Consider the following 112470-nt stretch of genomic DNA (forward strand, 5'->3'; position numbering starts at 1 on the left):
TAGCGCTCGCTGCCGACGCGCAGCGACCCGGTGTCCAGCATCCGGAACGCCGTCGCGAGGGCGCGCTCGCGGGTCGGGCCCTCGCCGCGCAGATCGATCGTGACGCCGCGGCGGGCGCCGGGGAGCGACTCCGCGAGACGCAGTGCCCGGTCGAACTTGATCCGGTCCTTCTGCTCACGCCAGGTCGGGTGGTAGATGTACTGCCGCCGCCCCGCCGCGTCGACTCCCATCGCCTGGATGTGGCCGTTGGGGTAGGGCGCGATCCAGACGTCCTTCCACGCGGGCGGGATCCCGAGTGCGTCGAACCGGGCGCGCAGCTCCTGGTCGGCGACGGTGGCGCCGCGCGGGTCGCGGTAGCTGAATCCGGAGCCCGCGCGGACCCGGGTGTACCCGCGGCCGCTCGAGTCGGTCCTGCGGAGTCGTCGTTCGCGCGCGTCAGCCATCGTTCCGACGCTAGAGCGGGGTCGTCGCGCCCGGCACGGGCTTGACGAACGACCCCGCGCAGGTCGCTACTGGTTGCCGAGGCGCTTGTCGGCCTGGCGCTTGAGGTCCTCGATGCGGTCGTCGTACTTGCCGCCGGTCAGCCGGCTCGCGATCTCGCCCGACTTCTCGAGCACCTGGTCCGAGATGCCCTCGGCCTTCTCGCTCCGGAGCACCTCCTGCGCCTTCCGGCTGTTGAGCAGCTCACCGGCCTGACGTCCGAGCTTCCCGAGATCCACCATGACTCCTCCTTCGTCGACGCGCTCGCCTCGAGCGCGCCCCAGTGTCGCGGCTCCGGCTGGGCGAACGATGCGCGGCGATCCTCAGCCGACGAGGTCGAGGACCCGCTGCGCCGCCTGCGTCAGCGCGCGTCCGTAGGACGGACCGTGTCCGGCCGCGTGCACGGCGAGCGGGTGCAGCTGGTGCAGCGCCACCCGCTCCCCCGCCCCGTCGCGGAGCGGATGCACCTCGCCGTAGCCGCGGAGGATCTCGTCGAGGTGCGGCGCACCGAACAGCGCGAGCATCGCCAGGTCGGTCTCGCGGTGACCTCCGTGCGCGGCAGGGTCGATGAGCACCGCCCCCTCCGGCGACCAGAGCACGTTCCCCGTCCAGAGGTCGCCGTGGAGGCGCGCCGGCGGCTCGCCGTCGTCGAGCGCTCCGGACGCGATCGGCTCCAGAGCCCGCTCGACCACTCGCGCGTCCGCGGGACGGAGGTTCCCCGCGGTCACCGCCGCCTCGAGGAACGGCCGCACCCGCTGCTCCGCGTAGAAGCGCCCCCAGGAGGCGTCGGGGCGGCACGGCATCGAGCGGCGTCCGATGTAGGCGGGCCCGTCCCAGCCATCGGGTGGCGAGCCGAAGGCGGGTGCGCCCGCCGCGTGGGTGCGCGCGAGTGCACGCCCGAAGTCCCGAGCCGCCTCCGCGGAGGGGCGGACCTGGGGCACCTCCTCGAGCACGATCCGGCCGGCACCCGCCTCGAGGACCTCGACGCACCGTGCTCCGCCCGACGGCCGGGCGGCGCGCAGCCAGTCGAGCCCGGCCGCCTCCCACTCGAAGAAGCGGGGCTGCGGGAAGGGATCGGTCTTCGTGAAGGTCATACCGACGACGGTACGGCCGGGAACGACGAGAGGGGCCGTCCGCACGAAGCGGACGACCCCTCTCGAGAGATCGGTAGGAGACCCTACTTGACGATCTTGGTGACCGTTCCGGCGCCCACGGTGCGTCCACCCTCACGGATGGCGAAGCCGAGGCCCTCCTCCATGGCGATCGGCTGGATCAGCGCGACCGTCATGTCGGTGGTGTCGCCGGGCATGACCATCTCGGTGCCCTCGGGCAGCGTGATGACGCCGGTGACGTCGGTGGTGCGGAAGTAGAACTGCGGGCGGTAGTTCGCGTAGAACGGGTTGTGACGCCCGCCCTCGTCCTTGGACAGGATGTACGCGGTGCCCTCGAAGTCGGTGTGCGGCGTGACCGAACCCGGCTTGACGACGACCTGGCCGCGCTCGACGTCCTCGCGCTTGGTGCCGCGGAGGAGCAGACCGCAGTTCTCGCCGGCCCAGGCCTCGTCGAGCTGCTTGTGGAACATCTCGATTCCGGTGACCGTGGTCTTCTGCGTCGGGCGGATACCGACGATCTCGACCTCGGAGTTCAGAGCGAGGGTTCCGCGCTCCGCACGGCCGGTGACGACGGTTCCACGACCGGTGATCGTGAAGACGTCCTCGATCGGCATGAGGAACGGCTTGTCCTTGTCGCGGATCGGGTCCGGGATGGACTCGTCGACGGCGTCCATGAGGTCGAGGATGGACTGGGTCCACGCCTCGTCGCCCTCGAGGGCCTTGAGGCCCGAGACGCGGACGACGGGAGCGTTGTCGCCGTCGAAGCCCTGCGAAGCGAGCAGCTCGCGGACCTCGAGCTCGACGAGCTCCAGGATCTCCTCGTCGTCCACCATGTCGGCCTTGTTCAGGGCGACGAGCAGGTAGGGGACGCCGACCTGCTTGGCGAGGAGGACGTGCTCACGGGTCTGAGCCATCGGGCCGTCGGTGGCGGCGACCACGAGGATCGCGCCGTCCATCTGAGCCGCGCCGGTGATCATGTTCTTGATGTAGTCGGCGTGACCCGGGGCGTCGACGTGCGCGTAGTGGCGCTTCGGCGTCTCGTACTCGACGTGCGAGATGTTGATCGTGATGCCGCGCTGGCGCTCCTCGGGAGCGGAGTCGATCGACGCGAAGTCGCGCTGAACGTTGGTCGCGGAAGGGAACTTGTCTGCGAGAACCTTGGAGATCGCCGCGGTCAGCGTCGTCTTTCCGTGGTCGACGTGACCGATGGTTCCGATGTTGACGTGCGGCTTGGTCCGCTCGAACTTGGCCTTAGCCACTGTGGGTCCTCCTCAGGACTTAGGTGCAAGCATCCGCATCCGACGCCGCACGGGGCGGCACGAGGACAGAGGGCTTGCGGGGGTTTTGTGTACTTATGTTACCGGCAGTGGTCGTACGGGTTTCGACTCGAGTACGGCAGCAAACCCGCACGACACTACCAGGCCCCCGCCGTCCGCGAGGACGGCGGGGGTGAGAGCGGAGTTACTCGCCCTTGTTCTTCTGGACGATCTCCTCGGCGACGGCCTTGGGGACCTCGGAGTAGGTCTCGAACGTCATCGAGTACACCGCGCGGCCCGAGGTCTTCGAGCGCAGGTCGCCGATGTAGCCGAACATCTCGGACAGCGGCACGTTGGCGCGGATGACCTTGATGCCGGTCGCGTCCTCCATTGACTGGATCATCCCGCGACGCGAGTTGAGGTCGCCGATGACGTCGCCCATGTACTCCTCGGGAGTGCGGACCTCGACGGCCATGAGCGGCTCGAGGAGGACGGGCTGCGCCTTGCGCGACGCCTCCTTGAACGCGATCGAGCCGGCGATCTTGAACGCCATCTCGGAGGAGTCGACGTCGTGCGCGGCACCGTCGACCAGGGTCGCCTTGACGCCCACCATCGGGTAGCCCGCGAGGACGCCGACCTGCATGGCGTCGCGGATGCCCGCGTCCACGGACGGGATGTACTCGCGGGGAACGCGTCCACCCGAGACGCCGTTGACGAACTCGTAGGTCTTGTCGGCCTCGACCTCCATCGGCTCGATGGTGATCTGGACCTTCGCGAACTGGCCGGAGCCACCCGTCTGCTTCTTGTGGGTGTAGTCGTACTTCTCGACCGTGCGACGGATCGTCTCGCGGTACGCGACCTGCGGCTTGCCGACGTTGGCCTCGACGTTGAACTCGCGCTTCATGCGGTCCACCAGGATGTCGAGGTGCAGCTCGCCCATTCCCTTGATGACCGTCTGACCGGTCTCCTGGTTCTGCTCGGTGCGGAAGGTGGGGTCCTCCTCCGCGAGCTTCTGGATCGCGGTGCCGAGCTTCTCCTGGTCGGCCTTGGTCTTCGGCTCGATGGCGACCTCGATGACGGGCTCGGGGAACGTCATGGACTCCAGCACCACCTGCGCGTTGGGGTCGCTCAGGGTGTCACCGGTGGTGGTGTCCTTGAGGCCGATGACCGCGTAGATGTGACCGGCGGTGACCGAGTCGACCGGGTTCTCCTTGTTGGAGTGCATCTGGAAGATCTTGCCGATGCGCTCCTTCTTGCCCTTGGTCGAGTTGATGACCTGGGCGCCGGAGTCGAGCTTGCCCGAGTAGACGCGGACGTAGGTCAGGCGACCGAAGAACGGGTGCACCGCGACCTTGAACGCGAGCGCCGAGAAGGGCTCGGTCGAGTCGGCGTGGCGCATGATGACCTTCTCCTCGTCGCGGACGTCGTGGGCCTCGATGGCCGGGACGTCGAGCGGGGAGGGGAGGTAGTCGACGACCGCGTCGAGCATCGGCTGGACACCGCGGTTCTTGAACGCGGAACCGCAGAGCACGGGGTAGATCTCCGAGTTGACGGTCAGCTTGCGGATCGCGGCCTTGATCTCGGCCACGGTCAGCTCCTCGCCGCCGAAGTACTTCTCGAGCAGCTCGTCCGAGGTCTCGGCGACGGTCTCGAGCAGCTTCTGGCGGTACTCGGCGGCCTTGTCGGCGAGATCCGCGGGGATCTCCTCGATCTCGTACTTGGCGCCCAGCTGGACGTCACCCTTCGAGTCGCCGCGCCACGTGAGCGCGCGCATCTCGACCAGGTCGATGACCCCCTCGAACGACGACTCGGCGCCGATCGGGAGCTGGATGACCAGCGGCTTCGCGCCGAGGCGGTTGATGATCGTGTCGACCGTGTAGTAGAAGTCGGCGCCGAGCTTGTCCATCTTGTTGACGAAGCAGATGCGCGGGACGTCGTACTTGTCGGCCTGGCGCCAGACGGTCTCGGACTGGGGCTCCACGCCCTCCTTGCCGTCGAAGACCGCGACCGCGCCGTCGAGGACGCGCAGCGAGCGCTCGACCTCGACCGTGAAGTCGACGTGACCCGGGGTGTCGATGATGTTGATCTGGTTCTTGTTCCAGAAGCAGGTCGTCGCGGCCGACGTGATCGTGATGCCGCGCTCCTGCTCCTGCGCCATCCAGTCCATCGTGGCAGCGCCGTCGTGGACCTCACCGATCTTGTGCGTGATACCCGTGTAGAACAGGATGCGCTCGGTGGTGGTGGTCTTGCCGGCATCGATGTGGGCCATGATGCCGATGTTGCGGACCTTGTTCAGGTCGGTGAGCACATCTTGTGCCACGGAGTTCCTCCGATAGGTGATGGAGCCAGCGCAACGGGTTCATGGCCGATCGGCTGGGTCTGGTGGTGGCGGTCGCCCGACCGCAGGGATCGGGCGATCCGCCGCCGGGCCCCGGCCGGTGGCGACGAGGCCGCCGGCCGGGGGTTCGCGGTCGCTCGGGAGCGGCCGCGGGGTGCGCTACCAGCGGTAGTGCGCGAAGGCCTTGTTCGACTCGGCCATCTTGTGGGTGTCCTCGCGACGCTTCACAGCGGCGCCGAGTCCGTTCGACGCGTCGAGGATCTCGTTCATGAGACGCTCGGTCATCGTCTTCTCGCGACGGGCCTTCGCGTAGCTGGTGAGCCAGCGGAGCGCGAGGGTGTTGGCGCGGTGGGGCTTGACCTCGACCGGGACCTGGTAGGTCGAGCCGCCGACGCGGCGGCTGCGGACCTCGAGGGTCGGGCGGACGTTGTCGAGCGCCTTCTTGAGGGTGACGACCGCATCCTGGCCGTTCTTGGCGGACACGCCTTCGAGGGCACCGTAGACGATGCGCTCGGCGAGGCCCTTCTTGCCGTCCAGGAGGATCTTGTTGACGAGCTGGCTGACGACCGGGGCGCCGTAGACGGGGTCTGCGACGACGGGGCGCTTGGGAGCGGGGCCCTTACGAGGCATTACTTCTTCTCCATCTTCGCGCCGTAACGGCTGCGAGCCTGCTTGCGGTTCTTGACGGCCTGGGTGTCCAGGGCGCCGCGAACGATCTTGTAGCGGACACCGGGGAGGTCCTTCACGCGACCGCCGCGCACGAGCACCATCGAGTGCTCCTGCAGGTTGTGGCCCTCGCCGGGGATGTAGGCGGTGACCTCGGTGCCGTTGGAGAGCTTCACGCGGGCCACTTTGCGGAGGGCCGAGTTCGGCTTCTTGGGCGTGGTCGTGTAGACGCGCGTGCAGACGCCGCGCTGCTGGGGGTTGGCCTTCAGGGCGGGCGCCTTGGTCTTGGTGACCTTGGGCGAGCGTCCCTTGCGGACCAACTGCTGAATCGTTGGCACTGATTTGCTCCTTGAATGCTGCACGGTGACAGCGGATCGATGGTCGACATTCGGCCTGTCCGTCGCCGGACGCGGCCGAGTTCATCTGGACCCGACGCACCCCGCACGCCGGCGAGCGACGCGATGGGGAGGAGGACGGGTATGCCGTGGGGGCCGCCCGATCGGACGAACCCGCGGATCCTCTCGGACCCGGTAGAGCACAGTGCGGCGTTCGCATCCACCCGGAGGCACGACACAAGCGCACGGCAAAGCGCACACCCGAAGAATATTACGGGGAGTGACGGGGCCGGTCAACCGAGCCGGGTCCGCTCACAGCGAGCACCCCCTGCGGAGGCCGGTCACTCGCGCTCGTCGCCCTCCCAGCCCCAGTGCGGCTGGGTCCCTCCGGCATCGCGCCGCGCGAGCAGGAGGAGGAACAGCGCCACGACCGCGGCGGCCAGCACGCCGGCCGCCAGCGCGAACACGGTCGCCGCGTGATCGAGGACGTAGCCGAGGATCGCTGCGGGGTCGCCGGTCCCGAGCCCGTAGAGCGCGCCTCCGGTGAGCAGGAACAGGGCGTAGGCGACGACCCCCGTGAGCAGCGACGGCCCGAGGACACGGGTCACCCGCGGGCGGGCGGCGAGCGTGATCATCGCGAGGAGGACGGCCAGCACGCAGACGGCCACCGAGACGGGGCCCAGCAGCGGTCCGGCGTCGCGCTCCGGCACCACGTCCGCGTCCAGCAGCAGGCTGGAGACCCCGAAGGCGCACACCACGAGCGCCAGGTAGAGGAACGCCGCGAACGCGGCCAGGGCGATCCCGTAGCCGAGCCCGGAGGAGCGCCCCTGCTCGCCGCCCGCAGCGGTCACGACTGCGCGGCCGCCTCGCGCTCGGCGTTGCGGCGCTTGACGCCGCGGGCCCGGCCCGCGATGAGAGCGCCTCCCCAGACGCTCACCTCGCGGGCGAGCACGGCGGCGGAGAGGACGGAGGCGAGCACGGCCGGGTCCCGGAGGAACTCGACGAGCAGCGTGCGGTCGGACGGCACGGCGGCGCCGCCGACGGGGAGCCATGCGCCCACCAGCGCGGCCGCGCCGGCGAGGACGGCGACGAAGAAGCCGCCGAGGACGTAGGCCCACCAGCCCGCACGGTTGACGGCCAGGACGATCAGGGCGAGCCCGAGGAAGAACGCGGCGACCGGGGCGAGGAAGACCGCCGTCGGGCCCTGGTCGAGAGCGATCGTGAGCGGATCGCCCGCGACCTGGTCGAGGAGGATCCGGATCGCGGTCAGCGCGACCAGCAGCAGGGCGGCGAAGACCGCGGTCGCCAGGAGGGCGATCGCGAGGCCGGCGAGGCGGTTGCCCTTCCGGCGGACGGGTGCGGGGTCCGGCTCGACGGAGCCGAGCGGGGCGGGCGACGCATTCGGAGCCACCGGGGTCTCGGCGGTGGGCGGGGTGCCTCCGGGCTGCGGCTCGGGCCACACGTACTCGCGGGTCGGCTGCGGTCCGGTCGCGCCCGTCGTCTCGGAGGCGGGCATCCGCGCGGTCTCGGCTTCGCTGTTCCAGGTCACGCGGTCAGCATAAGCACGCCTCGGCGGCAGTCGGGGTGCGCCGCGCGGCTCCCGCAGAAGGGGGCCACCGAGACGGGGGTCGTGGAGGCCGGACCCGCCGCATCGGAGCTCACTCGAGCGGGTGCAGGAGCCGCCGCAGGAACTGCTGCGTGCGCGCCTCGCGCGGCTCACGGAGGATCTGCGCCGGCGCACCGCGCTCGACGACCACTCCGTCGGCCATGAAGACGACCTCGGAGGCGACCTGCCGCGCGAACTCGAGCTCGTGGGTGACGACGAGCATCGTCCACCCCTCCCCCGCGAGCTCGCGCATCAGCGACAGCACATCGCCGACGAGCTCTGGATCCAGCGCCGAGGTGGGCTCGTCGAAGAGCAGCAGATCGGGTCGGAGGGCGAGAGCGCGGACGATGCCCACGCGCTGCTGCTGCCCGCCGGACAGCTCGAACGGGTACGCCGACCCGCGACCGCCCAGGCCCACGCGCTCGAGCAGCGCCTCCGCCTCCGGGACCACCTCCGACGCCCGGCGGCGCTGCACGCGCAGCGGGCCCTCGGTCACGTTCTCGAGCACGGTCAGATGCGGGAAGAGGTTGAAGTGCTGGAACACCATCGCGGAGCGGTCGCGCAGCGCCGTCAGGGCGCGCTTGCCGACGCCCGCCGAGAAGTCGAGCGTCGTCCCGTCGGCCAGTGACACGACTCCGGCGTCGGGGATCTCGAGGCTGTTGAGCGAGCGCAGGACGGTCGTCTTCCCGGAGCCGGACGGGCCGATCAGCGCGATGACCTCGCCTCGGGCGATCTCGAGGTCGATGCCGCGCAGCACCTCGACCCCCGCGAAGGACTTGCGCAGGCCTCGCGCCGAGAGGACGGGGTGCGCGGGAGCGGCGTCAGTGGGCGACATAGCGGTCCAATCGCTTCTCGAGGAGGCTCTGCCCGCTGGAGAGGACGAGGCAGATCAGCCAGTAGATCAGGGCTGCCTCGAGGTAGAGCAGCATGAACTCGCTCGAGGCGGTGGCGATCTTCTGCGCCTGGCGGAACAGCTCGGTGACGAGGATCAGCGAGGCGAGCGAGGTGTCCTTGACCAGCGAGATGAAGGTGTTCGACAGCGGCGGCACCGAGACGCGGGCGGCCTGGGGCAGGATGATGCGCCGCAGCGCGAGCGAGCGGCCCATGCCGATGGTGTGCGCGGCCTCCCACTGGCCCTTCGGGACGCTCAGGATCGCGGCGCGGATGACCTCTGCCGCGTAGCCGCCGACATTGAGGGCGAACGCGATGATCGCGCTCGGCCACGGATCGATCTTGATCCCGAGGCTCGGCAGGCCGTAGAAGATCACGAAGAGCTGCACCAGGAGCGGGGTGCCGCGGATGACCGAGATGTACGCCCGCGCGATCCACGCCAGCACCCGCACCCGCGACAGCCGCATCAACGCGACGGCGAGGGCCAGGGCCAGACCCAGGACGAAGCTCGAGAGGGCGAGCGGGATCGTGCCGACGATGCCTCCGGAGAGGATCGGCCAGAACGACCGGAGTAGCAGGTCCATGTCTTCTCCTGCCGGTGGCGGGAGGAGACCGCGGTCGGCTTGTCGAGGTGGTGACGTCGAGCAGAGCGTGCTGCGTCCGCTTCTCCCGACATGCTGACACGCGTGTCGAGGGATCGCTCAGGACTTGCGCGACGGTGTCACGGCGGTCGCAGGTCATCGCGCGCGAATGAGGGGAACCGGATCTCGGCGAGGTGCCGCGCAGGGCGGTGTCTCGGCGAGGGCCGGTTCCCCCGGTGGGGCTACTGGGAGACGTCGGCGCCGAAGTAGCGCTCGGAGATCGAGGCGAGGGTGCCGTCGGCGCGCAGCTCGTCGAGGGCGTCGTCGACCGCCGCGACGAGGTCGTCGGAGCCCTTCGGGAAGGTGAAGGCGCTCTCCGAGCTGTCGTCGGTGGTCACCGCGACCTTGAGACCGGCGGCCTGGTCGGGGTAGTTGGTCGACCAGTCGAGCCAGGTGAGGCGGTCGTTGATGGTCGCGTCGACCCGGCCCTGCTCGACGAGCGCGACGGCCTGGGCCCAGCCCTCGACGCCCTCGACCTGCGCTCCGCTGTCCTGCGCGAGGGTGTACCAGTTGCTCGAGAGCGACTGCGCGGTCGTCTTGCCCGAGAGGGAGTCGAGCGAGGTGATCGAGGTGTCGGCGGCGGGGACGACCACGACACCGGGGCTCACCGAGTACGGCTCGGAGAAGTCGTACTTGGCGCTGCGCTCGTCGTTGATCGAGACCTGGTTGGCGATCACGTCGAAGCGGCCCCCGTCGAGGCCCGCGAACATCGCGTCCCACTGGGTCTCCTCGAACTCGGGCTCGACGCCGAGCTTGTCGGCGACCGCGGTGATCACGTCGACGTCGTACCCGGTCAGCTCGCCGGTCCCGCCGTCGGCGTGGTACGAGAAGGGCTGGTAGGTGCCCTCCGTGCCGATCGTCAGCTTCCCCGCGTCCTGCACCTCGGCCAGGGTCAGCCCCGAGTCCGCCGAGGTCGTCGAGGAGTCGTTCGAACCCGACACGACGTCGTCGGTGGAGGCGGGGGCGCAACCGGCCAGCACGAGCGCGGCGGCGGCCGCCGTCGTGCCCATCAGCAGGCGCAGGGAGGTGCGGGCGGGGAGGAGCGTCACGGTGTCTGTCCTTCGGTGCATCACGGAGTCGGGGCGCCGGGAGCCGGCGCCGCAGGTCGTCCGGGCGCGATCGCGGCAGTGCCGCGGGATTCGGCCCGGAGTGACCATAACCAGAACGGGGGTGGCCGCTATTCCCGGATGTCACCGCGTGACGACCGGACCGCGGCGAGGAACTCCTCCGCGCCACCGACCTCGTCGGAGGTGAGCCCCGTCGCCGCATCGGGACGGATGAGGTGGAAGGGGGTGTCCTGCTCACGCGCCCACGCGTACGCGTCCTCGCGGAGGTTGTCGTCGATCCAGACGACCGCGTCGACCGCCATCCGCTCGCGCGCCGACTCCAGCCACGCCGCGACCGGCTGCAGCTTGCCCGTCTGGCCGGGGAACCGCGGGTCGCGCGGCAGCCCGCCGCCGAAGACGATCGCCTCCGTCCCCTCCGGCAGACCGAGATCGCGCGCGAGGACGGAGGTGAGCTTGGGCGGCCACGTCGTCGCCCAGACGATGGTGGCGACGGCGGCGAGCCGTAGCACGAGGGCCTCGCGCTCGGGCTCGAGCCCGAGCCGATGGCCGCCGGCCGCGCGATCGCTCGTGACGGTCGGATTCAGGACGCCGTCGACGTCGAGCAGGATGAGCGCGGCCATGCCTGCCACCGTAGCGGCGGGCCGGGGGCCGTGCGAGGCGCGCCAGGCCCTGTCGGACGCGTGATCGTCGTCGCGAGCTCGGAAGGGGACCGGAGGTGCGTGCGGGCACGCCCGGGGCCCCGGCGCCGCGAACGGTCGGGACGGATCCTGCTCACAGGCCCTAGCGTGGCGGGATGCCCCCCTCCGCCCGCCTGCCCGACGGGCGGGTCGTCTCCCTCGAGCCCGACCCGCTCCGGCCGGGGTCGCTCGTGCTCGAGATCGACGGTGCCGAGCAGTCGCTGATCGACCCGCGGTCTCCCGGCTCGCTCGACCTCGAGTACATGGCGAGGCTCGGCGCGGTCGTCGACGCGATCGCACCGCCGCGCGACGCCGTGCGGGTCCTGCACCTGGGTGCGGGGGCGCTCTCGCTCGCGCGGTACACGGAGTGGTCCAGGCCCGGCTCCGAGCAGACCGTCGTGGAGAACGCTCCCGGCCTCGTGGACTTCGTCCTGGAGCACGCTCCCCTGCCGGTCGCAGCACGACCGACGGTGGTCACCGCCGACGCCGCGGAGGCGATCCCGGGCCTCCTCGTCGACCTCGTCGTCCTCGACGTGTACGACGGCGACGAGATCCCGGAGGCGTTCTACCGGCCGGAGGTCCTCGGACGCATCGTCCGCCACCTCGACGACAGCGGGCTCCTCGCCGTCAACGTCGCCGACGACGCCGATCACCGGCGCCTCGACCTGCTCCGCACCGCGCTGGAGCAGGTGCTGCCGGGCACCGCGGCGGTCGGCCCGTTGTCGTTCGTCGAGCGCAGGAGCGCGGGGAACGCGATCCTCCTCGCGTCACGCGGCGGTGTCGCCGCCCTGGTGGCCGACCGGCTCCTTCAGCGCGGACCGCATCCGGTCGCCGCCGTTCCGGCGGGCGACGTCGTGACCGTCGAGGTGGCGGTAGAAGTCGACCCGTGACTCGAGGGTCACGCCGGCCTCGAGGTACTTCGTCTTGATCCGCTTGATGTAGGTGCGGACCGTGTGCTCGGCGATCCGCATCTCGAGCGCGACGGTCTTCACTGCCGCGCCGGCACCGTACGAGCGCATCACGCGGCTCTCCTGCGGGCTGAGGACCGGCCTGCGGTCCGCACCCGCCGACAGGAAGCGGCGGCGCGCCGTCTCCGAGATCCACGGCCGCCCGGAGCCGACGGAGACGATCGCCGCGACGAGCTCGCCCGGGTCGTCCCCCTTCCAGACGAAGGCCGCGCAGTCGGAGCGGAGGACCGCTCTGATCGACTCGAGCGCGTTCGAGGCCGAGAGCGCGACGACCCCGCGGTAGCGGCTCGTCAGCTCGGCGAGGGTCGCCGTCACCTCGTCGGGCGCCACGCGATCGAGATCGACGAGCGCGACGGTGTCCGCGTCGGAGGACGCCTCGTCGGCCGCAGGGAACTGCGGGAGCGCGGCGGAGAGCAGCGCGAGAAGCGCTGCGCGCTCGATGGAGAGACCGTCGACGACGGTCAGAGCGAACCGCTCGTTGTCCGGCACGGTGACCCCTCGTGGGCGCGGTTCGGGTCCGCCCCCGGTGGGACCGTACCGAAGCATCACCCGTCGTGGGGAGATTCTGGACATTAAGTCCCGAAGTGACGGGTGTCCCGGGAGCGCGATCGCCGCCGGTCACCGGTGCGCCGCCGTGCACGGAGGATTAGTCTCCTTCTCACCATGGACGAAGACGAGGCCCGACTCCCGCGCGCCAAGCGGATCCCCGCCGACCAGGTGCGCACCCGCATGATCGCCGCCGCGCGCGAGGTGATCGCCGTCAACGGCCTCACCGTCGGGTTCGCGCACCTCCCGATGGAGGAGTACATCCGCCTCGCGGGAGTGCCGCGCAGCTCCGTCTACCGGATCTGGAGCACGCGCGAGGAGTTCGTCGCCGACCTCATCGGCGAGGTGTTCGTGCGGGACCGCTTCGCGGACGGCGCGGACCCGGACGCCGTGGACGTGATGCGTGAGGTCTACCAGCGCCACGCCGACCGCATGGCGACGGCGACGGGACGCCGCGCGGTCGCGAGGGAGATGATCCGGATCGGTGCGAACTCGAACGTCGAGACGCTGCGCCGCTCCGTCGACTGGTCGTCGTACAACGCGCTGCTGGCCTGCACGTTCTCGATGGAGGAGGGGCCGGCCCGCGAGGCCGTGCAGGCGACCGCGCGACGGATCGAGTCGATGCTGACGCACCGCATGCAGGGCTTCTACGAGGAGACGCTCGAGACCTTCAGCGGCACCCTCAGACCCGGCTTCTCGACCCTCCAGCTCGCCCACCTGACCTCGATCGTCATCGACGGGCTCGCGCACCGCGGCCGGCTGATCGGCGACGAGCTGGACTCGGTCGTGCTCGCGCCCGGACTCGACGGGGAGCCGGTGCCGTGGCACCTCGCCGCCTACACGATCCGATCGATCGTCGAGGGGATGCTCGAGCCGGTCGCCGACTAGTCGGCGGGGACCTGCTCGGTGAAGCCGTCGATCAGCATCATGACGCCGGCGACGACCAGTGAGGGCGAACCCTCGCCGCTCAGGGGGCCGGTGACCAGCTCGGGCGCCGCGATCCGGGCGACGCACAGCCCCTCGATGTACGACGAGATCGCCGAGGCGAGCACGGCGTAGCCGCCCAGCCCCGGCCGGACCCGCAGTCCCAGCTCCGAGAAGGTGTGCTCGTAGTACTTCGCCATGTTGTCGATGAAGTGGACCTGGCGCTTGCGCAGCGCCTCCGATATCGCGGTGCGGGCCGGTTCGTCGTAGGACTCCACCGAACCGGCGAGGGCGACGAAATTGCGCCAGTGCTGCGACGCGAAGGTGTTCTCGTAGTTCACGCTGATCGCCACCCCGACCGACTCGACGAGGACCTCGCGCTGCCGCTCCGGCGACACGGACTCGCCGACGTGACGGTGGAGGTAGGAGTCGCCGACCGTGAGCGCGGGCTGGTCGAGCCGGGTCGAGAGGATCTTCTCGGGGATCACGGCGACGAGCTCGTCGTAGAACGCCTGACGCGTCGGCCAGATCCGGTAGACCGTGCTCCGCGGGACGTCGGCTGCGCGGATGACGTCCTCGAGCGCGAGGTGCGAGACCCCCACGCGGAGTCCCTCGGTGCGGACCACTCTCAGCGCCGCATCGAGGAGCCGGGCTCTGACCTGCTCCCGGCTCAGGCGCGACGGGCGTCGCGGGGGATCGGTCGGGGCGGTGCTCTGGCTCATGCGGTCTCCGGCAGGCGGTGCACGGAGGCCGGTTCGGCACGGCCTCGCTCCTGGGAGCGTAGCGCGAGCGGAGGCTCGCGCAGGACGCAGGGATGACGGGCGCGGCCCGCGGTCGGCTCGAGAGCCGCGCGGGCCGCGCTGCCTGTCCCCCAGGCGGCCGCCCCATCGGCCTCTTCGACCGTAGGACGGATCACCCGCGAGGTCAAAGCTGGAGACACTGTGTCTCGTAGTCGGGCGAGGGCGGATCAGCGCAGCGGCCGCCGGCGCACGTCGTCCGAGAGCGGCAGGTGCCGCAGCGCCGGGGCCTCGACCGCGCCGGGCCTCGGGAGCGCGAGCGTGGCCGCGACGGCGGACGCCGCCTCGGCACCGGCGTGTCCGGCGAGCTCGACGTTGCGCATGAGCTTCGCGTGGTGGCACGGGCTCGCGTCGATCGCGACGACCATCGCCGAGAAGCGCAGCGCGTCTCCGAGCCGGGCCAGCGGGTTCAGCTCGGCGACGAGCGAGGGCACGTCGGGCATCGACAGCAGCGTGTAGCGGCAGGTCGAGACGTAGTACTCGTCGACGCCCGCCTCGGCCGACTGGTTCGCGACGATGATGTCGCCCAGGTCGACCACGCCGACGCGCGTGCCCAGGACGGCGGCGACCGAGACCTTGATGTCGCCCGCGAGGGCGACGACGTGGATGCTCGCGGGCCACGGCGGGAGGTCGCCGAGCTCGATCGATCCCGTGCGCATCGCGACGCCCGCCTGCGAGGAGAGCGCGTCGATCATGGGCATCCCGGTGCACTCCCCCGCCTTCGAGGCGTCCTCGGAGGCGGCCTCGCCGCACGAGGCGAGCAGCGCCGAGAGGCCGAGGCGGCTCTGCGGCTCGAGGCCCGCGACGACGGCGGGGCTGACGGCCCCGGAGGAGTCGATGATCTCGCCGAGCCGCGCGGCGAGGTCGGATCCGGTGTTGGGCGTGCCGAAGGTGATGACGTCCGACACCATCGACTCCACGGGAACACCGTCGACGCTCTGACTGAGCGCCTGACGAGCCGCGAGACCGCCCATCGAGTGCGCGACGATGATCGCGCGGTTCCCGGTCGCCCTCGTCAGGCAGTCGAGCGAGGAGGCGAGCGCGTCGGCGATCCCCGGGTCGGTGACCCAGCGGGCGGCCAGGTCGCGGTAGTCGAAGGTGTAGACGGCGCTGCCCGGGATCTCCTGCAGCGTCCCGATCATCGAGCGCTGCGACGTCGTGACCGGCTCGTCCACGCCGTTCGGGGCGATCAGGTCGACCAGGTGCGAGAAGGCGCCCGTGCGCCCCTCGTCGTGAGTGGCGGTGCCCAGCCAGCCGTGCAGGACGATGATCGGCACGACCGAGGCCGTCGCGACGGAGTCGACGTCGTCGTCGGCGAGCACCGGAGCCAGCTCCGCCACCCCGCAGGAGGCGGGCGGGGTCGCGGTCACGGCCGCCGCGGGGCTCGCGGGCACGACGACGGCACCGGCCACCGCGAGAAGTGCGGCCAGCACGACGACCACGAATCTCATCCGCGCGTTTCCTCACCGCTGCGATTCCGGCGGGACGGACGGGGTACCGGCCCGGCGAGCGCCTGTCGAGTCAAGCACCCCCGAGACTGCGCTCGGAGCATACACGACGAATGGATCACCCCCAGTAAGGGCGTCCTCAGCAGGGGAGCGGACCCGCTCGCGCGAACGACGAAGGCCCCGCCGGTGTCCCGGCGGGGCCTTCGTGTCAGGTCAGCGAGCTCAGCTGTAGTTGCCGGGCTCGTAACCGTCGCTCGAGAACGAGTCGAAGTCGACGAACGACAGGTCGGCGTCGCTGAACGCGGCGTCGTCGGCGAAGATGCGGTTGGGGTACCGCTCGGCCTTCGCCTCCTCCGTCGCCTCGACCGACACGTTGCGGTACTTCGGGAGACCGGTACCGGCCGGGATCAGCTTTCCGATGATCACGTTCTCCTTCAGGCCCACCAGCGGGTCGCGCTTGCCCTCCATGGCCGCCTGCGTCAGGACGCGGGTGGTCTCCTGGAAGGACGCGGCCGACAGCCACGACTCGGTCGCCAGCGACGCCTTGGTGATTCCCATGACCTCCTGACGGGCCGAGGCGGTGCGCTTGCCCTCGGTCAGAGCGGCGCGGTTGACGTCGCTGTAGCGCGAGCGGTCGACGAGCTCACCGGGGAGCAGGTCGGTGTCCCCGTGGTCGACGACGGTGACCTTGCGGAGCATCTGACGGACGATGACCTCGATGTGCTTGTCGTGGATCGGCACACCCTGCGAGCGGTAGACGCCCTGGACGCCGCCGACCAGGTGCTTCTGGACCTCGCGGACGCCCAGCACGCGCAGGACCTCCTTGGGGTCGACCGTTCCGACGTGCAGCTGCTGCCCGAGCACGACGCTCTGGCCGTCCTCGACGAGGAGCTGCGAGCGCTTGAGCACCGGGTAGATGACCGCCTCGTCGCCGTTGTCCGGCTGGAGGATGACGCGGCGGGCACGGTCGGTGTCCTCGATCGTGATGCGACCGGCGGCCTCCGCGATCGGCGACGCACCCTTGGGGGTGCGGGCCTCGAAGAGCTCCTGCACGCGGGGCAGACCCTGCGTGATGTCGTCGGCCGAGGCCGATCCACCGGTGTGGAAGGTGCGCATCGTGAGCTGCGTGCCGGGCTCGCCGATCGACTGGGCCGCGATGATGCCGACGGCCTCTCCGATGTCGACGAGCTTGCCGGTGGCGAGCGAGCGGCCGTAGCAGGCCGCGCAGACGCCGACGGCGGACTCGCAGGTGAGGACCGAGCGCACCTTGATGTGGCGCACCTCGGCTCCGACCAGCTTCTCGATGAGCACGTCGCCCACGTCCTCGCCGGCCTCGGCGATGACCTCGCCGGCCTCGTTCGTCGCCGGGGTGGCGAGCGAGCGGGCGTAGACGGAGTTCTCGACGTTCGAGTCCTGCGACCAGGCGCCGGTGGCGTCCTGGAGCATGATCGGCAGATCGAGGCCCTTCGAGGTGCCGCAGTCGTCCTCGCGGATGATGACGTCCTGCGAGACGTCGACGAGTCGACGCGTCAGGTAGCCCGAGTCCGCGGTGCGGAGCGCGGTGTCGGCCAGACCCTTGCGGGCACCGTGCGTGGCGATGAAGTACTCGGCGACCGACAGGCCCTCGCGGTACGAGGAGATGATCGGTCGGGCGATGATCTCGCCCTTCGGGTTGTTCACCAGACCGCGCATACCGGCGATGTTGCGCACCTGCAGCCAGTTACCGCGGGCACCGGAGGTGACCATGCGGTTGATGGTGTTGTCGGTCGGGAAGTTCGCGCGCATGGCCTTGGCGACCTCGTCGGTCGCCTCGGTCCAGACCTTCACGAGCTCCTGGCGACGCTCGGGCTGGGTGATCAGACCCTTCTCGAACTCCGACTCGACCTTCGCCGCGCGCTTCTCGTAGCCCGCGATGATCTGCGGCTTCGACGGCGGCGTGAGGATGTCCGACAGGGCGACGGTGACTCCGGAGCGCGTGGCCCAGTAGAAGCCGGCGTCCTTGATGCGGTCGAGCGAGGCCGCGACCTCCACCTTCGGGTAGCGCTCCGCGAGGTCGTTGACGATCCCGGAGATGGTCGTCTTGTCGGCGACCTGCTCGAAGTAGGGGTAGTCGACCGGCAGCGCCTCGTTGAAGAGCGCGCGGCCGAGCGTCGTGTCGAGCAGGATCGGCGCGGTGACCTTGCCGTTCTCGTCGATCTCGACGCCCTCGGGAGCCTGACCCTGGGCGAAGAAGACCTCCGACATGCGGATCTTCACCTTCGAGTTCAGGTGCAGCGAGCCCTGGTCCTTCGCGAGGATCGCCTCGGAGACTGAGGAGAACGCGCGTCCCTCACCGGCGGCACCCTCGCGGATGGTCGTCAGGTGGTGGAGGCCGATGATCATGTCCTGCGTGGGCAGGGTGACCGGACGGCCGTCGGAGGGCTTCAGGATGTTGTTCGACGCGAGCATCAGGATGCGCGCCTCGGCCTGGGCCTCGACGGACAGCGGCAGGTGGACGGCCATCTGGTCGCCGTCGAAGTCCGCGTTGAACGCGGCGCAGACGAGCGGGTGCAGCTGGATCGCCTTGCCCTCGACCAGCTGGGGCTCGAAGGCCTGGATGCCGAGTCGGTGCAGCGTCGGCGCGCGGTTCAGCAGCACGGGGCGCTCGCGGATGATCTCCTCGAGCACGTCCCACACCTGCGGGCGCGAACGCTCGACCATGCGCTTGGCGGCCTTGATGTTCTGCGCGTGCGACAGATCGATCAGGCGCTTGATGACGAACGGCTTGAACAGCTCCAGCGCCATCTGCTTGGGCAGACCGCACTGGTGCAGCTTGAGCTGCGGGCCGACGATGATGACCGAGCGGCCCGAGTAGTCGACGCGCTTGCCCAGCAGGTTCTGGCGGAAGCGACCCTGCTTTCCCTTGAGCATGTCACTCAGGGACTTGAGGGCGCGGTTGCCGGTACCGGTGACGGGACGGCCGCGGCGGCCGTTGTCGAAGAGGGCGTCGACCGCCTCCTGGAGCATGCGCTTCTCGTTGTTCACGATGATCTCGGGGGCACCGAGGTCGAGCAGGCGGCGGAGACGGTTGTTGCGGTTGATGACGCGGCGGTAGAGGTCGTTCAGGTCGGAGGTGGCGAAGCGGCCACCGTCGAGCTGGACCATCGGGCGCAGCTCCGGCGGGATGACCGGGACCACGTCGAGGACCATCGCGGCCGGCGAGTTGCCGGTCGCCAGGAACGAGTTGACGACGCGCAGGCGCTTGATGGCGCGGATCTTCTTCTGACCCTTGCCCTCGGCGATCTGCAGGTGCAGCGTCTCGGCCTCGGCCTGGAGGTCGAACTGCTCGAGGCGCTTCTTGATCGCCTCGGCACCCATGTAGGCCTCGAAGTAGACGCCGTACCGGTCGACGAGCTCGTTGAAGACCGCGTCCTCGGGCTTGAGGTCGCCGACCTTCAGGGTGCGGAACTGCTCCCACACGCTCTCGAGCCGCGCGATGTCCTCGTCGAAGGACTTGCGGATCTGGCCCATCTCCTTCTCGGCGCCGTCCTTGGTGCGGCGCTTCTGGTCGCTCTTCGCGCCTTCCGCCTCGAGGGCGGCGAGGTCGGTCTCGAGGCGCGCCAGGCGGTCCGCGATGCGGGAGTCGCGCTGGTCCGAGAGGGTCTTGATCTCGAGCCGGAGCTCGTTCTCGAGGCCGGGCATGTCGGCGTGACGGCCGTCGTCGTCGACATCGATGATCATGTACGCCGCGAAGTAGATGACCTTCTCGAGGTCCTTCGGCGCCATGTCGAGCAGGTATCCGAGGCGCGAGGGGACGCCCTTGAAATACCAGATGTGGGTGACGGGCGCGGCGAGCTCGATGTGGCCCATCCGCTCGCGGCGGACCGAGGACTTGGTGACCTCGACGCCGCAGCGCTCGCAGACGATGCCCTTGAAGCGGACACGCTTGTACTTGCCGCAGGAGCACTCCCAGTCGCGCGAGGGTCCGAAGATCTGCTCGCCGAACAGACCGTCCTTCTCGGGCTTGAGGGTGCGGTAGTTGATGGTCTCGGGCTTCTTGACTTCACCGTGCGACCAGCGACGGATGTCATCGGCCGTCGCGAGGCCGATGCGCAGCTCGTCAAAAGTTGTTACGTCGAGCAATGTTTTCTCCTTGTCGGAAAACAGGGTGTCTCGTCAGAGACGGGAGATCGTCGGAGGCTGGCGCGGATCAGATGTCGTCGACGGAGGACGACTCGAACCGGGAGGAGATGTTGATGCCGAGCTCTTCCGCGGCGCGGTAGACCTCGTCATCGGTGTCGCGCAGGCTGACCGCGGTGCCGTCGGCCGAGAGGACCTCGACGTTCAGGCACAGCGACTGCATCTCCTTGATGAGCACCTTGAAGGACTCCGGGATGCCCGGCTCCTGGATGTTCTCACCCTTGACGATGGCCTCGTACACCTTCACGCGGCCGAGGATGTCGTCCGACTTGATGGTGAGGAGCTCCTGCAGCGCGTAGGCGGCACCGTAGGCCTCGAGGGCCCACACCTCCATCTCGCCGAAGCGCTGTCCACCGAACTGCGCCTTACCACCGAGCGGCTGCTGGGTGATCATCGAGTACGGGCCCGTCGAGCGCGCGTGGATCTTGTCGTCGACGAGGTGGTGCAGCTTCAGGATGTACATGTAGCCGACCGAGACCGGGTCCGGGAAGGGCTCTCCCGAGCGGCCGTCGAACAGCTGCGTCTTGCCGGAGGAGCCGATGAGGCGCTCTCCGTCGCGGGTCGGGGTGGTGGAGTCGAGGAGCCCTGCGAGCTCCTCCTCCGCCGCGCCGTCGAAGACGGGGGTCGCGACCTTGGTGCCGGGCGCCGCCTCGCGGGCGTGCTCGGGCAGGCGCGCGGCCCACTCGGGCGATCCGTCGACCTTCCAGCCCTGCTTCGCGATCCACCCGAGGTGGATCTCGAGGACCTGGCCGAAGTTCATGCGGCCGGGGACGCCGAGCGGGTTGAGGACGATGTCGACCGGGGTGCCGTCGGCGAGGAACGGCATGTCCTCGACCGGCAGGATCTTCGAGATGACGCCCTTGTTGCCGTGGCGGCCGGCGAGCTTGTCACCCTCGGTGATCTTGCGCTTCTGGGCGATGTAGACGACCACGCGCTGGTTGACGCCCGAGCCGAGCTCGTCGTCGCCGTCCTGCGCGTCGAACACCTTGACGCCGATGATCGTGCCCTGCTCGCCGTGGGGCACCTTCAGCGACGTGTCGCGGACCTCGCGGCTCTTCTCGTTGAAGATCGCGCGGAGCAGGCGCTCCTCGGCCGAGAGCTCGGTCTCGCCCTTGGGCGTGACCTTGCCGACGAGGATGTCGCCGGGGCGGACCTCGGCGCCGATGCGGATGATGCCGCGCTCGTCCAGGTCGGCCAGGAGCTCCGGGCTGACGTTGGGGAGGTCGCGGGTGATCTCCTCCTTGCCGAGCTTGGTGTCGCGGGCGTCGACCTCGTACTCCTCGATGTGGATCGAGGAGAGGACGTCGTCCTTCACCAGGTTCTGGCTGAGGATGATCGCGTCCTCGAAGTTGTGACCCTCCCACGGCATGAACGCGACGAGCAGGTTCTTGCCGAGCGCGAGCTCGCCGTTCTCGGTGGCGGGGCCGTCGGCGACGATCTCGCCGACCTCGAGGCGCTCGCCGGCCGAGACGACCACGCGGTTGTTGTACGAGGTGCCCTGGTTGGAGCGGTCGAACTTGCGCAGGAAGTAGGTCTGCGTGCCGCCCTCGTCCAGCTGGACGGTGACGGAGTCGGCGGAGACCTCCTGGACCACGCCGGCCTTGTCGGCCGTGATGACGTCGCCGGCGTCGATGGCCGCGAAGCCCTCCATGCCGGTTCCGACGACGGGCGACTCGCTGCGCAGCAGCGGGACGGCCTGACGCTGCATGTTCGCACCCATGAGCGCGCGGTTCGCGTCGTCGTGCTCGAGGAACGGGATCAGCGAGGTCGCGACCGACACCATCTGGCGCGGGGAGACGTCCATGTAGTCGACGCGGTCGGCGTCGACGAGCTCGACCTCTCCGCCCTTGGGGCGGACCAGCACCTTGCCCTCGGCGAAGTGGAAGTCGGGGGTGAGGGGAGCGTTCGCCTGGGCGACCAGGTACTCGTCCTCCTCGGAGGCGGTGAGGTAGTCGATCTGCGTCGTGACGCGACCCGCGACGACCTTGCGGTACGGGGTCTCGATGAAGCCGAACGAGTTGATGCGCGCGAAGGACGCGAGCGAGCCGATCAGACCGATGTTCGGGCCTTCAGGGGTCTCGATCGGGCACATGCGGCCGTAGTGCGACGGGTGGACGTCGCGGACCTCGACGCCGGCGCGCTCGCGCGACAGACCGCCGGGGCCGAGCGCCGAGAGGCGGCGCTTGTGGGTCAGACCCGCGAGCGGGTTGTTCTGGTCCATGAACTGCGACAGCTGCGACGTTCCGAAGAACTCCTTGATCGCGGCCACGACGGGGCGGACGTTGATCAGGGTCTGCGGCGTGATCGCCTCGATGTCCTGCGTGGTCATGCGCTCGCGGACGACGCGCTCCATGCGGGACAGACCGGTGCGGACCTGGTTCTGGATCAGCTCGCCGACCGCGCGGATGCGGCGGTTGCCGAAGTGGTCGATGTCGTCCACGTCGAGGCGGAGCTCGACCGGCGCGGCGTCGCGGACACCCGGGAGGGTGGTGCGGCCGTCGTGCAGCGCGACCAGGTACTTGATGGTCGCGATGATGTCCTCGACCGTCAGCACGGAGTCGGACAGCGCCTTGTCGATGCCGAGCTTGCGGTTGATCTTGTAGCGGCCGACCTTCGCGAGGTCGTAGCGCTTGGAGTTGAAGTAGAAGTTGTCCAGCAGCGCGCGGGCGGCCTCGGCGGCGACCTGCTCGCCCGGACGGAGCTTGCGGTAGATGTCGCGGAGAGCGTCCTCCTTGGTGAGGATGTTGTCCTTCTCGAGCGTCAGCTCGATCGACTCGTAGCCGGCGAACTGCTCGAGGATCTCCTCGCTCGTCAGGCCGAGGGCCTTGAGGAAGACGGTGACCGACTGCTTGCGCTTGCGGTCGATGCGGACGCCGACCTGGTCGCGCTTGTCGATCTCGAACTCGAGCCACGCACCGCGGCTCGGGATGACGCGCGCCGAGTAGATGTCCTTGTCGGACGTCTTCTCCTGCTGGCGCTCGAAGTAGACGCCGGGGCTGCGGACGAGCTGGGACACGACGACACGCTCGGTGCCGTTGATGATGAACGTGCCCTTCTCGGTCATGAGAGGGAAGTCGCCCATGAAGACCGTCTGGGTCTTGATCTCACCCGTGAGGTGGTTCATGAACTCGGCCTCGACGTAGAGGGGAGCCGCGTAGGTCTTGCCGCGCTCCTTGCACTCCTCGATCGTGTACTTCTCGGGCTCGAGGTACGGGTTCGTGAAGCTCAGCTGCATCGTCTCGCTGAGGTCCTCGATCGGGGAGATCTCCTCGAAGATCTCGTCCAGACCGGAGTTGGCGGGGAGGTCCTCCCGGCCGGCGGCCTTCGCCTCGGCGACGCGGGTCTTCCACGCCTCCGAGCCGACGAGCCAGTCGAAGCTCTCGGTCTGCAGAGCGAGCAGATCCGGAACCGTCAGGGTGTCGCTGATCTTGGCGAACGAGAGACGCGAGGCTCCGCGTCCGTTCTTGGGTGAGGTGGTGGTTGCGTTGGGCGCAGCAGCCAAGGAAGGAACCTCCGTAGACCCTCGCGGGTCTCAATCTGTGGGATGTGTGGAGTGGGCTCCCGCCGGGCGGGCCGACACCGCCGGGAACGCCGTGGGGACCGGTTCGACGCGGTCTTCGGGGCGGGGGCTAGAGTGTGGCAACGGCATCCACCATCTGATGCCGGGTTCCGGTGACCTGCCGACCGCAATATGACGGCATGGGTACTCGGGAGCGCAAAGTACAAATATAGGCGCATCGGGTGGCGACGCGCAAGTGCTGATCCTTGCGCGCGGTGCGATGGTCCGGTATACGGCCCACGGCCGACGAGCACCGCTCCCCCGGGCACCGGGCAGACTGGTGCGATGCAGGAACGCACCGGACGCCGACGCGGAGACGACTCCGCGCATCCCCGCGCCGTCCTCGACAGCGGGTTCCTCGCGCAGGTCGAGCCCGACCGGCACTCGACCGACGCGGTGACGCTCGTCGTCGACGGCACTCCGCAGTCGCACGTGGACCTCGCCGATCCGACGCACCTCTCGTTCGAGTACGTGCGCCGCATCGGCCACGCGATCGACCTGCTCGCCGACGAGGGCGCGCCCCTCACCGCGCTGCACCTCGGGGCCGGCGCCCTCACCCTCCCCCGCTACGTCGCGGCGACCCGGCCGGGCTCACGGCAGCAGGTCGTCGAGATCGAGACCGCGCTCGTCGATCTCGTCCGCGAGGCGGTGCCGCTGCCCCGCGGGGCGCAGATCCGCATCCGCCAGGGCGACGCCCGCGAGGTGCTCGGCAAGCTGCCGCCGGGTCTGCGCGGCACCGTCGACGTGGTGGTGGTCGACATCTTCTCGGGCGCGCGCACGCCCGCGCACGTGACGAGCGCCGAGTTCTACCGCGAGATCGCTCCGCTGCTCGCACCGGACGGCGTGGTCGCGGTGAACGTGGCCGACGGTGGCGCGCTCGCCTTCGCCCGCGCGCAGGCGGCGACCCTCTCGTCGGTCTTCGCGCACGTCGCGATCATGACGGACACGCAGATGCTGAAGGCCAAGCGCTTCGGCAACGTCGTGATGCTGGCCTCGCCCTCGGCGCTGCCGGTGGACGGCCTGCCGCGGCGGCTCGCCTCCGACCCCGCGCCCTCGAAGCTGGTGCAGGGGCGCGAGCTCGAGAACTTCGTGGCCGGCGCCTCCGTCGTCACCGACGACACCGCCACCGCGTCGCCGCTGCCGGCGCGCAGCGTGTTCCAGGTGCGCCGGGGCTGAGCGCAGCCGCGTCAGGCGCCGAGCGTGCCCGTAAACTGGACCGGGGGTCAGCGCCCCTCCTGTCCCCGTCGTCCGCGACGATCAGGATCCGCCCTCCTCGAGGAAGCATCGCCCTGAGCATCATCATCCGCCATGACCCCGCGACCCTCCGCGAGGAGATCGACGTCGACGCCGCCCAGCAGCGCCTCGAGGAGATCGGCGCGCTGCGAAGCCTCGCGGCCCTCACCGAGAAGGCCGAGCTGCTGCGCCTCCTCGACCGCGTGGACGAGGCCTGGGAGGTCGCCACCGAGGCCGTCCGCCGGACCCGCTTCTCGGGCGACCGCGCGGAGCTGCTCTCGGCACGGGTGCGGCGCGCCCGGCTCATGCAGCTGCGCGGACGCACCGACGAGGCCCTCTCGGAGCTCGCGCTCTGCGTCGAGGAGGCGCGGACCCACGAGTGGCACCTCGAGCACTCCCTCGCGCTGAAGCACCGCGGGCTCACCCTCTTCGAGCTCGGCGAGTACGCCCGCGCGGCCCGCGACTTCGACGCGGCCACCGCCCTGGGCGAGCGGGTCGGCGTCCCGGAGGAGGAGCTCGAGGTCGCGCGCCTCGGCTTCGCCGCCGCGACCGAGTTCCAGGACGAGTCGACCCGCGGCCCCCGCGCCGACGGCGTCCTGCGCGGACGTCGGCGCGCCGACGGCGACGAGTCCTGAGACCGGACGAGTCGCGTGGCTGAGCTCCAGCAGGTCGCCGCGTGGGCCGACGAGCTGCTCGCCGCCCACCTGGACTCCTCTTGGAGCTTCGCCTTCGACCACGCGCGCACCCGCGCCGGCGCCTGCCACTGGAGCGACCGCCGGATCACGGTGTCACGCCACCTCGCCGCGCGCTGGAGCGACGAGGAGGTGCGGCAGACCCTCCTCCACGAGATCGCGCACGCGCTGGCCGGGCCGAAGGCCGGGCACGGCGCCGAGTGGCGGCGGACCGCCTCCCGCCTCGGCTACACGGGGACGCGCACGCACAGCAACCGGACCGCCGACGAGCTGGCGCCGTGGGTCGGCAGCTGCCCGAGCGGGCACCTCTTCTACCGGCACCGCCGCCCGAGCCGTCCGCTCGCCTGCGGGCGGTGCGCCCGGCGCTTCGACACGGCGAACGAGATCCAGTGGCGGCGACGGGTCGTCCCCGCGCCGGACCTCGGGTGACGCCGCCGACCGGGCAGTGGCTCGAGGAGGCCGACGGACGCCGCTGGTGGTTCGACTCCGGGAGCCCGGCGCTCGACTTCGCGTACACCGGGCCGATGCGCGGCGCGCCCGGGGAGCGGCTGGGGTCGGACGATGCGCTGGCCGCCTGGCTCCGGGAGCGCTTCGAGGGCGTCGGCGAGGGCGGCCGGCTCGCGGATGCGCTGATGCTGCGCGAGGCGGTGGCGCGGCTCGCGATCGCCGCGGAGGCGTCGGAGCCGGCCCAGCCCTCGGACGTCGACGTCGTGAACCTCTTCGCGGCGATGCCCGACATCCCGCCGTCGCTGCCCGGCGGGTCGCGCCAGGCCGGCCGCTCGAGCGCGAACGGCCGCCAGGCGCTCTCGAGCATCGCCCGCGAGGCGGTCGCGCTGCTGGGCGGCGCGGGCGCGGGGCGGCTGCGCCGCTGCGACGCCGAGGACTGCCGGATGCTCTACCTCGACACCTCGCGCGCCGGTTCCCGCCGCTGGTGCTCGATGCAGCGCTGCGGGAACCGGGCGAAGGTGCGGGCGCACCGCAGGCGCGCCGCGGGGGTGTAGGTCGTCAGCCGACGACCTCCACCTCCTTCCAGAAGGCGACGTAGCCCGAGAAGTCCTTGCCGACGCGGTCGAACGCGGTCGGGTAGGGGTGCGGGTACGACCAGGCGCGGTCCTTGAGCAGGCCGTCGCCGGACTTCACGGAGAAGTACTGGCACTCGCCCTTCCACGGGCAGGTGTACGGGGTGTCGCTCGGCTCGAGCAGATCGCTCGTGACGCTCGAGGGCGGGAAGTACCAGTTGCCCTCGATCGAGATCAGGTCGGAGTCGGGCGCGTCGGCGAGGACGACGTCGTTGAGGACGGCTTTCATGCGGATCTGCTTTCGGTCGCGTGCTCGGATCGGGCGGGGCTCCGCCCTCGGGAGACGCTACGCCGCCCGAGAGCTCGTGCGCGGGGCTTGTGCGATCGGCGAATGCCGGTGCGATCCGGGGGAGGCCTCCCCGCGTCAGCGCAGCACGGTGACGCGGTCGACCGAGTCGACGCGCGCCGCCTCCCGCACGGCGTCGCCGCGACCCGCGGCCGTCAGCAGGCGACCGGAGGCGGACGCCGACAGCAGGTGCCCGCACGCACGGCGCAGGCCCTCGTAGGACGCGGAGGCGACGGCCGCGTCGGGCGAGACGTGATCGATCCCGAGACCGATGAGCGCGTCGATCAGCGCCCCGGCCGCGAGCTGGTCCTCCATCGCGAACCGCGGCTCCCCCGCGGCGTCGACGTCGCCGACGGCGATCACGTTCACGCTGGTGCGGCCGCCGTTCTCGTGCTGGCGCTCGAGCACCCAGCGGGCGACGGCGGTGCGATCGACGAGGCCGGCGCGCACCAGGTGCCCCTCGACGCCCGAGACGTCGAGCTCGACTCCTCCGGGGAGGGCGTCGACCACCACCGTGATGTGCGAGGGGGCGAGCGTGCGCACGGCGCGCGCTCCCCAGTCGAAGCGGATCTGATAGCTCGCCTGGTCGAAGGCGGAGGGCGCGTCGGTCACCCCGCCACGCTACCGACCGGCCGGGCTCCTACACGTCCCCGCCGTCCGGCGCACCCGGTTCCCGCCCGGCGTCCGGCGGAGGAGGATGGCTCCCGTGAAGGTGATGCTGAAGCACGTGCTCGACACCGATCCCGACTCCGCGTGGCGCGCGCTGCAGAGTCCCGCCGTGTTCCGCGAGGTGATGTCCCCCCTGCTGACCGCGGCCTCGCTCGACGAGGGCGGCTTCCGTCCGACCTGGGGCCTCGGCCCGCACGACGTCGCGATGGACGCCCTCGGGATCGTGCCGATGGGCGCGCAGGAGATCGACCTCTCCTACCGCAGGGTGCCGTCGATGCCGGACGTGCGGATCCTCCGCGACAACGGAGCGCCGCTCTCGGGTGCGCTCCGGCTGATCACGGCGTGGGACCACCGGATGGCGGTCGCGCCGCTGCCCGACGGGCGCACGCTGTTCCGCGACCGGCTCGAGTTCGACGCGGGAATCGCCTCCCTCGCGGTGTGGCCCTCGATGTGGGCCTTCTGGCAGTGGCGGGGCATCCGCATCCGGGCGCTGGCGCCCAGCTGGCGGCTCGATCTCGGAGCCGATGCACGCCCCCGAGGGGAGGCGGCGGAATGAGCGGCACCGAGGAGGACGCGATCGAGCTGTCGCGGAGCGAGCTCCTGCGCTTCCGCTGGCCCTCGGGCGAGGAGGAGACGGAGGACGACGACGTCTCGCCGCGCCGGCGCCTCGCCTCCGCCGTCGAGGTCGCCGACTGGCGCCGCCACGTGCAGGCGCTCTACGCGGAGGTGCGCAGGCTCTCGAACATCGACCTGCTCGCCGCGCACTCCTCGTGGATCCGCGGCCGCAACGCCCTGTTCGCCCGCCACCCCTCGACTCCGCTGCTCCCGGCCGACCGGGCGAACTTCCGCTCGCTGCCGGTCGCCCCGTACGACGCGGCGTGGCGGTTCGAGCTCGAGGTCGAGCCCGCCGAGGAGGCGCAGCGGATGGACGTGGACACCGGGACCGACGGCACGGTGCCGTTCGAGCTCGTCGGCACCGTCGCCGTGCCCGACGCCGGGACGCTGGACGTCTGGCGGCTCGCCTCCTACGGCGGCGGCCTCTTCCTGCCGGTGAAGGACGCTCTGGCGGGTCGGCCCGGCGGGACCTACGGCGGCGGTCGCTACCTCCTGGACACGGTCAAGGGCGCCGACCTCGGGCCGGGAGCCACGCCCTCGACCCTCGTGCTCGACTTCAACTTCGCCTACAACCCGTCGTGCGCCTACGACCCCGCGTGGGCGTGCCCGCTCGCGCAGCCGGGGAACACGCTCGCGGTCGAGGTGCCGGTCGGGGAGCGCTACAAGGGCTGACACCGGCTCCTGAGCGGGCTCGGAGGCGCGGCCGATAGCCTCCGGGCGGCGCGCCGTCCGCGCCGGAAAGCAGGAACCAGCATGCCCCGACCCGTCCTCCTCCTCACCGGCACCTCGACCGGGATCGGACGCGCGACGGCGATCGAGGCCGCCCGCTCGGGCTGGAGCGTGGTCGCCACGGTCCGCGACACCTCGCGCGCCGACGGCCTCCGGGCCGCCGCCGAGGAGGCGCGGGTCGAGCTCGACGTGGTGGCGCTCGACGTGACCGACACCGACTCCGTCGCCGCGTGCCTCGCCCACGTCGAGAGCGCGCACGGCGGGCTCGACGCGCTCGTGAACAACGCCGGAGCCGGGCACATCGGCACGGTCGAGCTCGAGGACCCGGAGGAGCTGCGCCGGGTCATGGAGGTCAACTTCTTCGGGACCGTCGCCGTGACGCGGGCGGCGATGCCGATGCTGCGCTCCTCGCGCGGGCGCATCGTCACGGTCTCGAGCGTCGGAGGCGTCATCGGCCAGCCGTTCAACGAGGACTACTGCGCGGCGAAGTTCGCGATCGAGGGCTTCTTCGAGGCCCTCGCGCCGGTCGCCCGCGCCGTCGGCGTGCAGGTCTCGCTGATCGAGCCGGGAGCCGTGCGCAGCAGCTTCGTCGAGAACGTCGGGATCGACGTCCACGCGATGGTCGCCCAGGCGGGCCCCTACGCCTCCGCGCTGGGCTCGTACCTCGACCGCACCGCCTCCGCCTTCTCCTCCAGCAGCGCGCAGGATCCCGGCGACGTCGCCGCGGTGGTGCTGCAGGTGCTGCGGGCCGCCGAGGCGCCGTTCCGCGTGCAGACCTCGGACTGGGCGAGGGAGTTCGCCGGGCTGAAGCTGGCCGACGTCGACGGGTCGCGCGTGCAGTCCGCCATGCGGGGATGGATCGGGACCCACTAGGGTGGGAGGGTGCGAGCGCGAAGACTGCGCTCCCCCGCGTCGTAGAACGCCCCTTGTCCGCTGAGGATTCTCCCGAATCCGAGGACTCTGAGAAGTCGAGGACTCACCCTCCCGATCATCTGGCGCACGTGCATGAGGCCCCCGGCCGCGCGCACCGCTTCGTACGGCGAACGGATGTGACCACCGTCACCTTCGCCCGAACGTCGATCATCCGCGCCCCCGGCCACCGCCGCCGCGGACCTCGATCGACATTGATGCCCGAAAGGCACCACCGCATGTCGACCATCCCCTCCTTCAGTGCCCTCGGCACTCCCGCCCCTCTCGTCGCCGCGCTCACCGCGAGCGGCATCACGGAGCCGTTCCCCATCCAGGTGGACACCCTCCCCGACACCCTCAACGGCCGCGACGTCCTCGGCCGCGGCAAGACCGGCTCGGGCAAGACCCTCGCCTTCTCGATCCCGATGATCGCCCGCCTCGGCGGATCGCTCGCCGGCGGCCGCCGCCGCCCGGGCCGCCCGCTCGGACTCGTCCTCGCGCCGACCCGTGAGCTCGCCACGCAGATCACCGCCGCGATGCAGCCCCTCGCCGACGCGTACGGCATCGTCACCACCACGATCTTCGGCGGCGTCTCGCAGCAGCGCCAGGTCGCGGCCCTCAAGCAGGGCGTCGACATCGTCGTGGCCTGCCCCGGCCGCCTCGAGGACCTCATGAAGCAGGGCTTCGTGAACCTCGACGCCGTCGAGATCACCGTCCTCGACGAGGCCGACCACATGGCCGACCTGGGCTTCCTCCCCGTCGTCACGCGCATCCTCGACAAGACCCCCCGCGGCGGCCAGCGCCTCCTGTTCTCGGCCACGCTCGACAACGGCGTGGACAAGCTCGTCAAGAAGTACCTGCAGAACGAGGTGCTCCACTCGGTCGACGAGGCCAACTCGCCCGTCGCTCTGATGACCCACCACGTCTTCGAGGTCGACGGTCTCGACTCCAAGAACGCCCTCGTGAAGACCCTCGCGTCGGGCACCGGTCGCCGCATCCTCTTCATGCGCACCAAGCACCACGCGAAGAAGCTCGCCAAGCAGCTGACCGGCCAGGGCATCCCGGCGGTCGACCTGCACGGCAACCTCTCGCAGGTCGCCCGCGACCGCAACCTCGCCGCATTCGGCGCCGGCACCGTCAAGGTGCTCGTCGCGACCGACGTCGCCGCCCGCGGAGTGCACGTCGACGACGTCGAGCTCGTGATCCACGTCGACCCGCCCATGGAGCACAAGGCGTACCTGCACCGCTCGGGCCGCACCGCCCGCGCCGGCAGCGAGGGCGACGTCGTCACGGTCGTGCTGCCCACGCAGCGCGGCGACGTGAAGACGCTCCTGCGCAAGGCCGCCATCCAGGTCACCCCGCAGCAGGTCACGGCCGACTCGGCCGCGGTCTCGAAGCTCGTCGGAGACGTCGCGGCCTACGTGACGCCGACCGCGGTCGTCGAGCCCGCCCGCGGCCAGTCGCAGGGCGGACGCTCGCAGGGCGCCAACGCTCAGCGCAAGCGCGTCGCGCGCACCGAGGGCGGCGCAGCCCCCGCGGCGGCCGCGGCGAGCGCTCGGCGGCCCCGCCTCCGACCGTCCCCGTCGCGAGCGCAGCTCGTCCGAGGGCGGAGCCCGCGGCGGCGCGCACCGGCGGCCGCGGTCGCACCGCAGGAGCGGCCTCGACCGGCGGCGGCTCGCGCTCGTTCTACAGCACCGCCACCGGCGGCGCCTCGTCCTCGGCTCCCGCCGGTGGCGAGCGCCGCGGCGGCCGTCGCGCGCAGGGCTGAGTTCGTTTGCGCGCCGCGTAGCGGCGCGCCGCGGTCGGCAGACCGCGTGGTTGCGATCCGCAGAGCGTGTTGCGAACGGCTAGGCCGATTCGCTCGCACGCGAATCGGCCGTTCGCCTCGCGAGGTGTCGGCTGGTCTGCCGAGGAACCCTCGGCAGGCCTGCGCGGGGTCGAGTACAGAAGGCCGGGTGGGACTCGGACGACATCAGTCGTTCCAGGCCCACCCGGCCTTTTCGCGTCCCGTCAGGAGCAGTCGCGCGCTGGACCGAGGCTCAACCCCGGCGAACGTCCCGGAACCGGCCGACGCGAGACCTCGCCCTCGGTTGCAGACGCCATCGGAAGACGCGGCAGCCTCCCCGACCCGGCCGACACCGTGCACGCGCGGCGAAGCCGAACGCGTGATTCGCGTTCCAGCGAATCGCGCTAGGTGGAACGCGCGACGCTCTACGGGACGCGGCCACCTCGCCGAGCCAACTGCGGTGGGCCGCTCCGCGGCCCACAAGACGGCACAGCCGAATCGCGCTAGGCAGAACGCATGACGCTCTGCGGGACGCGGCCACCTCGGCCAGCCGACCGCGGTGGGCCGCCCCGCCGCCCACAAGAGGGCACAGCCGAATCGCGCTAGGCAGAACGCGCGACGCTCTGCGGGACGCGGCCACCTCGGCCAGCCGACTGCGGTGGGCCGCCCCGCGGCCCACAAGAGGGCACAGCCGAATCGCGCTAGGCGGAACGCGCGACGCTCCACGCGACCCCGCCATCCGACCCAGCCGACCGCGGTGAGCCGCCTCGCGGCTCACCAGAGAACTCAGCGCAGGCGCCCGACCGAGGCGAGAGCGGCGCGCACCAGCGCCCCGCGCCCGCCCTCCATCTCGGCGGAGACGGCGTCGGAGGAGGCCTCGTCGGGGGTCATCCACGTCAGCTCGAGGGCGTCCTGGCGCGGATCGCAGGTGCCGGTGACCGGGACGACGTAGGCGAGGGACACCGCGTGCTGCCGCTCGTCGGTGAAGGGGCCCATCCCCGGCATCGGGAAGTACTCCGCGACGTGGAACGGCAGGGGGCTCGCGGGCAGCAGCGGGAACGCCATCGGCCCGAGGTCCTTCTCGAGGTGGCGGAAGAGCGCGTCGCGCAGCGTCTCTCCGTACATCACCCGGCCGGACACGATGGTGCGGGTGATCTGGCCCGACGGGGTCGCGCGGAGCAGGACCCCCACCTCCGTCACCTGGCCGAGGCCGTCCACGCGCACGGGCACCGCCTCCACGTACAGGAGCGGGAGCCGGCGGCGGATGTCGGCGAGTTCGTCATCGGACAGCCACCCGGAGTTCGGGTCAGGGGTGCGCACGCTCATAGGCCCATTCTTACCCGACGTTCATGTCCGTCCGGTTTCGGCGGCGGGCGCGACGGTGCGCTGGACGATGATGGTGCGATGGGAATCGATCCGAACGCGGTGCTGTGGTCCTCGTCCGAGAAGGACCGGACCGGGCGTCCCCTCCTCGTCCTGCTGCACGGCTACGGCTCGCACGAGGGCGATCTGTTCTCGCTCGGCGTGTACCTGCCGCTGGAGCCCGTGCTCGCGTCGCTGCGCGCTCCGCTCGCCCTCGGCGGCGGGGCGAACGCGTGGTGGCCGCTCCGCGTGCCCCTGGATCCCGAGGAGCCGCGGGCGGATCCCGTGGCGGTCGAGGCGGCGACGCGGGGCGTCCTGGAGTGGCTGGACGCCCTCGACCACCCGGGCCCGGTCGGTCTGCTCGGGTTCTCGCAGGGAGCCGCCCTCGCCGTCCAGCTCCTGCGCCGCGCACCCGAGAGGTTCGCCTTCGCCGTCGCCCTGTCGGGCTTCGTCGTGCCGGCCGTCCCCGGCGACGAGGCGGACGCCCGCCTGGTGCGGGAGCGCCCGCACGTGTTCTGGGGGCGCGGGACGCTCGACACCGTGATCCCGGTGGAGCTCGTGTCGGACGCCGCGGCCTGGTTCCCCGGGCACACCGCGCTCGACGCGAGGGTCTACGAGGGCGTGGCGCACGGAGTGGGGCAGGCCGAGCTCGCCGACGTGGGCGCGTTCATCCGCGCGCGCTTCGCCTGATCCGGCCGCCCCCGCGCCCGTCAAGGGTTTGCCCTCGGCGGACGCCCGGGGCAGTGTCGGTAGTGGCAGGGAGGATGAACGCATGCCGAACGTCCTCGATCGCTTCTCCCCCGCCACGCGCGCGTGGTTCGAGGGCGCGTTCCCGGCGCCCACCTCGGCGCAGGAGGGCGCGTGGACGGCGATCTCGAGCGGCTCGCACGCCCTGGTGGTCGCCCCGACCGGCTCGGGCAAGACGCTGTCGGCGTTCCTCTGGGCGATCGACAGGCTGGTGCAGGGGCCGCCCCCCGAGGATCCGCAGCACCGCACCCGCGTGCTCTACGTCTCGCCGCTCAAGGCGCTCGGAGTCGACGTGGAGCGGAATCTGCGCTCCCCGCTCGTCGGAGTCACGCAGACGGCCCTGCGGCTGAGCGCCGAGGGCATCGGCACGGCCCCCTCCACCGTCACCGTCGGCGTCCGCTCGGGCGACACCCCCGCGGCCGAGCGGCGGGTGCTGCAGAAGACCCCGCCGGACATCCTGATCACGACGCCCGAGTCGCTCTACCTCATGCTGACCTCGGCCGCGCGCGAGTCGCTGCGCGGAGTCGAGACCGTCATCGTCGACGAGGTGCACGCCGTCGCGTCGACGAAGCGCGGCGCGCACCTCGCGGTGTCGCTCGAGCGGCTCGACGCCCTCCTCCCGAAGCCGGTGCAGCGCATCGGCCTCTCGGCGACGGTGCGCCCGCGCGAGGAGGTCGCCCGGTTCCTGGCCGGCCGCTCGCCCGTGCAGATCGTCGCGCCCGCCTCCGAGAAGCGCTGGGACCTCAGCGTCGTCGTCCCGGTCGAGGACATGTCCGAGCTCGGCGCGACCACGCAGCAGGAGGGGTCGACGATGGGGGCGACCGGTCCGCAGAGCGGGTCGATCTGGCCGCACATCGAGGAGTCGATCGTCGACCGCGTGCTCGCTCACACCTCCTCCATCGTCTTCGCCAACTCCCGGAGGCTCGCCGAGCGGCTGACCGCGCGGCTCAACGAGATCTACGCCGAGCGCCGCGAGACCGCGGCCGCCGATCGGCGCGAGGCGGGCGAGCCGGTGCCCGTCGGCGCGCTCCTCGAGCAGGCCGCCGGGTCGTCGGCTCCGCGCAGAGCCCCCGCCGAGGCGATGGGGGCCTCGGGTGCGACCAGCGGCTCCGGTCAGTCGGCTCCCGAGGACGAGCCGCTCCTCGCCCGCGCGCATCACGGCTCGGTGAGCAAGGAGCAGCGCGCGATCATCGAGGACGACCTCAAGTCGGGCCGGCTGCGCTGCGTCGTCGCCACGTCGAGCCTCGAGCTGGGCATCGACATGGGCGCCGTCGACCTGGTCGTCCAGGTCGAGACCCCGCCCTCGGTGGCGAGCGCCCTCCAGCGCGTCGGCCGCGCCGGACACCAGGTCGGGGAGATCTCGCGCGGCTCGTTCTACCCCAAGCACCGCGCCGATCTGCTGCACTCCGCCGTCACCACCGAGCGGATGCGCACGGGCCTCATCGAGGCGATCTCGGTGCCCGCGAACCCGCTCGACATCCTCGCGCAGCAGACCGTGGCCGCCACCGCGCTCGACGCGCTCGACGTCGACGAGTGGTTCGACACCGTCCGCCGCAGCGCGCCCTTCGTCTCGCTGCCGCGCTCGGCCTACGAGGCGACGCTCGACCTGCTCTCGGGGCGCTACCCCTCCGACCAGTTCGCGGAGCTCCGGCCGCGGCTGGTGTGGGACCGCGACGCCAACACGCTGACGGGCCGACCCGGCGCGCAGCGGCTCGCCGTGACGAGCGGCGGCACCATCCCCGATCGCGGGCTCTTCGGGGTGTTCATGGTCGGCGAGCCCGGCTCGACCGGCAACCGCGTGGGCGAGCTCGACGAGGAGATGGTCTACGAGTCCCGCGTGGGCGACGTCTTCGCGCTCGGCGCGACGAGCTGGCGGATCCAGGAGATCACCTACGACCGCGTGATCGTGACCCCGGCGTTCGGCGAGCCGGGGCGCCTCCCGTTCTGGAAGGGCGACTCGCAGGGCCGCCCCGCCGAGCTCGGCGAGGCGATCGGCGCGTTCACCCGCGAGATCGGCGGCGCCGCCCCCGACCCGGCGCGCGAGCGCTGCGCGGCCGCCGGGCTCGACGCCTTCGCGACGAGCAACCTGCTGTCCTTCCTCGACGAGCAGCGGATCGCCACCGGGCAGATCCCCGACGACCGCACCCTCGTGCTCGAGCGCTTCCGCGACGAGCTCGGCGACTGGCGGCTCGTGCTGCACTCCCCCTACGGCATGCAGGTCCACTCACCGTGGGCGCTCGCGGTGGGCGCGCGGGTGCGCGAGCGGCACGGAGTCGACGGCGCGGCGATGGCCGGTGACGACGGCATCGTCGTCCGCATCCCCGACACCGAGTCCGAGCCCCCGGGAGCCGAGCTGTTCCTCTTCGAGCGCGAGGAGCTCGAGCAGCTCGTCACGAGCGAGGTCGGCGGCTCCGCCCTGTTCGCCGCGCGGTTCCGGGAGTGCGCGGCGCGGGCGCTCCTCCTGCCGCGCTACAACCCCGGCAAGCGCTCCCCGCTCTGGCAGCAGCGCCAGCGCGCCGCGCAGCTGCTCGACGTGGCGCGCACCTACCCGACGTTCCCGATCATCCTCGAGACCGTGCGCGAGTGCCTCCAGGACGTCTACGACCTGCCCGCCCTCCTCCGGCTCGCCGCGCGACTGGACGGCCGCGAGCTGCGGATCCTCGAGGTCGAGACCCCGACCGCGAGTCCGTTCGCCCGCTCGATGCTGTTCGGCTACGTCGCCGCGTTCATGTACGAGGGCGACAGCCCGCTGGCCGAGCGCCGCGCGGCGGCCCTCTCGGTCGACGCGGCCCTGCTCGGCGAGCTCCTCGGACGCGCCGAGCTGCGCGAGCTGCTCGACCCGGCGGTGCTCGCGCAGATCGAGCGCGAGCTGCAGCGGGTGGAGCCGGAGCGGCGGCTGCGCGGTCTCGAGGGCGCCGCCGACCTCCTCCGCCTGCTGGGGCCCCTGACGATCGAGGAGCTCGGCGAGCGCCTCGTGGACGAGTCGGTCTCCTCGGCCGACGTCGCCGCCGCGCCTCCGCTCGCGCGCGAGACGCTCGACGCGCACGTGGCCGAGCTCGTGCGCACGAAGCGGGTCCTGCCCGTCGGCATCGGCGGCGAGCAGCGCTACGCGGCGATGGAGGACGCCTCGCGCCTGCGCGACGCGCTGGGCGTGCCCCTCCCGATCGGCGTGCCCGTGGCGTTCATCGACCCGGTGCGCGATCCGCTGGGCGACCTCGTGGCGCGCTACGCCCGGACGCACGGTCCGTTCGCCGCGCCCGCCGTCGCGACGAGGCTCGGCCTCGGAGTCGCGGTCGTCACCGACACGCTGCGCCGCCTCTCGGGCGAGCGCCGCGTCACCGAGGGCGAGTTCCGCCCCGACGGCACGGGCACCGAGTGGTGCGACGCCGAGGTCCTGCGGCGCCTGCGCAGCCGCTCGCTCGCCGCGCTGCGCAAGGAGGTCGAACCCGTCGACGCGGCCACCTACGGCCGCTTCCTCCCCGCCTGGCAGCACGTCGGCGGCTCGCTCCGCGGCATCGACGGCGTCGCCTCCGTGGTCGACCAGCTCGCGGGAGCGCCGATCCCGGCGTCGGCGTGGGAGTCGCTGATCCTGCCCGCGCGGGTGCGCGACTACTCCCCCGCCATGCTCGACGAGCTCACCGCGACCGGCGAGGTGCTCTGGGCCGGCGCGGGCACCCTGCCCGGCAACGACGGCTGGGTGAGCCTGCACCTCGCCGACACCGCCGGGCTCACTCTGCCGATCCCGGCCGGCGAGGCGGTCCCGCTCGGCGAGCTGCAGCAGGAGATCGTGGGCGTGCTGGGCTCGGGCGGCGGCTACTTCTTCCGTCAGCTCTCCGACGCCGTCGGCTCGACCGACGACGCGACGCTCGTCGAGGCGCTGTGGGAGCTCGTCTGGGCGGGCCTGCTGACCAACGACACGCTCGCTCCGCTGCGCACCCTCGTCGGCTCGACCGGAGGCGCGCACCGCCAGCCGCGCGCGCCCGCCCGAGCCCGCGCGCAGCGGGGGCGCACGACCGCCCGCCCGACCATGGTGACCCGCGTCGGCCCGCCCACCGCGGGCGGCCGCTGGTCGATCGTCCCGCTGGCCGAGTCCGACCCGACGATCCGGGGGCACGCCCTCGGCGAGACGCTCCTCGAGCGCTACGGCATCGTGACGCGCGGCTCCGTGCAGGCCGAGGGGGTGCTCGGAGGCTTCGCGCTGGCCTACAAGGTCCTCAGCGGCTTCGAGCAGCAGGGGCGCGCCCGGCGCGGCTACTTCATCGAGAAGCTCGGTGCCGCGCAGTTCGGCACCGCGGGGAGCGTCGACCGCCTCCGCACCTTCGTGCCGCAGGACGAGGTGCGCGAGCGTCCGCGGCCCGTCCTCGCCCTGGCGGCGACCGACCCCGCGAACCCGTTCGGCGCCGCCCTGCCCTGGCCGCAGGGCGAGGGCCACCGGCCGGGGCGGAAGGCCGGCGCGCTCGTCGCGATCGTCGACGGTGCGCTCGCCGTCTACCTCGAGCGCGGCGGCAAGACGGCCCTCACCTTCACCGACGACGAGGCGGCCCTCGCCGGCGCGGCCGGCGCCCTCAGCGGGCTGGTGCGCTCGCGCGGGGTCGAGAAGCTCACCGTCGAGAAGATCGACGGAGTCTTCGCCCTCGGCACGCCGCTCGGCGACGCCCTCACCGCCGCCGGCTTCGTCGCCAATCCGCGGGGCCTGAGGATGCGCGCGTGAGCCGCGAGGGGAGCCTCCGTGCCCGAGGGTGACACCGTCTACCGATCCGCGCACAACCTCGCCGAGGCGCTCGACGGCCAGGTCCTGACCCGGTGCGACGTGCGCGTGTCGAAGTTCGCCACCGTCGACCTCACCGGCGAGACGATCGACTCGGTCGTGCCGCGCGGCAAGCACCTGCTGATGCGCGTCGGCGACGCCGTCATCCACTCCCACCTCAAGATGGAGGGCAGCTGGCACCTCTACCCGATCGGAGGCGGCGAGCGGCCGAAGTGGCACCGGCCCGCGTTCCAGGCGCGCATCGTCCTCGAGACCGCCGAGTGGCAGGCCGTCGGCTTCGAGCTGGGGCTCCTCGAGATCGTGCCCCGCACCGCGGAGGAGGACGTCGTCGGCTACCTCGGCCCCGACCTCCTCGGCCCCGACTGGGACTCCGAGGAGGCGCTCCGGCGCCTCTCGGCCGATCCCGAGCGCCCGATCGGCCTCGCCCTGCTCGACCAGCGGATCATGGCCGGACTCGGCAACGTCTACCGCGCCGAGCTCTGCTTCCTCCGTGGGGTGCTGCCCACCCGCCCGGTCGGCGAGAGCGGCGACCTCGTGCGCACGATCGCCCTCGCGAAGAAGCTGATCACCGTCAACCGCGAGCGCATCGAGCGCACGACCACCGGCAACCTCCGCCCCGGCCAGCAGCTCTGGGTCTACGGCCGCGACCGCAAGCCGTGCCGGCGCTGCCGCACCCCGATCCTCCGCGGAGAGCTCGGCGACGACGAGCTGCAGCTGCGGGTCACCTACTGGTGCCCGCACTGCCAGACCTGAGGGCGGTCTACTCCTCGACGGCCGAGCGGTGCCCGGGGACGTGCTTGACGTGCAAGTCGAGGTCGGTGAGCCGCTCGATGCGGTCGACGTGCCGGCCGGCCTCGGCGCCGTCGGCGACGATCCAGCTGCCGACGAGGAGGAAGCCGTCGCGTCCGCCCGCGGTCAGCGGCCCGGTGACGGTGAAGGAGCCGATCGTCGGAGTGGAGAAGGTGACGCGCACCGGGTCGCCGTGAGCGAGGCCCTCGGCGGAGCGGTCGCCCTCGCCGGTGTCGTCGGCGCTCTCGCCCGCGAGCGCGATGCTCTGGATCTCGGTCCCGGTGCTGAGGAACACGTCGGCGACGACCAGCTCGCCTCCGACCGCGCGGCGCACGACGCCCTCGATGCCGTACAGGCCGTACCGGGGCGAGCGGACGAGGACGCGGGCCGTGTCGCCCACCGCGATCTCGGCCAGCGCCCCGCGGATCGACTGCATCTCGCGTCGGGCGGGCGGAGCGGACAGGGCGTCGAGGATCGGGCTGCGCATCCGATCAGGGTAGCCGCCGAGGGCGGCACGCGTAGGAACGGCCCGGGCCCGGACGACCCCGGGAACACGGAAGGCCCCGCAGCTGCAGGGCCTTCGAGGGAGTGCGGAGACGGTGGGATTTGAACCCACGGAACCCAATAAAGGGTTCTCCACCTTAGCAGGGTGGTGCACTCGACCGGACTATGCGACGTCTCCTGAGCGCTCGCCAGGCGAACGCACGACGACCATCATAACCGCACCCGTGAGGCGGGCGTGACACCCGCCGGACCGACCGTGAGGGTGCGGCCTACTGCTCGTCGAGCGTGCGGCCGACGGTGCAGGTCTCCTGCTCGGCGGTCTGACCCGACACGTCGCTCGGCAGAGCGACGGTCGCCTCGGGGGCGGGCGTCGCCGGGTCCGCCGTCGCCGCCGGATCGGTGGTCGCCGGGTCGGTCGCCGCGGGGTCCGAGGTCGCCGCCGGGTCCGACGTGGCCGTGCCGGTCGACTCCGATCCGCCGCCCGTCGTGCCGGTGAGCGCGATCGGCTGATCGGCCAGCAGCGCGGCGTTCAGAGCACCCGCCGCCTCCTCGCTCGGGTAGACGCCGTTGCCGTCGATGTAGGTGGGGTACTGCACGAAGACGACGCTCGCGAGGTCGACGTCCTTCACGGCCAGGCCGATGGAGACCATGGTGTTGACGTTCTCGAGCGAGGTCGAGAGCTGCATGTTCGAGACGGCGGCCTTGGCCAGACCGTAGAGCGCGACCGGGTTCGACAGCGTGGAGGCGCTCTTCACCTTGCGCACGAGCGACGACAGGTAGACCTGCTGGCTCGAGATGCGGGTGAGGTCGCTGCCGTCGCCGACGCCGTGCCGGGTGCGGAGGAACGCGAGCGCCTCGGCGCCGACCAGCGTGTGCGTGCCCGCGGGCAGGTTCAGACCGGTGTACTCGTCCTCGATCGGCGAGGCGACGCAGACGTCGACTCCGCCCACGGCGTTCGACATCTCGATGACGCCCTCGAACTGGATCAGCGCCGCGTACGGGATCTCGAGGCCCGTGAGCTGCTCGACCGTCTGCACCGTGCAGGCGAGGCCGCCGTAGCTCAGCGACGTGTTGATCTTCGCCGAGCGGAGCGGATCGGAGACCGCGCCCGTCGTCGGGTCGGTGCACGAGGGGATCGGCACGTACATGTCGCGGGGGAAGCTGATGACCTCCACGGTCGAGTGGTCCTCGGAGATGTGCATCAGCATCGTCACGTCGTTGAGGTTCTCGGAGCGGTCGCCGTAGGCGCCCTCGGCCGAGCCCTCCGCGCTGTCACTGCCCGCGAGCAGGATGTTGACTCCGCCCTCGATGGCGCCGATCTCGGGCACGGCGGTGGAGCCGTCGGTCGAGCCGACGTCGAGATCGACCGAGGGACGGGCGCTCCCGGCGATCATCGACACCGCGATGGCGACGATGCAGACCGTGCTGAGGACGCCGACGCCGACGCACGCCGCGAGGATCCGCGCCGCGAAGCGCAGCCCGCTCTGAGGTCGGAGGCGACCGTGCCGGGCGGCGGTCCTCCGGGTCGCAGCGGGTTCGCTCATCAGGACGTACTCTCTCTCGGGCGTCCGGCGCGGCTCACGACGTGAGGTCTCGCCGGCGGGGCGGTTCGAGGAGGAGCGTACCCGGCGATCCCCGACGGCGGCTCCGCGCACCGGAGCAGGCGCCTGTGAGTCGGCGCCGAGGAGCCGGCGCGGCGGGGCCGGCGCAGAGGGTCAGCCGAAGAACCCGACCGAGCAGGTCTGCTGGTCGGCGCTCTGACCGGTGACGGGCACGGCGACCTTCGTCTCCTCCGCGGGGGTCGCGGGGTCGGCCGGAGTGCCGGGGGTCGCCTCGGCGGTCGCGACGGGGTCGGTCGTGGCGGGGCCCGCTGCGGGCGCCGGCGCCGACGTGGCGGAGGCCTCGCCCTCGACGACCGCTCCCGCACCGGTCCCGCCGGTGAGCGCGATCGGCTGATCCGACTGGAGCGCTGCGGCGAGCAGGTCGCCGGCCGCGCGGTCCGGGACCACTCCGCTCGAGACCGCACCGGTCGGGTACTGCGCGAAGACGACGTTCGCGAGGTCGACGTCGCTGAGGGCGAGCCCCATCTGCACCATCGTGTTGACGTTGTTGAACTCGGTCGACAGCGTCATGTTGCTGAGGGCCGCCTTGGCCAGCCCGTAGAGGGCGACCGGATTCAGCAGCGTGTCGGAGCTCTTGATCTGGCGCACCAGCGCCGAGAGGAACACCTGCTGGTTGCTGATGCGGGTGAGGTCGCTGCCGTCGCCGATGCCGTGGCGGCTGCGGAGGAACTGCAGGGCCGCCATCCCCTCGAGGGTGTGCGTGCCCGGCTCGAGGTAGGTGTTCGTGTAGGGGTCCGCGATCTCGGTGGCGACGCAGACGTCGACTCCGCCGACCGCGTTCGACATCTCGATGACACCGTTGAACTGCACGACGGCGCCGTAGTCGACCCGGACGCCGAGGAGGTCCTCGGCGACTCCGGCGACGCAGCCGAGGCTGATGTCCTTGCCCATCGCCTCGTTGATCTTGGTGTCGTAGCGGGTGGGGATCGTCTCCCCGGTCGCCGCGTTCACGCACGAGGGGATGTCGACGTACATGTCCCGGGGGAAGCTCACGACGGTCGCGTTGCTGTGGTCGGCCGAGACGTGCATCAGCATGTTCACGTCGTTGAGGACGCTCGTCTCCTCGTCGGGGTCGCCGTAGGCGTCGCCCTGGCCCTGCCGCGAGTCGCTGCCGACGATGAGGACGTTGAAGCCGCCCTCCAGCGCGCCGATCTCGGGCACCGCGGCGGCCGCCTCGACGCTCGACCCGGCGGCGACCGGATGCAGATCGACCGACGGCTGCGCCGACTGCACGAGCAGCGTCGCGGCGATGGCGACGACCGAGACGGAGGCGACGACGCCGACTCCGGAGATCGTCGCGGCGGCCTTCACGAGCGTGCGCGCGAGGCTGTGCCGCTTCTGGCGCCCGTGCCGCACGAAGGGTCGCGGCGTGCGCGCCGACTCGTCCGCGGCGGAGGGCTCCGTCGAAGGGCGCGTCCTGCGCATCCGTCTCCCGTTCGTCTCGAGTGCTGGCGGTGGTGGGCGGATCGGGACGCATCCGGCCGGAGGTGGAGCAGGGACTCGCGGAGGGATCGCCCTGTCCGCGTCGGGCCATACTACCCAGAGTCGCCCCGGACCTCACCCGGACCGGTCACGACAGACCTCCGCCACCTCCCGCCCCGGCCCGAGGGAACCGATTCGAGCGAGCGGACATATCCCGTCATGACCACTTCCTCTCCGCCGCGGGACACCGCCGAATCCTCGTGGGCGAACGTCCTCACGGGAGATCCGGACGGCTTCGGCAGGCTCTACGACACGTACAGGCTCCGCGTCTTCTGGCACGCGCTCCGGCACACCCGGGCGCTGCACGACGCCGAGGACATCACCGCGCTCGTCTTCCTGGAGGCGTGGCGCAAGCGCACCGCGATCCGCCTCGTCGACGGCTCCCCCCTCCCCTGGCTGCTGGCGACGACCAACAACGTGGCCCGCGACGTCGACCGCTCCCGTCGACGCCACCAGCTCGCGCTCGGCCGGCTCCCCGAGCCGAGCCACCAGGAGGACTTCTCGGACGCGGCGGGCGAGCGCATCGACACCGCGCCGCGCCGGGAGGCGATCCGCAGCGCCTTCGCCGGCCTCGCGGCCCGCGACCAGGACGTCCTCTCGCTGTGCGTCATCGCCGAGATGCCGATCGCCGAGGCCGCGCGCGTGCTCGGCGTCCCCGTCGGCACGGTGAAGTCGCGCCTGTCCCGGGCGAAAGTGAAGCTCGCCACCCTGATCACCGACCTCACGGCCGATGCAGCCACCGATGGAGGTGCACGATGAACGACAAGCCCGTCCTCGACCCCGACCGCGATCGCGCCATCCGCGCCATGATCGTCGAGACCGCCCGCGCCGAGAAGTCGCGTCCGTCCCTCCGCACCCGGGCCTCGCTGCTCATCGGGCTGGTGCTCGCCGCGCTGCTCGTCTCGGGCGGCGGAGTCGCGATGGCGCTGACGGGGATCATCCAGATCCCGGTCGCCGCGCCCGCCCCGGTCGAGACGCCGACCGCGACCCCCACGCCGACCCCCACGCCGACACCGACGACCACCCCTGCGCCGCCGCCGGCTCCGGAGCCGACCCCCGCCGCCGTCGACCTGAGCTCGTGGGTCATCGGCTTCGAGGGAGTCGGGCCGATCGCCTACGGCGCGCCGATGGAGGACGCCGTGGCCGAGCTCGACACGACAGCGCTCGTGCCCTTCGACTGGGGCTTCGAGGGCTGCCTCTCGGACAAGAGGGACGTCGCGGAGAACACCTGGGCGTTCCTCATGGTCGATCCTGACGAGTCGGGCGCCGTGGACCTCATCACGGTCGCGAACTACGTGGACGGCGACGGCGTGCAGAGTCCTGCGTCGCTTCCGCGGACCGCGGCGGGGATCACGCCGGGCTCGACCCGGGCGGAGCTCCTGGCCGCCTACCCGGAGATCACGGAGGAGGAACCCGTGGCGACCGAGGCGGTCTACTCGCTGAAGGATGCGCAGGGCCGCTCGCTCTGGTTCCGGATCGCCGGCGCGACCGACACGGTCGCTTCGATCACCCTCGACACCGGATCGCAGCTCACGCTCGGAGGGTGCGGCGCGTAGCGCTCACGACGGAGCGGCTCCCCCGAGAGGAGGGAGCCGCTCCGTCCGCGCGCATCAGGCCGGGCGCAGTGCGCCCTCGCGACGCGTCGCGGTGAAGCGGAGGAGGAGGGTCGCGATGAGCACCACGGCCGCCGCGACGAGCGCCGCGATCCCCGCGGGAACAGAGACGAGCTCGCCGCCGAAGCGTCCGACCGCGACCCACACGAGTCCCCAGCACAGCGACAGCATCGGGGCGATGCGGCCGCGGCCGGCGACGGCGAGCGCCAGCCCGACCAGCGCGGCGACGATCAGCACGACGACCGCCCAGACGGCGGCACCCGGCCCGTCGGCGCTGCCGACGCCGGCACCGACGAGGGCCGCCGCGACGTTGGCCGCGGTGGCCACGCACACCCAGCCGAGGTACAGGCCGAACGTCCCGTCCGTCACGACCGCGTCCACGACGCCGCCGGAGCGGGTCGAGCGGAGGATCACGAAGATCCGGGCGAGGACGGCGAGGAGGACGACGATCACCACGACGCTGAGCGCGAGGAGGCCCGCCTGCACGACCAGGATCCAGGCGGCGTTGAGCAGCAGGCTCGCGACCGCCCAGTAGCCGAGCCGGCGGTGGCGGTCGCGGGTGGCCTGCGAGGGCAGGAACTGCCAGATCGCATAGGCGATGAGCCCCAGGTAGATGACGCTCCAGATCGCGAACGCCGGGCCGTCCGGCGCGACGGGCGTCGAGGAGGCGCTGAGGGCGCCCCCGGCGGCGTCCTGGATCTGCGTGCCGCCCGCGGCTCCCGAGCCGATGAACGAGCCGACGAGCGCGAGCACGGCGCTGACGGCGACGGCCGACTGCCGGATGCGGTCGGCGCGGGTGGCGTGGGCTGTGTCGGTCATGTCGCTCCTCGGTTAGTCAGCTGGCTGAGTAACGAGAGTAGCGCGCCTGCCTCGACGCCACGGGGGCTTGCGGACGTGCCCGGACGGAGCGTCGCCGGCGACAGGACCGCGTGCAGGAGGGACGCCGTCCGACGACTCCTCGGAGCGGAGGGCTAGGGATTCGAACCCTAGAGACATCTCTGCCCACCAGTTTTCAAGACTGGCTCCATCGGCCGCTCGGACAGCCCTCCCTGCCGCTCCCCGCGGGGAGAGACAGTCGATAGTAACCGACGGGCGTTTCCGGGCGGGGAGCCCGTCAGCGCAGCGCGTCCAGCGCCGCCGCGACGCCGTCCTCGTGCACGGTCGGCAGGATCGCCGACGCGACCGCGCGCACCTCCTCCGGAGCCTGCCCCATCGCGAGGCCCGCCCCCTGCTCGGCGGCCCACGTCAGCATCTCGATGTCGTTGCGGCCGTCGCCGAGCGCGACGACATCGGCGCGGTCGATGCCGAGCTCCTGGCGCACCAGCTCGAGCGCGGTCGACTTGTTCACGCCGTGCGGGGCGATGTCGAGCCAGGCGGTCCAGCCGATCGCGTAGCTGACCTGGTGCAGGCCCATCTGCTCGACGAGCTCCGAGAACTCGTCGATGCCCGTCTCGGGAGAGATCACGACGACGCGGGTGCAGAGCCGGCCGAGCAGCTCCTCGAAGGGCACGTGGGTGGTCTCGACGCCCATCACCGCGCCTCCGGGGAACGCCTCGGTGTAGAAGAAGGCGCCGTCGGCGTCCTCGACGGCGTAGTGCGCGTCGGGCAGGAAGCGCCGGATGTTCTGCAGCACGCCGGTCGGGTCGAAGGTCTCGACCACGTCGGGGACGTACTCGCCGTCGGCGTCGCGGCGGAGGGTGACCGCGCCGTTGCAGCAGACCACGTACTCGGGCGCGATGCCGAGCCGGGCGACGACCGGCAGGGTCGAGGCGGGCGAGCGGCCGGTCGCGAGCATGACCTCGTCGCCGCGGGCGACCGCATCGGCGATCGCACCGCTCACGGCGTCGGTGATGGTGCCGTCCTCGTGCATGACGGTGCCGTCGATGTCGAGCGCGATCAGGCGCCGGCCGGAGGCGGTGCTCATGCCGTGCGGACCGGCTCGAGGACCTCGAGGCCGCCGAGGTGCGGGCGCAGCGCCTCGGGCACGAGCACCGAGCCGTCGGCGCGCTGGTGCGTCTCGAGGAGCGCCACGATCCAGCGGGTGGTCGCGAGCGTCCCGTTGAGGGTGGCGACCGGAGCCGTCCTCCCCGACTCCGTGCGGTAGCGGGTGTCGAGGCGGCGGGCCTGGAAGGTGGTGCAGTTCGAGGTCGAGGTGAGCTCGCGGTAGGCGTCCTGGGTGGGGACCCACGCCTCGACGTCGAACTTGCGCGCCGCGCTCTGCCCGAGGTCTCCCGCGGCCACGTCGATGACGCGGTAGTGCAGACCGAGGCTCTGCAGCATCGCCTCCTGGTGGGCGACGAGACGCTGGTGCTCGGCCTCCGCGTCCTCGGGGAGGGCGTAGACGAACATCTCGAGCTTCGAGAACTGGTGGACGCGGATGATGCCGCGGGTGTCGCGCCCGCCCGAGCCGGCCTCGCGGCGGTAGCAGGTGCTCCAGCCCGCGTAGCGCTTGGGGCCGCCCGCGAGATCGAGGATCTCGTCGCTGTGGTAGCCGGCGAGCGCCACCTCGCTGGTGCCGGTGAGGTACAGGTCGTCGTCGCGGAGGCGGTACACCTCGTCGTCGTGCTCGCCGAGGAACCCGGTGCCGTCCATGATCTCGGGGCGCACGAGCGTGGGCGTGATCATCGGGACGAAGCCCGCCTCGATGGCCCGCTCGAGGCCGAGGTTCATCAGCGCGATCTCGAGCCGTGCCACCACTCCCTTGAGGAAGTAGAAGCGCGCGCCGCTGACCTTGGCGCCGCGCTGCATGTCGATGCCGTCGAGCAGCTCGCCGATCTCGAGGTGGTCGCGCGGGGCGAAGTCGAAGACGGGGCGCTCGCCGACGGTGCGGAGCAGGTCGAACGACTCCTCGCCACCCGCCGGAACGCCGTCGATGATCGGGTTGGCGATGCGCTTCACGAGGGCGGTGAAGCGCTCGTCGGCCTCGGCCGCCTCCGTCTGCGCCGCCTTGGCGTCGGCGGCGAGACGCTGGGCCTCGGCGACGAGGGCCGCCTTCTCGTCCTTCGGAGCCTTCGCCACGGTCTTGCCGAAGGCGTTCTGCTCGGCGCGCAGCCGCTCCGCCTCGGTGATGCTCGACCGGCGCACGCGATCGGCCTCGAGCGCCTGGTCGACGAGCTCGACGGAGTCGCCGCGCGCCTCCTGCGAGCGCTTCAGGACGTCCGGGTTCTCGCGCAGAAGTACGGGATCAATCACCCCAGCAGTGTAGACGCGCCTGTGGGTCGACCCGGGGCACCTGATGATCGGCCGAGCGCTCCGATCCGTTCGAGGGGAGGGCTGCGAACAGTCCGAGACCCCCGCCCCACCCGAAGAAGGCGCATCCACGACCTATGACGACCCCGGACACTCCCCCCGAGCACAGCCCCTCCCTCCGCATCGAGCGCGACGGCCCCGTCGGCCGCATCCTGCTCGACCGACCCGACGCGCTGAACGCCCTCGACCTCGCCACCGCGCACCTCCTGCTGCGCGCGGTGCTCGAGCTCGACTCCGACCCTGCCTGCTCGGTGATCCTCGTCGAGTCCACCGGCCGCGCGTTCTGCACCGGAGGCGACGTCTCGGCGATCATGAGCGCGCCCCGCCCCGACGAGTACCTGCGCGACCTCGCCACGACGGCGGCGGAGGCGTTCCACCTGCTCGAGACGACCGGCAAGGTCGTCGTCTGCGCGATCGACGGGATGACGGCGGGGGCCGGCATCGCCTTCGCCCTCGCGGCCGACATCGTGGTCGCGACTCCCGCGGCCGCGTTCCTGAGCGCCTACGGCGATGTCGGGCTCGTGCCCGACTGCGGAGTGACCGACTCACTCCCCCGGGCGATCGGCCGGAGGCGGGCGCTGGACTTCGTGCTCTCCGGTCGGCCGGTCCGCGCGAGCGAGGCCCTGGAGTGGCAGCTCGTGACCGAGGTCGTCCCCCGCGCCGAGCTCGCCGCCCGGGTGCGCGAGCGCGTCGACGCGCTCGCCGCGCGCCCGGCCCACGTGGCGGCGGCGGCCAAGCGCCTGCTCCGCACCGACGCCGTGCACCGCATCGAGCGCGCGGCCGAGGAGACCGAGACGCTGGTCGAGCTGCTGGCCGTCCCCGCGACTCGCGCGCTGCTCGACGCGGAGCACGAGCGGCAGCGCCGGCGCGCCGAGCGGCCCCGGCGGGCGGGCGCCCGGGTCTAGCCCCAGGAGCCTCCCGCTAGCGTGACCGGCATGACCTCGACCGGAGCACGACGCGCGGCGGTCGTCGCCAACCCCACCAAGGGCGACCAGGCCCGGCTCCGTCAGCTCGTGTCCTCGGCCGAGCAGGCGCACGGCTGGGACCCGACGGTCTGGTTCGAGACGACGCCCTCGGAGCCGGGCGGCACGCAGGCCAGGGCGGCCTCCGCCTCGGGCGTCGACGTCGTCCTCGCGGTGGGCGGCGACGGCACGGTGCGCGCGGTGGCGGAGGGGCTCCGCGGCTCGGAGACGGCGCTCGCGGTCGTCCCGTTCGGCACCGGCAATCTGCTCGTGCGCAATCTCGGTCTCCCGCTGGGCTTCGAGGAGGCGGTGCGGGTGGCCTTCGGCGGGCACGCTCGTCGGATCGACACGGGGCTCGTCGAGATCGAGCGCCCCGACGGCGCCCGTCAGGAGCACGCGTTCGTCGTGATGGCGGGCCTGGGCATCGACGCGAAGATGATCGCGAAGACCAGCACGACGCTGAAGAAGGCCGTCGGCTGGCTCGCCTACGTCGACGGCGGGGTGAGGGCCCTGGCCGAGCTCGGACCCGTGAAGCTGCGGTACTCGCTCGACGGGTCGCCGTCGCGCTCGGTCTCGGTGCACTCGGTGATGATCGGCAACTGCGGGGTCCTGCCCGGCGGGATCCTGCTCATCCCCGACGCCGAGCCCGACGACGGAGTGCTCGACATCGTCGCACTGCGGCCCCGCGGTCCGTTCGGCTGGCTGAAGGTCTGGAACACCCTCACGTGGGAGAACGGGGTGCTCCGCCGCTCCGCCGCCGGCCGCAAGCTGATCGACCTGGGGAAGGACGCGCGCCAGGTCACCTACCTCCGCGGTGAGGACATCCGCATCCGGATGGACGAGCCGCAGGAGATCCAGCTCGACGGCGACGAGTTCGGGATCGCCTCGGCCGTGCGGATCAGCATCGACCCCGGCTCGCTGCTCGTGAGCACGGCCGCGCAGAGCTGACCCGGGTCACGGCGCGACGGCCAGACCCTCCAGGTCCTCCAGCGACGCGACTCCGGACTGCGTCAGCATCACCCGGAACTCGTCGCCGAGCAGCGCGAGGAGCCCAGTGACCTCGTCGGCCCCGCCCGCGGCGAGCGCCCACAGCACAGGGCGGCCGATGAACGCGGCGCGTGCTCCGAGCGCGAGGGCGGCGAGCAGGTGCCTGCCCGAGCGCACTCCGCTGTCGACGTAGACCTCGACCTCGGCACCGACTGCGTCGACCACCTCGGCGAGCGCGCCGACCGCGGTCACCGAGCCGTCCATCCGCCGCCCGCCGTGCGTCGACACGACCACTCCGGAGGCGCCGGCGTCGACCGCGCGCCGCGCGTCCTCCCCGCGCAGCACGCCCTTGACCAGCACCGGCAGGCCCGAGACCGCGGCGAGCCGCCCGATGTCGTCGAGACCGGGGTTCGGGGTCGGCCGCCCCAGCACCCGCTCGCGCTCGGCCTCCGTCAGGTTGCCGAGCCGCGCACGGCCGGGGACGTCGGGCCAGGACAGCGGCTCGATCCCGGGACGATCGCCGCGCAGCACGGGCACCTCGACGGTCAGCATCAGGGCGCGGGCCCCGGCGGAGGCGGCACGCTCGACGAGCGCGCGCGTCACATCGGCCTCGGCGAGCAGGTAGACCTGGAACCACCAGGGCGCCCCCTCCGCCGCGATGCGCGGGAAGGGCACGGCCGTGTTGGTCGAGACCCCGAGGAGAGTGCCCGCCCGCGCCGCCGCCTCCGCCATCGCGATCTCGCCGCGGGGGTCGGCCGCCACCTGCTGCGCCATCGGCGCGATGAGCAGCGGAGTCGCGACGCTCGTGCCGAGGACGGTGGTCGTGGACGACGCCGCGAGCGCGCCGCGCAGGGCCGCCGGACGGAAGCGGATCGCGTCCCACGCGGCGAGGTCGGCGTCGCGCTCGAGGTGCCCACCCGCGACGGCGCCGTAGTAGTCGGCGACGAACCAGGACAGCGACTCCCTCGCGCGCTCCTCGAGCTCGCCGATGCGTCGGCGCGACTCGGCGCTCCCTGCGGTCATCGGCGACCTCCCCCCGCCCACAGACCCTAGCCGCGGGGAGGCGCCCGCGGCCGAACTCGGCTACGGTGGATGCCGCGAAGGGGAGTAGCTCCCACCGTCCGCTGAGCGGACACAGAGTGTGCGTCGACATGCTGGTCCGGAACGATCCGGGCCCGGCGCGCCACCCGGATCATCATCGGATGCGGGCGAGCGAGACCTTCGGTCAGTCGACGTCCGTCCTGACCGGTCCTCTCGCGCGGGTCGGCGGGGCCCTACTCCAGGAGATCCCATGGCGAGCACCGCTCCGGCGCCCACCCCGACCCAGATCCGCCGCTGGCGGCGCTACCTCGCCGACGAGCTCGCCGAGGCCGCGACGTACCGCGATCTCGCGAAGCGCCGCACCGGCGAGGAGCGCGAGATCCTGCTCTCCCTCGCCGCCGCCGAGGGCCGGCACGAGGAGCACTGGCGCGAGCTCCTCGGTCCGGCGGCCGAGCCCTCCCCCCGGCCGGATGCGCGCACGCGCCTGCTCGGCTTCCTCACCCGCCGCTTCGGCTCGGTCTTCGTGCTCGCGCTGATCCAGCGCGCCGAGGCCCGCTCGCCCTACGCCGACGACGACGACGCGACCGAGGCGATGGCCGCCGACGAGCGGATCCACGGCGAGGTCGTGCGCGGACTCGCCGAGCGCGGACGCAGCAGGCTCTCAGGCACCTTCCGCGCCGCGGTCTTCGGCGCGAACGACGGGCTCGTCTCGAACCTGGCCCTGGTCCTCGGTGTCGGGGCGAGCGGAGTCGCGACGAGCGTCGTGCTCTTCACCGGCATCGCGGGACTGCTCGCGGGCGCCCTCTCGATGGGCGCGGGAGAGTTCGTCTCGGTGCGCTCGCAGCGCGAGCTGCTCTCGGCCTCGCACCCCGATCTCGACACCAACCGCGTGGTCCCCGACCTCGACGTCGACGCGAACGAGCTCGCCCTCGTCTACCGCGCTCGCGGCATGACGCAGGAGGAGGCCGACGCCCGCGCCACCTCCGTCTTCTCGGGGCTGCGCGGTGGCGCCGCGCCCACCTCGCCGATCACCCTCGGCGGGCCGAAGGCCGACCCGTCGATCGACGAGCACGAGTCGGTCGGCACGGGCATGGGCGCCGCGCTCTCGAGCTTCTGCTTCTTCGCCTCCGGCGCGATCATCCCCGTGCTGCCCTACCTGTTCGGCATGACGGGACTGGCGGCCGTGATCCTCGCCTCGGTGCTGGTGGGCATCGCCCTGCTGGCGACCGGCGCGATCGTCGGACTGCTCTCGGGAGCCCCGCCCCTCGCCCGCGCGATGCGCCAGCTCGGGATCGGCTACGGAGCGGCCCTCGTCACCTACCTGCTCGGGCTGCTGTTCGGCGCCTCCGGGATCTGATCCTCCGGGACCCGGTCCTCCGGGACCGCTCTGCCCCGCCACTTCAGCGCCCCGACCGCGATCGCCAGCAGCAGCGAGCCCGGCAGGCAGCCCAGGAGCGGGATCGACGCGTAGTAGAGGATCTGCCGCTGGATCCACGCCGGAGACGGTGTGTCGGAGTCGCCGTAGTAGGACGCGGGCGGCGACGAGTAGCCGGTGTAGAGCACGAACAGCCCGAGGGCGCTGCCGGCCAGGCCCGCGAGCAGCAGTGCCAGGAGCCAGGGGTTGCGCAGGAGCGGGGCCTCGCGCGGCGCGGGAGCCGCTGCGGCCGGCCGGGGCGCCGCCTCGGTGACGCCCGGCTCCCACGGCGTCTCGGGGCCCGACGGGAGGGTGGCGGGCAGGTCCCCGCTCGCGGGGAGACGCACCGGCCCCGACTCCCGACGGGATCGGCGCGTGTCGGCGACCGCGGCGATCTGCGGCAGGCCCGCGACGCTCGCGGCAGGCCGGGACGGCCCCGTCCCCGGCCGGGCGAACGCGCGCTCGTCGCCGCGCACCCGGTCCACCCCGCCCGCGAAACCGCGCTGGAACGCCGCGTCGTACCGCGGATCCACCGTCGTCCGGTCGCTACCGTCGCGCTCCGTCATCATCGACCTCCGGCTCGTTGCTCAGGATCCCGCGCAGCCAGTCGCGGGCCTCGATGAACACCTCGTCGTCGTAGCGTCGCACGTACGAGACCGGACGGCGATCCGCGCGGGGATACGAGCCGAGGAAGATCACCCGGGGGCTGAAGCGGCGGAGCCCGAGCAGCGCGTCCGCGACCCGCTCGTCGTGGGCGTGCCCGTCCAGATCGATCACGAAGCGGTAGCGCCCGAGGGCGTCCCCGATCGGGCGCGACTGGATCATGCTCAGGTTCACCCCGCGGGTGGCGAACTGCTCGAGCATGTCCAGGAGCGAGCCCGGCTCGTCGGAGGGCAGCTCGACGATGAGGCTGGTCTTGTCGGCGCCGGTCGGCTCGGGGAGGGCGGTCGAGCGCGAGACGTGCACGAAGCGCGTGACCGCGTGGGGGTTGTCGCCGATCTTCTCGGCCAGCACCTCGACGTCGTGGTGGGCGACGATCCCCGGAGGCGCGATCGCGGCCTGCGCGGGCGCCCCGTCGAGCAGATCGATCGTGGCCTGCACGTTGCTGGACGCGGGCAGGTACTCGTGGCTCGGGATCTCGCGGTCGAGCCAGAGGCGGCACTGCCCGTAGGCGACGGGGTGCGCGGCGACGACGCGGACGTCCTCGAGGCGCGTGCCGGGGCGGCCGACGAGGATGAAGGACACCGGGACGAGGTACTCGCCGACGATGCGCAGCCCCGGGATCTTCGCGAGGGCGTCCTGCGCGGCGGTCACGCCTCCCTCGACCGAGTTCTCGATCGCGATCACCGCTCCAGCACTGCGGCCCGAGACCAGATCACCCAGCGCCTCCCCCACGTTCGCCACGCTGCGCCACTCGTGGCCGCGCGCCTCGGGAACCTGCGCGAGCGCCGCCTCCGTGAAGGTGCCGGAGGGCCCGAGATAGCTGTAGGTACGGGGATGCGAGGAGCTGTCGGGCATGGCGGCCAGCCTAGCCAGGCGCACTCCCCGAGAGGCGCGCGCCGCGGCGGCCGGGACTGACACTATGGACCCCATGACCGATCGCGCAGGGAAGCCGGCACAGGCCTCCGATCTCATCGACGTCGAAGCCCTCGTGAGGGCCTACTACGACAACAAGCCCGACGTGTCCGATCCGCTGCAGAAGGTGGTCTTCGGGACCTCCGGGCACCGCGGATCGTCCTTCGACACGGCCTTCAACGAGGACCACATCGCCGCAGTGACGCAGGCGATCGTCGAGTACCGCACGAACGAGGGCATCACCGGGCCCCTCTTCATCGGCGCCGACACCCACGGCCTCTCGCGCCCGGCGCTGACCACGGCGCTCGAGGTGCTCGTCGCGAACCGGGTGCGGGTGCTCGTCGACGAGTTCGACGACTTCGTGCCCACTCCGGCGCTCAGCCACGCCATCCTCCGCTACAACAACGACCCGTCGCACACCGACCGCGCCGACGGCATCGTCGTGACGCCGTCGCACAACCCGCCCCGCGACGGCGGCTTCAAGTACAACCCTCCGCACGGCGGTCCCGCCGACTCCGACGCCACGACCTGGATCGCGAACCGCGCCAACGAGCTGATCGCCGACGGCAACCGCGACGTGAAGTCGGCCGAGCCGAGCGCCGTCGAGACCTACGACTACCGCACCCACTACGTCGCGGACCTCGCGAACATCATCGACATCGACGCCATCAAGAAGGCCGGCGTGCGCATCGGAGCGGACCCGCTCGGCGGCGCCTCCGTGCACTACTGGCAGCTCATCGCCGAGATGTACGAGCTCGACCTGACCGTCGTCAACGGCGAGGTCGACCCCGCCTGGGGCTTCATGACCCTCGACTGGGACGGCAAGATCCGGATGGACCCGTCGTCGCCGAGCGCGATGGCCTCGGTCGTCGCCCGCGCGGGCGAGTACGACATCCTGACCGGCAACGACGCCGACGCCGACCGCCACGGCATCGTCACGCCCGACGGCGGGCTGATGAACCCCAACCACTACCTCGCCGTCGCGATCGACTACCTGTACCGCCACCGCTCCGGCTGGCGCGAGGACGCGGCGATCGGCAAGACCCTCGTCTCGTCCTCGATCATCGACCGCGTGGCCGAGTCGCTCGGACGCCGCCTCTGGGAGGTGCCGGTCGGCTTCAAGTGGTTCGTGCCCGGCCTCGTCGACGGGTCGGTCGGCTTCGGCGGCGAGGAGTCGGCGGGCGCGTCGTTCCTCCGCTTCGACGGCACCGTCTGGACGACCGACAAGGACGGCATCCTGCTGGCGCTGCTCGCCTCCGAGATCGTGGCCGTCACGGGCAAGAGCCCCTCAGCGCTCTACCGCGAGCTGACGGAGAAGTTCGGCGACCCGGTCTACGAGCGCGTCGACGCCGTGGCCACGAAGGCGCAGAAGGCGGCGCTCGGCAAGCTCGACGGCGACGCGATCCCGGCGACCACGCTGGCCGGCGAGGAGATCATCGCGAAGCTCTCGAAGGCGCCGGGCAACGGCGCGGGCGTCGGCGGAGTCAAGGTCGTCACCGAGAACGCGTGGTTCGCCGCGCGCCCCTCGGGCACCGAGGACGTCTACAAGATCTACGCCGAGAGCTTCCGCGGCCTGGACCACCTGCACGAGGTGCAGGCCGAGGCCCGCACGATCGTCGACGGAGCCCTCGGCTCCTGACCCCTCACTGAGTCGCCCGGAAGGGCTCGTTCTCTCGCCGGAGAACGAGCCCTTCCGGGCATCTCAGCGTCGAACGGCCGTCTGGACCTGCGCGACGACGGAGGCGAGGTCGGCGAGGTCGTCGCCCGTGAGCTCGATGACGAACCAGCCGGCCGCGCGGAGGCGACCGATCCGGGCGCGGTCGCGGCGCCAGCGGTCGCGCTCCACCCTGTGGTAGTCGCCGTGGTACTCGACGATCACCCGGGCGCGGGCGATGCAGAGGTCCACTCGTCCGAGGAACACCGCGGCGTCGTAGATCTCGACGTTCGCCTCGATGCCCTGGATCCCGGCGAGGACGAGAGCGACGCGGACGAGGCTCTCGGGTCTCGACTCTGCTCGAGCATCGAGGAGGCCCAGCGCCTGTCGGACCCTGCGGAGGCCTCGCCGGGAGCGGTAGCGCTCCACCGCGTCGTGGAGCGCCTCCGCGGTGCAGATCCCCCGGTGCAGGAGATGGTCGCCGACGGCGACGAGGTCCGGCAGTTCGAGGACGACGCCGAGATCGCACCAGGTGCGCGCCGGCGTCGTCAACCGCCCGAGCGGGTAGGACAGCACCTCGATGGAGGGGTCGAGGGCGAGGGACCGTCCGGCGATGCCGGTGGCGTGCGGGGCGCGCAACGGGAAGGCGACGGCGACGTCGATCTCTCCCCGTCGCTCCCACCGGAGCTCGAGCGGGGCTCCCCAGAGCAGCGCGGCCGTCGGGCCGCAGACGAAGGCCTCCCTCCCGAGCCGGTACAGGAGCGCCGAGCAGCGGTCGGCGAGAGTGGTCGCCGGTCGTACCGTTCGGACTCCGCGCACCGGCGCCTCGACCGCGCGCATCGCAGCTCTCGTCGCGCCGGCGGCGCACCCCTCCGACACCCGGAACACGCCCTCGGGAAGCTCAGCTGTCACGCCCTCATGCTGACGCCTGCCCCGCTCCCCTGCTCGAACCTCTCCACAGCCCCGACTGAGATGCCCGGAAGGGCTCGTTCCCGGGGTGGAGAACGAGCCCCTCCGGGCATCTCAGCGCCGGGCGGCTACCAGCGGGGGTGCACCGCGGGGCGGAAGTGGGTGTCGTAGAGGGCGTTCACCGACTCCATGAAGGCCGGGCCGAGGGGGGCCGCGTCGGAGGCGGTGGCGTTCGCGCGCGCCTGCTCGACCGAGCGGGCGCCGGGGATGACGGCCGTCACTCCGCTCTGCTGGATGATCCAGGCGAGCGCGGCGGTGGCCGGCGCGAGTCCGTGGTCGGCGGCGAGGCGCGAGAACTCCTGGGCCGCCTCGACGCCGGTCGCGAAGTCGACGCCCGAGAACGTCTCGCCGACGTCGAACGCGGAGCCGTCGCGGTTGTAGTTGCGGTGGTCGTCCGCAGCGAACGTGGTCTCGGTCGTGTAGCGGCCGCTGAGCAGTCCGGAGGCCAGCGGCACGCGCGCGAGGATCCCGACGCCCGCCTCACGGGCGGCCGGCAGCACCTCGTCGAGCGGCTTCAGGCGGAACGCGTTGAGGATGATCTGCACGCTCGCGACGTTCGGGCGGGCGATAGCGGTGAGCGCCTCCTGGGTGCGCTCGACCGAGACGCCGTAGTTCGCGATGGCGCCCTCGGCGACGAGGGTGTCGAGCGCGTCGAAGACGGCGTCGTCGGAGTAGACGGAGGTGGGCGGGCAGTGCAGCTGCACCAGGTCGAGCGTGTCGACTCCGAGGTTCGTGCGCGAGCGGTCGGTCCAGGCGCGGAAGTTCTGGAGCACGTAGTTCTCGGGCACCTGGTCGACGCGGCGGCCCATCTTCGTCGCGACGAACACCTCGGCGTCGGGGTGCGCGGCGCGGTAGGCGCCGATGGTGCGCTCGCTGCGGCCGTCGCCGTAGACGTCGGCGGTGTCGAAGAGCGTCACCCCCGACTCCACGGCGGCATCGAGGATCGCGAGGGCGTCGCTCTCGGCGACGTCACCCCAGTCGGCACCGAGCTGCCAGGTTCCGAGGCCGACGACGGAGACGGGCGCACCTGTGCGTCCGAGAGTTCGAGTGTCCATGCCTCCACCGTAGGTGCGGGCGGCGTCGTGCGGAGCCCCCTTGCGCGTGCCCGGGGCGGGAGGCTCTAACGTCGAGGGCATGCCCCTCGTCGTCCTCGGAAGCGCCAACCTCGATCACGTGCACCGCGTCGCCCGCATCCCCGCCCCGGGAGAGACGGTGCTCGCCCTCGACCACCGCACGTTCCCCGGCGGCAAGGGCCTGAACCAGGCGGTCGCGGCGGCCCGCACCGCCCCGGGCACGGCCTTCATCACCAGCCTCGGCCACGACGCGGCGGGCGACGAGCTCGCGGGCGTGCTCGCCGAGGAGCCGCTCGAGCTGGCCGCGCGCCGGACCGACGAGCGCACCGGCACCGCGCAGATCACGGTGGACGACCGCGGCGAGAACGCGATCGTGGTCGACTCCGGCGCCAACGCCGCCCTGCTCGACCTCACGGCGGAGGAGCGGACGCTGATCGAGGGCGCGTCCGCGCTCCTCCTGCAGCTCGAGATCCCCGTCGCGACGGTGCTCGAGGCGGCCCGAGCGGGGGCGGCCCGCACGATCCTCAACGCCGCCCCGATCGGGCCGCTGCCGGAGGAGCTGCTCGCCGCACTCGACGTGCTGATCGTCAACGAGCACGAGGCGCGCGAGCTCGCGGCCGACCGCGGCATCGAAGCAGCAGACGACACCGCCCTGGCGCTGGCGCTCACGGCTCTCGTGCCGCTGGTGCTGGTGACGCTCGGCTCCGACGGCGTCGTCATCGCCGTCCGCGACCGCGAGCCGGTCGTCGCTCCGGCGTTCCGGGTCGAGGTCGTCGACACCACAGGGGCGGGCGACACCTTCTGCGGCGCGTTCTCGGCCCGCCTCGCCGAGAGCGGCGCCGACCTCGGCGATCCGGAGGCGCTGGTCCCGCTGGTCCGCTGGGCGACGGCCGCCGCGGCGATCTCGGTCACACGGCCCGGTGCCGCGGTGTCGGCGCCGACCGCCGCCGAGACGGAGGCGTTCCTCGCCCAGCGCTGAGCCCAGCGCTGAGCGCGACGCTCTAGTCGACCGCCGCGATCCGCACCGTGATGCGCGCGCGCCGCTGGGAGTGCTCGGCGACGCACCACTCGCGGACCACCGCGCCGACCGTGCGGGCCACATCGGGAGCCGACGACCCCGCAGCGACGCAGACATCGACCGCCACCGAGACCTCGTCTCCGCTGACGCGGATCAGGACCGGCTCGGCGAACGTGCCGCCGGTCGCCGCCCCGAGCGGACCCGCCGCGAGCGGCGCCGTCGACGGAGCGAGCGCCGTCGCCGCGTGGGCGATCACGTCGCGCACGTCGGCGCGGGCAGGAACGAGCATCGCCACGCCCTCGATCGGTCGCAGCAGTGCGGCGACGGCCGCGGAGGCGCTCGGCGTGCGGGAGGTGAGCTCGGTCACGACTCCTCCGCCCCCGGCAGGTAGACGTCCTCGACGCGCACGTCGATCGTCGAGACGCGCAGCTCGGTCTGGGTGAGCAGGCGGGAGTGGATGCGCTCGCGGACCTGCTGGGCCGCCTCCGCGATCGGGACGCCCCAGAACACCGAGATCGTCACGTCGACCACGACCTCGACCCCGGGCTCGTCGATGTCGCCGAGGAGGCGGCAGCGGCCGACCAGCACTCCGGGGACGCTGTCGCCGGCCTCGCGCACGAGACCGCGCACGGCGCCCTCGGTGATCGTCAGCGAGACGTCCGGCTCGACGCTGGCGAGCGGGATGTCGCGCCCGGCGCGGGCCTCGCGGCGGGCCTGGGTCAGGATCGAGCCGAACCAGCTCTCGTCGGGCGCGGGCAGGCGCTCGGCGTCGTCGTCGATGAGCGCCGTCGAGAGTGCGCGCACGCGCTCGAGGGCGCGCAGCGTGCGCCGATGCTCGGGCGACTCCTCGATCACCGGGTCGTAGGGGATGCGCCCGCGGTCGAGGTAGTCGCTCAGCTCGTCGATGCCGCGCTCCTCCAGGGCCGGCGCACCGGCCACCACCGCCTCGGGAGCGTCGTCGCCCCCGGGGACGACCGGCCTCTCGTCCGCGTTCATCGCGCCTGCTCCCTCATCGCCAGTCCTCCATCGCAACGACCAGCGACTCCCTCGCCCGGGCGAGCTTCCCGCGCACCGCGGTCGGGGTGATCCCCAGGTGCTCGGCGATCTCACCGTACGACTCGCCGCCGACCTCGCGGAGCAGCCAGCACTGCCGCTGCGACTCGGGCAGCTCCGAGAGCGCGTGCGCGAGCGCCTTCATCGCGTCGCTCTGCTCGGCCGCCTCGAACGGTCCCGGCTCGCGGGCCGGCGGATGCTCCACGGCGTCGACGTCGTCGGTGGGCCGGCGCTGGCGCAGCAGGTCGACGCTGGACCGGCTCACGATCCGCATCATCCAGCTCCGGACGCTCGCGGGCTCCTTGAGCTGCGGGAGCTGGGCCCACACCGTGATCAGCGCGTTCTGCACCGCATCGGAGGCGTCCGCCTGCGAGCCGGTCAGCCGCCAGGCGTAGGCGCGCAGGATCGACTGGTGCCGCTTCACGAGCACTTCGAAGGCGCGCACATCGCCCTCGGCCGAGCGCTCGGCGAGGAGCGCGTCGCTCGCCGACTCCAGACCGCTCACCGCGCACTCCCTCGAGAACCACTGTCAGGCAACGGTCAGGAAAAACACCGATCCGCACCGTGACGAACACCCTCCGGGCTCCGTCTCACTCATGAAAGCACAGCCAGACGGGGAATCCGCCGGGCTTCCGCACCGGGCCGCTGCACGACAGGCGGCCGACACGACGTCAAGGAGTCACCATGAGCGACACCACCCGCACCCCCAGCCCCGCCACCACGCCCCGCGTCGACAAGGCGGCCGTCGAGACCGTCACGAGCCTCGGTGCCAGCACCGCCTCGGGCGTCGCCCAGGGCCGCACCGTCATCGACGACGCCGTCATCGCCAAGGTCGCCGGCATCGCGGCCCGCGAGGTCCCCGGAGTCTTCGCCCTCGGCAACAACGCCGCCCGCGCCTTCGGAGCGATCCGCTCGGCCGTCGGCGGCAACGACCTGGCGCAGGGCGTCCGCGTCGAGGTCGGCGAGACCCAGGTCGCGGTCGACGTGACCCTCGTCGTCGAGTACCCCGTCCCGATGCAGTCGGTCGCCGACGCCGTCCGCGACTCGGTCGCCGAGGCGATCACCGGACTCGTCGGCATGAGCGTCGCCGAGATCAACGTCGCGATCGTCGACGTGCACATCCCCGGTGACGACAAGACCGAGGCCGACGCCGACGCCGAGAGCCGCGTCCGATGAGCGACCCCCGCACCCCGTCCCCCGCTCCGGCGAGCCGCGGCACCGTGCTCGGTGTCGTGGTCGGCGCGATCCTCGCCTTCGCGGCCCTGCTCTTCGGCTTCTGGGGCTTCGTCCTCACCGCCGTGTTCATGGCCCTCGGCGTCGTGATCACCCGCATGCTCGACGGCACGCTCGACGTGCGCAGCCTCGTGGACGTGTTCCGCGGCCGCACGACCTCCCGCTAGGAGCCCCGATGACCACCGCTCTCGACTCGCGCCCCGCCACCCGCGCGGCGACGTCCCCCGTGGCGGGCACCGTCACCATCAACGTCCGCTCGATCGAGCGGACCGCGCTGGCGATCGTCCATGAGGAGCTGGGCGTCGAGGTCTCGGCGATCCGCGTCCGTCTGTCGGACGACGGCGGCGGGCTCGCGCTCGCCGTCACCACTCCGGTGGTCCTCTCGGACGAGGCCGGCACGGTCCTCGACCGCCTCCACCGCGACCGCACCCGCATCGCCGCCCGGATGCACGCCCTGACAGGCCGCACCGTCACCCGCGTCGACATCCGGGTCACCGGCACCCGCACCCGCAGCACGAGGAGAGTCGCATGAGCCCCGCACCGTCGCCCCGCGACGCAGCGCCCGACACGCGCTACCGCCGCTTCCTCCGCCGCGAGACGCACCGGTCCCGCTCCGCCGCGCAGATCGTCGTCCTGGTGCTGATCGCACTGGTCGCGGCCTACGTCGGCGTCGAGGCCGTGCTCGCCGTCCTCGGTGCGACACCGCTCCTGATCGCTCCGTCCGCACTGCTGGCGGCGCTCGTCGGGGTCGGCGATCTCGTCCCGGCCGCCCTGATCGGCATCGCCGTCGGGGTCGCCGTGCTCGCGCTGATCCTGCTCGTGCTCGCCCTCGCCCCGGGTCACCGGGCGCGGCACACCGTCGAGGACGACCGTCTCGCGGTCGTCGTCGACGACGGAGTGATCGCCTCCGCTCTCGCCCGCTCGGCCCGAGCGGTCGCCCGCTCGCGACGCGAGGACACCAGCGCCTCGCTCGGCCGCCGCACCGCGGTGATCGAGATCACGCCGGCGTCCGGCATCGCCGTCGACAAGGCGGCCGTCCAGTCCGCCGTCGACGAGGAGATCGCCCGCATCGCCCCGCAGCCCGCCACTCGGACGTCCGTCCGCATCGCCGAATCCGGGAGGATCTGATGACCACGAGCAATCGCTTCGTCAACCGCCTCGTCCTCCTCCTGGTCGGCCTCGTGCTCGCCGCCGTCGCGGCGGGGCTCGTGCTCATCGCGGTCTCCCCCGCGGTGAAGGACGCCGTGACGGGATTCGCCTCCGATCAGGGCGCCGCCCTCGTCTCGCGGATCTCGCCCGAGGACGGAACGCTCTGGAGCGACTCCGCCGTGCTCTGGCCGCTCTACGCGATCGTCGGGGTCTGCCTCCTGGCGATCGTGATCTGCGTCGCCCTCGCGGTGGCGCACGGTCGCGGCCGCACCGGGACCGTCCTCACGGACGCCGGTCGGGGCGACGGGCCCGCCGGTGAGGTCGAGATCGCCACCGGCTTCGCCGAGGACGTCCTCGAGAACGCGCTCGCCGGGCGCACCGACCTGCTCGACGTGACGGTGTCGGCCTACCGGCACGGCTCCGCCTCGGCGCTGAAGATCCGGGTGCTCCCGCGCGCCGGCGTCTCACCGCGCACCGTCGTGGACGCCGTGCACCAGGAGGTCCTCGAGCTCGACCGCCTGCTGGGCGCCCGCCTCCCCGTCGTGCTCGAGGTCGCCTCGAGCGCCCGCGCCGGGTTCTCGAAAGAGGACCGCGTCGCCTGAGACCGCGGACGCCGCAGGGCGCCCGCCGCGTACTCCCCCGGCAGTCCCGCCGGAGGATCATCACACCGAACAGAAGGAGCCCCTCATGGGTGCAGACGACAAGATCCGCAACGCCGCCGAGAACCTGGTCGGAAAGGCGAAGGAGACGGTCGGCAAGCTGACCGACAACGAGCGCCTCGAGGCCGAGGGCCGTGCCGACCAGACCGGAGCCAAGGCCAAGAAGGTCGGCGAGGACGTCAAGGACGTCTTCAAGAACTGACGCTCCCCGGGAGCACGGAGGCCGTCATCGCAGTCGCGATGGCGGCCTCTTCTCGTTCGCTCAGACGCTCCAGAACATGATGCGAGCGGCCGAGGCCGAGTCGATGCTCTGGTCGAAGTTGTCGACCGTGTGCGAGGAGTAGAGGATCGTGTCGCCGTCGACGCTCGTCACGATGCCGGTGTGGTCCCAGTCGCCCGAGCCGTCCCAGTCGAACTGCACGACGTCGCCGACCTTCACCTGGTCGCGCTGAGCGTCCGACAGCGCGGTCGCCCGCTCCGGGTGCGCGGCGAGGTAGGAGTTGAACGCGGTCGACGAGGCCCAGGCCGAGCTGTAGCCGCCGGTCGAGGAGTAGCTCCACTCCGCGTCCATCGTCCAGCCGCGCGCGATCAGCGACTGCGAGGCGAAGTTGACGCAGTCGTTGCCCGAGATCACGCCGTACTGCGCGGAGTTGTAGTCGGACCAGTAGGTCTCGAGGTAGTCGAGCTGCGAGGCCAGACGGCTGGCCTCGAGCGCCGCGGCGGCCTTGGCGGCCTCGATCGCCGGGTCGGGCGTGTACGCGAAGGTGATCGCGGAGGCGACGACCTTCGTGGTCGCGAGGACGCCGGTCGCCGTGGGGCTGGGCGAGGCGGTGGCGGTCGGAGCCTCGAGGTCGGCCGCGGGCTCGGCGGTCGCGGCGGGCACCGCGGTGGTGTCGGCGTCGGCGTCGGTCGAGTCGACGGCCGACTGGACTGACTCGGCCGGGGTGCCGTCGACGGTCACGGCCGCGGCCGCATCGGTGACCGCGTCGAAGGTGATCGGCGCTCCGTCGGCGTCGAAGAACGCGACCGGCACGACGCCCTCGGCCTCGCCGGAGGCGGGCGGCGCGGTGACGGTGATCTGGTCGGCGTTCTCGACGGCGACCGCGCCCTCGGCGTCCCCGAAGCGGACGGTCGCGACGGCGTCGAGGTTCGAGCCCGAGAGCGTGACGCTCGTGCCTCCCGCGACGGTGCCGGTGGTGGTCGAGACCGCACTGAGGACGACGCGCTCGGAGGCGGTCGTGGCCGGCAGCACGGCGACCGTGGTCGGCGTCGCCGTCGGCGAGGGAGTGCCCGCGGACGTGGCGGAGGCCGACTCCGCCGAGCCGGACGCTCCGATGGTCAGGCTCGCGCCGGTGGCGACCGCGACGACGACGAGCCCGCCCGACATCGCGAGCACGAGATGCCGGCGCGACGGCCGGAAGAAGGAGGAGCCCCGGGGGGCGGGGGCGACCCGGGCCTGGTGTCCCTCGGCGGCGCGGCGGTCGCGACGCGAGGCGAAGACCGGCTCGGCCGTCGAGTGCGGCGGGCGGGAGGCGGTGGGGGCCGCGTCCGGAGCCGATCGGACATCGGCGGATCGGAGTCGGCCCTCGCGCTCGCGCGCCTCACGGCGGGTCAGCGGGGCGCCGGTCTCGGCGAGCGAGGTCTGCTCGGAGGGTGAATCGGGGGTGGAACCGGTGGAGCGATGGGGCACAGAGATGTCTCACGGGATCGAGGGCGCGCGGCGGGGGATCGCGCACGGAGCGGGGGAAGCAGCCATGTCACCAGGCGGGCATGGGAGGACCGTTCGACGGCCCTCCGAAAACACTCCGAGTAACAGTACGGTAACAACCGGCGGGTGTCACGCCCGCGAGCGCCCGGATCTGATCGCGCGACGCTCAGCCAGTGGTGCCGGACGCGTAATCGGGCGCATCCGGAAGTCCGAACAGACGCTCGAGCGTCTCGATCCCCTGGTCGTGCAGATACTGCGACAGCTCGGGACCGACGTAGCGCAGGTGGTACGGCTCCGATTCGTAGCCGGTGATCGGGGTGGCGTCGGGCTTGTAGCGGACGAGGAATCCGAAGCGGTGCGCGTTCGCGCCGACCCACTGCCCCTCCGGAGTGTCCCCCCAGCAGATCTCGAGCGCGCAGGTCCCCGAGGCGCCGACGACGTCGACGGCCCACCCCGTCTGGTGCTCGCTGTGCCCGGGGCGGGCGCTGGTCGCATCCGCGCCGGCCTGCCCCCGGGTCGACACCCAGCCCGCGTAGACGCTGACCTGGGTGTCGTAGGAGCGGTACGCGCTCTGCACGGAGAGCGAGAGCCCCGCCTCCGACGACGCCGCCGCGAAGAGGGGGACGAGCGCATCGGCGGTCGCCTGCCGCATCGGCTGGCGGTTGACGTAGGAGACGTCGGGGTAGACGAGATCCGCGGGCACGTAGTCGACCGGCGAGAGCGTGCGCAGCTTGTTGACGACCACCCAGACGCTCGCCGGGTCGTCGACCGAGTTCGCCGTCAGGTCGATCCCCGGAGTGGGGGTCGGCGTGGGGGTGGCCGTGGGAGCGGGCGCCGGGGTGGGCGTCGCCGTCGCGCTCGGGGCCGGCGTCGCGGTCGGCCCGGGGACCGTCGGACTCGGGGTCGACCCGGCGCCGCGTCCCCCTCCGATGACCGCGCCCACGCCGAACGCCGTGGCGCCCGCCGCCACCGCGACGCCTCCGATGACGAGCGCCCGGCGCCGGACGGGACGGGAGCGCTGGGGATCGTTCTCGCTCGAGCTCATGCTCCGAGCCTACGCGCGGCCCTCCGAAGCACTCCCGGCGGCCGGTGTCCAGGAGTGCCCCTTCATGGGGCGCTCCAATATCCTCTAAGGATTCACATAAGCGCCTCCCCTAGCGTGAATGACGGCCTCGGCGACCGGCGCGGACCCGCCCCCTCGGATCCGCGGACCACTCGGTCCCGAACGAAAGGACCCCATGCTCCGACCTCGACACGCGCCGGCGCTCCCCCTCGCCGCCCTGACGAGCCTCCTCGACCTCCCCGGCGACTCCCCCGCCGCCGCGACGATCAGCGGAGTGACGCTCACCGCCTCCGACGTCGAGCAGGGCGATCTCTTCGTCGCCCTGTCCGGTGTGAACCGGCACGGCGCCGACTTCGTCGACGAGGCCCGCGAGCGCGGCGCCTCGGCCGTGCTGACCGACGGCGACGGCGAGAGCGCCGCCCGCGCGACCGGGCTCCCCGTGCTCGTCGTCGACGATCCCCGCGCCCACCTCGGCGCGGTCGCCGCAGCCGTCTACGGCACCGCCGACCGCGCACCGCTGCTCCTCGGAGTGACGGGCACCAACGGCAAGACCTCGACGGTGCACATGATCGAGGGGATCCTCCGCCAGCTCGGCGTGGTCCCCGGCCTGAGCTCCACCGCTGAGCGGCACATCGGCGACACCTCCGTCACGAGCGGTCTCACCACCCCCGAGGCGAGCGAGCTGCACGCCCTGATCGCCCGCATGCACGAGGAGGGTGTCGGAGCGGCCGCGATCGAGGTCAGCGCCCAGGCCCTCACCCGCCACCGCGTCGACGGAGTCGTCTTCGACGTCGCCGGCTTCACCAATCTCAGCCACGACCACCTCGACGACTACGGCGACATGGACACCTACTTCGCCGAGAAGGCGCAGCTGTTCCAGCCCGACCGCGCGCGCCGCGCCGTCGTCTCGCTCGACTCGCCGTCCGGAGCCCGGCTGGTCGAGACCGCGGGCATCCCCCTGGTCACGATCACCTCGCGGCAGGGCGTCGACGCCGACTGGACGGTCACGATCCTCGAGCAGGAGTTCGGCCGCACCCACTTCCGCCTGCAGAACCGGGAGTCGCGCGCGATCACGACCTCGGTGCCGATCATCGGCGCGCACATGGCCGCGAACGCCGCGCTGGCCGTCGTGATGCTGATCGAGGCGGGTCGCCCGATCGGCGAGATCCGCGCGGCGCTGCACCGCGACGGCGGCATCGACGTCTCGCTCCCCGGGCGCACCGAGCGCGTCTCGGGCGACCGAGGACCGACCGTCTACGTCGACTTCGGGCACAGCGCCGACGCGTTCCAGCGCACGCTCGAAGCGGTGCGCGAGGTGACCCCGGGCCGCGTGATCATGGTCTTCGGCGCCGACGGCGATCGCGACGCGCTCAAGCGGCCCGCGATGGCCGAGGCGGCCGTGACCGGCAGTGACATCCTCGTGATCACCGACCACCACCCGCGCTTCGAGGAGCCCGCCTCGATCCGGCGCACTCTGATGGAGGCGGCGCGGGCCGCCCGTCCCGAGGGCGAGATCCACGAGGTCGACGATCCCAAGCGGGCGATCCGGGTCGCCGTGTCGCTGGCCCACGAGGGCGACTCGATCCTCTGGGCCGGGCCCGGTCACCAGAACTACCGCGACATCCAGGGGGTGCGCACCCCCTACTCGGCACGGGCGGAGGCGCGGGCCGCCCTGCGCGAGGCCGGCTGGGCCGACGAGGCGGTGCCGACCCGGGCGTGACGCCGATCCGCCTCCTCTGAGATCTCGTTCAGGCTCGCCGAACCCCCTGGGCGACGCCTCGCACGAGGTGTAACTTTGCGCAGCACGCAACGTTTGCGGCGGCTCGCCGTGCCTGGAACGCGTCCCGCCAGACAAGGGGACCACCATGGCGGACACCGCACCACGCTCGACCGAGGCGACGCCCTCGGGCGCGATCATGACGCACCGGCAGATCCTGTTCGTGATCTTCGGCCTGATGGCGGGCATGTTCCTGTCGTCGCTCGACCAGACGATCGTGGGCACCTCGATGCGCACCATCGCCGACGACCTCGACGGACTCTCGCAGCAGGCCTGGGTCACCACGGCGTACCTGATCGTCTCGACGATCGCGACGCCCATCTACGGCAAGCTCTCCGACATCTTCGGGAGGCGCCCGCTCTACCTGATCGCGATCGTCCTCTTCCTCATCGGATCCACGCTCGCCGGCTTCTCGACCTCGATGCTCGGCCTCGCCGGCTTCCGCGCGGTCCAGGGCCTCGGCGCCGGCGGGCTCATGTCGCTCGCGCTGACGGTGATGGGCGACATCCTGCCGCCCCGCGAGCGCGCCAAGTACCAGGGCTACTTCCTCGCCGTGTTCGGAGTCTCGAGCGTCGTCGGCCCCCTGATCGGCGGCCTCCTGGCCGGGACCCCCGAGATCCTCTTCATCACCGGCTGGCGCTGGGTGTTCCTGATCAACCTGCCGATCGGCGCCGCCGCGCTGTTCATCGTCGTCCGCTTCCTGCACCTCCCGAAGCCGGCCGGCACACGCTCGGTGCGGATCGACTGGTGGGGCGCCTCCCTCGTCATCATCGCCGCGGGCCCGCTCCTCCTGATCGCCGAGCAGGGCCGCGAATGGGGCTGGGGCTCCCCCGTCGCGTGGCTCTGCTACGTGGTCGGCGCGCTGGGCATCGTCGGCTTCATCCTCGCCGAGCGGATGATGGGCGACGACGCGCTGATCCCGCTCAAGCTGTTCCGCTCGCCGACCTTCTCGATGGCCACGATCCTCGGTGTTCTCGTCGGCTTCGGCATGTTCGGCGGGATGATGACCATCCCGCTCTACCTGCAGCTCGTGAACGGCGCGACGCCGACCGAGTCGGGCTTCCTGATGCTGCCGATGATCCTGGGACTCATGATCGCCTCGATCGTCTCCGGCCAGATCATCTCGCGCACGGGCCGCTACCGGGCGTTCCCGATCATCGGCACGTTCCTGATGTCGGCCGCCTTCTTCTACTTCACCTTCGTGACGATCGACAAGCCCGTCGTCTTCATGATGGGCGGCATGCTGATGCTGGGCCTGGGCCTCGGCCAGATGATGCAGACGCTCACGCTCGCCTCGCAGAACTCGGTCGACGTCGCTAACATGGGCGTCGCGACGAGCGCCTCGACGTTCTTCCGCCAGATCGGCGGGACGCTGGGCACCGCGGTCATCTTCTCGGTGCTCTTCAGCCGCATCCCCGAGACGATCGCCGCCGCCTTCAAGAACCCGACGATCGCCGCGGATCTGCAGGCCGCCGCCTCCGATCCCGCCGTCGCGGCCGACCCGGCGAACGCGACCATCCTCAAGCTCCTGCAGTCGCAGGACTCCTCGGCGATCGGCTCGGCGCTCGACGGCGACACCTCGTTCCTGAACACCGCCGACAAGGCGCTGTCGGCGCCGTTCCTCACCGGGTTCAACGACGCGACCGTCACCGTGTTCGTCGTCGCCCTGGCCGTGGTGCTGCTCGCCTTCGTGCTGTCGTGGTTCCTCAAGACCCCGCCGCTGCGCGCCAAGTCGGCGATGCAGGAGGCGCACGACCTCGCCACGGAGGACGCCGCAGCCGAGCTGCGCCGCACCGACCCGCAGCTCGCGGCTCGGGCCGGCGCCGACCTCGCGGCCGGCAGCATCGAGCCCGATGTGCGCACCGACTCCGTGCGCGCGGTGGGCGAGGGCCCGGGCGACCGACTCTCCCGCTGACGCCGCGGCGCCCGACGAGTCCGTCGTCGGGCGCCCCGGTGTGCGCAGCGCGGTCACGTCGCCGAGAGAGCGCTCTACGAACGGCCTAGGATGGCGGAGACCGCTGCCGAAGGAGTCCCCCATGAGCGATGCCCGCACCACCACTCCCGACCTCTCGGAGCAGACCGCTCGGGCCGAGCGCCTGGCCGTCCGCGACTGGCCGATCGGGTTCCTCTGGGGGTCGGCGACCGCGGCCGCGCAGATCGAGGGCGCGGGCCACGAGGGCGGCAAGGAGGACAGCATCTGGGACGCGTTCTCGCGCGTGCCCGGTGCCGTCGCGAACGGCGACACCCCCGAGGTGGCCGTGGACCACTACCACCGGATGCCCGCCGACGTGCAGCTGATGAAGGAGCTCGGCCTCGGCTCCTACCGCTTCTCGGTGAGCTGGGCGCGGGTCAAGCCCGGCGACCGCGAGGTCAACGCCGAGGGCCTCGACTTCTACTCCCGCCTGGTCGACGAGCTGCTCGCGGCCGGGATCCTCCCGTGGCTCACGCTCTACCACTGGGACCTCCCGCAGGCCCTCGAGGAGAAGGGCGGCTGGGCGAACCGCGACACCGCCGAGCGCTTCCGGGACTACGCCGAGGCGGTCCACGCGAGCCTCGGCGACCGCGTGCAGCACTGGACCACCTTCAACGAGCCCTTCTGCTCGACCCTGCTCTCCTACGGCGCGGGCATCCACGCTCCCGGAGTCATCTCGCAGCAGGCGGCGCTCGCCGCGGTCCACCACACCCACCTCGCGCACGGCCTGGCCGTCTCGGCGCTGCGCGATCTCGGCGCCCAGAACCTCGGCATCACCCTCAACCTCTCGAACGCAGTGCCCGACGACCCCGAGGACGAGGCCGACCTCGACGCCGCCCGCCGCTTCGACGCGCTGCAGAACCGCATCTTCCTCGACCCGCTGCTGCTCGGCGAGTACCCGGAGGACCTCCTCGAGGACGTCGCCGGCCTCGGTCTCGACGAGCTGATCGCCGACGGCGACCTCGCCGCGATCTCGCAGCCGCTCGACTTCCTCGGCGTGAACCACTACCACGACGACAACGTGTCGGCGCGGCCACTGCCGGCCGGGACCGAGGACTTCGCCCAGGCCACCGACCGCGAGGTCGGCTCGCCGTGGGTCGGATCGGAGTTCATCACCTTCCCCTCGCGCGGCCTCCCCCGCACCGCGATGGACTGGGAGGTCAACCCCGACGGGCTGCGCTTCCTGCTCACGCGACTCGGCCTCGAGTACGAGAACCTCCCTCCGCTGTTCGTGACCGAGAACGGTGCGGCGTACGACGACGTCGTCGAGGGCGGCCGCGTCCACGACGTCGACCGCACGCAGTACGTGCTCGACCACGTCGAGAAGGTGGCCGACGCCATCGACCAGGGCGCCGACGTCCGGGGCTACTTCGTCTGGTCGCTGCTCGACAACTACGAGTGGGCCTGGGGCTACGAGAAGCGCTTCGGCATCGTGCGGGTCGACTACGACTCGCAGGAGCGGATCGTCAAGGACTCGGGCCTCGTGTACTCGCGCCTGATCGGCGGCACCGCAGCCGAGACGCTGGGCTAGACGATGAGCGAGGGCCTGCGGTCGGCGGGGCGGTCGCCCACGCTCGAGATGGTCGCGGCGCGCGCCGGGGTGTCGCGCGCGACCGTCTCGCGGGTCGTCAACGGCGCCCCGCAGGTCGCGGCCGACATCGTCGCGGCGGTCGAGAAGGCGATCGGCGAGCTGGACTACGTCCCCAACCGGGCCGCGCGGATGCTCGCCTCGCGCCGCACCCAGTCGATCGCGCTGATCGTGCCGGAGTCGACGGCCCGCGTCTTCGCCGACCCGTTCTTCGCGTCGATCGTGCAGGGCGCGGCGATGCGCCTGGCCGACACCGACTACACGCTCTCGATGCTGATCGCCTCGGAGTCGGACGGCGAGAAGACCCGCCGCTACCTGCTCGGCGGCAACGTCGACGGCGCACTCGTGGTCTCGCACCACTCGGGCGACCACTCCTACGCCGCCCTGTCGAACTCGCTGCCGATCGTCTTCGGCGGGCGGCCGCTGTCTCCCGAGGAGCGCGGCTCGTACTACGTCGACGTGGACAACGCCGACGGGGCGGCCGTCGCCACGGCGCACCTCATCGGCCGCGGCCGCCGGCGCATCGCGACGATCGCGGGCCCGGCAGACATGCCGCCCGGGGTCGACCGGCTCATCGGCTGGCGGAGCGCCCTGACCGACGCCGGCCTCGACGACGGCCTCGTCGAGTGGGGCGACTTCTCGCCCGAGAGCGGAGCGGACGCGATGCGCCGCCTCCTCGAGCGCGACCCGTCGATCGACGCCGTGTTCGCCGCGAACGACCAGATGGCCGTCGGCGCGTACGCGGCGCTGCGGGAGGCGGGCCGCCGCGTCCCCGAGGACGTCGCCGTCGTGGGCTTCGACGACGACATGTTCGCCCGCACCGCGGTGCCCGCCCTCAGCACCGTGCGCCAGATCCCCGTCGAGCTCGGCGCGCGCATGGCCGAGCTGCTCACGGCCCGCATCGAGGGAACCCCGGTCGAGCACCGCACCCTGATGCCCACCGAGCTCGTCGTGCGCGCCTCCTCCTGACCCGCAGCACGCGCCTCCGCGCCCGACCCGTCGAGTCATCGAGAGTTGTCGTACTGGGTGCTCGAGTACGACAACTCTTGGAGGTTCGACTGGGGTGGCGATCGACCGGGAGCTCATGGTCGCCACCCGTGCGCCGTCAGCGCGGCTCTGATCTCGGCGACGGTGCGTGCTCGGTCCTTCCCGAGTCCATCGGCCCGCACGACCACCTGGATCCACCCGGCGAGCTGCAGGGCGAGTGAGCGCTCCCGGTCGCGCGCATACTGCGCATCGCTCGTCCGGTGCTGGCGGCCGTCGTACTCGGCCAGGACCTTCCACCGGCGGAAGACCAGGTCGCCGACCGCGATCAGGCGACCACGGTCGTGGATCTCGGCGTTCACCTCGGGCCGCGGAAGGTCCGCCTCCCGCACCAGGGATCGCAGCCAGGTCTCCCGCCTGGAGGCGGAGGCGGTCGACACGAGGTGCAGCACCGACTCCAAGCGCTTCCGCCCACGGCCGTGGTAGCCCACGAGCCGAGCCGTCAGTTCCGGGAGAGCCGCGTAGGGCCTCGGATCAGCGGGGTCCGGGTGTCTCGGGGCGAGCAGCAGATGGTCGGCCGCGGCGAGCAGATCCCGTTCGCTCAGGAGGGTACCGAGCGAGATCCAGGTGGACGCCGGGTCGGTGACGGCGAGCCCGTGGCGGCGGACCACCTCGACGTGCTGCGGCAGGACGACGTGGCCGATGACCCCGCGTGTCCTCGGCGGGCGGCGGGGTGAGAGCACACTCACGTGGATCGGGTCCTCCTCCGGCCTCGACGAGGGAAGAGGAACCGACCAGATCTCCGCCGCGGTGAGGTGGGAGAAGAACTGGCCCGCTCGCAACCGTGGGCGGTAGGCCTGAGCGCGCTCGAGGTGCGTCACCGGTGCCACGCGCGTTCTGACACCGTGGAAGGGACTCGCCAGTCGCGGCGATCGGAGCGCACCGTCCGTCGCTCCGCTGAGGACCGCCGCCCGCCGACTGAAGGCGCCCAGCTCGAGATTCGTCATGCGACGACGATGCCCGAACCCCGGACCCCCTGGGCCCTGCACCCCTCCGCCCCTCGGACAACCTCCGAGCCCCTCCACCTGTGGAGGAGCCCCGTCCCCTCCAGTCCTCAAGAGTTGTCGTACTCGACCGTCGAGTACGACAACTTTCGGGGTCTCGAGGAGGAGGGGCGCTGGGTCAGAGGAAGAGCCGGGTCAGAGGAAGAGGGGCGCCGGGTCCAGGGTCGCGAAGCGGCGGCGCATGACGGCGATGGCGTCGGCGTGCTCGTCGACGAGGACGAAGCGGCGGCCGAGCGCGTGCGCGACGGCCCCCGTCGTCCCGGAGCCGGCGAAGAAGTCGAGCACCGCGTCGCCCTCGCGGCTCGACGCCTGCACGATGCGGCGCAGGATCCCCTCGGGCTTCTGCGTCGGGTAGCCCGTCTTCTCGCGGCCGGTCGGCGACACGATCGTGTGCCACCACACGTCCGTCGGCCGCTTGCCGCGCTCCGCCTTCTCGGGCGTCACGAGCCCCGGCGCCATGTACGGCTCGCGGTCGACCGCGACGGAGTCGAAATGGTAGCCGCGCGGATCCTTCACGTACACGAGGATCGTGTCGTGCTTGGTCGGCCAGCGCCGGGTCGCCTTCGCCCCGTAGTCGTAGGCCCAGATGATCTCGTTGAGGAAGCACTCGCGGCCGAACAGCGCGTCGAGCAGCACCTTCGCGTAGTGCGCCTCGCGGTAGTCGAGGTGGAGGTACAGCGTGCCGTCGTCGGCCAGCAGCCGCCACGCCTCGGCCAGTCGCGGCTCGAGGAACGACCAGTAGTCGTCGAAGCGGTCGTCGTAGCGGAGGAGGTCGCCGCGGATCCGCTCGTAGCTGCGCCCCTTGAACCCGGCGATCGTGCCGGTCGCCGAGCGCACCGACGTGGTCGAGGTGCGCACCTGCGCGCGGCCCGTGTTGAACGGAGGATCGAGGTAGACGACCGTGAACGCGCCGTCCGCGAGCTGCGGCAGGACCTCGAGATTGTCGGCGTGGAACACCGCGCTCCGCGACTCCGGGACGCCGTCCGCGATCTGGATCGGCTGGGGCATCGTGCCAGTGTGCCAGTCGCCCGACACGCCGCCGTACCCGGGAGGGCCTTGACCGGACCCCCGGGAGCTCCGGCGTAGAGTGACGCGATGATCTCAGAGGTGCGGCACGACGAAGACCGGTCCCGGTACACGCTGTGGGTCGACGGCGAGAACGTGGGCCTCGCGGACTACGCGGTCCGCGGCTCCGACGTCGTCTTCCTCCACACCGAGATCGCCCCCGAGCACCGCCACGAGGGGCTCGGCGACCGCCTCGTCGAGGCCGCCCTCGACGACGCGCACGAGCGCTTCGGCGCCCACGTCGTGCCGGCCTGCCCCTTCGTCGCCGAGTTCATCGCCGAGCACCCCGACTACCAGGAGCTCCTGGCGAGCTGAGCCTCACGGCACCCGGCGCAGCCACTCCTCGGTCGAGTACTTCGTGCGGACGAGCTCCTCGGCCTCGGCGTACTCCTCGGCGGTCAGGTCTCCGGAGGTGCCGCCGTGCAGCTGCACGAAGGTCGCCTTCATCCGGTCGATGATCTCGGCCCGGCTGAGCCCGGTCTGGCTGCGCAGCGGATCCACGCGCTTCACCGCCGACGCGATGCCCTTGTCGGACAGCTTCTCGCGGCCGATCCGCAGCACCTGCACCATCTTCTCGGCGTCGATGTCGTAGCTCATGGTCACGTGGTGCAGCACGGCGCCCGAGCCGAGGCGCTTCTGCGCGGCTCCGCCGATCTTGCCCGAGGGCGAGGTGATGTCGTTGAGCGGCTGGTAGACGGCGTCGATGCCGAGCGACTGCAACGCGCTGATCGTCCACTCGTCGAGGAACGCGTAGGAGTCGGCGAAGGTCAGGCCCTGCACCAGGTCGCCCGGCACGTAGAGGGAGTAGGTGACGACGCTGCCCGCCTCCATGAACATCGCACCGCCGCCGGAGATGCGGCGGACGACCTCGACGCCGTACTTCGCCGCGTTCTCGAGGTCGACCTCGTTGCGCAGCGACTGGAAGCTGCCGATCACCACGGCCGGCTGGTCCCACTCCCAGATGCGGAGGGTGGGCTCGCGGCGGCCCTCGCCGACCGCGGCGGTGAGCACCTCGTCGAGCGCGAGGTGCATCGCGGGCGAGACGGCCTTCGCGTGCACGATCTTCCAGTCGTAGTCGCGCCAGCTCGTCGCCTGCTGCAGCGAGCGGCGGATGGCGACGGCCACGGCCTCGGGGGTGAAGCCGAGGAGCACCGCGTCGGACGGCAGCGCCTGCCGGACGGCCGCGGCGATCGTCTTGGCGTCGGAGGTCGCCGGGAGGCCCACCACCGCGCGGTCGATGTCGTCGAGCGCCGTGTCCGGCTCGAGGAAGAAGTCGCCCGCGAGCCGGAACCCGGAGAACCTCCCGTCGACCACGTCGAGGTCGACGACCACGAGCTTTCCACCGGGGACCTTGTACTCGCCATGCATGACGCCAGCCTAGGCGGGAGGACCGACGGGGGCGTCGAACCGTTCGTCGAGCCAGGCGACGACGTCGGCGAGCACCTCGGTGCGGTTCAGCTCCTGGAACAGCTCGTGCCGCGCCTCCGGATACACGCGGACGCTCACGTCGGTGAGCCCCGAGCGGCGGCGGTACGCCTGCGCCAGGGCCCGCATCGAGCGCTCGCCGCCGAGGGTGTCCTCCGATCCTCCGATGATCAGCAGGGGCAGATCGGCAGCGAGGTGCTTCGAGGGGCGCCCCACCAGCCGCAGCGTCTCGCGCACCCCGACCCGCTTCGCGAGCGGATCGGTGAAGGTGAGCGGGTCGTCGTGGAAGCGCTGCCACACCTCGGGGTCGCGCGAGAGCCACTCGAGCCGCAGCCCCCCGGGCACGCGGTGGCGGCGGGTGAGGTCGCCTCCGTTCATGTAGCCCGGGAGGCGGTAGGCGGTCCCGCTCAGGATGAGCGCCGCGTAGTCCGAGCCGTCGCGGTCGATGATCCGCTGAGCCATCAGCGAGCCCCAGGAGTGGCCGAGCAGCACGATCGGCACGCCGGGCGACTCGGCGGCGAGCAGGCGGGTGAGCCGGGTGATCGCGTCCTCCGTCGCGCGGAGACCACCGGGACCGAGCCGGCCGAGCTGCGACGCGTCGCCTCCGTGCTGCTCGGACCCGGTGCGGCCGTGCCCGCGGTGGTCGTCGGCCGCGACCGCGTAGCCGGCGGCGACGAGGGTCTCGGCGGCCTCGAGGTAGCGGCCGGAGTGCTCGCCGACGCCGTGCAGCAGCTGGACGATCGCCCGGGGCTGCGGGAGCGGCCAGTGCCGGTAGTGGATCGTCACGCCGTGGGCGTCCTGGTAGGTCCTGTCGACCGCGATGTCGGGCATGCGCCCAGTCTGGCGCAGAGCCGCTCCGGCCACTCCGCGCCGCCGATCGCCCGAGACCTGAGAAGATACTCACGATCGAGCCGGTGACACCGTGCGAGATCAGAGGGATCGTTAGCGTTCAAGCGACGTCTCGACCCCTGCGACCGTCCCCCACCCCTTCTCGAGCGAGGCCAGCCCCCATGACCGTGTCGCCCCTGATCTGGACCCTGACGATCGTCTTCATCGTCCTGCTCCTGCTCTTCGACTTCTTCTTCCACGTCCGGAAGGCCCACGAGCCGACCCTCCGCGAGTCCGCGCTCTGGTCGGCCCTCTACGTCGGCATCGCCGTGCTCTTCGGCGTCGGCGTCCTGGTCTTCGGCGGGACGACCCCGGGCTCCGAGTACTTCGCCGGCTACATCACCGAGAAGGCCCTCTCGGTCGACAATCTGTTCGTCTTCCTGATCATCATGGCGAGCTTCAAGGTGCCCCGCGCCGACCAGCAGAAGGTGCTGCTCTTCGGCATCGTCTTCGCGCTGATCGCCCGCACCGGCTTCATCTTCCTCGGCGCCGCGCTGATCAACTCCTTCGCGTGGATCTTCTACCTCTTCGGCCTGATCCTGCTGCTGACCGCCTTCAACCTGGTGAAGCCCGGCGACGAGCACGCGGGCGACAACGTGATGGTCCGCCTGGCCAAGCGCGTCTTCAAGACGAGCGACCAGTACGACGGCGACCGGTTCTACACGCACATCGACGGCAAGAAGGTCCTCACGCCGATGATCCTGGTCATGGCGGCGATCGGTGGAACGGACATCCTGTTCGCCCTCGACAGCGTCCCGGCGATCTTCGGTCTCACCAACGACGTCTACCTCGTCTTCACCGCGACCGCATTCTCGCTGCTCGGACTCCGTCAGCTCTACTTCCTGATCGACGGGCTGCTCGACCGCCTCGTCTACCTCAGCTACGGTCTCGCCGCGATCCTCGCCTTCATCGGCGTGAAGCTGATCCTGCACGCGCTCCACGAGAACAACCTGCCGTTCATCAACAACGGCGAGCACGTCGAGGTCTTCGAGATCGGCACGGGCCTCTCGCTCTCGGTCATCATCGGAGTCCTGGCCGTCACGGTCATCGCCTCCCTCGTCAGCCCCAAGGGCCGCCGCATGGCCGCCGAGGCCGCGGAGCGCAAGCGCGTGGCCGAGGCCGCGGGCGCCGACGTGGACGCGACGCACTGAGTCGTCTCGTGCGCCGCGAGGCGGCGCACCGCGGTCGGCATGACGAGGTGGTTGCGCTCCAGGGAGCGGGGAGCGCCCGGCTACGCCGATTCGCTGACACGCGAATCGTCGGTCCACCTCGTGGGACACGCCGATTCTGGAGGCCCTCGGATGTGTTCCGGGGGCCTTCGTGCCGATCGGGTCACTTCGCGCGGTACCGGTGCTCCGGGCGGCCGGTGGAGCCGTAGCTGAGGGTCATCTCGACCAGGCCGCGGCCGGCAAGCCCCGAGAGGTAGCGCTGAGCCGTCGCGCGCGAGATGCCCGCGCGCTCGGCGACCTCGAGGGCCGAGAGCTCCGCGCCCGACTCCGAGAGGCGGGCGAGGACCAGCTGCTCGGTCGCCGAGCGCGAGGGCTGCGCGGCCGTGGCGTCGCCCGAGTGCAGGATCCGCAGCGCCCGCTCCACCGCCTCCTGGTCGGCGACGCGGTCCTCGCGCAGCACGTTGCGGAAGCGCACGTAGGCGTCGAGCCGCTCGCCGAGCAGCCGGGCGTCGAACGGCTTGATCAGGTAGCCCAGGGCCCCCGCGTGCAGCGCCCGGCGCACCGTCGCTCCGTCGGAGGCGGCGCTCACGACGAACGCGTCGGTGTCGAGCTCGCGGAGCAGCGCGATCCCGCTCTGGTCCGGCAGATGCACGTCGAGCAGCAGCAGATCGGGTGCGCTCTCGTGCACCGCGGCCCGGGCGGCGCGCGCCGTGTGCACCGGCGGCAGCGCGCGGAGCCCCTGCCGGGCGTCCACGAGATCGGCGTGCAGCTGCGCGACGCGGAAGTCGTCGTCGACCACCAGCACGGTGCGCTCCTCGGTGCTCACGACTCGTCCTCCTCGCTCGGTGGGCAGACGACCCCGGGCAGCCGGGCGCAGAGCACCGCTCCCCCGGAGTCGCCGCCCGCGTCGGCCAGCCACACCGCGCCGCCGCGCCGCGCCGCGACCTCGCGGCAGAGCGGGAGACCGAAGCCGCGCCCGTGCACGCTGTCGTCGTCGACGTCCTCGGCCGCCCCGCGCGAGAAGAGCGACTCCGGCTCGGCCACGCCGTCTCCGGAGTCGGCGACCGTGACGAACAGCGCGTCGCCGTCGTCGAGCAGCTCGATCTCGACGAAGCGCACGTCGCGCCGGCCCTCGACCGCCGCGCGCACCGCGTTGTCGACGAGGTTGCCGACCACCGTCGCGACGTCCTCCGGCTCGGTCACCACTCCGCGCACCAGCGTCTCCTCGCCGAGGGTCAGCAGCACGCCCCGCTCGGCCGCCTCGATCCCCTTCGCACCGACCAGCGCCTGCAGGTAGGGCTCCTGCAGCCGGTCGGCGTGCTGCACCGGGTACTTGAGCGGGCCGCGCGTGAGCACCTCGCCGAGGTAGTCGCGCGCCGACTCGGTGCGGCCCGCGTCGAGCAGGCCGGCGACGACGTGCAGGCGGTTCGCGAACTCGTGGCGCTGCACGCGCAGCGCGTTGGTCATCGCGCCCACCGCGTCGAGGCGGCGGCTCAGCGCCGCGACGTCGGTGCGGTCGCGCAGCACGACGACGATGCCGAGGTCCCGGTCGCCGCGGGTGACCCTGCGGATGTCGACGTAGACGATGCGCGAGCGCACCACGAAGCCCTCGGCGGCCGTCGGCGCCTCGGGCGCGCGGAGCGACGCCTCGATCAGGTCGGCGAGCGGAGTCGGCAGCGCGAGCTCCGCGAGCGGCCGCCCGTGCAGGGCGCGTCCCGTCGGGTCCTCCGACCCCAGGATCGCGGCGGCACGGGCGTTGCAGACGCCGATCACGCCGTCGCGGTCGAACGCGAGCACTCCCTCGTCGACCCCGTCGAGCACCGCGGCCTGGTCCTGCACGAGCGAGGTGAGCTCCTCGGGGGCGAGGCCGAGGGTCAGCCGCAGCAGGCGGCGGCGGATGAAGACGGAGGCGACCGCGGCGAGCGCGAGGCCCGCGAGCGCCGCGGCCAGCACGCCGAGCAGGGCGGTCGGCAGGTCGGTGAAGACACTGGAGCGCGCGAAGCCGATGCTGACCTCGCCGACGACGTCGCCGCCTCCGGGACCGTAGACCGGCACCTTCGCGCGCGCCGACTCCCCGAGCGTCCCCGTGCCCCACGACACCGACTCGCGACCGGCGAGCGCCTCCTCGGCGCTGGTGGACACGACCTCGCCGAGCCGCTCGGGGTCGGGGTGCGCCAGCCGGATCCCCTCGTCGTCGGTGATCACGACGAAGAGGGCGCCGGTGCGCTCCTCGATCGACTCGGCGGTCGTCTCGAGCACGCCGTCCTGCAGCTGGTCGCGCGCGGGCGTGCCGGGATCGGCGGAGTAGGTGGCGACGGCGTCGCGCACGTCGGAGTCCTCGGCGACGGTGCGCGCGATGGCGAGCGCCGTCTCCTCCGCCTCGCCCCGCAGCTGCTGGACGCTGAGGGCCGTGACGAGTCCGGCGCAGACGAGCACCGCGGCCGAGACGGTCGCGAGCTGCAGCACGAGCACGTGGGTCGCGAAGCGCATCGGGCCTCCTCGCCGCAGGTCACTGCGCAGAATGCGCAGAACCCACACTATGCGCAGATCGCGCGCTAATGAGCGATACCCGGGCGGGCGGGCTGCGCCTCCCTAGGGTTTCCATGACCCGGAGAGCCGACGCTCCCCAGGGAGCCGGACGCACGACGACGAAGGAGTCAGCAGTGTTGGTAGTACTCGGATTCACGATGATCCTGGCCTTCATGGCCCTGATCATGACCAAGAGGCTCACGCCGATGGTCGCCCTGATCGTCGTGCCGACGATCTTCGGGCTCTTCGCCGGCGCCGGGCTCGGCATCGGCGACATGGTGCTGGAGGCGATCGGCAGCCTCGCCCCGACCGCCGCGCTGCTGATGTTCGCGATCATGTACTTCGGGATCATGATCGACGTCGGGCTCTTCGATCCGCTGATCCGCTTCATCGTCCGCGCGCTCGGCGACGACCCGGCCAAGGTCGTGCTCGGCACGGCGCTGCTGGCCGGCGCCGTCTCGCTCGACGGCGACGGCTCGACCACCTTCATCGTGACGACCGCGGCGATGCTGCCGATCTACCTCCGCCTCGGGATGAACCCCGTCGTGCTCACCTGCGTCGCCGGCCTGGCGAACGGCACGCTCAACATCGTCCCGTGGGGCGGACCGACGGTGCGCGCCGCGGCCGCGCTGCAGGTCTCGCCGAGCGACATCTTCGTGCCGATGCTCCCCTCCCTCGCGGTGGGCCTGGTCGTCACCCTCGTCTTCGCCTGGTTCCTCGGGCTCGGCGAGCGCCGCCGCCTCGGCTCGCTCGCCCTCGCCGAGCCGATGCTCGAGCGCGAGCTCGTCGGCGCCGGCGCCTCGAAGACCCGCGGTGGCCTCGCCGCCCTCACCGGCGGCATCCGCACCGTCGCCCGCGAGCGCTTCTCGTTCCTCCGGGGCCCGGAGTCGCTGCGCGGCGCGCAGGTCGCCGTCGCGGCCCGCGTGCAGGCCGACGACGCCGACACCGCGATGGCCGACACGATGCTCGACCCCGAGCGCGAGACCCTCCGCCCGAAGCTGATCTGGGTCAACCTCGTGCTGACGCTCGCCGTGATGACGCTGCTGGTGGCCGACGTCCTGCCCCTCGCCTACGTCTTCATGGTCGGCTCCGCGGTCGCGCTGCTGATCAACTTCCCGAAGATGAAGGACCAGGCGTCCGAGATCGTCAAGCACGCCCCGAGCATCGTCGGCGTCGTCTCGATGGTCCTCGCGGCGGGCGTCCTGATCGGCGTGCTCAACGGCACCGGCATGGTCGACGCGATGGCCGAGTGGGTCGTCGACGTCATCCCGCCGGCGCTCGGGCCCTTCCTCGCCGTGATCACCGGCATCCTGAGCATCCCGATGACCTTCTTCATGTCGAACGACGCCTTCTACTACGGGATCCTCCCCGTGCTCTCCGAGAGCGCCGCCAACTACGGCATCGACCCCGTCGAGATGGCGCGCGCCTCGATCACCGGGCAGCCGGTCCACCTGCAGAGCCCGCTGGTGCCGGCGATCCTCCTGCTGGTCTCGCTCGCCGCGGTCAACCTGGGCGACCACCACCGCAAGGTGCTGTGGCGCGCGGTGATCGTCTCGCTGGTGATGCTCGCCGTGGGCGTGCTGGTCGGCGCGATCCCGTTCGGCTGAGCCGGAGACGATCAGGACGGGGCCCTCGCTGTCGGCGGGGGCCCCGTCCTGCGTCTAGAGCAGTGGAGTGATGTTCTCGACCCAGACGTCGGTGCCGAGCTTCAGGATGAGCGCGCCGACGACCACGAGGAACGCGATCCGGATGAAGCGGCTCCCCTTCGCGACCGCCATCCGCGAGCCGAGGTAGGCGCCCGCCACGTTCGCCAGGCCCATGAACAGGCCCAGCACCCAGATCACGTGACCGCCGGGGACGAAGTAGAGCAGCGCACCGAGGTTCGTCGCCACGTTGACGATCTTCGCCTTGGCGCTGGCGAGCAGGAAGTCGTAGCCGAGCGCGGTGATCAGCGCGATGATCAGGAAGGTGCCCGTTCCGGGGCCGATCAGACCGTCGTAGAAGCCGATCACCAGCCCGAGCACCGCCGCGGTGACCAGGTGCCGGCGACCCGCGTGCTTGAGCGCCGTCGCGGCCCCCATCGCCGGCCGGGCGATCGTGACGACGGCCACGACGATCAGCGCCACCACGATGATCGGCTTGAAGACGGAGGAGGGCAGCAGCCCCGCGAGCGTCGCGCCTCCGTAGCTCCCGGCGAGGGCCACGGCCGCCATCGGCAGCGCCGTCCGCAGATCCGGCTTCGCCCGGCGGTAGAAGGTGATCGCGCTGGTCGTCGTGCCGAAGACCGAGGCGAGCTTGTTGGTCGCGAGCGCCTGCACCGGCGAGATCCCGGGCACGAGCAGCAGGGCGGGCAGCTGGAGGAGGCCGCCACCGCCCACCACGGCGTCGATCCAGCCCGCGGCGAACGCGGCGAGGATCATGAGCGCGATGATCGGGAGACCGAGGTCGGAGGGGTTGGTCAGCACTTCTGCGAGGGTACGCGAGGGCCGTCGACCCCCTCGACGCGGCGCCGGTGCCGCTCTAGGGTCGGCGGCATGCGATTCGGACTCTTCATCCCCCAGGGCTGGCGCCACGACCTCGTCGGCATCGACCCCGCCCAGCAGTGGCGCACCATGAACGACCTCGCCCAGCACGCCGACGCCGGCGCCGACTGGGAGTCGATCTGGGTGTACGACCACTTCCACACCGTCCCGAAGGTGACCGAGGAGGCGACGCACGAGGCCTGGTCGCTGATGAGCGCGTTCGGCGCCACCACCTCGCGCGTCCGCCTCGGCCAGATGTGCACGTGCATGAGCTACCGCAACCCGGCCTACCTCGCGAAGGTCGCGACGACGGTCGACATCATCTCGGGCGGTCGCGTCGAGATGGGCATCGGCGGCGGCTGGTACGAGCACGAGTGGCGCGCCTACGGCTACGGCTTCCCGCCGATCGCCGAGCGGCTCGGCCGCCTCGACGAGGGCGTGCAGATCATGCGCCAGGCCTGGACCACGGGCAGCTCGACGCTCGACGGCAAGCACTACCAGGTCGACGGCGCGCAGAACCGGCCCCTCCCCCTCCAGAGCGGCGGCATCCCGCTGTGGGTGGCCGGCGGAGGCGAGAAGGTCACGCTGCGCATCGCCGCGCAGTACGCGCAGTACACCAACTTCGCGGGAGCTCCGGAGGCGTTCGAGCAGAAGAGCGCGATCCTCCGCGGTCACTGCGAGCGCCTGGGCACCGACTACTCGGCGATCACCCGCAGCGCCAACTACAACGTGATGATCGGCGAGACGGAGGCCGAGGTCGAGCAGGGCCTCCAGCGCCTCGAGGAGCGCGTGGCGCCGTACCTCGGAGCCGAGGGCGCCGCGGCCTTCGTCGGCGAGTACCGCAGCCCCGACGCCCTCGCGGTCGGCACCCCGGCGCAGATCCTCGACCGCCTGGGCGACATGCAGTCGCGCGGGATGGACTACGGCATCTTCTACTTCCCGGACGCCGCCTACGACCGCTCCGGCATCGAGCTCTTCGAGCGCGAGGTGCAGTCGAAGCTGTCCTGACGTCGGACGCGGTTCTCGGTGGCCGCGGCCTACGCCTCCGGTCGCGCCTTCGCAAGTCCCTGCGTGCCCGGCGCCGCCGCGCCTACGGTCGGAGCATGGACGCACAGGACATCCGCTGGAACGACGAAGCACGAGCCAAGATCCTCGACGACTCCGACGCGGTGCTCCGCGAAGCCGTCCTCGATCTGGCGAAGACCAAGAAGGGCGAGCCCTGGGAGGACGTGTTCGCCGAGCTGAACGCGCGCCTCAAGGACCGCTTCATCGACTTCGAGCCGGGACCGGACCTCCGCAAGTACGCGGAGGCCGTCTCGGCCGGCGAGATCGAGGACGGATCGTGAGCGGCACCGGCGCCGAGGATCCGGCGCTGACCGACGAGATCGAGTCGATCAGGAACCTCGGCGAGGGACGGGTCGGCGAGACGGCCGGCCCGGAGGACGTCGAGCAGAAGCTGACTCCGGAGGAGGACGCCGAGATCGAGAAGAAGCTCAAGGGTCGGGGCTGACCCCGAGAACGCGGAAGGCCCGCTCCCCCTCGAGGGAGCGGGCCTTCGTCGTGCCGCGACTAGGCCGAGAGCTTCTCGTAGTCGACGTAGCCCTCGGCTCCGCTGGCGTAGACCGTGGCCTGGTTCAGCTCGTTCTCGGGGTGCCCGCCCTGCCAGCGCTCGACGAGGTCGGGGTTGGCCATCACGGGGCGGCCGACGGCCACGGCGTCGGCGTGCCCGTCGGAGATGAGGGCGGTCGCCTCCTCGCGGCTGGTCGGGCTGCCGAAGCCGCTGTTCGCGACGAGGACGCCGCCGAAGCGCGAGCGCAGGTGCTGGACGAACTCGCCCGCCGGCTCGGCGTGCAGGACGCTGAGGTAGGACAGGCCGAGCGGCGCGAGACCGTCGACGAGCGCCTCGTAGGTGGCGCGCACGTCGTCGGCGTCGGTCTCGAGGACGTCCTGGATGTTGTGGCTCGGCGAGACGCGGATGCCGACGCGGCCGGCGCCGACCTCGTCGACGATCGCCCGGGTGACCTCGAGCGGGAACGCCGCGCGGGCCGCAGGGCTGCCGCCGTAGGAGTCGGTGCGGACGTTCGAGGCCGGCGAGAGGAACTCGTGCAGCAGGTAGCCGTTGGCCGAGTGCACCTCGACGCCGTCGAAGCCCGCGTCGATCGCGCGGCGGGCCGCGGCGACGAACTCGTCGCGGACGTCGGCGAGCTCCTCGGTGGTGAGGGCGTGGGGCACGGGGAACGGCTTCTTGCCGCCGTCGGGCACCCGCACCTCGTCGGCGATGGCGATCGCGCTGGGGGCGACGATCCGGTCGGTGCCGGTGATGTCGGTGTGCGAGACGCGCCCGGCGTTCATGAGCTGCATGACGATGCGTCCGCCCGCGGCGTGCACGGCCTCGGCGACCGCGCGCCAGCCCTCGGCCTGCGCCGGGGTGGCGATGCCGGGCTGACCGGCGTAGCCCTTCGACTCCGCGCTCGGGAACACGCCCTCGCTGATGATGAGCCCGATGCTGGCGCGCTGTGCGTAGTGCTCGGCGATCAGGGCACCGGGGATGCCCTTCTCGTCGGCGCGCAGGCGCGTCATCGGCGCCATCACGAGTCGGTTCGGCAGCTCGAGGTCGCCGGCGGTGAGGGGGGAGAACGGATCCACGGATCGCCTTTCGGAGGGGGACGGGGGGCGCGAGCAGCACTCGCACCCCGGTCGGCAACGGCACCCGGCGCTCCGGCATTCCGATTCCCGGCGTTCTCCCATCCGCCGGGCGTCCTGCTGGGCGGCGGGCGGGCTGTCTACACTCGGGAGGCGAACGACGAAGGAGTGTGCGCGATGCCGGCGAGACCGATCGACGAGTCCCCCCTCCGCGGGCACCCCGCGAAGCGCCGCCGCCGGCTCCCGGAGGCGCTCGTCGCGCTCGCCGCGGCCGTCGCCCTCGCGCTCGCCCCGGCGATGACCGCCTCGGCCGAATCGCCGGTCGCGTTCTCCTCCTCCCCCGTGCTCGACTCGGCCGGCGCGCTCACCCCGGACGAGGTCGCGTCCGTCGAGGCGGCGGCCTCGACCCTCTACGACGAGCACCGCGTGCAGCTCTTCGTCGCGTTCGTCAACGACTTCTCCGACCCCTCCGATCGCGTCCAGTGGGCCGACGACACGGCGACCCTCAACGGGCTGGGCACCGACGACGTCCTGCTGGCCGTCGCCGTCGAGCAGCGGCAGTACCAGGTGTCGGTCGCGCAGGGCTTCGCCCTCGACGACGCCCAGGTCGCCTCGCTGCAGACAGACGACATCGAGCCGCGCCTCGTCGAGAGCGACTGGGCCGGAGCCGCGGTCGCGGCCGCCGAGGGCATCGGCGATCGGCTCGACGCCCCGACCGCGGGCGAGACCCTCGGCTCGGGGCTCCTGCTCACCCTCGGGATCCTCGCCGCGCTCGTCGTGGTCGGCCTCGTCGTCTGGCTGCTGGTCCGCCGCTCCCGCCGCAGGAAGGCCGCGGAGGCGGTCGAGGCGTCGATCGACGAGCTCGCGACGCGTGCCGGCTCGGCGCTCGTGCACGCCGACGACGCCGTCCGCACCAGCGAGCAGGAGGTGGGCTTCGCCGAGGCGCAGTTCGGCAGCGACGCGACGGGGCCGTTCCGCGAGGCGCTCGTCACGGCGAAGGGCATGCTCGGCGAGGCGTTCAGCCTGCAGCAGCGGCTCGACGACGCCGAGCCCGAGACCGAGCAGGAGCGGCGCGACGGCTACGCCAGGATCCTGCAGCTGTGCACCGGCATCGACGAGGTGCTCGACGAGAAGGCCGAGGCGTTCGAGCAGCTCCGCGCGCTCGAGAAGAACGCTCCGGAGGTGGCCGCCCGGCTCTCCGCGCGCGTCGCGGCGGTCGCCGAGCGCGTCGCGCCCACGCGCAGGACCCTCGCCGACCTCGCCGCCCGCTACGCCCCCTCCGCGATCGACGACGTCGTCGACGACGCCGACCAGGCCGAGGACCGCCTCCGCTTCGCGCGCGACGGTGCGGCGTCGGCACTGGAGTCGATCTCCTCGGGCGACACGGGACGCGCCGCCGTGCTCCTGCGCGCCGGTCAGCAGGCGGCCGAGCAGGCGTCCGGTCTGCTCGACACGGTCGCCGCCCGGTCGACGGATCTGGGCGAGGCGGAGGCGTCGCTGGCCGCGCGGATCGCCGAGATCCGCGCGGACGTGACGCAGGGGCGGACCCTCGTGGCGTCCTCGAGCGACCAGGAGTCGGCCGCGCTCGCGCAGAACGTCGCCGCGGCCGTCGCCTCGACCGAGAGCCAGCTCGACGGGATCGAGCGCGATGCGGCGATCAGCCCCCGCGACCCGCTCGGCCTGCTCGAGCGGCTCGCCGCCGCCGACGCGACGATCGACACCGCGGTCGGCGGCTACCGCGACGCGCAGGCCCAACAGCAGCGCGAGCGCGCGGCCCTGACCGCTGAGCTGACCGCCGCCCGCAGCCGGGTCTCGGCCGCCGAGGACTTCATCGCCTCGCGTCGCGGCGCCGTCGGCTCGGAGGCGCGCACCCGGGTCGCCGAGGCCGCCCGCTCCGCCGAGTACGCCGCGCAGATCGCCGCGACCGACCCGCGCGAGGCCCTCGCCTCCGCCCAGCGCGCCTCCTCCCTCGCCCAGCAGGCCCTCGACCGTGCGCGCTCGGACGCGAGCGCCTACTCCGCCCCGAACGCCGTCGGCAGCCCGTTCGGCGGCAGCACCACGGGCGCGTTCCTCGGTGGGATCCTCGTCGAGTCTTTGCTCGGCGGTGGCGGCGGACGCCGCTCGGGCTACCGCTCCGGCGGCTTCGGCGGCGGAGGCTTCTCCGGCGGCTTCGGCGGCGGAGGCTCCTCCCGCCGCTCCGGCGGCGGCGGCGGCTTCGGCGGCGGTCGCAGCAGCGGCGGCGGCGGTCGGCGCGGCGGCGGCGGACGCTTCTGACCCGCGACGTACTTCGATCCCTCATCACCCCTCACGCAAGGAGAGACAGCATGGCTCAGAGACAGTCGATCTTCGGCCGCATCGCGCAGCTCGCGAAGGCCAACATCAACGCGCTCCTCGATCAGGCCGAGGACCCGCAGAAGATGCTCGACCAGATGGTGCGCGACTACACCGACAGCATCCGCGACGCCGAGGCCGCCATCGCGCAGACGATCGGCAACCTGCGGCTGCTCGAGGACGACTACCGCGAGGACGTCCGGAACGCCGACGAGTGGGGCGGCAAGGCCCTCGCCGCGAGCCGCAAGGCGGACGAGCTGCGCGCCGCCGGCACGACGGCCGACGCCGACAAGTTCGATGCGCTGGCCAAGGTCGCGCTGCAGCGCCAGATCCAGTCGGAGAAGGAGGCGAAGGACGCCGAGCCGACCATCGCCTCGCAGACCGAGGTGGTCGACAAGCTCAAGTCCGGTCTCGATCAGATGCGCGAGAAGCTGCAGCAGCTCTCCGCCAAGCGCGACGAGCTGATCGCGCGCTCGAAGACGGTCGAGGCCCAGAGCCAGGTCCAGGACGCGATCAAGAGCATCGACATCATGGATCCGACCAGCGAGGTCAGCCGCTTCGAGCAGAAGATCCGCCGCGAGGAGGCTCGCGTGCGCGGCGCGGAGGAGCTCGCCTCGTCGAGCCTCGACGCGCAGTTCGAGTCGCTCGAGGACCTGGGCGAGATGACCGAGGTCGAGGCGCGGCTGGCCGCCCTCAAGTCGCCCCGCGCGCAGGACTCGATCGGTTCCTGACCTCGTCCGCGTCCGCCTCCGACGGGGCGGGAAGTCAACCCCCGTCGGAGGCACACGGCCCTGTCGCGCCGTGGCGGACCGCCGTCGCGGGGCGCTGGAGGCTCCGAGAACGCCGCGCCGCGCGAAGGCTGGCAATCACCCTGATGCGCGCGGGACCGCCAACCCCCTACTCTTCCAAGAGACCCCTGACACTGGTCGATTCATACTGCGACCGGCATATATCGGCGCGGTGAACCAGGAGCGGACCGGGCCCAGCCGGGGATCGCTCGCCGAGAGGCCGCCGGGATCGGCGGCCGCCCCGAAGAGCGAGGCGCTTATGAGCACCCCCGTCACCCTGACCGATGGAACCGAGGCCGCACGGCCCCGCGTCGTCCGCACCCGCCCCCGCACCGACGGCCGCGTGAACCCCACGACCGAGTACTCCGGCCTCCTCAGCACCGTGCGCGACGCCGGTCTGCTGCGCCGCCGCACCGGCTTCTACTACCTCATGTTCTCGGCGCTGGTGCTGGCCACCGGCGGCATCGTCACCGGCTTCGTCCTGCTGGGCGACTCCTGGTTCCAGCTGCTGCTCGCCGCCGCGCTCGGCATCGTGCTCACGCAGTTCGCCTTCCTCGCCCACGAGGCCTCGCACCGCCAGGTATTCGAGTCGGGCAGGGCCAACGACGTCGCAGGACGCACGCTCGCCAACCTGTTCGTCGGCATCAGCTACTCGTGGTGGATGACCAAGCACAGCCGTCACCACGCCAACCCGAACGTGCTCGGCAAGGATCCCGACATCGAGCGCGACGTCGTCTCGTTCACCCCCGAGGACGCGGCCCGCTCGCGCGGCGCCTACGCCTGGCTGACGCGCCGCCAGGGCTACGCCTTCTTCCCGCTCCTCCTGCTCGAGGGCATCAACCTGCACCTGCACGGCTTCCGCACCGTCTTCGGCCGCGGCAAGGTCGACAAGCGCTGGGTCGAGATCACCATGCTGGTCACCCGCGTCGGCCTCTACCTCGCCGTCATCTTCTGGGCGCTGCCGCTCGGCATGGCCTTCGCGTTCCTCGGCGTGCAGATGGGCGTCTTCGGCCTCTACATGGGCGCCTCGTTCGCGCCGAACCACAAGGGCATGCCGCTGCTGCCCAAGGAGGCGCGCGTCGACTTCCTCCGCCGCCAGGTCCTCACCTCGCGCAACATCCGCAGCAACTGGGTCACCGACCTCTACATGGGCGGCCTCAACTACCAGGTCGAGCACCACCTGTTCCCGAACATGCCCCGCCCGGCGCTGCGCCGCGCGCAGGTCATCGCCAAGGAGTACTGCACCACCCACCAGATCCCCTACACCGAGACCACGCTCCGCGAGTCGTACGCGATCGTGATCCGCTACCTCAACAACGTCGGCCTGTCGGCCGGCGGCGACCCGTTCGACTGCCCGGCGGCCTCGGCCTACGGACGCTGAGTCCGGCTGCACCGCCACGAGGAAGGCCCTTCCGCTCCGCACAGGAGAGGGAGGGCCTTCCTCGTGCAACGGGTCGGGTCAGGAGGAGGCCCCGACGATGCCGACTCGTCGTCTTCGGGCGAACGCAAGGGGGGTGCGCCGCCCCGGATGTCGACCTAGCGTGAAGACCATGAGCACTTCAGACAACGACATCGAGCCCACCCTCGTCGACCCCGCCGGAACCCCCGCTTCGAGCGACCCGTCGACCGCCGGCCTCGACGAGGTGGGCGGCGCCGCCTCGGGACAGTCCGCCGCCGGGGACGACCAGTCCGCCGCCGGAGTCGACGGCAACGGCGACGAGCTGAACCCGCCCCTCCCCGACTGGGGACCCACCGACGGCGTCCATGGCACCGACGCCGAGACCGACGACTCGGGCACCGCCACGCCCTGACGACGCACACCCGAGGGACCTCTCCAGCCGCTCGGCGAGCACGCCGAGCCCGACACGGAGAGGTCCCTCCGTGTTCGCCGGAGGGTCGCCGGCGCGCCACGACGACGGCCCTACACTGGCGCAATGCAGTCGAATGAACGCGCGCTCCGTGTGATCTCGTACAACCTCCGCGAGCACCGGGCGCACGTCGAGATCGCTCCCCTGGCCGCGCGCCACGACGTCGACGTCCTCTGCCTCCAGGAGTGCGACACCACGAAGCTCCCGCAGGAGGTGGGCGACCTGCGCCTCGCCTCCGTGACCGCGCGCAACCGCCTCGGCCTCGCCGTCTACTACTCGCACGCTCGCTTCGAGCTCGAGGGCAGCGCCGCCTTCGAGCTGAGCAAGTCGATGCACGACCGCGTGATGTCGCCCGCGCACGAGCGGCTCCTCGCGGTCCGCCTGACCGACCGCGACGGCGGATCGATCGCCGTCTCGTCGTTCCACGCCGCCCCGCTCTCGGCGGGCAACGCCCTTCGCCGGAAGCAGATCGACGAGGCTCTCAACCGCCTCCGCGAGTACGCACCCGACACCCCGTCGCTCATGGTCGGCGACTACAACTACCCCTGGTTCTTCCGCGGACTCGACCGCAAGATGACGCGGAACGGCTACCTGGTCTCGCGCAGCGACTCCCCCACCTACGCGCGCTACCGGTACTTCAGCGGGCACTTCGACTTCGCGATCAGCGACTCCGTGCGCATCGAGCGGGTCTCGACACTGCCCCAGGGCCTCTCGGACCACCTCCCCGTGCTCGTCGACGCGCACTACGGCGGCTCCGCGGCCTGACCCGGCGGACGCCCGGCTGCCGGTCGGTAGGCTCAGGGGGTGACGACCCTGATCCTCGCCCGGCACGGAGAGACTGTCTGGCACTCCGAGAACCGCTTCGCGGGCTCCTCCGACATCGCACTGACCCCCCGCGGTCAGGACCAGGCGGCCACGCTCGCAGCGTGGGCCGTCGACGCGGACCTCGAGGCGGTGTACTCCTCCACCCTGGTCCGGGCGGTGCGGACGGCCGTGCCCGCCGCGCGGGCGGCGCACCTCGAAGTGCAGCCCGACCCCGCGCTCGTCGAGGTCGACTTCGGCCAGGGAGAGGGCCTCACCACTGCCGAGATGGAGAAGCGCTTCCCGGACGCCTACCGCGCCTGGGTCGCGGCCCCCGCCATCCAGCCGATGCCCGGCGGCGAGTCGGGTCTCGACGCCGTCGCGCGGGCCAACACGTCGCTCGCACGGATCCACCGCGAGCACCCCGACGGCCGCGTGCTCGTCGTCGCCCACGGCACGCTGATCCGGCTGCTGCTCTGCGCGTACCTCGGCATCAACCCGGAGTCGTACCGGCACATCTTCCCGGTCGTCGACAACGTCTCGCTGACCACTCTGCGCTGGGACGAGACCGGGGTCGGCCTGCTCGGCTACAACGTCCCGCCCGTGCAGAAGCAGCGGCGCTCCAGCTGAACGCCGCCAGGCGCGCGCCGCAGGGCGCGGGCTCCATCGCCCTCGTCCTCGGCTCGGTCGCGAGCGTGCAGCTGGGCGCCTCGTTCGCGGTGCTGCTGTTCCCCGCGGCCGGCCCGATCGGCACGGTGACCCTGCGGCTCGTGTTCTCGGCCGCCGTGCTCCTGATCGTGTGCCGACCGCGGATCCGCGGCTACTCGCGCGCCGACTGGGGCACCGTCGCGATCTACGGACTCGCCCTCGGCGGCATGAACGCCTGCTACTACGAGGCCATCTCGCGGATCCCGCAGGGGGCGGCGGTGACGCTCGAGGTCCTCGGCCCGCTCGCGCTCTCGGTGATCGCCGGGCGGAGTCTGCTGAGCCTCGTCTGGGCACTGCTCGCGCTCGCCGGCGTCGTCACGCTGTCGCAGGGCGGGTTCTCGACGCTCGACCCGGTCGGAGTCGCCTTCGCACTCGGCGCCGCGGCGCTCTGGGCGACGTACATCGTCTTCGCGGGGCGCACGGGCGGACGCTTCCCGCGCCTGGACGGCCTGGCGCTCGCCCTCGCGGCGGGCGCGATCGTCTCGCTGCCGTTCGGGATCGCCTCCGCGGGCCCGGCCCTCGTGCTGCCGCCCGTGCTGCTGCTCGGACTCGCGGTCGCCGTGCTCTCCTCCGCCGTCCCCTATGCGCTCGAGCTGCTCGCCCTGCGGCGCCTGCGCTCGTCGACGTTCTCGATCCTGATGTCGCTCTCCCCCGGAGCGGCCGCGCTCTCGGGCTTCCTCGTGCTGGGCCAGCGCCTCAGCGTCGTCGAGGCGATCGGCATCGCCCTGGTCGTGGCCGCCAGCGTCGGCGCGGTCCGCACGGCCCGCCCCTGACCCGGCTCACCGGGAGTGACGGGTCGACGACATCGGGACCAATTCTTTTGTTAGGCTAACTATGTGGATACGGAGACGACAGCGGACGAGACGGCGCTGACCGGGCTCGCGGGCGAGACCCGCGTCGCGGTCGGGCGGCTCGCGCGTCGGCTCCGGCAGGAGAAGGCGCAGCACGAGCTGAGCGACGCGCAGTTCGGCGTCCTCGCGCTGCTGCACCGCGAAGGACCGAGGACGCTCGGCGAGCTCGCCGAGGCCGAGCGGGTCCGCCCGCCCTCGATGACCCGCACCGTCGGCTGCCTCGTCGACGACGGCCTGGTCGAGCGCCTCGCCGATCCGGCCGACGGCCGCGTCACGCGCATCCGCCCTACGGCGGCAGGGACCGAGCTCGTCCTCGACGTCCGCCGCAGCCGCGACGCGTGGCTGGTGGCGCGCCTGCGCGAGCTCTCCCCCGACCAGCGCGCCCTGCTGCACGACGCCGCCGCACTGCTGCGGGAGGTGGCCGACCGATGAGCGCGATGTTCCGCTCGCTCGCGGTGCCCAACTACCGCATCTGGTTCGCGGGCGCGATGGTCTCGAACGTCGGCACCTGGATGCAGCGCACCGCCCAGGACTGGATCGTCATCAACGACCTGACCGACCACGACGCGACGGCCCTCGGCGTGACGATGGCGCTGCAGTTCGGCCCGCAGCTGCTGATGGTGCCCTTCTCGGGCTTCATCGCCGACCGCTTCGACCGCCGCAGGCTCCTGATGGCGACCCAGGCGGTGATGGGCGTGCTCGGCCTCGCCCTCGGCCTCATCGTCGTCACCGGGGTCGTGCAGCTCTGGATGGTCTACGTCTTCGCTCTGCTGCTCGGCTTCGCCGCCGCGATCGACGCCCCCGTCCGCCAGACCTTCGTCTCGGCGCTCGTCGACGAGAGCCACCTCTCGAACGCCGTGTCGCTCAACTCCGCCTCGTTCAACTCCGCGCGGATGATCGGGCCGGCCCTCGCGGGCGTGCTCATCGCCGCGATCGGGTCGGGCTGGGTCTTCCTCCTCAACGCCGTCAGCTTCCTGGCGGTGCTGCTCTCGCTGCGCTTCCTGCACCGCGACCAGCTGCGCTCGGCACCCCGGGCGACCCGCGGACCCGGTGCGCTGCTCGAGGGCTTCCGCTACGTCTCGACGCGCCCCGACATCCTGGTGGTGCTCTCGATCGTCTTCCTGATCGGCACCTTCGGCCTCAACTTCCCGATCTTCGCCTCGACGATGGCCACCGTGGAGTTCGACATGGGGGCGAGCGAGTTCGGCCTGCTGTCGTCGGCGATCGCCGTCGGCTCCGTCGTCGGCGCGCTGCTGTCGGCCCGCCGCGACCGGCCGAGGCTCCGCCTGATCGTGGGTGCCGCCGCCGCGTTCGGCGTCGCGCTCGCACTCGCCGGCGTGATGCCGACCGTATGGGCCTTCGCGATCCTCCTGCCGTTCGTCGGCATCGCCGCGCAGACGCTGATGACCTCGGCCAACGGCTACGTGCAGCTCTCGACGGCGCCCGAGATGCGCGGCCGGGTGATGGCGCTCTACATGGCGATCTTCATGGGCGGCACCCCGATCGGCGCTCCCCTGATCGGCTGGGTCGCGAACGCCGCGGGACCGCGCTGGGCCATGGTGGTCGGCGCCGCCTCCGGAGTGCTCGCCGCCGCGATCGGGCTCGGCTGGTACCTGCGCCTCCGCCGCCGCGCCGGGAAGGCCGCCGCGGAGCCTCAGCCGGCTCTCGTGACGGCCCCCGTGCTCACGCCTCGCGCGTGATCTCGACCCGCACGAACAGCTTCGACGAGGTCGGCCCGGCGTACACCCCGCGCAGCGGCGCGATGTCGTTGTAGTCGCGCCCCCGCCCGACGATCACGTGGCGGTCGCCGATGTCGATCAGGTTGGTCGGGTCGTAGCCGCGCCACGTGCCTCCGCAGAACCACTCGACCCAGGCGTGCGACTCGCCGGTCACGGTCTCGCCGATCGCCGCGTTCGGCTTGGGGTGCAGGTAGCCCGAGACGTAGCGCGCCGGGATCCCGACCGCGCGGAGCGCCCCGAGCAGGATGTGCGTGATGTCCTGGCAGACGCCCTCGCGGGCGGTCCACGACTCCGTCGCCGTCGAGTGCACGCCGGTGACGCCCTGCCGGTACGTCATCTCGCGGCCGATGCGCTCGGCGATGGTCAGAGCCGCCTCGCAGGGGCCGGCCGCCTCGTCGGCGAGCGTGCGGGCCAGCTCGACGAGGTCCTCGGGAGGCGAGGTGCGGGTGGTCTGCTTCGACTGCTCGACGTACTCGGTGAGGGTCTCGACCTGCGCGGCGAGCTGCTCCCAGCCGTAGGGGTGGTCGGGGTGGGCCTTCGGCCGCACCTCGACGAGCGAGGTCGCGGTGAGCGAGAGCTCCTGGTGCGCGTTGAGCACGTCGAACGACGCGACGCGGGTGCCCCAGTAGTCGGTGTAGGTGTGCACCGAGGTGACGGGGCGGATGTCGAGGTGCGACGAGAGCACGAGCTGCCCGTCGGAGGACGCCGGGAGCATCCGCGCCTCGTTGTACGACGCGACGACGTCGCCCCGGTAGGTGAATCCCGTGGTGTGCGTGATGCGCAGCCTGCTCACAGCGCCTCCCCGATCCAGCTCGGCATGACGTTCGTGGGGAAGTAGCGCTGCCGGATCGCCTCGGACGCCGCCGAGGTCGCCTCCTGCACGCTGTCCATGTGCCGCGGGAGGTCCTCGAGGATCTCGGCGATCGGCCGGTACTCGAGCTCGCTGCGGATCTGGCCGAGCACCCGCTGGGCGTCGCCGGTGTGGCCGACGCGGCCGGTGCGCGGCTCGATGTCGCGCATGCACATCTCGGCCCGCGAGACCGAGAAGAGGATCGACCGCGGGAAGAGGCGGTCCAGGAGGAGGAACTCGGCCGCGTTGCGCGCGCTCGGCACGCCGCGGTAGGTGCGCAGGTAGGCCTCGTAGGCGCCGCACGAGCGGAGGATCGTCGTCCAGGACGGACCGCTCGCCTCGGTCAGCGAGCGGGTGGCGAGCAGCCGCGCGGTCATGTCGGCGCGCTCGATCGAGCGGCCGAGCGTGAAGAACTGCCAGGCCTCGTCGCGCGAGGTCGCCGACTCGATGATGCCGACGGCGAGCGCCGAGCGCTCGCGCACCCAGCCGAAGAACTCCGACACCCGGTCGCCCGTGACCCGGCGCGGCATGCGCGTGCGGGTCGTGTTCAGGCACTCCCACAGCTCGGTCGACACGATCTCGCGGGCGCGCCGGGCGTTCTCGCGGGCGGCGCCGAGCGAGTAGGCGATGGAGGCGGGGTTCGTGCGGTCGATCGCGAGGATCGTCAGCACGTCGGCGCGGGTGATCTCGCGCATGTCGTCGGGAGGGGTCGAGCCCATCACCGAGAGCAGCGAGCGGCAGGCGGTGTCCTCGTCGATCCACGGGTCCTCGAGCAGGAGCTGGAGGTGGACGTCGAGGATGCGCGCGGTGCCGTCCGAGCGCTCGATGTAGCGGCCGATCCAGAACAGCGACTCGGCGATCCGGGAGAGCATCAGGCGTCCTCCTCCGCTGCCGCACGACCCTGCTGCTGCTGCTGCTGCTCCTGGTCGTTGTTGCCGGCGTCCTGCGGCGAGTGGTCGGGCGTGTGGTTGAGCGGGTAGACGATCGGGATCGAGCTGGTGACGGCGGCCTGGTCGGCGACGAGGCCCTGGATGTCGTGCGCGTCGCGCTCGGCCGTCTGCGACTCGAGTCCGACGACCCAGGTGTCCTTCGACCCGCCGCCCTGCGACGAGTTGACGACGAGCTGACCCTCCGGGAGCGCCACGCGGGTCAGCCCGCCGGGCAGCACCCAGATGTCGTTCCCGTCGTTGACCGCGAAGGGGCGGAGGTCGGCGTGACGCGGCCGCATCCCGTCGTCGACGAGGGTCGGGATGGTCGAGAGCTGCACGACCGGCTGCGCGATCCAGCCGCGCGGATCGGCCTGGAGGCGCGAGCGCAGCTCGGCGAGCTCCTTCGCCGACGCGTCCGGGCCGACGACGAGGCCCTTGCCGCCCGAGCCGTCGACGGGCTTCACGACGAGCTCGTCGAGCCGGTCGAGCACCTCCTCGAGCGCACCCGGATCCTCGAGGCGCCAGGTGTCGACGTTCTTGATCACCGGGTCCTCGGAGAGGTAGTAGCGGATGAGGTCGGGCATGTAGGTGTAGACGAGCTTGTCGTCGGCGACGCCGTTGCCGACCGCGTTCGCGATGGTGACGTTGCCCAGGCGCGCGGCGAGCATGAGGCCGGGCGAGCCGAGCATCGAGTCGGCGCGGAACTGCAGCGGGTCGAGGAACTCGTCGTCGACGCGGCGGTAGATGACGTCGACGCGGGTCGGGCCGGAGGTGGTGCGCATGAACACCTTGCCGCCGGTGCAGAACAGGTCGCGGCCCTCGACGAGCTCGACGCCCATCAGGCGGGCGAGCAGCGTGTGCTCGAAGTAGGCCGAGTTGTAGACACCCGGAGTGAGCACGACGACCGTGGGGTCGTCGACGCCCTCGGGGGCGGAGGCGCGCAGGGCCTGCAGGAGCCGGTTCGGGTAGTCGCCGACCGGGCGCACCCGCATCGAGACGAACAGCTCGGGCAGGGTCTGCGCCATCACCCGGCGGTTCGAGATCACGTACGAGACACCGGAGGGGACCCGCACGTTGTCCTCGAGCACGCGCCAGCCGCCGACCTCGTCGCGGATGAGGTCGATGCCCGACACCTGGATCCGGACGCCGTTGGCCGAGACGATGCCCGCGGCCTGGCGGTGGAAGTGGCTGGAGCTCGAGATGAGACCGGCGGGGATCACTCCGTCCTTGACCGCGTTCTGCGGACCGTAGACGTCGGCGAGGAACGCCTCGAGGGCGCGGACGCGCTGCTTGATGCCGCTCTGCACCTCGTTCCACTCGGCGCTCTCGATGACGCGCGGCACGGCGTCGAGCGGGAAGGGCCGCTCCTCGCCCGCGAAGTCGAAGGTCACGCCCTGCGCGAGATAGGAGGAGGCGAGCGCGTCGGTGCGGCCGCGCAGCTCCTCCTGGGTCATCCGCGCCAACGAGGAGTAGATGTCGCGGTAGGCGTCGCGGACGCCGTCGGGGCCGCCGGCCGCCGCGACATCGGCGAACATCTCGTCCCAGGGTGGCGCGCCTGCACGGCGCCGCTCGACCTTCTGGGACCCGTATCCGTCGAAGAGGTCACCCATGGCACGACTCTAGTGCGGGCCGTATTGCGGGGATGTTTCGGGGGTTCGCCGGGCCCCTCGGCACCCGTGGGAATAGATCCGGCGCCGTCTGGTTGAATGGGGATGTACATGCAAACGCATGGATCAGGTCTCGCCAGGACGGGGCCACGGAGAGAAGGAGCGCCTGATGCAGTTCGGCATCTTCACGGTCAGCGACATCACCACCGACCCCACGAACGGGAACACACCGACCGAGTCGGAGAAGATCGCGGCCACCCTCGCGATCGCGGAGAAGGCCGAGGAGATCGGCCTCGACGTCTTCGCCCTCGGCGAGCACCACAACCCGCCGTTCTGGTCGTCCTCACCGACGACCACCCTCGCCTACATCGCCGCGCGCACCGAGCGCCTCCTCCTCACCACGGCCATGGCGCTCATCACGACCAACGACCCGGTGAAGCTCGCCGAGGACTACGCGATGCTGCAGCACCTGTCCGGCGGCCGCGTCGACCTCATGCTCGGCCGTGGCAACACCGGCCCCGTCTACCCGTGGTTCGGCAAGGACATCCGCCGCGGGATCGAGCTGACGATCGAGAACTACGACCTGCTGCACCGCCTCTGGACCGAGGACTTCGTCGACTGGGAGGGCCAGTTCCGCACCCCGCTGCAAGGCTTCCAGTCGACCCCGCGCCCGCTCGACGGCGTCGCGCCGTTCGTCTGGCACGGCTCCATCCGCTCGCCCCAGATCGCCGAGCAGGCCGCGTACTACGGCGACGGCTTCTTCGCGAACCACATCTTCTGGCCCGCCTCGCACACCCAGAAGATGGTGCAGCTCTACCGCCAGCGCTTCGAGCACTACGGCCACGGCAGCGCCGACCAGGCCATCGTCGGACTCGGCGGGCAGATCTTCATGGCGAAGAACTCGCAGGACGCCGTCAAGCAGTTCCGCCCCTACTTCGACAACGCCCCGGTCTACGGCCACGGCCCCTCGCTCGAGGACTTCACCGAGCAGACGCCGCTCACCGTCGGCTCCCCGCAGCAGATCATCGACCGCACCCTCGGCTTCCGCGAGTACGTCGGCGACTACCAGCGCCAGCTGTTCCTCATCGACCACGCGGGTCTGCCGCTGAAGACGGTGCTCGAGCAGATGGACATGCTCGGCGAGATCCTCCCCGAGCTCCGCCGCGGCTTCGCCGAGGGCCGCCCGGCCCACGTGCCGGACGCCCCCACCCACACCTCGCTCGTCGCCGCCCGCGACCAGCAGCCCGTCGCCGTCACCGCCTAGGAGGCGCCCCATGAGCATCCGCCGACTCACCGTCCTCTCGGCCGGCCTCAGCCAGCCGTCGTCCACCCGCCTCCTCGCCGACCGCCTCGGCGACGCGACCGAGGCCGCGCTCGTCGAGCAGGGCCACTCCGTCGAGCGCAGCGTGATCGAGCTGCGCGACCTCGCGCACGACGTCACGAACAACCTCCTGACCGGGTTCGCGAGCCCGGCGCTGCAGACCGCGCTCGACGCGGTCGCCGGCGCCGACGGCCTCATCGCCGTGACGCCGATCTTCACCACCAGCTACAGCGGCCTCTTCAAGTCGTTCGTCGACGTGCTCGACACGGAGGCGCTCCGCTCGCTCCCCGTGCTGCTCGCGGCCACGGGCGGGTCGCCCCGGCACTCGCTCGCGGTCGACTACGCGATGCGGCCGCTGTTCAGCTATCTGCACGCGGCTCCCCTCTCGACCTCGGTCTTCGCGGCCACGGACGACTGGGGCGGGACGACCGAGGACGGCCGGGCCCTGCCCGCCCGCATCGAGCGCGCCGGCCGCGAGCTGGCCGACGAGGCCGCCCGCTCGACGCGCTCGGGCGCGGTGCGCGACCCGTGGGCGCTCGACGGCACCTTCGAGGGGATGCTGGGCAAGCGCGGCTGATCGTCCGCTTCTCTCACAGGAACCGGCATTCGTCCAGTAGCGGTGCCGGCTCCTCCCCTCGGGCTAGCCTCCCTCCGGGGAGTCCGCGGTGGCCCCCGAAGGGAGGTCCCCCATGGGTGGCGACAGCATCGGCAGCACCAGGTCCGTCCTCGAGCGGGCCGTCCTGGATCGGCGCCGCTTCCTCGGCGCCCTGGGCGTCGCCGCCTCCGTGCCCGTGCTGGCGGGCTGCGGCTTCGCCCCGGCCGGCCCGCAGGCCGACGCCGAGAGCGGGACCCTCACCTTCACGACCTGGGGCACCGACGCCGAGCTCGCCGGGTTCCAGCGCACGATCGACCGCTTCCAGAGCGCGAACGCCGGCGCCACGGTGACGCTGAACGCCGTGCCCTACGAGCAGATGTTCACGAACATCGACGCGCAGCTGCAGGCGGGCAACCCGCCCGACGTCTTCCGCGTGCCGTACTACACGTTCGGCAGCTACGCGGGGCGCGACCAGCTGCTCGACCTCACTCCGCACCTCGAGGCCGATGTCGCCGACCGCTTCACCGACGCGGCCTGGGCCGCTGTGCAGAGCAACGGCAGCCCGTTCGGCGTGCCGCACCACACCGACACGTCGCTGATCCTCTACAACACCGAGGCGCTGGCGACCGCGGGCATCACGAGCTTCCCCTCCTCGCCCGAGGAGGCGTGGACCTGGGAGGAGTTCTCCGAGGTCGGCGCGAAGCTCCGCGCCTCGCTGCCCGCCGAGCGCTACCCCTTCGCCTACAACTGGCAGGGCAACGGAGTCACCCGCTGGCTGAGCCTGCTGTTCCAGGCCGACGGGCGCTTCCTGACCGAGGACCTCTCCGGCCCGGCCATCGACTCCGCGGCGGGCCGCGCGGCGATCGACTTCAGCCGCAGCTTCTTCACCGACGGGCTGGTCCCGCCGAGCAGCTCTATCCAGGCGACGACCTACGCGAGCGACCTCTGGTACTCGCAGACGACCGCGATGACGTTCGCCGGCGCCTTCCTCCTCCCCGACGCCGACGCGACCCTCGACTTCGAGTGGGGCGCCACCTACTCGCCGCGCGACGTCCGCGGCGGCGGCGACTTCGGCGGCAACGCGCTCGTCGCCACCAGGGCGACGGCGCAGCCCGAGCTGGCCGCCTCGTTCCTCGCGTTCGTGACGGAGGAGGAGGCGATGAGCGACTTCTGCGCCGGTGCGTCCCTGCTGCCCACCCGCCGCGACCTCACGGAGTCGGGCATCGAGTTCGCGGTCCGCCCCGAGCTCTCGGAGGTGTTCCTCGGCCAGGCGGGCACGGTCCAGGCCTCCGACTCGGCCCAGGTCGCCTCGCCCGACATGGCCGCGATCATCGCGGTGCTCAAGGAGCAGCTCGAGGCCGCCTTCGTCGGCGGGCAGAGCACGGAGGACACGATCTCGAAGCTCACGGCCGGCATCGCGGCCGCCACCCGGTGAGCATCGCCCCTCCGGCCCCGGCCGCCGCCCGGCCCCGGCGCCGCTCGGGGGCGCCCGCGGCCCGCGAGACCGCCGCCGCCTACGCGTTCCTCGCGCCGAACCTCCTGATGCTCGGGCTGTTCGTGTTCGTGCCGCTGGGCGGCGCGTTCCTGATCAGCTTCCAGAGCACCAACGGCTTCGGCGACGGCGTCTTCATCGGGCTCGACAACTACGCGCGGCTGCTCGCGGATCCGCTGTTCTGGCGCTCGGCGCTCAACACGGCGCTGTTCACCCTGATCGTGACTCCGCTGTCGATGGCGCTCGGGCTCGGGGCGGCCGTGCTGCTGAACTCGGTGCTGCCGGCGCGCGCGGTGTTCCGGTCGGTCCTGATCCTGCCGATGGCCGTGTCGGGAGTCGCGACGGCGCTGATGGGCGTGCTGATCTTCGACGAGAACAGCGGAGTGCTCGACGGACTGCTGCAGACCATCGGCCTGCCGCGGATCGCCTGGCAGTCGGGCGGGGCCGCGGCGTTCGCCTCCGTCGTGCTGGTCACCCTGTGGTGGCGCACCGGCTTCAACATGCTGATCTACCTGGCGGGGCTGCAGGGCGTGAACCCGGCGCTCTACGAGGCGGCTCGGCTCGACGGAGCGAACGGCTGGCAGCAGTTCCGGCACATCACGGTGCCGATGGTCGGGCCGTCGACGTTCTTCCTCCTGATCCTCAACGTCATCTACTCGTTCCAGGTGTTCGACATCGTCTTCGTGCTCACCGGCGGCGGCCCGCAGAACGCCACCTCGGTGCTGGTCACCTACGCCTACGACACCGGATTCGTCACCCGCGACCAGGGCTACGCGGCGGCGATCGGCATCGTCCTGCTCGTCGTCACGATGGTCTTCACCGCCGTGCAGTGGCGCACGAGCAGAAGCCGGGACCTCGTCGAATGAGCACGGCCTCGCGCACCACGCGCCTGCTCCGCCTGGCGCTGGCGATCGTCGTCTCGCTCGTCATCCTCTTCCCGCTCTACTGGATGCTGGTCGTCGCGTTCTCGTCGCGAGCCGAGCTGCTCGGCGGGACCCTGCGCCTCTGGCCGCGCGAGCTGACGCTCGTCAACTTCGAGCGCGTGTTCTCGTCGTTCCCGGTCGCGACGTGGTTCGGCAACTCCCTCGCGATCAGCCTCGTGACCGCGCTGATCACCGTGGCGATCAACCTGCTCGGCGGCTACGCCTTCGCGCAGCTGAAGTTCCGCGGCTCAGGGCTGCTGTTCCTGCTCGCCCTGTCGACGCTGACGCTGCCCGTGCAGGTGATCATGGTGGCGCTGTTCCGGCTCGTGACCGACCTCGGGCTCTACGGGAGCTACTGGGCGGTGATCCTGCCGACGGCGGCGTCGGCCTTCGGCCTGTTCCTGGCCCGGCAGTTCATCCTCGCGATCCCCCGCGATCTGATCGAGGCCGCGCGGATCGACGGGGCCGGCCACTTCCGCGTCTTCACGCGGATCGTGCTGCCGCTCTCGAAGCCGCTGATCGCCGTGCTGTTCTTCATGACGCTGCTCGGCTCGTGGAACGACTTCGCCTGGCCGCTGATCGCGCTGAAGGAGAACGTGCTGTTCACCCTCCCGATCGGACTGCTGTTCCTGCAGGGCCAGTTCGGCAGCGACTACGGAGCGACCATGGCCTTCGCGCTCGTGAACGTGGCTCCGATGGTCGTCCTGTTCCTGCTCTTCCAGCGCTACTTCGTGCAGGGTTTCGCACGCAGCGGACTGCGCTGAGAACCTGCCCTTCGGGCCGTTCTTGTCAAGTCCTCCCCTGCCACTCCACAGCCGGCGGCGCGAGCGGTACCGTCTACCACAGATGCCCCTCCGGGGCGGGCTGTCCAGCGGAAGGCGAGGGTCGTCGTGAGTGTGATCGCCGCCAACGCAGCGCAGCAGAAGGTGGCCGGCCGCTACTACCTCATCGAGCGCATCGGCTCGGGAGGCATGGGCTCGGTCTACCGCGCCCGCGACGAGACCGTGCAGCGCGACGTCGCCGTCAAGGTGTTCCGCGCCGAGGCGTCGAGCCCCGAGGACGTCGCCCGCCAGGAGCGCGAGGTGCGCATGCTGTCCTCGTTCGCGCACCCCGGCATCGTCAATCTCTTCGACGCGGGGCTGCACAACTTCGGCGGCGAGGTGCGCCGCTACGTCGTCATGGAGCTGGTCGCCGACCCGACCATGGAGCGCCGGCTCGAGTCGGGCCCGATGGCCGCCGACGAGGTCGGCGCGATCGGCGCGCAGCTCGCCGAGGCGCTCGCCTACCTGCACGAGCGCGGAGTCGTCCACCGGGACGTGAAGCCGGCCAACATCCTCGTCAGCGACGTCGGATCCAGCGGCTACGACCACACCGCCAAGCTCACCGACTTCGGGGTCGCCCACTTCATGGACGGCTCGCGCCTCACCAGCGACGGCATCGTCATCGGCACCGCCAGCTTCGTCAGCCCCGAGCAGGTCGCGGGCGAGCCGATCAGCGGTGCGAGCGACGTCTTCTCGCTCGGGCTCGTGCTGCTGGAGGCGCTCACCGGCCACCGGGAGTACTCCGGCACGGTGCTCGAGGCGGCCATCGCGCGACTGCACCGCAGCCCCACCGTGCCCGATTCTCTGCCGAAGCCCTGGCGGGTGCTGCTGACGTCGATGACCCAGCGCGACCCGTCCGCGCGCCCGACCGCCGAGCAGGTCGCGCAGCGCCTGCGCAGCGGGCTGGCCTCCGGGACGACGGCGCCGATGCCCATCGCGGCGGCACCGACGACGCGGACGGCGCGGGTGCGGCGCGCGGTGATCATCGCCTCGAGCGTGGTCGGCGTCGGCGCCGTGGCTGCGCTCTCGTGGATGCTCGGAGTGCTCGCCGGGCGCTGAGGCGTGTCGCCTCGACTCCCGGGCTGCGGTCGGCTCAGACCTCGCCGGGGAGCGCTCGACGGAGCACGAGGCGCGTCCAGGCGCCGACGTAGAGGCGGTCTCCCTCGTCGACCTCGCGGCGCTGGCCGGCCGGGATCGGCGTCTGCGGCAGGCCGGAGCCGGCGGTCGCGAGGTAGGTGCCGTTCGCCGACTGGAGGTCCTCGACCCACCAGCGCAGGCCGTCGGTCGACAGCTGGCAGTGGCGTCGCGAGACTCCGGAGTCGGTGCCGCAGTCGATCTGCGGCGAGATCCCGCGCGAGACCGACGGACGCCCGACGAGCAGGGAGCGCTCGCGCAGCACGATCGTCGTCGGCGGTCCGGGAGAGGGCATCGGGTCGTCGGCGCGCTGCTCGGCGTACCAGTCGGGGTCGACCCAGAGCTCGGCGACCCACGGATCGCCCTGCTCGATGGGCGGCGACTCCGCGAGGACCTCGGTCGGCGGCGCCGGGGCGGGCGGCGCGGTGGCGACGGGCACGTCGAACCCGGCCTCCTCCTCGGGGACCAGCGCGGTCGGAGGAGCCGACGACTCCGGGGCCGCCGCCGCGGGGACCTCGCCGAGGTGCGACCCGGGATCGCCCGCGGGCGACGCCGAGCCGCCGACCTCGGCCGGCGAGCGGACCGCTCCGGACGACGTGAACGGGTCGGCCTCGGGCAGCGAGCCGGTGGTGAAGTCGTAGCCGCAGTTCTCGCAGAACAGGGCGCCGGCCTCGTTCGGGTACGAGCAGTTGGGGCAGACCGCGGGTCCGGTCGGGATGGCCGCGGTCGGAGGCGCGGGGCTCGCTGCGGCCAGGGCGGGGGCCTGGGCGGCGGCGATGGGCGCGCCGCAGACGTCGCAGTAGTCGCCGGACGCCGACGTGTGCCCCTCGGGGCAGCGGTAGCTCACTTGCGCACCCGCGTGGTCTTGGTCGAGGCGGTGTCGAGCGCCATCTCGTCGAGCTTCGCGACACCGCGCTTGAGCCGCACCGTGCCCTCGTTCGGGTTGTCGATCTCGACGACCTTGCGGAGCTTCGCGGTCGCCTCGTCGTTGCCGGTGACGGCTGCGAGCTGCACCGCGCGGCCGAGCTTCACGGTCGCGGTGGCCTCGTCGCCCGCGGCCTTCGCCGCCAGACCGTCCTGGATCGCGGACGCCAGCTCGGTCTGGCCGGTGTAGTGCGCGACCGCCGGATCGATGCGGGCGGTGAGCGCGGAGTCGTCGGTCCAGCGCGCCTTCACCAGGGCGGAGGCGACCACCTCGTCGCGCACGCTGAGCTGCACGCGAGCGGCGAGCTGCTCGGCACCGACGGGCTTCGACGCGACGCGCACGGCCACGTGGTACTCCCGCGACTCGTCGCCCCAGGCGCCGGTCGGGTAGGAGCCGGTCAGCGGGTTCACCGAGGTGCGGCGGGAGCTGAGGTCCTCGAGGTTCGGCGCGACCTGGCGGACGAAGAGGAGCTGGGCGCCCTGCGGCGTCCACACGCGCAGCTCGCCGCTCGCGACTCCGCGGCCCATCGACGCCTGCATCAGCTGCTCGAAGTCGGCGGCCATGTCGGCCGGGTTCGCGATGAGGCCGACCGTGCCGAGCAGTGCGCTCGCGATCGTGCGCGCCTCCTCGACGACCCAGCGGGAGCCGACTCCGCGGACGTCGCACTGGAAGACCCCGCCCGCGGCGCGGATCGCCGCGTCGAGCTGCATCCGCGACTCGTGCTCGTTCTTGCCGTCGGTGAGGAGGATCGCGTGACGCTGCGACGCCTCCGGGACGCTCGAGAAGAGCTGGCGGGCGAGGGTGAGCCAGGTGCCCATCGCCGTGCCGCCGTCGGCCTGGAGGAAGCCGATGGCCTCCTTCGCGGCCGCGCGGGCGCCGGGCTCCATGCGCACCATCGGCACGGAGGCGTTGGGGTACGGGAAGGCCCGGTCGGCGCGCTCGGAGCCGGCGACCACGGCGAAGAACGTGCCGTCGAGGATCTGGTCGACGGCGACCGCGGCCGCGCGCTTGGCGGCGGTCATGTTCTCGCCGGTCATCGATCCGGAGCAGTCGACGATGATGATCTCGGCGGCCGCGCCGTCACTGCCGGCCGCACCGGTGCCCGACGCGGTCACGGTCACGATCGCGTGCACATCGGTGGCACCGTCGGAGAGGAACTCGTTCTGGAACACACTCGCGCTGAACTCCGCCATTCGTTCAGCTTATTGTGCGGGCTCATCGCCGTGGCCCTCCTCGCCGGATGCGCAGGAAGCCCGCCGGGCGGCGTCGCGCCGCCTCCCGCGAGCGCCCGCTTCGACTACCAGCTCGGCGGCGGCTACCCGCCGGCCGAGGGCGTCGGCCTCGTCGTGCGCGACCGATCGGACGAGCCCGAGCCGGGCGTCTACTCGGTCTGCTACGTGAACGCGTTCCAGACCCAGCCGGGCGAGGAGTCGGAGTGGACGGGAGAGCGGGCCGGGCTGCTGCTGCGCGACGAGTCGGGCGGGAGCGTGACCGATCCCGACTGGCCGGACGAGACCCTCCTCGACGTGTCGACTCCGGCGACGCGCGAGGCCCTGCTCGAGATCGTCTCGGAGTGGATCGCGGGCTGCGCCGGCAGCGGCTTCGACGCGATCGAGGCCGACAACCTCGACTCCGCCACCCGCTCCGGGGGCCTGCTGACCGACGAGCAGACCGGCGCCTTCGCCGAGGGCCTCGTCGCGGCCGCGCACGACGCCGGTCTGGCGATCGGCCAGAAGAACGCCTCCGAACGGGCGGAGGAGATGCGCGCGCTCGGCTTCGACTTCGCGATCACCGAGGAGTGCGAGGTGTTCGAGGAGTGCGACGCCTACACCGACGTCTACGGCGAGCGCGTCTACGAGGTCGAGTACACCGACGAGGGCGGCGGAGTCTTCGACCGCGCCTGCTCCCTCCGCGGCGACCGCATCGGGGTGCTGCTGCGCGACCGCGACCTGCTGACGCCCGCCGACGTCGGGTTCGTCTCGGAGCAGTGCTGACGGCTCGGGGCCGAGAAGTCCGACCCCGGCCCGGTAGCATCGGCCGCTCCGAGAGGGAGCGGGGACGCATGCGGCAGTACACGCCGGTGGAGCAGCGGATCGACGACGCCGCGCGGCGACTGCTCGCCCGCGGTCCCGACTCCGGTCTGCGCGCGTCGCTCATCGAGTTCCTGGTGTTCGGCGCGAAGCAGGCGTGGGCCTGCGTGTTCGGCGCGGCGCTGCTGCTCGTGATCGTCGCGGCGCGGCTCTGGTACCCGGACGACGCGGCCCTCGCCCGCAACGATGCGCTGACCCTCGCCGCGGTGCTGCTGCAGGTCGTCATGATCGCGACCCGGCTCGAGACCGGCCGCGAGCTGTGGGTGGTCGTGATCTTCCATCTCGTCGGCACGGGGATGGAGCTGTTCAAGACCGACGTCGGCTCGTGGAGCTACGCCGCCGAGGGTGTCCTGCGCGTGGGCGCCGTGCCGCTGTTCAGCGGCTTCCTCTACGCCTCCGTCGGCTCGTACATGGTGCGGATCCACCGCCTGTTCGACCTGCGGTTCGACCGCTGGCCGTCGGGATGGCTGACGGGCGCGGCCGCCGTGCTGATCTACGTCAACTTCTTCAGCCACCACTTCCTCCCCGACGCCCGCTGGCTGATCCTCGCCTTCGTGGGCGTGCTGTGGCTCCGGACGACCATGGTCTACCGCGTGCACCGCGGCACGCACCGGATGCCGCTGCTCGTCGCCTTCGCACTCGTCGCCTTCTTCATCTGGATCGCCGAGAACGTGGCGACCGCCTCCGGAGCGTGGCTCTACCCGGACCAGGTCGCCGGCTGGCAGCTGGTGTCGGCGTCGAAGCTCGTGTCGTGGTTCCTGCTGATGATCGTGTCGGTGGTCCTGGTGACCTGGGTGTACCCGCCGGTCGCTCCGGACGCCGCCGTCAAGCCCGCACCGCGGACCGCCGCGGCCTGACAGGCTGACGGCCGTGCCTCCCTGGTCCCTCGCCCTGCTCAGCGGCGCCGTCGGCGGCGCCACCCTCCTCCTCGGCGCCGCGCTCGCCTGGCTCGTCCGCGTGCCTCCGAAGCTCACCGCCGCGATCTCGGCGTTCGGCGCCGGCGTGCTGATCTCGGCTCTCGCCTACGAGCTCGTCCAGGAGGCGGCCGACGACGGCGGACTCCTGCCCACCGTGCTCGGCACCCTCGTCGGCGCCATCGTCTTCGTCGGAGCAGACGCCCTGCTCACCCGCGCCGGCGCCGGCGACCGCAAGAGCTCGAAGGGCACGGGCGGAGGCGGAGGCGCGGCGATCGCGGCCGGCGCGCTGATCGACGGCATCCCCGAGTCGATCGTGCTCGGGCTCTCCGTCGCGCAGGGCGGCGCCGGAGCCGCGATCAGCGTCCCGATCGTCGCCGCCGTCGCGATCTCGAACCTGCCGGAGGGCCTCTCCTCCACCGTCGGCATGAAGGCCGACGGCCGCTCGGCCCGCTACGTCTTCACGGTCTGGGGAGGCATCGCCGCTCTCTCCGCGATCGCCGCGCTCGTCGGCTTCCTGGTCTTCGCGAGTGCCCCCGGAGCGGTCGTCGCCTTCGTGACGACCATCGCGGCGGGCGCGATCCTCGCGATGATCTCGAACACGATGATTCCGGAGGCGTTCGACAAGGACGACGTGCTCACGGGGCTGTACGCCGTGCTCGGCTTCATCACCGCGTTCGTGCTGCACAGTGTCGGCTGAGGCGCGGTGACGAAGCCTCGCCGACGCCGCGGGGCGGCGTCGCGCAGTCGGCTCGTAGAAGTGGTTGCGTACCGCAGAGCGTGGTGCGTTCGGCGACGGAGATCCGCTGAGACGCGGATCTCCGGATACGCCTCGTGGGTGAGGGCTGGTCTGCAAGGGGACCCTTGCTGGATTCGCCCACCCGCCCACCCTGCTGGTCGAGTCGCCCCGCGGGGAGTATCGAGACCCACCAAAGTCAGCAGCGGGGATCTCGATACGCCCGCTGCGCGGGCTCCTCGATCAGCAGGCAGCGGCGCACACCATCAGCTGAGAGCAGGGGGCGTCGCCCCCCAGCGGAGGCCGCCCCCTCTCAGCTGATGGTGCGCGCTCCCCCGCGGGCTGGACGGCTTGCCCGCTCGTCGAGGAGCCGAGCCGGGAAGCGCACCGCTGACAGGGGAGGGAACTCCGGCTCGTGAGATCCGGTTCGGCTCGCTGGAATCAGCCGGATCGACGAGCCGAAGGTGATTCTGCGAGCCGAAGGTGATTCTGCGAGCCGGAGGTGATTCTGCGAGCCGGAGGTGATTCTGCGAGCCGGAGGTGCGCCGCGGGGGCGCGTCTCAGCCGCTGAACGCCGTCAGCGCGTCGTCGAGGACGCCCAGGCCGCGGGCGACCTCGGCGGGGGTGACGACGGCGGGCGGGACGACGTGGATGCGGTTGTCGGCGGTGAAGGGCAGCAGGCCGCGGGAGAGCAGGTCGGTCTTGAGGCGGCCGACGGCGGCGGCGGGCAGCGGAGCGCGGGTCGCGCGGTCCGAGACCAGCTCGAGGGCCCAGAACACTCCGGAGCCGCGGACCTCGCCGATGATCTCGTGCTTCGCCTCGAGTGCCGCGAGTCCGGGGGCGAGGTGCTCCGATCCGATGGTCTTCGCGTTGTCGACGATGCCCTCCTCGGCCATCGCCTCGAGCGTCGCGATGACGCTCGCCGCCGCGAGCGGGTGCCCGGAGTAGGTGAGCCCGCCCGGGAAGACCCGCTCGTCGAAGTGGTGCGCGATCGGGTCGGAGATGATGACGCCTCCGATCGGCACGTAGCCGGAGTTGACGCCCTTGGCGAAGGTGATCAGGTCGGGGCGCACGTCGAACGCGTCGAAGGCGAACCACTCGCCGGTGCGGCCGAAGCCGGCCATCACCTCGTCGAGGATGAGCTGGATCCCGTAGCGGTCGGCGATGGCGCGCACACCGGGGAGGTAGCCGGGCGGCGGAGTCAGGATGCCCGCGGTGCCGGGGATGGTCTCGATCAGGAACGCCGCGATCGACTCCGGGCCCTCGGCCTGCACGACGCGCTCGAGGTGGTGCAGCGCGCGCTCGCACTCCTGCTCGGGCGTCTCGGCCCAGAACTCGGTGCGGTAGAGGTAGGGGCCGAAGGCGTGCACGTGGCCGCGCGCGTACTCGTTGGGGATGCGGCGCCAGTCGCCGGTCGAGACGATCGCCGCTCCGGTGTTGCCGTGGTACGAGCGGTAGAGCGACACGACCTTGTCGCGCCCGGTGTACAGGCGCGCCATGCGGATCGCGTTCTCGTTCGCGTCGGCGCCTCCGTTGGTGAAGAAGACCTTCTCGAAGCCCTCGGGCGCGCGCTCGGTGATCAGGCGCGCGGCCTCGGCCCGGGTCTCGTTCGCAGCGGCGGGGCCGACCGTGGTGAGGATCGCGGCCTGCTCCTGGATCGCCGCGACGACCTTCGGGTGCTGGTAGCCGATGTTGACGTTCACCAGCTGGCTCGAGAAGTCGAGGTAACGGGTGCCGTCGACGTCCCACACCTCGCAGCCGAGGCCGCCCGCGATCGGCAGCGGGTTGAGCGAGCCCTGTGCCGACCACGAGTGGAACACGCGCGAGCGGTCCGCGGCGGTGACGGAGGCGTTGTCGCGGACAGAGGTCGGACTGGTCGAGAGCGTCATGGATCCATCGTGCCGCCTCACGCCCGCGTGGCGGCTGCCGGATCCGTCTAATCTGCAGCCCTACGATGGACATACCGTCACGACTGGAGAGCCGCCCATGCCCGCGACCGTCCGCGATCTGCTCGCCGAGCCGGCGTTCCGGCTCCGGATCCTCGGCGGCGTGCACGACGAGACGGTGCTGGACGCCCCGCTGATCTGGGCGCACTCCTCCGATCTGGTCGACCCGACTCCGTGGCTCGAGTCGGGGCAGCTGCTGCTCACCGACGGCGTGCACTTCTCGGGCGAGGATCCGCCCGAGTTCTCGGAGGAGTACGTCGCGCGCCTGCGCGGCCGCGGCATCCGCGCGCTCGGCTTCGCGACCGGGATCGTGCACGAGGAGGTGCCGGCGCTGCTCGTGGCGGCGTGCGAGCGGCAGGGCCTGCCGCTGCTCGAGGTCGCCGAGCGGACGCCGTTCATGGGGATCATCCGCTTCGTGGCCGATGTGATCTCGCGCGAGCAGCGCGAACGGCTCGAGTGGTCGCTGGAGGCGCAGCGCCGCGTCGCCCGGGCGGCGCTGCGCCCCGACGGGCTCGCGGCGATCCTCTCGGAGCTCGAGCGCCAGCTCGACTGCTGGGTCGCGCTGTACGACGCGGTCGGGCAGCGGGTGCACCTGCCGATGCGGCTCGAGGTCCCGGAGGCGGCGGAGGCGTCGGTCGCCGCCGCCGTCCGCCACGCGCTCTCCCGCGGCAGCCGGGCGGGCCTCCGCCTCGACGACGGCGGCGGGGTCACCTTGCAGACCCTGGGCCAGCGCGACCACCTGCGCGGCGTGCTCGCGGTCGGCACGGGGACTCCGCTCGACCCGGCCGGCAGCGACCTGGTCGCCAGCGTGATCGGACTGGCGAGCATCGCCCTCGAGCAGCGGCGGGCGCTCGACACCTCGCGGCGGCAGCTGCGCTCGGGGCTGCTCGAGCTGCTCGCAGCGGGCGCCTTCGACGTCGCCGCCCGCACGGCGCGCGAGCTCTGGGGCACGCTCCCCGCCGAACCGGTGCGGGTGAGCGTGCTGAGCGAGCCCGTCCGCGGCGACTCGCTGCTCGACGAGCTGGAGGTGTTCGCCGAGGAGAACGGCGCGCGCCTGTTCTTCGCCGAGCGCGACTCCGCCCTCATCGTGATCACCGGGGCCGACGATCTCGACCTGATCGCAGAGGTGCTCGAGCGTCACGGTACGACTGCCGGTGCCTCCGCCCCGATCACCTGGGCCGAGCTCGATCGGGGGCTGGCGGAGGCGCGGCGCGCGGCCGAGCGCGCCACGCCCGACCGTCCGCTGCTGCGCTTCGAGGACGTCGCCGAGCAGGGCATGCTCGGCCTGCTCGCCGCGTCGGGCGCCGAGGCGCTCGCCCGGCGCACGCTCGAGCCGCTGCTGACCCCCGAGGGCGCGGTGCTGCTGGAGTCGGCGCGCGTCTGGCTCCGCCGCAACGGCGCCTGGGACCCCGCCGCCCGCGAGCTCGGCGTGCACCGCCACACCCTCCGCAACCGCATCACCGCGGTGGAGCGGGCGCTGGCGATCGACCTCGACGACTTCGGCGCCCGCACCGAGCTCTGGACGGCGCTCGCGGTGCTGCGCTGAGGCGTCCCACGTGCGGGCGACACCGGTGAGTATCCCGCCTCTGTCCAGAACGGACTGCTCACTCCAGAACGAATTGGTCGCGGACGACCTCGATCGTGGCCGCGTCGACCCCAACGGCGAGGTGGAGCGACGGACGCCCCAGTATCTCGGCGAAAGCTGTTCGAACTCGTACCACTTCGTTGCGCGTGACGCCTTCGCTGACGCGGTCGAGCCTCGTGACCAGGGACGCGAGGATGGCGAGGTCGTTGAGGTGACGGTCCCCCCTTCGTCCCTTCACCGATGAGCATGGCTGAGGCTTTCGCGATGATGGCACCTCGGAGTGTGGGGCGGATGACCGTGCCTGTGACGCCGGCAACGGTCACCTCGATCGCCGTAGAGCGATCGAGGGCCCCCTGACCGCCGGGAGTCGCGATGGTGCGGCCGCCCGTGACGCCGGTGCGGTTGTCAGCATGCTCCCCGAGGAAGCGCGGGATGAGGATGTCGATCTGCGCGTCACCCTTGACCCATCGGTGCTGCACACCCGTCGTGACTTCGAGGACGGACGGCGGCTCCCCAGCCGAGGTGTAGCCGAGATCGCTGAGCGTCTTGGTGAAGTCGTAGAGCATCGTCGGATGCGCGCGGATGTCGAGCACGGTGTCGGCGTCCTGCGTCGGCCGAGACGGGTTGGCCCCACGCTCCCAGCACAGCGAGTGGACCATCTGGCCACCGACGAGAGCCCAGCCTTGTGGGTGCGCCTCGTAGACCTGG

The 112470-nt window shown here is 72.0% G+C and carries 105 protein-coding genes and 2 tRNA genes (1 of these 107 cut by a window edge); 54 read left to right on the plus strand and 53 right to left on the minus strand.

Features of this window, described 5'->3' with window-relative positions:
* From GSU68_RS13760 to GSU68_RS13825, 14 genes are all read right to left on the minus strand, one after another.
* Positions 1-443, minus strand: partial view of a DNA topoisomerase IB gene (locus GSU68_RS13760; protein WP_159909212.1) — the 5' end (the start) only. 541 nt of this gene lie to the left of the window's left edge; only the first 443 of its 984 coding nucleotides appear in the window; its start codon is at positions 441-443; its stop codon lies off the left edge, out of view.
* 66 nt (positions 444-509) lie between these two features.
* The gene (locus GSU68_RS13765) at positions 510-722 is read right to left on the minus strand and encodes an antitoxin (protein ID WP_159909214.1); all 213 of its coding nucleotides are present in this window, start codon (positions 720-722) and stop codon (positions 510-512) included.
* Positions 723-803: 81 nt separating this feature from the next.
* On the minus strand, positions 804-1574 hold the full coding sequence (locus GSU68_RS13770; RefSeq protein WP_159909216.1) for a fructosamine kinase family protein: 771 nt from the start codon (positions 1572-1574) through the stop codon (positions 804-806).
* A gap of 83 nt (positions 1575-1657) precedes the next feature.
* Positions 1658-2851 (minus strand): elongation factor Tu, encoded by a 1194-nt coding sequence (gene tuf / locus GSU68_RS13775; RefSeq protein ID WP_056037348.1) that lies wholly within the window; start codon positions 2849-2851, stop codon positions 1658-1660.
* Positions 2852-3053: 202 nt separating this feature from the next.
* Positions 3054-5168 carry an elongation factor G gene (gene fusA, locus GSU68_RS13780; RefSeq protein WP_159909218.1) on the minus strand — a complete coding sequence of 705 codons (2115 nt, stop codon included), beginning with the start codon at positions 5166-5168 and terminating at the stop codon, positions 3054-3056.
* A 177-nt stretch (positions 5169-5345) separates the two neighbouring features.
* Positions 5346-5816 (minus strand): 30S ribosomal protein S7, encoded by a 471-nt coding sequence (gene rpsG, locus GSU68_RS13785; RefSeq protein ID WP_055787043.1) that lies wholly within the window; start codon positions 5814-5816, stop codon positions 5346-5348.
* Positions 5816-6190, minus strand: a complete 375-nt coding sequence (gene rpsL, locus GSU68_RS13790) for a 30S ribosomal protein S12 (RefSeq protein WP_055787040.1) — start codon at positions 6188-6190, stop codon at positions 5816-5818. The genes rpsG and rpsL overlap by 1 nt, the downstream gene beginning before the upstream one ends.
* A 338-nt stretch (positions 6191-6528) precedes the next feature.
* Positions 6529-7038, minus strand: a complete 510-nt coding sequence (locus tag GSU68_RS13795) for a DUF6121 family protein (RefSeq protein WP_159909220.1) — start codon at positions 7036-7038, stop codon at positions 6529-6531.
* Complete coding sequence (locus tag GSU68_RS13800) at positions 7035-7736, minus strand: hypothetical protein (protein ID WP_159909222.1); 702 nt, start codon at positions 7734-7736, stop codon at positions 7035-7037. The genes GSU68_RS13795 and GSU68_RS13800 overlap by 4 nt, the downstream gene beginning before the upstream one ends.
* Before the next feature lie 109 nt (positions 7737-7845).
* Entirely contained in the window at positions 7846-8628 is a 783-nt protein-coding gene (locus GSU68_RS13805; RefSeq protein ID WP_159909224.1) for an amino acid ABC transporter ATP-binding protein, read from the minus strand.
* The gene (locus GSU68_RS13810) at positions 8615-9268 is read right to left on the minus strand and encodes an amino acid ABC transporter permease (protein WP_159909226.1); all 654 of its coding nucleotides are present in this window, start codon (positions 9266-9268) and stop codon (positions 8615-8617) included. The genes GSU68_RS13805 and GSU68_RS13810 overlap by 14 nt, the downstream gene beginning before the upstream one ends.
* Before the next feature lie 239 nt (positions 9269-9507).
* On the minus strand, positions 9508-10335 hold the full coding sequence (locus tag GSU68_RS13815) for an amino acid ABC transporter substrate-binding protein (protein WP_159910300.1): 828 nt from the start codon (positions 10333-10335) through the stop codon (positions 9508-9510).
* Between the two features lie 167 nt (positions 10336-10502).
* Entirely contained in the window at positions 10503-11012 is a 510-nt protein-coding gene (locus GSU68_RS13820) for an HAD domain-containing protein (RefSeq protein WP_159909228.1), read from the minus strand.
* 824 nt (positions 11013-11836) lie between these two features.
* The gene (locus GSU68_RS13825) at positions 11837-12526 is read right to left on the minus strand and encodes a LuxR C-terminal-related transcriptional regulator (RefSeq protein WP_159909230.1); all 690 of its coding nucleotides are present in this window, start codon (positions 12524-12526) and stop codon (positions 11837-11839) included.
* Positions 12527-12700: 174 nt separating this feature from the next.
* On the opposite strand from GSU68_RS13825, the gene GSU68_RS13830 reads away from it, so the two are divergent.
* Positions 12701-13471, plus strand: a complete 771-nt coding sequence (locus GSU68_RS13830; RefSeq protein ID WP_159909232.1) for a hypothetical protein — start codon at positions 12701-12703, stop codon at positions 13469-13471.
* Here the strand turns inward: GSU68_RS13830 and GSU68_RS13835 are convergent.
* The 4 genes from GSU68_RS13835 to rpoB all read right to left on the minus strand — a co-directional run bounded on the left by GSU68_RS13835 (position 13468) and on the right by rpoB (position 23433).
* On the minus strand, positions 13468-14229 hold the full coding sequence (locus GSU68_RS13835) for a hypothetical protein (RefSeq protein ID WP_159909234.1): 762 nt from the start codon (positions 14227-14229) through the stop codon (positions 13468-13470). The genes GSU68_RS13830 and GSU68_RS13835 overlap by 4 nt on opposite strands.
* Positions 14230-14474: 245 nt before the next feature.
* A complete protein-coding gene (locus tag GSU68_RS13840; protein WP_159909236.1) occupies positions 14475-15755 on the minus strand; it encodes a hypothetical protein in 1281 nt (426 codons plus the stop codon).
* 219 nt (positions 15756-15974) lie between these two features.
* Positions 15975-19874, minus strand: coding sequence for a DNA-directed RNA polymerase subunit beta' (locus GSU68_RS13845; RefSeq protein WP_159909238.1), 3900 nt, complete (start codon positions 19872-19874; stop codon positions 15975-15977).
* Between the two features lie 67 nt (positions 19875-19941).
* Complete coding sequence (gene rpoB / locus GSU68_RS13850) at positions 19942-23433, minus strand: DNA-directed RNA polymerase subunit beta (RefSeq protein ID WP_159909240.1); 3492 nt, start codon at positions 23431-23433, stop codon at positions 19942-19944.
* Positions 23434-23775: 342 nt separating this feature from the next.
* Here rpoB and GSU68_RS13855 point away from each other — a divergent pair, with 342 nt between their 5' ends.
* From GSU68_RS13855 to GSU68_RS13870, 4 genes are all read left to right on the plus strand, one after another.
* Positions 23776-24666, plus strand: a complete 891-nt coding sequence (locus GSU68_RS13855; RefSeq protein WP_159909242.1) for a fused MFS/spermidine synthase — start codon at positions 23776-23778, stop codon at positions 24664-24666.
* 260 nt (positions 24667-24926) lie between these two features.
* The gene (locus tag GSU68_RS13860) at positions 24927-25358 is read left to right on the plus strand and encodes a hypothetical protein (RefSeq protein WP_208544573.1); all 432 of its coding nucleotides are present in this window, start codon (positions 24927-24929) and stop codon (positions 25356-25358) included.
* Between the two features lie 15 nt (positions 25359-25373).
* Positions 25374-25844 carry a SprT-like domain-containing protein gene (locus GSU68_RS13865; RefSeq protein WP_159909244.1) on the plus strand — a complete coding sequence of 157 codons (471 nt, stop codon included), beginning with the start codon at positions 25374-25376 and terminating at the stop codon, positions 25842-25844.
* The gene (locus GSU68_RS13870) at positions 25841-26416 is read left to right on the plus strand and encodes a CGNR zinc finger domain-containing protein (protein ID WP_244259283.1); all 576 of its coding nucleotides are present in this window, start codon (positions 25841-25843) and stop codon (positions 26414-26416) included. The genes GSU68_RS13865 and GSU68_RS13870 overlap by 4 nt, the downstream gene beginning before the upstream one ends.
* A gap of 4 nt (positions 26417-26420) precedes the next feature.
* On the opposite strand, the gene GSU68_RS13875 is transcribed toward GSU68_RS13870, so the two are convergent.
* Positions 26421-26723, minus strand: a complete 303-nt coding sequence (locus tag GSU68_RS13875) for a DUF427 domain-containing protein (protein WP_159909246.1) — start codon at positions 26721-26723, stop codon at positions 26421-26423.
* Between the two features lie 135 nt (positions 26724-26858).
* Complete coding sequence (locus GSU68_RS13880; RefSeq protein ID WP_159909248.1) at positions 26859-27392, minus strand: 2-phosphosulfolactate phosphatase; 534 nt, start codon at positions 27390-27392, stop codon at positions 26859-26861.
* A 103-nt stretch (positions 27393-27495) separates the two neighbouring features.
* On the opposite strand from GSU68_RS13880, the gene GSU68_RS13885 reads away from it, so the two are divergent.
* From GSU68_RS13885 to GSU68_RS19890, 4 genes are all read left to right on the plus strand, one after another.
* Positions 27496-28005: a hypothetical protein gene (locus tag GSU68_RS13885; RefSeq protein ID WP_235021794.1), complete on the plus strand. Its 510-nt coding sequence runs from the start codon at positions 27496-27498 to the stop codon at positions 28003-28005.
* Positions 28002-28736 carry a DUF1684 domain-containing protein gene (locus GSU68_RS13890; RefSeq protein ID WP_159909250.1) on the plus strand — a complete coding sequence of 245 codons (735 nt, stop codon included), beginning with the start codon at positions 28002-28004 and terminating at the stop codon, positions 28734-28736. Before GSU68_RS13885 ends, GSU68_RS13890 begins: the two co-directional genes overlap by 4 nt.
* Before the next feature lie 81 nt (positions 28737-28817).
* The gene (locus GSU68_RS13895; RefSeq protein WP_159909252.1) at positions 28818-29666 is read left to right on the plus strand and encodes an SDR family oxidoreductase; all 849 of its coding nucleotides are present in this window, start codon (positions 28818-28820) and stop codon (positions 29664-29666) included.
* Between the two features lie 275 nt (positions 29667-29941).
* On the plus strand, positions 29942-32008 hold the full coding sequence (locus GSU68_RS19890; RefSeq protein WP_244259284.1) for a DEAD/DEAH box helicase: 2067 nt from the start codon (positions 29942-29944) through the stop codon (positions 32006-32008).
* A gap of 266 nt (positions 32009-32274) precedes the next feature.
* On the opposite strand, the gene GSU68_RS13905 is transcribed toward GSU68_RS19890, so the two are convergent.
* Positions 32275-32814 carry an NUDIX hydrolase family protein gene (locus GSU68_RS13905; RefSeq protein ID WP_085474994.1) on the minus strand — a complete coding sequence of 180 codons (540 nt, stop codon included), beginning with the start codon at positions 32812-32814 and terminating at the stop codon, positions 32275-32277.
* 78 nt (positions 32815-32892) lie between these two features.
* On the opposite strand from GSU68_RS13905, the gene GSU68_RS13910 reads away from it, so the two are divergent.
* The 3 genes from GSU68_RS13910 to GSU68_RS13920 all read left to right on the plus strand — a co-directional run bounded on the left by GSU68_RS13910 (position 32893) and on the right by GSU68_RS13920 (position 39118).
* Positions 32893-33540, plus strand: coding sequence for an alpha/beta hydrolase-fold protein (locus GSU68_RS13910; protein ID WP_159909254.1), 648 nt, complete (start codon positions 32893-32895; stop codon positions 33538-33540).
* Positions 33541-33622: 82 nt separating this feature from the next.
* Positions 33623-38308, plus strand: coding sequence for an ATP-dependent helicase (locus GSU68_RS13915; protein ID WP_159909256.1), 4686 nt, complete (start codon positions 33623-33625; stop codon positions 38306-38308).
* Positions 38309-38326: 18 nt separating this feature from the next.
* A complete protein-coding gene (locus tag GSU68_RS13920) occupies positions 38327-39118 on the plus strand; it encodes a DNA-formamidopyrimidine glycosylase family protein (protein ID WP_159909258.1) in 792 nt (263 codons plus the stop codon).
* Positions 39119-39125: 7 nt separating this feature from the next.
* On the opposite strand, the gene GSU68_RS13925 is transcribed toward GSU68_RS13920, so the two are convergent.
* From GSU68_RS13925 to GSU68_RS13940, 4 genes are all read right to left on the minus strand, one after another.
* On the minus strand, positions 39126-39641 hold the full coding sequence (locus tag GSU68_RS13925) for a hypothetical protein (RefSeq protein ID WP_159909260.1): 516 nt from the start codon (positions 39639-39641) through the stop codon (positions 39126-39128).
* 104 nt (positions 39642-39745) lie between these two features.
* A tRNA-Ser gene (locus tag GSU68_RS13930) sits at positions 39746-39836 on the minus strand.
* Positions 39837-39927: 91 nt separating this feature from the next.
* Positions 39928-41202 (minus strand): LCP family protein, encoded by a 1275-nt coding sequence (locus GSU68_RS13935; RefSeq protein ID WP_159909262.1) that lies wholly within the window; start codon positions 41200-41202, stop codon positions 39928-39930.
* Between the two features lie 171 nt (positions 41203-41373).
* Complete coding sequence (locus GSU68_RS13940) at positions 41374-42705, minus strand: LCP family protein (RefSeq protein ID WP_159909264.1); 1332 nt, start codon at positions 42703-42705, stop codon at positions 41374-41376.
* Positions 42706-42921: 216 nt separating this feature from the next.
* On the opposite strand from GSU68_RS13940, the gene GSU68_RS13945 reads away from it, so the two are divergent.
* Together GSU68_RS13945 and GSU68_RS19895 are read left to right on the plus strand one after the other, a co-directional pair.
* Positions 42922-43521, plus strand: a complete 600-nt coding sequence (locus GSU68_RS13945; protein ID WP_159909266.1) for an RNA polymerase sigma factor — start codon at positions 42922-42924, stop codon at positions 43519-43521.
* The gene (locus GSU68_RS19895) at positions 43518-44318 is read left to right on the plus strand and encodes a hypothetical protein (protein WP_244259285.1); all 801 of its coding nucleotides are present in this window, start codon (positions 43518-43520) and stop codon (positions 44316-44318) included. Before GSU68_RS13945 ends, GSU68_RS19895 begins: the two co-directional genes overlap by 4 nt.
* Positions 44319-44372: 54 nt before the next feature.
* On the opposite strand, the gene GSU68_RS13955 is transcribed toward GSU68_RS19895, so the two are convergent.
* The 4 genes from GSU68_RS13955 to serS all read right to left on the minus strand — a co-directional run bounded on the left by GSU68_RS13955 (position 44373) and on the right by serS (position 47567).
* A complete protein-coding gene (locus tag GSU68_RS13955; RefSeq protein WP_159909268.1) occupies positions 44373-45194 on the minus strand; it encodes a tryptophan-rich sensory protein in 822 nt (273 codons plus the stop codon).
* Between the two features lie 145 nt (positions 45195-45339).
* A tRNA-Ser gene (locus GSU68_RS13960) sits at positions 45340-45424 on the minus strand.
* A gap of 65 nt (positions 45425-45489) precedes the next feature.
* Complete coding sequence (locus GSU68_RS13965) at positions 45490-46299, minus strand: HAD family hydrolase (protein WP_159909270.1); 810 nt, start codon at positions 46297-46299, stop codon at positions 45490-45492.
* Positions 46296-47567, minus strand: coding sequence for a serine--tRNA ligase (gene serS / locus GSU68_RS13970; protein ID WP_159909272.1), 1272 nt, complete (start codon positions 47565-47567; stop codon positions 46296-46298). Before serS ends, GSU68_RS13965 begins: the two co-directional genes overlap by 4 nt.
* A 134-nt stretch (positions 47568-47701) precedes the next feature.
* Here serS and GSU68_RS13975 point away from each other — a divergent pair, with 134 nt between their 5' ends.
* Both GSU68_RS13975 and GSU68_RS13980 read left to right on the plus strand, forming a co-directional pair.
* The gene (locus GSU68_RS13975; protein ID WP_159909274.1) at positions 47702-48529 is read left to right on the plus strand and encodes an enoyl-CoA hydratase/isomerase family protein; all 828 of its coding nucleotides are present in this window, start codon (positions 47702-47704) and stop codon (positions 48527-48529) included.
* Between the two features lie 30 nt (positions 48530-48559).
* Positions 48560-49534 carry a diacylglycerol kinase family protein gene (locus GSU68_RS13980; protein WP_159909276.1) on the plus strand — a complete coding sequence of 325 codons (975 nt, stop codon included), beginning with the start codon at positions 48560-48562 and terminating at the stop codon, positions 49532-49534.
* Positions 49535-49540: 6 nt separating this feature from the next.
* On the opposite strand, the gene GSU68_RS13985 is transcribed toward GSU68_RS13980, so the two are convergent.
* Positions 49541-50596: an alpha-hydroxy-acid oxidizing protein gene (locus tag GSU68_RS13985; RefSeq protein ID WP_159909278.1), complete on the minus strand. Its 1056-nt coding sequence runs from the start codon at positions 50594-50596 to the stop codon at positions 49541-49543.
* 268 nt (positions 50597-50864) lie between these two features.
* Here GSU68_RS13985 and GSU68_RS13990 point away from each other — a divergent pair, with 268 nt between their 5' ends.
* Positions 50865-51971 (plus strand): VIT1/CCC1 transporter family protein, encoded by a 1107-nt coding sequence (locus GSU68_RS13990; protein ID WP_159909280.1) that lies wholly within the window; start codon positions 50865-50867, stop codon positions 51969-51971.
* Here the strand turns inward: GSU68_RS13990 and GSU68_RS13995 are convergent.
* The gene (locus GSU68_RS13995; protein ID WP_159909282.1) at positions 51932-52561 is read right to left on the minus strand and encodes a hypothetical protein; all 630 of its coding nucleotides are present in this window, start codon (positions 52559-52561) and stop codon (positions 51932-51934) included. The genes GSU68_RS13990 and GSU68_RS13995 overlap by 40 nt on opposite strands.
* Positions 52562-52574: 13 nt before the next feature.
* Positions 52575-53546: a prephenate dehydratase gene (pheA, locus tag GSU68_RS14000; protein ID WP_159909284.1), complete on the minus strand. Its 972-nt coding sequence runs from the start codon at positions 53544-53546 to the stop codon at positions 52575-52577.
* A gap of 73 nt (positions 53547-53619) precedes the next feature.
* On the opposite strand from pheA, the gene pgm reads away from it, so the two are divergent.
* Entirely contained in the window at positions 53620-55242 is a 1623-nt protein-coding gene (pgm, locus tag GSU68_RS14005; RefSeq protein WP_159909286.1) for a phosphoglucomutase (alpha-D-glucose-1,6-bisphosphate-dependent), read from the plus strand.
* Between the two features lie 63 nt (positions 55243-55305).
* On the opposite strand, the gene GSU68_RS14010 is transcribed toward pgm, so the two are convergent.
* Together GSU68_RS14010 and GSU68_RS14015 are read right to left on the minus strand one after the other, a co-directional pair.
* Positions 55306-56169: a DUF559 domain-containing protein gene (locus GSU68_RS14010; RefSeq protein ID WP_159909288.1), complete on the minus strand. Its 864-nt coding sequence runs from the start codon at positions 56167-56169 to the stop codon at positions 55306-55308.
* 125 nt (positions 56170-56294) lie between these two features.
* Complete coding sequence (locus tag GSU68_RS14015) at positions 56295-57281, minus strand: aldo/keto reductase (RefSeq protein ID WP_159909290.1); 987 nt, start codon at positions 57279-57281, stop codon at positions 56295-56297.
* A gap of 79 nt (positions 57282-57360) precedes the next feature.
* Between GSU68_RS14015 and GSU68_RS14020 the strand changes: the two genes are divergently transcribed.
* Entirely contained in the window at positions 57361-58278 is a 918-nt protein-coding gene (locus tag GSU68_RS14020) for a ribokinase (protein ID WP_159909292.1), read from the plus strand.
* 22 nt (positions 58279-58300) lie between these two features.
* On the opposite strand, the gene GSU68_RS14025 is transcribed toward GSU68_RS14020, so the two are convergent.
* The 3 genes from GSU68_RS14025 to GSU68_RS14035 are packed head-to-tail and all read right to left on the minus strand — an operon-like array spanning position 58301 to position 59875.
* Positions 58301-58684: a hypothetical protein gene (locus GSU68_RS14025; RefSeq protein ID WP_159909294.1), complete on the minus strand. Its 384-nt coding sequence runs from the start codon at positions 58682-58684 to the stop codon at positions 58301-58303.
* Positions 58681-59313 (minus strand): Asp23/Gls24 family envelope stress response protein, encoded by a 633-nt coding sequence (locus tag GSU68_RS14030; RefSeq protein ID WP_159909296.1) that lies wholly within the window; start codon positions 59311-59313, stop codon positions 58681-58683. The genes GSU68_RS14025 and GSU68_RS14030 overlap by 4 nt, the downstream gene beginning before the upstream one ends.
* A 13-nt stretch (positions 59314-59326) precedes the next feature.
* Positions 59327-59875: a sigma-70 family RNA polymerase sigma factor gene (locus GSU68_RS14035; protein ID WP_159909298.1), complete on the minus strand. Its 549-nt coding sequence runs from the start codon at positions 59873-59875 to the stop codon at positions 59327-59329.
* Between the two features lie 179 nt (positions 59876-60054).
* Here GSU68_RS14035 and GSU68_RS14040 point away from each other — a divergent pair, with 179 nt between their 5' ends.
* From GSU68_RS14040 to GSU68_RS14065, 6 genes are all read left to right on the plus strand, one after another.
* Positions 60055-60546 carry an Asp23/Gls24 family envelope stress response protein gene (locus GSU68_RS14040; RefSeq protein WP_159909300.1) on the plus strand — a complete coding sequence of 164 codons (492 nt, stop codon included), beginning with the start codon at positions 60055-60057 and terminating at the stop codon, positions 60544-60546.
* Positions 60543-60770, plus strand: a complete 228-nt coding sequence (locus GSU68_RS14045; RefSeq protein ID WP_159909302.1) for a DUF2273 domain-containing protein — start codon at positions 60543-60545, stop codon at positions 60768-60770. Before GSU68_RS14040 ends, GSU68_RS14045 begins: the two co-directional genes overlap by 4 nt.
* An 8-nt stretch (positions 60771-60778) precedes the next feature.
* On the plus strand, positions 60779-61135 hold the full coding sequence (locus GSU68_RS14050) for a hypothetical protein (protein WP_159909304.1): 357 nt from the start codon (positions 60779-60781) through the stop codon (positions 61133-61135).
* Complete coding sequence (locus GSU68_RS14055; protein WP_159909306.1) at positions 61132-61731, plus strand: DUF6286 domain-containing protein; 600 nt, start codon at positions 61132-61134, stop codon at positions 61729-61731. Before GSU68_RS14050 ends, GSU68_RS14055 begins: the two co-directional genes overlap by 4 nt.
* A complete protein-coding gene (locus GSU68_RS14060) occupies positions 61731-62354 on the plus strand; it encodes a hypothetical protein (RefSeq protein ID WP_159909308.1) in 624 nt (207 codons plus the stop codon). Before GSU68_RS14055 ends, GSU68_RS14060 begins: the two co-directional genes overlap by 1 nt.
* An 85-nt stretch (positions 62355-62439) precedes the next feature.
* Positions 62440-62613, plus strand: a complete 174-nt coding sequence (locus GSU68_RS14065) for a CsbD family protein (protein WP_159909310.1) — start codon at positions 62440-62442, stop codon at positions 62611-62613.
* Between the two features lie 60 nt (positions 62614-62673).
* Here the strand turns inward: GSU68_RS14065 and GSU68_RS14070 are convergent, their stop codons facing one another.
* Both GSU68_RS14070 and GSU68_RS14075 read right to left on the minus strand, forming a co-directional pair.
* On the minus strand, positions 62674-64101 hold the full coding sequence (locus GSU68_RS14070) for an amidase domain-containing protein (protein ID WP_159909312.1): 1428 nt from the start codon (positions 64099-64101) through the stop codon (positions 62674-62676).
* Between the two features lie 184 nt (positions 64102-64285).
* Positions 64286-65164 carry a M15 family metallopeptidase gene (locus tag GSU68_RS14075; RefSeq protein ID WP_159909314.1) on the minus strand — a complete coding sequence of 293 codons (879 nt, stop codon included), beginning with the start codon at positions 65162-65164 and terminating at the stop codon, positions 64286-64288.
* Between the two features lie 193 nt (positions 65165-65357).
* On the opposite strand from GSU68_RS14075, the gene GSU68_RS14080 reads away from it, so the two are divergent.
* From GSU68_RS14080 to GSU68_RS14095, 4 genes are all read left to right on the plus strand, one after another.
* Positions 65358-66902 carry a UDP-N-acetylmuramoyl-L-alanyl-D-glutamate--2,6-diaminopimelate ligase gene (locus tag GSU68_RS14080; RefSeq protein ID WP_159909316.1) on the plus strand — a complete coding sequence of 515 codons (1545 nt, stop codon included), beginning with the start codon at positions 65358-65360 and terminating at the stop codon, positions 66900-66902.
* A 145-nt stretch (positions 66903-67047) separates the two neighbouring features.
* Positions 67048-68874 (plus strand): MDR family MFS transporter, encoded by a 1827-nt coding sequence (locus tag GSU68_RS14085; protein WP_244259286.1) that lies wholly within the window; start codon positions 67048-67050, stop codon positions 68872-68874.
* 121 nt (positions 68875-68995) lie between these two features.
* On the plus strand, positions 68996-70462 hold the full coding sequence (locus GSU68_RS14090) for a GH1 family beta-glucosidase (RefSeq protein WP_159909318.1): 1467 nt from the start codon (positions 68996-68998) through the stop codon (positions 70460-70462).
* A gap of 3 nt (positions 70463-70465) precedes the next feature.
* The gene (locus GSU68_RS14095) at positions 70466-71488 is read left to right on the plus strand and encodes a LacI family DNA-binding transcriptional regulator (protein ID WP_159909320.1); all 1023 of its coding nucleotides are present in this window, start codon (positions 70466-70468) and stop codon (positions 71486-71488) included.
* A 113-nt stretch (positions 71489-71601) separates the two neighbouring features.
* On the opposite strand, the gene GSU68_RS14100 is transcribed toward GSU68_RS14095, so the two are convergent.
* Entirely contained in the window at positions 71602-72252 is a 651-nt protein-coding gene (locus GSU68_RS14100; RefSeq protein WP_159909322.1) for a hypothetical protein, read from the minus strand.
* A gap of 450 nt (positions 72253-72702) precedes the next feature.
* Positions 72703-73575 carry a site-specific DNA-methyltransferase gene (locus tag GSU68_RS14105; protein WP_159909324.1) on the minus strand — a complete coding sequence of 291 codons (873 nt, stop codon included), beginning with the start codon at positions 73573-73575 and terminating at the stop codon, positions 72703-72705.
* Positions 73576-73662: 87 nt separating this feature from the next.
* Here GSU68_RS14105 and GSU68_RS14110 point away from each other — a divergent pair, with 87 nt between their 5' ends.
* Entirely contained in the window at positions 73663-73947 is a 285-nt protein-coding gene (locus GSU68_RS14110) for a GNAT family N-acetyltransferase (protein ID WP_159909326.1), read from the plus strand.
* A gap of 3 nt (positions 73948-73950) precedes the next feature.
* Here the strand turns inward: GSU68_RS14110 and GSU68_RS14115 are convergent, their stop codons facing one another.
* Positions 73951-75000 (minus strand): biotin/lipoate A/B protein ligase family protein, encoded by a 1050-nt coding sequence (locus tag GSU68_RS14115; protein ID WP_159909327.1) that lies wholly within the window; start codon positions 74998-75000, stop codon positions 73951-73953.
* 9 nt (positions 75001-75009) lie between these two features.
* Positions 75010-75888: an alpha/beta fold hydrolase gene (locus GSU68_RS14120; protein ID WP_159909328.1), complete on the minus strand. Its 879-nt coding sequence runs from the start codon at positions 75886-75888 to the stop codon at positions 75010-75012.
* Between the two features lie 179 nt (positions 75889-76067).
* On the opposite strand from GSU68_RS14120, the gene GSU68_RS14125 reads away from it, so the two are divergent.
* Entirely contained in the window at positions 76068-77096 is a 1029-nt protein-coding gene (locus GSU68_RS14125; RefSeq protein WP_159909329.1) for a TerC family protein, read from the plus strand.
* 181 nt (positions 77097-77277) lie between these two features.
* On the opposite strand, the gene GSU68_RS14130 is transcribed toward GSU68_RS14125, so the two are convergent.
* Both GSU68_RS14130 and GSU68_RS14135 read right to left on the minus strand, forming a co-directional pair.
* Positions 77278-77940, minus strand: a complete 663-nt coding sequence (locus tag GSU68_RS14130) for a response regulator (RefSeq protein WP_159909330.1) — start codon at positions 77938-77940, stop codon at positions 77278-77280.
* The gene (locus GSU68_RS14135; RefSeq protein WP_208544574.1) at positions 77937-79604 is read right to left on the minus strand and encodes a sensor histidine kinase; all 1668 of its coding nucleotides are present in this window, start codon (positions 79602-79604) and stop codon (positions 77937-77939) included. The genes GSU68_RS14130 and GSU68_RS14135 overlap by 4 nt, the downstream gene beginning before the upstream one ends.
* Positions 79605-79717: 113 nt before the next feature.
* On the opposite strand from GSU68_RS14135, the gene GSU68_RS14140 reads away from it, so the two are divergent.
* Positions 79718-81250: a CitMHS family transporter gene (locus GSU68_RS14140; protein WP_159909331.1), complete on the plus strand. Its 1533-nt coding sequence runs from the start codon at positions 79718-79720 to the stop codon at positions 81248-81250.
* Positions 81251-81304: 54 nt separating this feature from the next.
* Here the strand turns inward: GSU68_RS14140 and GSU68_RS14145 are convergent, their stop codons facing one another.
* On the minus strand, positions 81305-82063 hold the full coding sequence (locus GSU68_RS14145; RefSeq protein WP_159910304.1) for a TSUP family transporter: 759 nt from the start codon (positions 82061-82063) through the stop codon (positions 81305-81307).
* Positions 82064-82177: 114 nt separating this feature from the next.
* Between GSU68_RS14145 and GSU68_RS14150 the strand changes: the two genes are divergently transcribed.
* The 3 genes from GSU68_RS14150 (at position 82178) to GSU68_RS14160 (ending at position 83675) form a co-directional block, all read left to right on the plus strand.
* Positions 82178-83173 (plus strand): LLM class F420-dependent oxidoreductase, encoded by a 996-nt coding sequence (locus GSU68_RS14150; protein WP_159909332.1) that lies wholly within the window; start codon positions 82178-82180, stop codon positions 83171-83173.
* Positions 83174-83268: 95 nt separating this feature from the next.
* Positions 83269-83511, plus strand: coding sequence for a hypothetical protein (locus GSU68_RS14155; protein WP_159909333.1), 243 nt, complete (start codon positions 83269-83271; stop codon positions 83509-83511).
* A complete protein-coding gene (locus GSU68_RS14160; RefSeq protein WP_159909334.1) occupies positions 83508-83675 on the plus strand; it encodes a hypothetical protein in 168 nt (55 codons plus the stop codon). Before GSU68_RS14155 ends, GSU68_RS14160 begins: the two co-directional genes overlap by 4 nt.
* A 59-nt stretch (positions 83676-83734) precedes the next feature.
* Here GSU68_RS14160 and GSU68_RS14165 read toward each other — a convergent pair whose 3' ends face one another.
* A complete protein-coding gene (locus GSU68_RS14165) occupies positions 83735-84811 on the minus strand; it encodes an alkene reductase (protein WP_159909335.1) in 1077 nt (358 codons plus the stop codon).
* A gap of 174 nt (positions 84812-84985) precedes the next feature.
* Here GSU68_RS14165 and GSU68_RS14170 point away from each other — a divergent pair, with 174 nt between their 5' ends.
* From GSU68_RS14170 to GSU68_RS14210, 9 genes are all read left to right on the plus strand, one after another.
* The gene (locus tag GSU68_RS14170; protein WP_159909336.1) at positions 84986-87082 is read left to right on the plus strand and encodes a TPM domain-containing protein; all 2097 of its coding nucleotides are present in this window, start codon (positions 84986-84988) and stop codon (positions 87080-87082) included.
* 50 nt (positions 87083-87132) lie between these two features.
* Positions 87133-87870, plus strand: a complete 738-nt coding sequence (locus GSU68_RS14175) for a PspA/IM30 family protein (protein ID WP_159909337.1) — start codon at positions 87133-87135, stop codon at positions 87868-87870.
* 316 nt (positions 87871-88186) lie between these two features.
* Positions 88187-89308, plus strand: a complete 1122-nt coding sequence (locus GSU68_RS14180) for an acyl-CoA desaturase (protein ID WP_159909338.1) — start codon at positions 88187-88189, stop codon at positions 89306-89308.
* A 169-nt stretch (positions 89309-89477) separates the two neighbouring features.
* Positions 89478-89738: a hypothetical protein gene (locus GSU68_RS14185; RefSeq protein WP_159909339.1), complete on the plus strand. Its 261-nt coding sequence runs from the start codon at positions 89478-89480 to the stop codon at positions 89736-89738.
* Positions 89739-89861: 123 nt separating this feature from the next.
* Positions 89862-90560 (plus strand): endonuclease/exonuclease/phosphatase family protein, encoded by a 699-nt coding sequence (locus tag GSU68_RS14190; RefSeq protein WP_159909340.1) that lies wholly within the window; start codon positions 89862-89864, stop codon positions 90558-90560.
* A gap of 39 nt (positions 90561-90599) precedes the next feature.
* Complete coding sequence (locus GSU68_RS14195; protein WP_159909341.1) at positions 90600-91226, plus strand: histidine phosphatase family protein; 627 nt, start codon at positions 90600-90602, stop codon at positions 91224-91226.
* Positions 91227-91291: 65 nt separating this feature from the next.
* Positions 91292-92077: an EamA family transporter gene (locus GSU68_RS14200; RefSeq protein WP_244259287.1), complete on the plus strand. Its 786-nt coding sequence runs from the start codon at positions 91292-91294 to the stop codon at positions 92075-92077.
* Between the two features lie 63 nt (positions 92078-92140).
* Entirely contained in the window at positions 92141-92587 is a 447-nt protein-coding gene (locus GSU68_RS14205) for a MarR family transcriptional regulator (RefSeq protein ID WP_244259288.1), read from the plus strand.
* Positions 92584-93855: an MFS transporter gene (locus GSU68_RS14210; protein WP_159909342.1), complete on the plus strand. Its 1272-nt coding sequence runs from the start codon at positions 92584-92586 to the stop codon at positions 93853-93855. Before GSU68_RS14205 ends, GSU68_RS14210 begins: the two co-directional genes overlap by 4 nt.
* Here GSU68_RS14210 and GSU68_RS14215 read toward each other — a convergent pair.
* From GSU68_RS14215 to GSU68_RS14225, 3 genes are read right to left on the minus strand one after another with little or no spacing between them, the layout of a single operon-like run.
* Positions 93839-94687: a transglutaminase family protein gene (locus tag GSU68_RS14215; protein ID WP_159909343.1), complete on the minus strand. Its 849-nt coding sequence runs from the start codon at positions 94685-94687 to the stop codon at positions 93839-93841. The genes GSU68_RS14210 and GSU68_RS14215 overlap by 17 nt on opposite strands.
* Positions 94684-95616, minus strand: coding sequence for an alpha-E domain-containing protein (locus GSU68_RS14220; protein WP_159909344.1), 933 nt, complete (start codon positions 95614-95616; stop codon positions 94684-94686). The genes GSU68_RS14215 and GSU68_RS14220 overlap by 4 nt, the downstream gene beginning before the upstream one ends.
* Complete coding sequence (locus tag GSU68_RS14225) at positions 95616-97283, minus strand: circularly permuted type 2 ATP-grasp protein (RefSeq protein ID WP_159909345.1); 1668 nt, start codon at positions 97281-97283, stop codon at positions 95616-95618. The genes GSU68_RS14220 and GSU68_RS14225 overlap by 1 nt, the downstream gene beginning before the upstream one ends.
* Before the next feature lie 166 nt (positions 97284-97449).
* Between GSU68_RS14225 and GSU68_RS14230 the strand changes: the two genes are divergently transcribed.
* The 6 genes from GSU68_RS14230 (at position 97450) to GSU68_RS14255 (ending at position 103491) form a co-directional block, all read left to right on the plus strand.
* On the plus strand, positions 97450-98544 hold the full coding sequence (locus GSU68_RS14230; protein WP_159909346.1) for an LLM class flavin-dependent oxidoreductase: 1095 nt from the start codon (positions 97450-97452) through the stop codon (positions 98542-98544).
* Between the two features lie 10 nt (positions 98545-98554).
* Positions 98555-99178, plus strand: coding sequence for an FMN reductase (locus GSU68_RS14235; protein WP_159909347.1), 624 nt, complete (start codon positions 98555-98557; stop codon positions 99176-99178).
* Between the two features lie 112 nt (positions 99179-99290).
* Positions 99291-100631, plus strand: coding sequence for a sugar ABC transporter substrate-binding protein (locus GSU68_RS14240; RefSeq protein WP_159909348.1), 1341 nt, complete (start codon positions 99291-99293; stop codon positions 100629-100631).
* Positions 100628-101554, plus strand: a complete 927-nt coding sequence (locus GSU68_RS14245) for a sugar ABC transporter permease (protein WP_244259289.1) — start codon at positions 100628-100630, stop codon at positions 101552-101554. Before GSU68_RS14240 ends, GSU68_RS14245 begins: the two co-directional genes overlap by 4 nt.
* Positions 101551-102375 carry a carbohydrate ABC transporter permease gene (locus GSU68_RS14250; protein ID WP_159909349.1) on the plus strand — a complete coding sequence of 275 codons (825 nt, stop codon included), beginning with the start codon at positions 101551-101553 and terminating at the stop codon, positions 102373-102375. The genes GSU68_RS14245 and GSU68_RS14250 overlap by 4 nt, the downstream gene beginning before the upstream one ends.
* A gap of 126 nt (positions 102376-102501) precedes the next feature.
* Positions 102502-103491, plus strand: coding sequence for a serine/threonine-protein kinase (locus GSU68_RS14255; RefSeq protein ID WP_159909350.1), 990 nt, complete (start codon positions 102502-102504; stop codon positions 103489-103491).
* Positions 103492-103525: 34 nt separating this feature from the next.
* Here GSU68_RS14255 and GSU68_RS14260 read toward each other — a convergent pair whose 3' ends face one another.
* Both GSU68_RS14260 and GSU68_RS14265 read right to left on the minus strand, forming a co-directional pair.
* Complete coding sequence (locus tag GSU68_RS14260) at positions 103526-104413, minus strand: FHA domain-containing protein (RefSeq protein ID WP_159909351.1); 888 nt, start codon at positions 104411-104413, stop codon at positions 103526-103528.
* Complete coding sequence (locus tag GSU68_RS14265; RefSeq protein WP_159909352.1) at positions 104410-105684, minus strand: VWA domain-containing protein; 1275 nt, start codon at positions 105682-105684, stop codon at positions 104410-104412. Before GSU68_RS14265 ends, GSU68_RS14260 begins: the two co-directional genes overlap by 4 nt.
* 30 nt (positions 105685-105714) lie before the next feature.
* Between GSU68_RS14265 and GSU68_RS14270 the strand changes: the two genes are divergently transcribed.
* From GSU68_RS14270 to GSU68_RS14280, 3 genes are all read left to right on the plus strand, one after another.
* On the plus strand, positions 105715-106485 hold the full coding sequence (locus tag GSU68_RS14270; RefSeq protein WP_244259290.1) for an endo alpha-1,4 polygalactosaminidase: 771 nt from the start codon (positions 105715-105717) through the stop codon (positions 106483-106485).
* 68 nt (positions 106486-106553) lie between these two features.
* The gene (locus tag GSU68_RS14275) at positions 106554-107438 is read left to right on the plus strand and encodes a DUF817 domain-containing protein (RefSeq protein ID WP_159909353.1); all 885 of its coding nucleotides are present in this window, start codon (positions 106554-106556) and stop codon (positions 107436-107438) included.
* Positions 107439-107451: 13 nt separating this feature from the next.
* The gene (locus tag GSU68_RS14280) at positions 107452-108195 is read left to right on the plus strand and encodes a ZIP family zinc transporter (protein ID WP_159909354.1); all 744 of its coding nucleotides are present in this window, start codon (positions 107452-107454) and stop codon (positions 108193-108195) included.
* 596 nt (positions 108196-108791) lie between these two features.
* Here the strand turns inward: GSU68_RS14280 and GSU68_RS14285 are convergent.
* Entirely contained in the window at positions 108792-110120 is a 1329-nt protein-coding gene (locus GSU68_RS14285) for an aspartate aminotransferase family protein (RefSeq protein WP_159909355.1), read from the minus strand.
* 97 nt (positions 110121-110217) lie between these two features.
* On the opposite strand from GSU68_RS14285, the gene GSU68_RS14290 reads away from it, so the two are divergent.
* The gene (locus GSU68_RS14290) at positions 110218-111723 is read left to right on the plus strand and encodes a PucR family transcriptional regulator (RefSeq protein ID WP_159909356.1); all 1506 of its coding nucleotides are present in this window, start codon (positions 110218-110220) and stop codon (positions 111721-111723) included.
* The last annotated feature ends 747 nt before the right edge of the window (positions 111724-112470 follow it).

This window comes from Rathayibacter sp. VKM Ac-2759 (assembly GCF_009834225.1).
Lineage (GTDB): Bacteria > Actinomycetota > Actinomycetes > Actinomycetales > Microbacteriaceae > Rathayibacter.

What these genes read in the sequence shown, in the direction of transcription:
- GSU68_RS13925 (WP_159909260.1), bottom strand. Translation starts at nt 39,641, where the DNA reads ATGCGCAGCCCGATCCTCGACGCCCTGTCCGCTCCGCCCGCCCGACGC.
- GSU68_RS14065 (WP_159909310.1), top strand. Translation starts at nt 62,440, where the DNA reads ATGGGTGCAGACGACAAGATCCGCAACGCCGCCGAGAACCTGGTCGGA.
- GSU68_RS13855 (WP_159909242.1), top strand. Translation starts at nt 23,776, where the DNA reads ATGCAGGAACGCACCGGACGCCGACGCGGAGACGACTCCGCGCATCCC.
- GSU68_RS14015 (WP_159909290.1), bottom strand. Translation starts at nt 57,281, where the DNA reads ATGGACACTCGAACTCTCGGACGCACAGGTGCGCCCGTCTCCGTCGTC.
- GSU68_RS14155 (WP_159909333.1), top strand. Translation starts at nt 83,269, where the DNA reads ATGGACGCACAGGACATCCGCTGGAACGACGAAGCACGAGCCAAGATC.
- GSU68_RS14250 (WP_159909349.1), top strand. Translation starts at nt 101,551, where the DNA reads ATGAGCACGGCCTCGCGCACCACGCGCCTGCTCCGCCTGGCGCTGGCG.
- GSU68_RS14220 (WP_159909344.1), bottom strand. Translation starts at nt 95,616, where the DNA reads ATGCTCTCCCGGATCGCCGAGTCGCTGTTCTGGATCGGCCGCTACATC.
- GSU68_RS13990 (WP_159909280.1), top strand. Translation starts at nt 50,865, where the DNA reads ATGGCGAGCACCGCTCCGGCGCCCACCCCGACCCAGATCCGCCGCTGG.
- GSU68_RS14235 (WP_159909347.1), top strand. Translation starts at nt 98,555, where the DNA reads ATGAGCATCCGCCGACTCACCGTCCTCTCGGCCGGCCTCAGCCAGCCG.
- GSU68_RS13905 (WP_085474994.1), bottom strand. Translation starts at nt 32,814, where the DNA reads ATGAGCGTGCGCACCCCTGACCCGAACTCCGGGTGGCTGTCCGATGAC.
- GSU68_RS14095 (WP_159909320.1), top strand. Translation starts at nt 70,466, where the DNA reads ATGAGCGAGGGCCTGCGGTCGGCGGGGCGGTCGCCCACGCTCGAGATG.
- GSU68_RS14230 (WP_159909346.1), top strand. Translation starts at nt 97,450, where the DNA reads ATGCAGTTCGGCATCTTCACGGTCAGCGACATCACCACCGACCCCACG.
- GSU68_RS14180 (WP_159909338.1), top strand. Translation starts at nt 88,187, where the DNA reads ATGAGCACCCCCGTCACCCTGACCGATGGAACCGAGGCCGCACGGCCC.
- GSU68_RS14150 (WP_159909332.1), top strand. Translation starts at nt 82,178, where the DNA reads ATGCGATTCGGACTCTTCATCCCCCAGGGCTGGCGCCACGACCTCGTC.
- GSU68_RS14145 (WP_159910304.1), bottom strand. Translation starts at nt 82,063, where the DNA reads ATGATCCTCGCCGCGTTCGCCGCGGGCTGGATCGACGCCGTGGTGGGC.
- GSU68_RS13875 (WP_159909246.1), bottom strand. Translation starts at nt 26,723, where the DNA reads ATGAAAGCCGTCCTCAACGACGTCGTCCTCGCCGACGCGCCCGACTCC.
- GSU68_RS14135 (WP_208544574.1), bottom strand. Translation starts at nt 79,604, where the DNA reads ATGCGCTTCGCGACCCACGTGCTCGTGCTGCAGCTCGCGACCGTCTCG.
- GSU68_RS14030 (WP_159909296.1), bottom strand. Translation starts at nt 59,313, where the DNA reads ATGAACGCGGACGAGAGGCCGGTCGTCCCCGGGGGCGACGACGCTCCC.
- GSU68_RS13910 (WP_159909254.1), top strand. Translation starts at nt 32,893, where the DNA reads ATGGGAATCGATCCGAACGCGGTGCTGTGGTCCTCGTCCGAGAAGGAC.
- GSU68_RS14190 (WP_159909340.1), top strand. Translation starts at nt 89,862, where the DNA reads ATGCAGTCGAATGAACGCGCGCTCCGTGTGATCTCGTACAACCTCCGC.
- GSU68_RS13820 (WP_159909228.1), bottom strand. Translation starts at nt 11,012, where the DNA reads ATGGCCGCGCTCATCCTGCTCGACGTCGACGGCGTCCTGAATCCGACC.
- GSU68_RS14080 (WP_159909316.1), top strand. Translation starts at nt 65,358, where the DNA reads ATGCTCCGACCTCGACACGCGCCGGCGCTCCCCCTCGCCGCCCTGACG.
- GSU68_RS19895 (WP_244259285.1), top strand. Translation starts at nt 43,518, where the DNA reads ATGAACGACAAGCCCGTCCTCGACCCCGACCGCGATCGCGCCATCCGC.
- GSU68_RS14170 (WP_159909336.1), top strand. Translation starts at nt 84,986, where the DNA reads ATGCCGGCGAGACCGATCGACGAGTCCCCCCTCCGCGGGCACCCCGCG.
- GSU68_RS13980 (WP_159909276.1), top strand. Translation starts at nt 48,560, where the DNA reads ATGACCTCGACCGGAGCACGACGCGCGGCGGTCGTCGCCAACCCCACC.
- GSU68_RS14210 (WP_159909342.1), top strand. Translation starts at nt 92,584, where the DNA reads ATGAGCGCGATGTTCCGCTCGCTCGCGGTGCCCAACTACCGCATCTGG.
- GSU68_RS14225 (WP_159909345.1), bottom strand. Translation starts at nt 97,283, where the DNA reads ATGGGTGACCTCTTCGACGGATACGGGTCCCAGAAGGTCGAGCGGCGC.
- GSU68_RS14115 (WP_159909327.1), bottom strand. Translation starts at nt 75,000, where the DNA reads ATGCATGGCGAGTACAAGGTCCCCGGTGGAAAGCTCGTGGTCGTCGAC.
- GSU68_RS14240 (WP_159909348.1), top strand. Translation starts at nt 99,291, where the DNA reads ATGGGTGGCGACAGCATCGGCAGCACCAGGTCCGTCCTCGAGCGGGCC.
- pgm (WP_159909286.1), top strand. Translation starts at nt 53,620, where the DNA reads ATGACCGATCGCGCAGGGAAGCCGGCACAGGCCTCCGATCTCATCGAC.
- GSU68_RS13815 (WP_159910300.1), bottom strand. Translation starts at nt 10,335, where the DNA reads ATGGGCACGACGGCGGCCGCCGCCGCGCTCGTGCTGGCCGGTTGCGCC.
- GSU68_RS19890 (WP_244259284.1), top strand. Translation starts at nt 29,942, where the DNA reads ATGTCGACCATCCCCTCCTTCAGTGCCCTCGGCACTCCCGCCCCTCTC.
- GSU68_RS14110 (WP_159909326.1), top strand. Translation starts at nt 73,663, where the DNA reads ATGATCTCAGAGGTGCGGCACGACGAAGACCGGTCCCGGTACACGCTG.
- GSU68_RS13985 (WP_159909278.1), bottom strand. Translation starts at nt 50,596, where the DNA reads ATGACCGCAGGGAGCGCCGAGTCGCGCCGACGCATCGGCGAGCTCGAG.
- GSU68_RS14060 (WP_159909308.1), top strand. Translation starts at nt 61,731, where the DNA reads ATGACCACGAGCAATCGCTTCGTCAACCGCCTCGTCCTCCTCCTGGTC.
- GSU68_RS14175 (WP_159909337.1), top strand. Translation starts at nt 87,133, where the DNA reads ATGGCTCAGAGACAGTCGATCTTCGGCCGCATCGCGCAGCTCGCGAAG.
- GSU68_RS14020 (WP_159909292.1), top strand. Translation starts at nt 57,361, where the DNA reads ATGCCCCTCGTCGTCCTCGGAAGCGCCAACCTCGATCACGTGCACCGC.
- GSU68_RS14050 (WP_159909304.1), top strand. Translation starts at nt 60,779, where the DNA reads ATGACCACCGCTCTCGACTCGCGCCCCGCCACCCGCGCGGCGACGTCC.
- GSU68_RS13935 (WP_159909262.1), bottom strand. Translation starts at nt 41,202, where the DNA reads ATGAGCGAACCCGCTGCGACCCGGAGGACCGCCGCCCGGCACGGTCGC.
- GSU68_RS13805 (WP_159909224.1), bottom strand. Translation starts at nt 8,628, where the DNA reads ATGTCGCCCACTGACGCCGCTCCCGCGCACCCCGTCCTCTCGGCGCGA.
- GSU68_RS13890 (WP_159909250.1), top strand. Translation starts at nt 28,002, where the DNA reads ATGAGCGGCACCGAGGAGGACGCGATCGAGCTGTCGCGGAGCGAGCTC.
- GSU68_RS13945 (WP_159909266.1), top strand. Translation starts at nt 42,922, where the DNA reads ATGACCACTTCCTCTCCGCCGCGGGACACCGCCGAATCCTCGTGGGCG.
- GSU68_RS13765 (WP_159909214.1), bottom strand. Translation starts at nt 722, where the DNA reads ATGGTGGATCTCGGGAAGCTCGGACGTCAGGCCGGTGAGCTGCTCAAC.
- GSU68_RS14040 (WP_159909300.1), top strand. Translation starts at nt 60,055, where the DNA reads ATGAGCGACACCACCCGCACCCCCAGCCCCGCCACCACGCCCCGCGTC.
- GSU68_RS14125 (WP_159909329.1), top strand. Translation starts at nt 76,068, where the DNA reads ATGACCGTGTCGCCCCTGATCTGGACCCTGACGATCGTCTTCATCGTC.
- GSU68_RS13965 (WP_159909270.1), bottom strand. Translation starts at nt 46,299, where the DNA reads ATGAGCACCGCCTCCGGCCGGCGCCTGATCGCGCTCGACATCGACGGC.
- GSU68_RS13835 (WP_159909234.1), bottom strand. Translation starts at nt 14,229, where the DNA reads ATGAGCCAGAGCACCGCCCCGACCGATCCCCCGCGACGCCCGTCGCGC.
- GSU68_RS14140 (WP_159909331.1), top strand. Translation starts at nt 79,718, where the DNA reads ATGACCCGGAGAGCCGACGCTCCCCAGGGAGCCGGACGCACGACGACG.
- GSU68_RS14075 (WP_159909314.1), bottom strand. Translation starts at nt 65,164, where the DNA reads ATGAGCTCGAGCGAGAACGATCCCCAGCGCTCCCGTCCCGTCCGGCGC.
- GSU68_RS14265 (WP_159909352.1), bottom strand. Translation starts at nt 105,684, where the DNA reads ATGGCGGAGTTCAGCGCGAGTGTGTTCCAGAACGAGTTCCTCTCCGAC.
- GSU68_RS13955 (WP_159909268.1), bottom strand. Translation starts at nt 45,194, where the DNA reads ATGACCGACACAGCCCACGCCACCCGCGCCGACCGCATCCGGCAGTCG.
- GSU68_RS14105 (WP_159909324.1), bottom strand. Translation starts at nt 73,575, where the DNA reads ATGCCCCAGCCGATCCAGATCGCGGACGGCGTCCCGGAGTCGCGGAGC.
- GSU68_RS14290 (WP_159909356.1), top strand. Translation starts at nt 110,218, where the DNA reads ATGCCCGCGACCGTCCGCGATCTGCTCGCCGAGCCGGCGTTCCGGCTC.
- GSU68_RS14045 (WP_159909302.1), top strand. Translation starts at nt 60,543, where the DNA reads ATGAGCGACCCCCGCACCCCGTCCCCCGCTCCGGCGAGCCGCGGCACC.
- GSU68_RS14185 (WP_159909339.1), top strand. Translation starts at nt 89,478, where the DNA reads ATGAGCACTTCAGACAACGACATCGAGCCCACCCTCGTCGACCCCGCC.
- GSU68_RS13810 (WP_159909226.1), bottom strand. Translation starts at nt 9,268, where the DNA reads ATGGACCTGCTACTCCGGTCGTTCTGGCCGATCCTCTCCGGAGGCATC.
- GSU68_RS13895 (WP_159909252.1), top strand. Translation starts at nt 28,818, where the DNA reads ATGCCCCGACCCGTCCTCCTCCTCACCGGCACCTCGACCGGGATCGGA.
- GSU68_RS13885 (WP_235021794.1), top strand. Translation starts at nt 27,496, where the DNA reads ATGCTGAAGCACGTGCTCGACACCGATCCCGACTCCGCGTGGCGCGCG.
- GSU68_RS13770 (WP_159909216.1), bottom strand. Translation starts at nt 1,574, where the DNA reads ATGACCTTCACGAAGACCGATCCCTTCCCGCAGCCCCGCTTCTTCGAG.
- GSU68_RS13830 (WP_159909232.1), top strand. Translation starts at nt 12,701, where the DNA reads ATGGACGAAGACGAGGCCCGACTCCCGCGCGCCAAGCGGATCCCCGCC.
- GSU68_RS13840 (WP_159909236.1), bottom strand. Translation starts at nt 15,755, where the DNA reads ATGAGATTCGTGGTCGTCGTGCTGGCCGCACTTCTCGCGGTGGCCGGT.
- GSU68_RS14055 (WP_159909306.1), top strand. Translation starts at nt 61,132, where the DNA reads ATGAGCCCCGCACCGTCGCCCCGCGACGCAGCGCCCGACACGCGCTAC.
- rpsG (WP_055787043.1), bottom strand. Translation starts at nt 5,816, where the DNA reads ATGCCTCGTAAGGGCCCCGCTCCCAAGCGCCCCGTCGTCGCAGACCCC.
- GSU68_RS13940 (WP_159909264.1), bottom strand. Translation starts at nt 42,705, where the DNA reads ATGCGCAGGACGCGCCCTTCGACGGAGCCCTCCGCCGCGGACGAGTCG.
- GSU68_RS14275 (WP_159909353.1), top strand. Translation starts at nt 106,554, where the DNA reads ATGCGGCAGTACACGCCGGTGGAGCAGCGGATCGACGACGCCGCGCGG.
- GSU68_RS14090 (WP_159909318.1), top strand. Translation starts at nt 68,996, where the DNA reads ATGAGCGATGCCCGCACCACCACTCCCGACCTCTCGGAGCAGACCGCT.
- GSU68_RS14085 (WP_244259286.1), top strand. Translation starts at nt 67,048, where the DNA reads ATGGCGGACACCGCACCACGCTCGACCGAGGCGACGCCCTCGGGCGCG.
- pheA (WP_159909284.1), bottom strand. Translation starts at nt 53,546, where the DNA reads ATGCCCGACAGCTCCTCGCATCCCCGTACCTACAGCTATCTCGGGCCC.
- GSU68_RS14285 (WP_159909355.1), bottom strand. Translation starts at nt 110,120, where the DNA reads ATGACGCTCTCGACCAGTCCGACCTCTGTCCGCGACAACGCCTCCGTC.
- GSU68_RS13915 (WP_159909256.1), top strand. Translation starts at nt 33,623, where the DNA reads ATGCCGAACGTCCTCGATCGCTTCTCCCCCGCCACGCGCGCGTGGTTC.
- GSU68_RS13975 (WP_159909274.1), top strand. Translation starts at nt 47,702, where the DNA reads ATGACGACCCCGGACACTCCCCCCGAGCACAGCCCCTCCCTCCGCATC.
- GSU68_RS14120 (WP_159909328.1), bottom strand. Translation starts at nt 75,888, where the DNA reads ATGCCCGACATCGCGGTCGACAGGACCTACCAGGACGCCCACGGCGTG.